Here is a 111,338-nt window from a genome sequence, read left to right as displayed (position 1 = left end):
GCTCGTCGGGTGCGACGACGCCTACACCGCGATGCAGGTGCGGGCGGGCGGCGCGCTCGCGAACATCGTCCTCAGCGCCCTGTTCATCTTCGGGTTCGGCTGGGGCGTCGGGGGGGCCGCGGTCGGCACCGTCCTCTCGAACGTGCTCGCGGTCGCCGGCTTCACCGTCGGCCTCGTCCGCGGGAGCGCCCCGCTGGTCGGGGAGTTCCCGGTCGCGATCGACCCGACCGGCTCCTACCTCAACCCCGGAATGCTTCGCGACCTCGTCGAGATCGGCGTGCCCGTCGGCGCGCGCAACCTCGTGTGGACGGCCGCCGAGTTCCCCATGCTCGCCATCCTCGACGTGTTCGGGGAAAACACCGTGGCCGCGTTCGTCATCGCCCGCCGCATCTGGGGGATCATGAACACCCCCGGCTGGGGGTTCGGCCTCGCCTCCTCCAGTCTGGTCGGGCAGGAACTCGGCGTCGAACGGCCCGACGAGGCGGAGGCGTACGCCCGCGACATCATCCGCTTCTCGGTGGCGACGTACGCCGTCTCCGCGGTGCTGATCGCGGCGTTCGCGACGGACATCGTCTCGCTTTTCGCCCAGTCGCCCGACAGCCCCGAGATCCCGATCGCCGTCAACCTCGTGTACGCGGCCTGCGCGGCGGTGATCTTCCAAGGGGTCTCGGGCGGGGCGGCCGGGCCCCTCGACGCCGCCGGCGACACGAAGATCCCCTTCGCGAGCCAGTTCCTCGGGATGTTCTGCGTGTCGATCCCGCTCGCGTACGTCGGTGCGCACGACGCGACGCCGGCGATAACGGTCCCCGACGTCCTCACGATACCGGGAGTAGAGGTCCCGCTCGTCGGCTTCGCGACCCCGGTGATCGAGGTCCCGTTCGTCGGGTTCACGGTCCCGGAGGTCGCGCTCCCCGCGATCGGACTCTGGGGCCTGTACCTCGCGTTCATGGCGGAGACGACGATCCCCGCCGCGATCAACTACCTGCGGTTCCGCTCGGGCAAGTGGAAGGCGATCAGCGAGGCGTACCGCCCCGAGGCGACCGCGGACGACTGAAGCCGGTGACGAGTCGGGTCGACGCCTCGCCTCGCGAGCGATACGCGAACGCCGTCTTAGTGAACGGTATTGTAGTTGAACACAATTTCATATGCTAGCTACAGCGAGGGGCGAAGTTAGACGACGGAGTGAAAACCAGTATTGGATAATACGAGCAATATTTATGCGCCAGCGACACGTAGGTGTCGGCGTGAAAAACTGCGAGAAAGGCCGTCTGTTCGGCTCAGCGATGATACTGCTTCAGGGAGTCGTGACGGCGCTGTTCCCACAGGCGAGCGTCCGCCTCACGAAGAAGATGATCGGAAAGAACTTCGACAACGCCTCCGAGCTCGAAGCGAAGCCGGCGTACATCCGGCAGCTGCGCGCGATCGGCGTGGGCATGATCGCTGCGGGCGGGACCGGGCTGCTCCTTGAGGACGCGGAGGAGTCGGAGGCAGCGGTCTCCGAACTCGCCGGCACAGAGGGCACCGACGACGAGGAGTGAACGGCCCTCGGGGATGAGACCTCGGGAAACCCGCTACCGGACGGGGTCGAGTCGGGCTCCGCGAGCCCTCACTTGCGCCCTCCGCGCGCGGATGAGGAGAGGCGAAAGCGCTCACTCGCGGGGCGTTCGCCACCGCCTGCCGGCCGGCGTTGCGAGTCGCACGGTCGGCAACCGAGAGCGCCCCGCACGCTTTTGGTCAGCCCCAAGAGAGTACGGCCGTGAACCCCGAGCTATTCGAACGCATTCTGGTGCCGATCGCGGGACCCGACGACGCCGAGGCCACGGCGCGGGCGCTGCGGCCGCACCTCGATCCGGGCACGACGCTCATCGTGACGCACGTGACACAGGGCGCGACCGACGAGACGACGGTCGAGACCGGGCGAGACCAGTTCGCTGGAGCGACCTACGAGACGTTCGCCGACATCCTCTACCGAGACGACCTCGAGTTCGAGTGGGCGACGCTCGAAGCCCGGGAGGTCGCGGCGGCGCTCGTCGACGCGATCGGGATGACCGAGGCGACGCTCGTCGCCTTCACGCCGCGAGACATCGACGCGTGGAAGCGAGCGATCACCGGCGACCCGGGTGGACGGCTCATCAGGGAAGCGGACGTGCCGGTGATGGTGTTCCCGAACCAGCGAACGTGACGCGCGACCGGCGCGTGAGCCGTCGAACGGCGTCGGTCCTCGGACTCCGCCGCCGACTGACGCCTTTGGTGTCGTCCAGTCACTTCTCGTCGGCGTGTCGGACCTCGACGGCGACCCCCCGCGTCGACCCCGCCATCTCCGGGCCGGACATCGCCGCGCGGCCGACCGCGAACGCCTTCGGTCCCTCGATCACGACCTCGTCGCCCACCCGAACGTCGTCGGCGGCGTCGACGACGCCGGGCGCGAGGACCGAGCCGTGCGGGACGAAGGAGTCGATCTCGACCCGCTTCGTCGGCGCGTCACTCGCGACCCAGCGGCGCGCGCCGGCGAGGGTGAAAGAGAGGGTGCCGTACTGGGGGACCATCGTCGCCAGCTGCTCGCCCGGCTCGCCCTCGCGGCCGGCGTCGGGGTCGTCGCCCCACACCTGGAGCTTCGGGTAGCGGCCGGTGGTGCGCACGTCGGCCTCGCCCGGCCCGCCGAAGAGGTCGTCGCCGGCGCCGTCACCGAGCAGGTAGTCCGCGATGGCGCGGACGGTGTTGTGCTCGCGCTCCCGCTTGCTGTAGGCGGGTTCGCCCTGTAAGGCGGCGTTCAGCTCCCCGAGCGACTCGTCGGTCGTCGGGTGGTCGACGCAGGTGTACTCGAACTCGAGGTCGACCGCGCCCTCGACCCGCTCGCAGATCTCGCGGTAGCCGTCCTCGGGGACGTGCGCGATCACGCGCGAGTAGTCGTTGCGTTCGAGGTATCTGCGCAGGACCTCCGCGACGAACCCGATCTCGTCTTCGCTCCAGTCGCCGGTGACGACCGAGTCGTAGTGTTGGGCGGGGTAGGTCGTCTCCAACTCCTGCGGCACCACGCCGATGGGCGAGGTCATCGAGACGGTGTGGCCGCGCCACTTGATCGCGTCGTGGAACTGGCGGTGGCTCTGGGAGTCGCTGTACGGTTTGGTGGCCGAACAGGGGACTAACACGAGCGGCTGGTCGGAGAAGCGGTTGCGGTAGCGGCTCGTGACGCGGTCCGCGAACCGCCGGATCTCGACGCGGTCGAGCGTCTCCGCGGAGGCCGCCGTCACCTCCGCGTCGCGCATGAGCGGCGTGCGCTGTTCGAGGTACCCCCACTGGTCGTCGAACTCGCGGAAGGCGGCCGTGAGCCACCCCTCGTGGCGCGCCTGTCCCTCGACGTAGTCGCGCAGGCGGCCGCTCCGGACCCGCTCGCGGACGCGGCGGAGTTCGGCGCGGAGCGCGTTCACGTTGTGGTCGGCGCAGTCGGCGCGCGTGAACTCGCTCCGGGGCGTCGCGCAGGCCGGGCAGGCGCAGGGCAGCTCGTCGAGGTCCTCAAGGAAGTGCTCCGCGTCGGCCGTGAGGTACATGCCCTGCGTCCCCTTCGTGCGCGCGAGCGTCGCGTCGACGAGGTCGACGCCGGCGTACGCGAGGACGGCGACGTTTCGGGGGGTGGCGACTCCGGAGAGGCCGAGCGCGGCGTCGGGGGGCAGGGACTCCTTCGCGCGGACGACCGCGTCGCGGAACGCCTCGCCGTGGCCGACGAACCCCTGCGCGTCCGAGAGGAGGTACGCGTCGGCGCCGAGGTCGCGGGCGCTCCGACTGTCGACGACCGCGGCCGATGGATATTCGGCGTCGGGGTGCTCGACCGCGAACGACTCGCGCACCTCGTCGCGCGTACCGGCCGGGAACGACCGGTGCGGCAGCACCGTCAGCGCGGTCTCGTCGCCGTCGGGTACCTCGCGGTCGCCGGCCCAGAGGCTCCCGGCGTCGTCGAGGAAGGGGTCCGCGAGCGCCGGCGTCGAGACGGGCTCCGCGAGGCGGACCTCCCCGAGGCGGGCGGCGCCGTCGCGCTCGTGGACCTCGAAGTAGTCGGTCATACCTCCACTCGCGCGGGGACCGTCAATTCTCTTGTGTTCCGCGGACGCACCGCGGACCGTGGGAGCGGGAGCGGAACCCGCCGGAACTGTTAGGCGGAACGCGACCGAGGGATCGGTATGGACCCGACCGGCCCGTGGGACCGCGACCGCGTCGACGAGTTCCTCGCCGCCGCGCGCATCCCGATCCGGCTCGGCTGCCGGACGCCGAGCGACCGCCCGTGGATCGTCTCGCTGTGGTTCGCGTGGGACCCCGACGCCGACGCCATCCGCTGCGCGACGAGCGCGAGCGCCGATCTCGTCGAGTTCGTCGAGCACGACGAGAGCGTCTCCTTCGACGTGTCGACGAACGACCCGCCGTACAAGGGGGTCCGCGGCCGCGGCCGCGCGACGGTCGTCCCCGACGAGGACAAGCGGCTCCTGCGGTCGCTGCTGACGAAGTACCTCGACGGGACCGACAACCCGACCGCGGAGCGGCTCCTCCGGCCGGACCGCGAGGAGGTCGAGATCCGGATCGAGCCCGAGCGGCTCCACGCGTGGGACTACTCGGAGCGGATGGGGTCGGCGGAGGAGTGATTCGAGCGCGGGCGGGCGGTCTCGGAGCGGTGCGCGTCGCTCCCCGCGAGGCGATCGTTTAAGCGGTCGCCGGGCTACCGAGGGGTATGAGCGCTCTCGACGACGACGAGTACCGCGCGTTCCGCCGCGACCTCCACCGCCACCCGGAGCCGGCGTGGCGCGAGTTCTACACCACCGCCCGCATCGTGGAGGCGCTCCGCGAGCGCGACCTCACGGAACTCCACGTCGGACCGGAGGCGTTAGCGACCGACGAGCGCCTGAACGTCCCCGACGACGAGGAGCTGGCGGAGTGGGAAGGGCAGGCCCGCGAGGCGGGCGCGGACCCCGAGATTCTCGAACAGCTTTCGGGCGGCTACACCGGCTGCGTCGCGGTCGTCGAGCGCGGCGCCGGCCCCGTGGTCGGCCTGCGCGTCGACATCGACGGGCTCCCGATCACGGAGTCGGAGTCGGGCGACCACGTCCCGGCCGGGGAGGGGTTCCGCTCCGAACACGAGGGGTTCATGCACGCCTGCGGCCACGACGCCCACGCCACCATGGGCCTCGGCGCGCTCGACGCCGTCCTCGACTCCGACTTCGCCGGCACGCTGAAGGTGTTCTTCCAGCCGGGCGAAGAGCAGGTCGCCGGCGGCAAGCCGATGGCAGAGTCGGGCCACCTCGACGACGTCGACTACCTCTACGCGGTCCACGTCGGGCTGGACCACCCGTCCGGCGAGGTCGTCTGCGGCGTCGAGGGGTTCCTCGCGGTGCGGCACCTGCTCGCGGAGTTCGAGGGCGAGCCCGCCCACGCCGGGGCGCGCCCCGAGCAGGGCCGGAACGCGGTTCAGGCGATGGCGGCCGCGATCCAGAACCTCTACGCCATCCCGAGACACGCCGACGGCCCCACCCGAGTGAACGCCGGGCTCGTCGGCGGCGGCACTGCGACGAACATCATCCCCGAGGAGTCGCACATCGAGGGCGAACTGCGCGGGCAGACGACGGAGCTGGCCGAGTACATGTCCGATCACGCCGACCGAATCTTGCGCTCGGCCGCCGAGATGCACGACTGCGAGGTCGAGGTATCGACGCTCGGGGAGGCGCCCAGCGCGTCGAGCGACGACGCGCTCGCCGGTCTCGTCCGCGAGTCCGCGGGCGACGTGGCGGGCGTCACGAGCATCGTCGACAGCGACGACCTCGGCGGCTCCGAGGACGCCACCTACCTGATGAACTACGTTCAGGACCGGGGCGGCCTCGCCTGCTACCTCGGCGTCGGCACCGACCACCCCGGCGGCCACCACACGAGCGACTTCGACGTCGTCGAGGACGACATCGCGATCGGTATCGACGTGATAGCCGGCGCGATCCGGCGGGTCGCGGAGACGCGGCCGTAGCGAAGCTCAGCGTGGAATCCTTCCCGTGTGTAGCGCTTTTTTGAGTAATAAATGCGTCCGCGATCGCTTTTATAAATGAACGCGGTGGCGCGTGCCTGCGAGCGGCCGCCCTCGGCGACCGCGAGGAGCACGCGCGAGGGAGTCGGCCGACCGTAGGGAGGCCGACGAGGCTGGGGAGGCGTGAGGTGCGGTTGCGGTGCTGTGCGGGGTGGGACTCGAAGGGGCAGTCACGAGGACGGCGCAGGCGACGTAAGGACCACAACGAGGGAGCGAACATAGTGAGCGACCGAGTGAGGACCGCAGCGAGCGTGCGCCGTCCTCGCGACTGGGGCTTCGATGGTGTCGGTGCCGATCGAGGACTTATAAGTGAAAGCGTACAGCCGAGCGGCTGGGGCTTCGACGGACGTCATTGCGAAGCGGTTAGTGATAATATGCTGTTGAAATCCTCTTCTTCAGAGATATTCTCTCTTGAAACAGCCGGTCGATGTGAACTGCGAATACACCGTCACAAATCATGTTTTGAGGGGTCACAAAGTGCGATGCGTGCCTCGTCGCCAGAGACGCTGAATATCACGACTTCCAACCCGTGTTCAGTAGCGATGTTGCGTATGCTTTCCGGGGCATTTTCCGGGTTGGCTTCCACAGTATCACCTATCGGTAGCGCGTCGAGAATCCGTATCCAAACTGGTTGGTTCTCGTGTTTCAATCCTCCCTCGCGTGGGATATTACCGGATACCCACTCACCGGACAATCCCGGCACGGCCGTATCGCCGCTATCGAACTCGAATCCAGAATAGCCCGCCTCTTTGAGGTCTTTTCTCACTCGCTCCCACTCGGTCATTAGTCGTCTAATTGAGCAATACCGACGTAAAAATGCCGCCCGTACTGAATGATACGTGCTTCACCTGTACTGAGCGAACCGAGGCGGTATATGTCACTCCTGATGATTTTAGCGAAGCTACACTATATAAACGCCCGACCACGAACTCGCCTTCCGGACCATACTCGACTCAGAACGTCAGGTGCGAACTCGACGACGGCCCGTCGTCGTCGCCGTCGTCGTCCGGCAGCCCCTCGTAGAGGTAGGTGAGGTCGTCGTCGGTGAGGAACACCGCGCCGTCGCGAACGTCGAGGTCAATCGAGCGCAGCGTCGTTCCCGCGGCCTCGCCGTTGTCGCAGGACCCCTCGCAGGCGTCGAAGGCCGAGCCGTGCTTCGGGCAGACGACGGAGCCGCCCCGCGTCACGGCGCCGACGCCCTCCCGGTGGAGCCGCTGGTCCTCGTGGGTACAGCGGTTGATCCACGCGCGGACGGGCTGGTCCCCATCGGATCCGTCCCCGTCGACTCTGCCGTCCGGCTCGTCCGCGCACGGCACGAGGAACACCTCGCGGTCCGCGTCGCCCTCGCGGGCGGTGAACGCCCACGACCCCCGCTCGCGAACCGTTTCGACGGTGGTGAGTCGGTACCCGCTCACGGCCTCAGTACTTCGCGTCGGCGCCGGTCGTCTCGTAGACGCGGTCCATGATGTCGTCGCGCTCGCGGGTCCAGTTCGCCATCGCGGCGGGGCTGGTCGGGTACTCGCCGTAGTGGTCGATCAGCTCGTCGGCCAGCGACTTCGTCTGGTAGAAGTTCCGGATCGTCCCCCAGTAGCCGAAGCTCTTGATCGCGGCCTTCACCTTCAGCCCGAAGGACATCGAGGTCGACCCCTCGTACAGCGCCTCCGCGAGCTTCTCGCCCGGCAGCGACGCGAGCAGGCCCATCAGGTCGTCGACGTCGACCGCGGTCGCGAGGACGTTGTACACGTCGAGCCCGGCGTAGCGCCCGCCGAAGTGGTCCATCACGCGGGTGTTGTACCGCCAGAGGTTCTCCTCGGTCACGTCGCCGTCCGAGATCGCCTTCACCGCCTGCTCGCCGGCGTACTTGCCCGCGTACGCGGCGCCGGCGATGCCGCCGCCCGTTGTCGGGTTCACGTGACCGGCGGCGTCCCCGACCGCCATGTACCCCGGCGCGACCGCCGAGTCGTAGGGTCGCCGCGTGGGGAGCGCGGCGCCGAGCTTGTCGCGCACCTCCGCGCCCTCGAACTCGGGGCGGTCCCGGAGGTCCCGCTTCAGCGACTCGATCAGCTGCATCGGCTCCTCGGTCATCTGGAACCCCAGCCCGGCGTTGATCTCGGTCGGCGTGCGCGGGAAGTACCAGAGGTAGCCCGCGGCGCGGTCGGTCGCTTTGAACACCAAGGCGTCGTCCCACTCGACCGGCTCCGGGACGTCGACGATCTCGCGGTACGCCGAGCAGAACTGCGAGTATCGGACGTTCGTGTCGAAGGTCGTCCCCTCGAAGTCCGCTTTGTCCTGAAGCAGCGAGAGCGACCCCGCGCCGTCGATCACGACGTCCGACGCGTACGTGACGGGGTCGCCCTTCCGCACCGCGCGCAGCCCCGTGACGCGGCCCGTCTCGTCCTGTACCACGTCGTTGATAACGGTGTCGTAGTGGAAGTCGACGCCCGCGTCCTCGGCGCCGGAGATGACCTGGCGGCCGTACTCCCAGCGGTCGATGACGGCGAGTTCGCCGGGGACCGGGATCTCCAAGACCGTGTCCTCCTGCGGAATCTCGAAGCGTCCGTGGTCGACGTCGGTGTTCGTGAACGCGGGTTCGAGCCGCCCTTTCGGAATCGCCTCGGGGAAGGCGTCCGCGCCCTTCAGCGCGTCGCCGCAGGCGATGTGGCCGGCCTCCTCCTCGTCTTTCCGCTCGACGATGACGACGTCGAGCCCCTCGTTCGCGATCGTCGCGGCGGCGTAGCAGCCGGCGGTTCCGGCGCCCGCCACGACGACGTCGTACTCGTCGATATCCATTATCGAAGCGTGTCGTGCGCCCGGCAAAACTCTTTGCTCCCGTTTCGGTCGGACTCGCGGCGACGGATTTCGCGTTGGGCCCCCGTCCGCCGATCCCCAGACCGGTGCCTAACTGTTCAGGCTCGTCGTTTAACCGGGTCGAGACGCCTTCGCGGGACATGGGCCAACTCGATCAGGTCGACGCCGACCGGCTCCGCGCGTGGCTCCCCGAGGTCCGCTCGGCGGAGGCGACCGCGGCGCTGATGGTCGCCGTCGCGTACGACCGGGGGATCGGCACGGCGGAGCTCGCCTCGTGGTACGACCGCTCCGAGGAGTGGGTCGGGGAGACGATAGACGCCCTCGACTCGCCGCGGTTCGTCTCGACGGTCGCCCGGCTCGAAGGGGTCGACGTCGAGGCGGTCGCCGCGGCGTCGAACCTCGCGCCCGAGACGGTCCGCGACTGGTTCGACGACCTCGACGGCGAGCCGGTCGCGGAGGCGGCGGACGTGGTCCGGCGGTACGCCGAGGGGTCCGTCGAGCCGGTGCGGACCGGGTCGCCGTCGACCGTCTACCACCTCGATCACGACGCCGTGACCGAGCGCGGCTGGTCGACCGACGACGACGACCTCTTCGCGAAGGCGGCCGACGCCGACCTCGACCTCCCGGAGTACGGGCGGTTCCTCGTCGAACCCGGCGAGTCGATCCTCGAAGCCGCGGAGCGCGGCGGTCGCTCGTGGCCGTACGCCTGTCGCGGCGGCGCCTGCTCGAACTGCGCCGTGGTCGTCGTCGACGGCGACGTGGCGATGCCCGGGCAGTCGGTCCTCTCCGACGAGCAGATCCGCGAGGCGAACGCCCGCCTCTCCTGCGTCGGCGTCCCGATCACCGACGAGGTCAAGATCGTGACCGGCGTCGGGGACGCGGACGACTTCGCGGACCTGCGGCTCCCGGCGCCGGCCGACGACGCCGGCGCGTCGGATTAACGCACACGCACGTCCGGCTGACGGGCCCGCGCGTCCGGCCGACCGCTCTCCCCGGCGGGGGTCCGACCCCGACCTACTCCTCCGTCTCGTAGTGCTCGCCCGCGGCCTCGGGGATCTGCGTCCGGCCGACTAAGGCGAGCACGACGATCACGACGACGTACGGGATCGTCTGGACCAGCGTGTCCGGAATCGCGTAGCCGAGCTGCTGGAGCCGGATCTGCATCGCGTCCAGCCCGGCGAAGAGGACGCCCGCGCCGAGCGTTCCGAGCGGATTGTAGTTGCCGAACAGGTACGCGACGATGGCGATGAACCCCTTGCCCTGAACCATCGTCTCGCCCGAGCCGACGAACTGCCCGATCGACAGCGCCAACGCCGAGCCGCCGACCCCGGAGAGGACGCCCGAAAGCAGGACGCCGGCGTACCGCACCTTCGAGACGGAGACGCCGACCGTGTCGAGCGCCTTCGGGTTCTCGCCGGCCGCCCGGAGGTGCTTCCCGAAGGCGGTCTGGTTCAGCAGCCACCACGAGACCGCGGTCGCGACGACCACGAGGGTCGCGGAGTACGTCCACCCGGCGTCCACGTTGAAGTTCGGCGTGTTGACGCCGCCGAAGAACACGGTCGACATGAACGGCGCGAGGCCCAAGGCGATGAGCCAGACCGCGAGCCCGGCGATGATCTGGTCCGCCTTGAACTCGATACAGACGACCGCGAACACCCCGGCCAGGAACGTCGACGCGGCGATGCCGGCGAGGAACGCGACCCCGATCGCCGGGACGCCGAGGACGGCGTTCCCGACCCCGACCACCGACACGGCGTAGATCGAGACGAACGCCGAGATGATCAGCAGTCCCTCCAGCCCGATGTTGATGACCCCCGATTTCTCCGCGAAGATGCCGCCCAGCCCGGCGAGCACGATGGGGGCGGCGAGCCGCGCGGTCGACTTCGCCGTGCTGGTCGAGAAGACGATACCGGCGAGGTCGCCCGCGACCGAGGCGGGGAACAGGAGCCCGACGACCCCGAGCAGCGCGACCGCGCCGAGGGCGCCGGCGACCAGTCGAAGGGAGTTACGCATCGGTCTCACCCCCGTCGCCGCCGGCGGTCTCGTCCGGCTCCGTCGACGCCGCGACGCCGCCGCCCCCGGAGACGCCGGCGTACCGGCCGATCATCCGGAAGAACTCCGGCATCGCGACGAACAGGATGATGAGCCCGCGCAGCACGGCGACGAGCTCCGTCGGGACGTCCGTCCGGAACCCGATCTCTAGGGCGCCGCCCTTCAGGACCCCGAAGAGGAACGCCGCCGGCAGCACGCCGATCGGGTTGTTCCCGGCCAGGATGGAGACGGTGATGCCGTCGAAGCCGAGGTCCGGGATCGAGGCCATCCACCGGCCCTCGGACATCAGCACCCACACTGCGCCGCCGACGCCGCCGAGCGCGCCCGAGAGCGTCATCGCGCGAACGGTCGTGAGCTTCGCGTTCACGCCCCCGTACTCGGCGGCCGCGGCCTGAACGCCGCTCGTCCGGAGGTCGTACCCGAGCGACGTGTGCTCGACGAAGTAGTAGAGCGCGCCGATGAAGACGGCCCCGAGGAGCAGCGCGAGCAGCGAGAAGTCGGTCGACGGCGGGAACAGCACCGACGGGAACTGCGCGTACTCCGGAACGTATCTGGTGGCGACCACCGAGGAGCCCTCGGCGCGGAACACCTCTAACACGAGCACGTACGCGACGTTCGCGGCGACGAAGTTGAGCATGATCGTCGTGATCACCTCGTTGGCGTCGGCGTACGCCTTGAGCGCGCCGGGGATGGCGCCCCATAGCCCGCCGCCGACGGCGCCGGCCGCGGTCCCGACGACTATCAGCACGAGCCCGGCGACGGGACCGGCGGGGAGCAGGGGCGCGAGCGCGAGCACGGTGAGCGCGGTCGCGAGCGCGCCGACGACGAGCTGGCCCTGCGTCCCGATGTTGAACAGGCCGGCGCGGAACGCGACGGCGACGGAGAGTCCGGTGAAGATCAGTAGCGTCGTCTCCGAGAGCGTTAGCCCGAACGAGAGGTTAAACGGCGTCCACCCGGGGTTCAACAGCCCGGGGTCGCCGGTCGCGAACGGGTAGCCGAGCGCGCCGTTGAACAGCACGACGTACACCTCGACCGGGTCGTAGCAGAACCCAAGTCCCGTGAACGGCAGCGTCCAGGCCGCGGTCGAACACTGGGCGATGCGGCCGGAGACGAGCACGAGCACGAAGCCGACGGCGATCGAGAGGAAGATGGCGGCGACGCTGATGAGGAGCCGCTCCGCGACGCTCCGGTCGACGAACGGCGCGACCACGCGGGCGAGGACGGAGTCGGAGCCGTCGGCGTCCGAGTCGCTCACGCGTCCACCCCCTCGTCGCCGCCGGTCGCTCCGTCGATCCCGTCATCCGCGCCGTCGACCGTGCCGTCGCCCGACGCGCCGCCCGACGCGTCGTCCGCGGCGTCGTGGAGCGCCGCCCCCTCGACCGAGTCGTCGTCGAGCGACTCGCCGGCCATCAGCAGCCCGATCTCCTCTTCGGTCACGGTCGCGGGGTCGACGACCCCGGTGAACTCGCCCTCGTGCATCACCGCGAGCCGGTCGGAGAGGCCCTGTACCTCGTCGAGCTTCGAGGAGACGAGGAGGACCGCCCTCCCCTCGGCGCGCAGGTCGAGCAGCCGGTCGTGGAGGAACTCCGTCGAGCCGATGTCGACGCCGCGGGTCGGGTGGGTCGCGACGACGAGGTCCGGGTCGCGCTCGAACTCGCGGCCGACGATGAACTTCTGCTGGTTGCCGCCGGAGAGCGACTCGGCCTCGGCGCCCGCGTCGGGCGGCCGCACGTCGTACTGCTCGATCACGGACTCGGCGTGGTCCTGAGCGGCGCCCCAGTCGAGGCGACCGCCGCGCGCGAACGGCGGGTCGTGTTGGCTCCCGAGGATGCCGTTCTCGGTGAGGTCGTACGACATCACCAGCCCGCGCTCCTGTCTGTCCTCCGGGATGTACGCCATCCCCCGGTCGATCCGGTCGCGGCGCGTCTTCCCCGCCATCGGCTCGCCGCGGTAGCGGACGTCCCCGGACGCCGCCTCGCGCAGCCCCGTGACGGCCTCGACGAGCTGCGACTGGCCGTTGCCGTCGACGCCCGCGACGCCGAGGATCTCGCCGGCGCGAAGCTCGAAGGAGAGGTCGGAGACCGCCTCGACGCCCCGGTCGTCCTCGACGCTGAGGCCGGTCACCTCCAGCACGCGGTCGCCCGCCTCCTGCGGCGTCGTCGCGGGGTCCATCAGCACCTCTCGGCCGACCATCATCTCCGCGAGCTCCTCGCGCGTCACGTCCGCGGACGCGACCGTGCCGACGTTGACGCCGTCGCGGAGGACGGTGATGTCGTCGGCCGCCGACAGCGCCTCGCCCAGCTTGTGCGAGATGAAGATGATCGTCTTCCCCTGTTCGGTCAGCTCCTCGAAGACGCCGTACAGCTCCTCGACCTCCTGCGGCGTCAACACCGCGGTCGGCTCGTCCATGATGAGCACGTCGGCGCCGCGGTACAGCGCCTTCAGGATCTCGACGCGCTGCTGTTCGCCCACCGAGATGTCCGCGATCGTCGCGTCCGGGTCGACGTCGAAGCCGTACCGCTCGCTCAGTTCGACGACGGCCTCGCGGGCGGCCTCCCTGTCGACCCGCAGGCCCCCCCACGTGGTCGGCTCGTTGCCCAAGACGACGTTCTCCCACACCGTCATCGGATCGACGAGCATGAAGTGCTGGTGGATCATGCCGACGCCGGCGTCGATGGCGTCGCGCGGCGAGTCGAACGACTTCGCCTCGCCGTCGAGGCGGACGGTCCCCTCGGTCGGCCGGTAGAGACCGTACAACACGTTCATCAGCGTGGTCTTGCCGGCCCCGTTCTCGCCCAGCAGGGCGTGGACGCTCCCGCGCTCCACCGCGAGATCGACGTCGTCGTTCGCGACGACCCCGGGGAATCGCTTCGTGATGCCGTCCAAGTGGACCGCCGGGTTCATTCACCCGTAACTCCGCACCGGAGCCTAAAAACGCGCGGATTTCGGCCCGACGGAGCCTGTACTGTCGCTCGTCTGACCGGATCGTCGGAGAAGTCGCGCCCGCGAGAGCGGTCCGGACGCCGCCGTCTCGCCCCGGCTACCGTTCCGCCGCCGCGCCGCTCAGTCGTCCGTCGTCTCCGGCACGTCGATGTTGCCGGCGATGATCTCGTCGCGCGCGTCCGCCACGGCGGTCGCGATATCGTCGGGCACCTGGCCGCCTATCTCCTGCCCGTAGACGCACTCGACCCCGTTGGACTCCAGTCCGAGCGCCGTCGTCGACCCGCCCTGGTGCTCGCCGTCGACGACGTTCGAGATGGACTCGTACACCGCGGTGTCGACGCGTTTCACCATCGACGCCAGGATGACGTCCGCGAACGAGTCGTTCGAGACCGACTGGTCCTGGTCGACGCCGAAGGCGAACCGACCCTCCTCCTGTGCGGCCCGGAAGACGCCGACGCCCGTCGCGCCCGAGGCGTGGTAGACCACGTCCGCGCCGCTCTGGTACATCGACAGGGCCGCCTCCTGGCCGCCCGTGGGGTCGGCGTAGCTGCCGACGTAGCTCGTGGTGACGTCGACGTCGTCGGACGCGTAGTCGACGCCGGCCTCGAAGCCGGCCTGGAACCGACGGATGACCGGGCTGTCGACGCCGCCGACGAAGCCGACGGTCGTCGAGTCCGGGTCGGTCTCGCCGGCCCCGGCGGAGAACTCCGTCTCGGACAGCCGCGCGGCGAGCACGCCCATCAGGAACGAGCCCTCGTGCTCGCGGAACAGGTAGTTCGCGACGTTCGGCTCGTCGACCGTGGTGTCGACGATCATGAAGTTCTGGTCGGGGTACTCGGGCGCGGTCTGGGCGAGCGCGTCGCCCTGGTTGAACCCGATGGTGGCGACCAGGTCGTACGCCGGGTCCGTCGAGCCGGCGTACTGCTGTTGGAACTGCTCGAACTCGCCGGCGCCGTCCGGCTCCGACTCGTCGTACGCGATGCCGAACTCCTCTTCGGCCTGGAAGATCCCCTGCTGGGCCGCGTCGTTGAACGAGTTGTCCCCGAGTCCGCCGTCGGAGTAGACGATGCCGACCCGCGCCGGCACGTCGCCGTCGCCCCCGTCGCCCCCGTCGCCGCTCGGGCCGCCGCTACAGCCCGCGAGGCCGACGAGGCCCGCTGCGCTTGCCGCCTTGATGAACCGCCGCCGATCGAAGTCGGATGCCATCTCGTCTGTACCCGCGTCGGAACGCGGCATAAATTCGTCGTTCCCGCGGCATCGAGGTGACACGTTCGTGAAAAGAAGCGGCCGTATTTCGGGGGGATCGGCGGCCGGTCGCGCCGTTTTGATCCACGACCCCGAATCCCTCACGGTTGTGAACGAGGCGCAACACGAGCCGCCGAGAGCGCCGGGGGGCGGACCGGCCGTCGGCCGCTCGGTCTCGCCCGACTCGCCGTCACCGCTTACGCGGCCGTCGTCCCCTACGCCGCCGCGACCGCGTCCTCGACGACGTCCTCGACCGCAGCGACGAGCCGGTCGACGTCGTCGCTCTCGGCGTACACCCGGACGTACGGCTCCGTGCCGGAGGGGCGGACCAGCGTCCACGAGGCGTCCTCGAACTCCAGCCGGACGCCGTGGTCGGTGTCGACCGCGGCCTCGGGGAACGCCTCGGGCAGCGCCGTCTCCAACCGCTCCATGACCGGCTCCTTCGCCTCGTCCGGACACTCGACGCTCACCTTGCGGTACGGGCGCTCGGTGACCGGCTCGCGGAGCGCGTCGAGTCCCTCGTCCGCGACGAGGCGGGCGATCACCGCCGCGGAGGTCACGCCGTCGATCCAGCCGCCGAAGGCGACGTGGATGTGCTTCCACGGCTCGGCCGCGAAGACGACCCGGGTGTCGTCGCCGCCTTCCTTCCCCGCCTCCGCGTCCGCCTCCCGGACCGCGGCGATGCCCTCGTGGAGCGCGCCGAGGCGTACGCGCTCGACGCGGCCGCCGGCGTCGCGGACGCGCTCGTCGATCCGACCTGAGGCGTTCGGCGTCGTCACGACGACGGGATCCCTCGCGTCGCTCTCGCGCGTGTACCGCTCCGCGAGCACCGCGAGCACCGTGTCCTCGTGGACGACCTCCCCGTCCGCGTCGACGACCACGATCCGGTCGGCGTCGCCGTCGTGCCCGATGGCGAACGCGAACCCCTCGGTCTCGCCCGCCTCGCCGCCGTCGCCCGCCTCGTCGCCGTCGCTCTCCTCGCCGCCGGCCGGTCGGCCCGGGTCCTCAATCCCCTCGTTCGCGTCCGCGACGAACGCGCGCAGGTCCGCGAGCGTCTCCGGCGTGGGCTTGCTCCCGCGGCCGGGGAAGTGGCCGTCGACGTTGCCGTTGAGCGTGACCACGTCGGCGCCCAGTTCGCGGAGGACGGTCGGCGTCGCGGGCGCGCTCATCCCGTTGCCGCAGTCGACGGCGATCCGGAGACCGTCGAGGTCGGCGCCGAACCCCGCGGCGTACTCGCGCACGGCGTCGAGGTAGCCGCCGAGCGGGTCGGTCCGGGTCGCCTCGGTCCACTCGTCCCACGGGGCGACCGACTCCTCGTCCGCGACCCGGGACTCGACGGCGCGCTCCGCGTCGCGGTCGAACTCGGTTCCGTCGCGGAACAGCTTGATCCCGTTGTCGGTCGGCGGGTTGTGCGAGGCGGTGAGCATCACGCCGTAGCGGCCGCGCGAGGCGTGCGCGAGCGCCGGCGTCGGGAGGCGGCCGGCGCGGCGCACCTCGACGCCGCCGGCGGAGAGCCCGGCCTCCATCGCGGCCGCGAGCGCCGGGCCGGTCACCCGGCCGTCGCGGGCGAGGACGACGGTCGGGGCAGTCTCCGTTCCTCCGTCTCGCGATCGGATCTCGGCGCCCACGGCTCGCCCGACGGCGAGCGCGAGCGCCGGCGTGACGCGGTCCTCGACGCCGCCGCGGATCCCGGCGGTTCCGAACAGGTCCATATCGGCCCCCTCGCCGCGCGGGAGTTAGTAGGCGTCGGTTGCGGGCGGAGGCCGGTCGCGGGCGGTCGGTTGCGGACGGGGCGTTTAAGCGGGTCGCGGGCGGTCGGTTGCGGACGGGGCGTTTAAGCGGGTCGCGGTCCCAGCCTCGGTCGATGACCGACCGCGTTCGCGCGCACGTGTTCGTCTCGGGCCGCGTTCAGGGCGTCTACTACCGGGCGACGACCCGCGACGCGGCCCGCGAGAAGGGCGTCGACGGCTGGGTGCGGAACCTCGACGACGGCCGGGTCGAGGCCGTCTTCGAGGGTCCAGAGGGCGACGTCCGCGACATGGTGGCGTGGTGCGAGACCGGCAGCGAGGCCGCCGAGGTCGACGACGTGGACGCCGAGTACGGCGCGCCGGAGGGCGAAAACGGGTTCGAAGTCCGGTGGTAGCTCGCCGTCCCGGCGGCGCGCCGCGGGCGGCGAGCGCGGCGGCGACTCAGTCGTCGTCCGCGGCCGTCGACTCCCCGGCGTCTACGGCGCCCTCGGCGCCCGGTCGCTCCCGCACGCCGAGTTCCTCCAGCGCGCGCAGGACGACTATCGCCTCCACCACGTCGCGCCCCTCGGTGTAGGGGTCGTCGACCGCGTCGAGGGTCGCCTCGGCCTCGGATTCGAGCCGCGCCTCCAGTTCCGTCTGGTCGGTCTCGGCCTTCGTCGCGGACAGCAGCGCCTCGTGGTCCTCGCGGAGGTCCAAGGAGACGTGTGCGGCGTTACACCGCGAGAGGGGATGCGCGTCCATCTCGACCGCGAGGTCGCTGACGAGCTCCCAGTCGTCGGCGCAGAACCGGAGCGTCACCGTGCCGACCACGTCGCGCCACGCGATGGGCCCGCCGTTCTCCATCAGCCGGAGCGCCCGCGGCGGCACCGCGATCCGGGTGTGAGTGTCGTCCCGGCCGCACAGACAGCAGGGGGTGTTCTTCAGTCCGGCGTACACGCACGTCCGTACGGGCCGGAGAATGGTGTGCGTTTCGGCGGCGAGAGGCCGTTCGACCGCGCCGAGGGCGCGTTCGACGAGTCGCGGTCGCACAAGACATATACACCGTCGGAGAATCGGGACGGGTAATGGCCCGCCCGTCCCCGGAACTCCTCGCGGCCCTCTGTCTGTTCGTCGTCGGAGTCGGTCTCGTCTTCGGCGGCGCCGCGGGCGCCACGGACTCAGGCCCGGTAACGTACGTGGTGGACGAGACGGACGGCGAGGTCCATCAATACGCGGACCTCTCCGAGTCGGCACGGGACGTCGTCGACGCGGGCGCCGAGGGCGGTGAGGTCGCCGTCGACGATCTCCCGTCCGCGTTCCGGTCGAGGACGTGGAACTTCGTCAGCGACGGCGGCGAACTGGCGTGCTTCCTCCCGACCGACGACGCCGACTCCGGGGGCGTCAGCGTCGCGTTCACCGACTGCGAGGGGTTCGCCTTCGAGTACGAGGAGCTCCCCGACCGGGGACAGCGCTTCTTCACGGTGGCAGCGGAGTCCGAAGGCAGCAGCGTCTCGATCACGAAACCGGTTCCCTCGGGGTTCGACGTGGCTCCGGGAGATACCGGGGTCGAGGTAGCGGAGGCCCCCGAGCGGGGAGGGCTGTACTACGTGTTCGAGAACGAACGCGTGTACGAGTTCAGGCTCTACGGGCCGGGCCCGCTCGGCGGGCTCCCCGGATTCATCCACGGCCTCTTCGTGATGGCCCTCGGTCTCGCCCTCATCGCCGGCAGCGCGTACGGCTATCGAATCTCGGCGGTTCACGCACCGGCGGCCGCTGCGGTCGGGGCGAGCGTGTACCTCGTGCCGCCGCTCGTGGACGCCGCTGGGCTGCTCAGGTGGTCGATACGGCTCGACGAGTACAGCCCGTGGGGGGTCCCGCTCGTGACCGCTCTCGCGGTGGGCGGGGTGGCGTACGTTCTCCCGGACCTGTACGCGTTGGCGCGACGATATGCCTGAAGGCGGTACGGCGGCCGCACGATACTGCGATACAACTTTTAAACCAATGAGCGAGTCTGCGCCACTCATTTATAAATGAGGCGGTGGCGCGTGCCTGCGAGGCCGCCCTGCGGCCGAGCAGCACGCGCGAGGGAGTCGGGCGGCCGGAGCGAAGCGGAGGCCGGCCGACGAGGCTGGGGAGGTGAGAGGCTGCGGTGCTGTGCTGGGCGGGGCGGGACTCAAAGGGGCAGCCGCGAGGACAGCGCAGACGACGTAAGCACCGCAGCGAGGGAGCGAAGCGAACGAGCGAGGAGCGCAACGAGTGTGCGCTGTCCTCGCGGCTGGGGCTTTGGAGGAGGTCTCCGGTGATCCGCCAGCAACGATTTAAAAGGGAGCGACTGGGGTTTTGGAAGTGTTCGCCGCCGATCCGCTGTCAGCTATTTATAAGTGAGCGACCGGGGCTTCAGAGGTGCCCAACGCAAATCCGCCAGCAACGAGTTATCAAAAGATAGCCACGAGGTAGAGGTTCACTTATAAACGACCAGCTATACTGATGGCCAGCTATTACGCGTCACATTCCGCGAGCCACTCGTGAGCCCAGTCGTCTATCTCCTCGAAGACGGGCGCGAGCGACTCGCCCTTGGCAGTTAAACTGTAGTACGTCGCCACCGGCGAGTCTTCTTCGAGCCGCCGGTCCACGAAGTCGGTCTCTTGGAGGTCGTCGAGCACGCGCGAGAGGGTGCGGGCGTTCGCGTCGGTCTCCCGTTTCAGCTCGTTGAAGCGCGCCTCGCCGTTCAACAGCTCGTGGAGGACGACCAGCCGCCACCGCGAGCCGATCTGTTCGAGCGAGTCGACGACCGGGCAGGGGGTCTCCGGCGTGGTCGCCGCGTCGACCGGTCCGCTCTCCGCCGTCGAGTCCGTCCCTTCCGCCGCGTCGACCGCTTCTGCCACTTCCGTCGCGTCAGTCGCCGTATCCGCCGCCTCAGCAGACTCCGCCGCCGAAAGGTCCTGTGATGACATCGGTGTTACCTACTAACCGTATTGTCCGGGAATCGATAAATAGGTTACGTCCGTATAGCAGGTTACACGATGTTAGCTGAACTCGCGACGCTACCGCTCCAGTTCGACACCCCCCTCGCGGGCGAACTCTTCCTGCTCGGCCGGATCGTCTTCGGCGCGACGCTCGCGTTCATGGGGCTCAACCACTTCACCGACCTCGAAACGATGGCCGGCTACGCCGAGTTCAAGGGCCTGCCGGCGCCGCAGTTCTCGGTGATCGCCTCCGGCGCTCTCCTCGTCCTCGGCGGCCTCGGCGTCGCGGCGGGCGCGTTCCCCGTCGTCTCCGCGGGTGCGCTCGCCGTCTTCCTGCTCGTCTCCGCCGTGACGATGCACGACTTCTGGTCAACGGACGACCCCGAGGAGAAGCAGAACGAGATGACGAGCTTCCTGAAGAACCTCTACGGCGCCGGCGCCGCGCTCGCGCTGCTCGCGGTCGGCGGCACGACGTGGCCGTACGCGGTCGGTATCGGCCTGTTCTGAGGCGACGCTGACGGGACCGCCCCCGGACCGCCGGAACGGCTAACCGTCTCGGCGGCGACGCCGGGCACATGAGCGACGCGCCGCCGACGACCGGGCTCCACCACGTCACGAACATCTGTACCGATATCGAGGAGACCACGGCGTTCTACGAGGACGTCCTCGGCTGGCACACGGTCAAGCGCACCCAGAACTACGACGACCCCGGGACGCCGCACTACTACTTCTCGCCCACGCCCCAGGGCGAGCCGGGGACCACCGTCACCTACTTCGAGTACCCGGACTCGCAGGGGACGCCCGGCCCGGGCGCGAGCCACCACTTCGCGTTCGGCGTCGCGGACGAGGAGACCCTCCACGAGTGGCGAGACCACCTGTTGAGCCACGACGTCCGCGTCTCCGAGGTGAAGGACCGCACCTACTTCAAGAGCGTCTACTTCACCGACCCCGACGGCCTCGTCTTCGAGTTGGCGACGCAAGGACCGGGCTTCACCCGCGACGAGGCGGAGCCCGGCGGCGAGGTCATCGACCCGTTCGAAGAGGGGTGCGAGAACTAAGCGCGGCCGACCGAGCGCGTCCGTCGCCCCGCGCCGCGCGCGGTCACTCCCCGCCTTCGACCAGCGCCGCGAACCGGTCGAGCGCGCGCCGACAGACGGGGACGTACGGGGCCGCGAGCAGCGGGACCTCGATCACCGCCCGACACCGACCCCCCTCTCCCGAGTAGCGCTCGACGCGGTGCCCGGTCGCGGGGACGCCGGCGACCGCCCAGTCCCACCGGAGCCGCGTCGCGGCCGTCACCCGGAACGGGACCCACGCGCCCGCGACCCGGACCCGCCCGGTGGTTCCGCTCTCGACGTACCGCTCCGTGCTCTCGGCGCCGCGGACGGACGGACTCCACTTGGGCCACCGCCGGGTGTCCCGGAGCGCCTTCGCGGTCGCTTCCGGCCGCCCGTCGACGTCGCGGCCGACCGCGAGCGTCGCCCCCTCCCTGACCACCCCGGTTCGGTCGTCGCGGTCGGAATCTCCGAACACGTCGCGTCCTCCGGAGCCGGCGCCCCTCATCGCTGCGGTCGACCACACATATCCGCACGATCGTCCGGTTTCGGGCGTGAATTCCGGTTGTAATTCGCGTTCCGTCCACCGATCCGGAGCGACTCGCGTCGACAAATATTAATACCTTATATGCTATCAGGACTCATTATCTCTTTCCACGAAGGGTTAATACGGAGGTCAGCGGTATCGGGAGTCAATATGGCAAGCGATCGCGACACCATGAAAGACGTCTCGCACACAGCGCCCAACGACACCTCCGCGGACGCCGTCTGGGAACGAGGACGGGGACCGGTCGAGGAAGAGGAAGAAGAGGAGTAACGCGCCGAACGTCGCGGTTTTCTCTCGGCTTTCGCGGGCCGCATAGCACCCCGTTCGGGGCGCTCGCGGACCGACCCGGGTCCGCTCTCACGACTCCGGCGCCGCTCGGTCCGGGTCCCCGGCGTCTCGGCGGTCCCCCCGTTCGGTCTCCGTCTCGGCCGTCTCGACGCCGAACTCCTCCGCCTCCGGGGGTGCCCGACCGAGCATCGCCCGCAGCGACGACCACGCCTGCCGCCTGTCGCCCCCCTTCGAGATCGGTATCCCGGGGAACGACGCCGCCGGGTGGGTTGTCTCGGGACCGAGGTGGTCCATGTGGGCGGCTATCCACGCGAACGCGGCCGAGAAGGCCGTGAGAACCGCGAAAGAGACCCACGATTCGGCGGCCGTGAGCCCCGCCGCGCCCACGACGACGCCGGCGGTCACGTAGACGAAGGCGACGAAGATCAAAAGCACTGTCACCGTCGCCAAGAGGTCGTTGACCGCGGTGACGCGGGCGTTGTAGTCGATCCACTCGGCGTAGCTCCGGAGCAGTCGCTCGTCGAACTCGGCGGCGTCGCCCGAGTCGGTGCCGACCGAGTCCGCGTCCGCGGCCCGCGGTCTGTCGCCGCGCTCGGCGGCGATCACCCTGTCGACGGCCCTGAGGTCGAGACCCCCGCGGAGGTCGGAGGCGGTGTAGGTGACCGCGGCGAGGCCGGTCGACGCGAGCAGGAGGAGCCCGCCGACCACGGTGAAGGGGTTGAGGAACGCCGCGAGGTCGACGGTCGTCTGGACGACGATCGACCCGCCCGTGACGACGATTCCGATGAGCAGCAGGTTCGCCTTCAGGATCTCGATCGCCTTGTTGTCGATCTCGCGGAGCCGCTCGACCTAGTAGTCGAACGTGGTGCGTAGCTCCTCGCGGGTGGTCGCCGCGACGGCCGGGTCGAGCGCGGCGTCGCCGGCGGACCCCTCGGAGGCGGCGTCCGCGACGCGCTCGGCCGACGGTTCGGTCGCGACGCCCTCGGTCCCCTCGTCGGGACGGTCCGTCGCGGCGGCACCGCCGGCGTCGTCCGGCGCGTCGTCGCGCCCGCCCGCCGCTCCCCGTCGATCGCTCATACGGACGGTGTTCTCGAAGCGCCGTCCTAAGGCTACCGGCGGGACGACCCGACGAGATGGCCGGAAGCGACGGGGACCGTTCTCGCCGCCGATAACCGCGGGCGTGGGTTTAACCCGGCCGACGACGAAGCCGCACGCATGATCGAGGTGTCGGGGCTACGGAAGACCTACGGCGACTTCGCGGCCGTGGTCGACAGCGACTTCTCCGTCGACGACGGGGAGGTGTTCGGGATCGTCGGCCCGAACGGGGCCGGGAAGACGACGACGCTCAAGGTTATCGCCGGCCTCGTGGAGCCGACCGACGGTGAGGTGACCGTCGCCGGGTTCGACGCTTCCGACCCCGAGATGCGCCGCCACCTCGGGTTCCTGCCGGAGGAGTCGCCGCTGTACGAGGAGATGACCGCGCGGTCGTACCTCCGCTTCTTCGCCGACCTCTACGACGTACCCCGGGAGGCCGCGGACGAGCGGATCGAGGCCGCGCTCGACCGCCTCGAACTGGACCACCGCGAGCGCCGCCTCGGAGACGTCTCGAAGGGGATGAAACGCAAGGTCGCCATCGCGCGCTCGCTCGTCAACGACCCGGACGTGCTGGTGTACGACGAGCCGGCCTCCGGGCTCGACCCCGTGACGACGAACTCCGTGCTGGCGTTCACCCGCGAGCTCCGCGAGACCGGGAAGACGGTCGTCTTCTCCGCGCACAACCTCTACCACGTCGAGTCCGTCTGCGACCGCGTCGTGGTGATGAACGAGGGCCGGATCGTCGCCCGCGGGAGCGTCGACGGGATCCGCGAGCGACACGGCGAGACGACCTACCGCGTGTTCACCGACGTCGAGCCGACCGCGACGCCCGCGCTCGCGGACCTCGACGCGACGACCGAGGAGGTGGGCGACCGGTACCGGACGGCGGTCCCGAGCATGGACGCGGTCGACGCGGTCCGCGGGGCCGCCGCCGACGCCGGCGGCGAGGTCGTCGACATCCGGAGCCGCGAGCCGAGCCTCGAGGACGTGTTCCTCGACATCGTCGGCCGACCGATGCCCGGGCGGTACACCGGCGACCTCGGCGGTGATGAAACCGAAGCCGAGAGCGACGCCGGCGGCGACGAATCGGAAACCGGGACGACGAAGACGACGGCGACGGAGGCGACCGAGTGATCGACCGGCTGCGTCGCGTCGGCCGCCGGCTCGCCGTCGCCGTCCGCCGCGTCCTCCGGGTCGCGAGGTGGGAATCAGCCCGCGCGTCCGGCGGCGTCGACCGCCGGACGCTGGCGGCCGGAGTCGCGCTCCTCCTCGTCGCCGGCGGCGTCGTCGGCGTCGGCGTGGCAACCGGCGTCGCCGGGCTCGACGTCGACCGCGACGTGTATCGGGTCGGCGTCGACCCCGGGTCGCCGTACGCGGACGCGATCGACGAGGCGGCGTCGCTCCGGCCCGTCCCGGCCGGGACGGCGTCGCTGGGTGACACCGCGGACGCGGTCGTGGTGACGGTGGTCCGTCCGGGCTCCGGCGGCGACTCGATCGACGCCGCGGACGTCGAGGAGGTCGTCGTCCGTGCGACGGACACGCGGAAGGGCGAGGCGGCGGCCGCGTCGGTCCGCGAGGCGGTCGAGGCGCACAACGAGCGGCTGATGCGCGCCGAGCCGAACCGAACCGCGGCGTTTCCGGTCGCCGTCACGCTCCGGTACGTCGGGCGGACGACCGGATTCGACGACGCGGCGACGCTCGGCGGGAGCAACGGCGACTCGACGGGCGGTTCGGACGGGGGGAGTGGCGGGGGAGATAGCGACGGGAGCGGCAGCGACGCGGGCGACGGCGAGTCGACAGCTGGCAACGGCGACGACGCGACGGACGGCGACGCGGGCGGCGAGACCGGGTCCGTCGATGCCGACGGGTCGAGCGACGACGACGGCGGCCTCGCGGTGCCGTCGATCGGCGGCGGCGCCTTCGGCGCGGACACGGTCGGCTCGCCGGGGTCGATCACGCCCCCGTTCCCGTTCACCTCGCTGCTGTTGGCGTTCGCCTTCCTCGTCCCGATGAACTTCCTGATCCAGGCGTACGGCTCCTCGGTCCTCAACGAGCGGACGAACCGCCGGGGGGAGCCGCTGCTCGTCACGCCGCTGTCGCCGGCGGAGATCGTCGCCGGGAAGACGCTGCCGTACGCCGCGGCCGCCGCGGTCGTCACGACGCTCATCGCGCTCGCGGTCGGCGGCGGGGCGCTCTCGGTGATCGCCGTGGCGCCGGTCGCGGCGGCGTTCCTCGGGGCCACCTTCGTCGGCGCGATGTTCGCGCGCTCGTTCAAGGAGCTCACCTTCGTCACGGTGGGCGTGAGCGTCCTGCTGACCACCTACGCGTTCGTCCCGGCCATCTTCACGAACGTGACGCCCGTCGCGCTCGTCTCGCCGCTGACGCTCGTCGTCTTCGACCTCCAGGGCGAGGCGGTCTCGGCCGGCGAGGTGCTCTTCTCGACGGCGCCGATGGCGGTCGGCGCGGCGCTGCTGTTCGGGCTCGGACTCGGCGTCTACCGCGAGGAGGACATGTTCTCGCAAAAGCCCGTGACCCGGAAGTTCCTCGACGCGCTCGCGGTGCGGCTCTCCGCGGTGCCGGTCGGGGGCGGAATCCTCGACCGCGGCCGCCTCCGCGCGCTCGGCTCGGTCGCGTTCCTCACCGCCTGTACGATCCCCTTCGTGTTCGTCGCGGAGCTACTGGCCGTCGCGGTGCTTTTCGCGCTGCCGGTCACGGTATCGATCCCGGTGCTGCTCGTGACCATCGCGTTCATCGAGGAGGTCGCGAAGAGCGTCGGTCTCTACGCCGGCTTCGAGCGCGGCGTCTTCGAGCGGACGGGCGGAGACCGCGACGGGACGCTCCGCCTCGCGCTCGCGGTCGGCCTCGCCTCGGGGACCGGGTTCTTCCTCGCGGAGAAGGCCACCGCGGTCGTTCAGGCGGTCGGACTCACGGAGCTTTTCATCGGCCGCGCCGCCTTCGGAGACGTGGCCGGGCTCTCTGGGTTCCCCCCGATCGCGCTGGCGGCGCTGTTCTTCGCGCCGCTCGTCCTCCACGTCGCGACGACGACCGTCGCGAGCGTCGGCGCGAGCCGCGGGCGGACCGCCTACGCGCTGGCGCTGATCCTGGCGACGCTGGGGCACGCCGCGTACAACGTCGGGGTGGTGAGCCTTGGATAGCCGCCTGACGATCGCCGGGCGGGAGCTGGCGGGGCTGCGCGCCGAGAAGACGATCCTGCTGGCGATCGGGATCCAGCTTTTCATCGCCGCGTTCTCGTCGTTCCTCGTCGTCGGGCTCGTCTCGATGTACGACCCGGGCGCGCTCGACGGGGCGGAGATCGAGGTCGCGGCCGCGGGCGACGCGGTCGAGGACCTACAGCGCGCCGCGAGCGAGGTCCCCGGCGCCTCCGTCACGCCGTACGCCGACGCGGACGCGGCGCGGAGTGCCTTCGAGCGGAACGCGGCCGACGCGGCGGTGGTCGCGACTCGCACGGAGTCGGGGCGGGTATCGACCGCCGTCACCGCCCCCGATTCCACCGTGGAGACGACGGTGATCGTGGTGCAGCTGCGCGAGCTGTTGCGCACCTACGAGCTGAACGAGCGCGAGCGGCGGGCCTCGTACCTCGAGGAGTCGCCGCTGCCGCTCCCCGACCGGGGGGAGACCAGCCCGTACTTCTCGTTCACCTACACCGTGTTGATCCCGGTCTTGGTCTTCCTCCCGGTGTTCATCTCGGGGTCGCTCGTCGTCGACTCGATCACGGAGGAGCTGGACCGAGGGACCATGGAGCTGCTCCGGGTCGCGCCCGTCACGCTCCCCGAGATCGTCGATGGGAAGGCGGCCGCGGCGATCGGCATCGCCCCCGGACAGGCGCTGCTGTGGCTGCTCCTCTTGGAGGCGAACGGGACCTCGGTCGCGAACGTCGGGCCGATCCTCGCGCTGATGACCGCGCTGACGACGCTCGTCGTCGCGGTCGCGGTCGGCATCTCGTCGGTCGCGCCGGACCGCCGGGCGGCGCAGCTGCTCTACCCGGTCGCGGTCCTCGTCCTGTTCGGCGGCGCGACGGCGATGGCCGGCGGCCCCGCCAACGCGGTCGCCCGCCTCGCCATCGACAGCGCGGACGCGACGACGGGCGTCCTCGTGGTCGAGTACGCCGTCATCGCGGCGGCCGCGTATCTCGGCGTCCGCCGCCTCGTCGCCGTCGAAGGGTTCGGTCGCTGAGCGGGTCGGTCTCCGGCGCAGTCTATCACGGGACCGGTCACTCACCGAAGCGGTCGCCCAGCCGCTTCGCGGTCGGGAGCCGCCACCCGCGCGCGACGGCCACGAGCCGGAGGCCGACCGTCACCGCCGCGCACGTCGCGGCCGCGAGCCCCGAGGGCGCGCCGAGCGCCCCGGCGACCCAGTACGCGACGCCGCCCAACACCGCGCAGGACGCGTAGAAGTCCTCGAAGAGGATGAAGGGAGCGCGGTCGAGCAGGATGTCGGCGAGCGCGCCGCCGCCGACGGCGTTGATCGTCGCGACGGCGACGACGCCGAACGCGGACACCCCGGCGTCCGTCGCGACGATGGCGCCGGTGGTCGCGAACGCGGCGAGGCCGACGGCGTCCGCGACGAGCGTCACCGGGTGCTCGTCCGGGGAGGCGAGCCACGCGCTCAGCGCGACGGCGAGCGCGACGCCGAGCAGTCCGAGGAGTATCTCGACCGGCGAGCGTAAGACGAGCGGGACGCGCGCGACGAGGAGGTCGCGGGTGACGCCGCCGGCGAACGCCATCGCCAGCCCGACGACGGCGACGCCGAAGAGGTCGAACTCCTCGCGGACCGCCTTGCTCGCGCCGACCAGCGCGAACGCGACCAGCCCGACCGTGTTCATGACCGCGAACGGGTCGCCGAAGAGGACCGCCGAGACGCTCCCCGTCACCCGCCGAAGGCGCCGAGGCTCGACTGTAGCTCCCGCTCCGGCACGGCGTCGGTCAGCTCGTGGCCGACCAGGTCGCGGGCGTCGACCGCGTACGTCGACCCGCCGCGGTCGAGCACGAGCGCCCGCCCCTTCCAGCCGCGGACGGTCCCCGCGGCCATCGTCTCGGAGACGGGGCGGTCGTCGAGGCCGAGCCCGTAGTCGAAGTCGAACCGCTCGATCGGGTCGAACCGGTCCAGCAGGGCCTCCCACGCGGCCTCGTCGACCGCGCGCCCGAACCCGTCGAGCTTCGTCGGGACGCGGACGCGGTCGACGAGGTCGTCGCCGGCGGCCAGCTCCGACTCCACCTCGCGAGCGATCCGACCGTTCGAGAATGTCCGAATGTGCGCCGCGCGGTCCGCGCCCTGCTCGCGGAGGCGGGTCCCGAGCCGCCACTCCTTGGTGACGCCGACCTTCAGCACGTCGGGCGCGAACGCGGCGAGGTACATCGCGTGGGTCTCGTGACAGTCCATCTCGTCTTTCAGGCACGTCCCGGTACACCGGGCGCACACCCAGACGCGCGAGTGTCCGTCGCAGTACGGCGCGTCGGTCGCGTCGCAGGCGACGTGGTCGCCCTCGTGGACCGTCCCCGCGCAGCGCCGTTCCCCGAGTCCGAAGGCGAGTTCGGTGCCCGGGTCGACCTCCACGTAGTCGACGTCGCCGTCGCTCGCGACGTAGAGTCCGCCGCCGACCGGCCCGTCCGCCTCGGGGACCGGACCCCGTTCCGAGTCGCCGTTCGCGTCCGGGGGCCGCTCGCGACGTCCGTCTCGTAGCCGACGACCTGCACGCCGAGCCGTAGGGGAAGCCGGGGCTTATAGGCGTCGTCGGACGCCCGGGACGCGGGGCGGACCGCGACCCGCCCGCCGAGGAACTTTACCCGAGGCCGCCGCAGACGGGGGCATGCTCGACGCGGCGCTCGCGGCGACCGAGACCGACGACGGAGTGACGCTCTCCCTGCGGATCGAGAACCCGGGACCGGACCCCGTCACGCTCGACTTCCGGACGGGCCAGCGCGCGGAGTTCACCGCCTATCCGGCGGACGGGAACGAGACCGGGTCCGAGGGGGAGCGGCCCGACCCCGTCTGGCGGTACGGCGCCGGCCGGATGTTCACGCAGGCGCTCGGCAGCGAGACCCTCGACCCGGGCGAGGCGGTCGCCTACGAGGGAGCGTGGCGGAGTCCGCCTTCGGGGACCTTCCGAGTCGTCGGCGAGGTCGCGGCGACGGACTGTGACACGCGCGCGGCGACGAACGTCGACGTGGCCTGAGGGCGGCGACGGACCGCGACGCCCGCGGTGTCTCGGACCGAGATTTATTAGTGAACCCGGACTCGGACTCCGGGCATGCGCACGGCAGCCCTCCCCCCGGTCGTCGCCGCGGGCGTCGCGCTCGCGGTCAGCGGAATCAGGCGGCTCGCGCCGATCATACTGGAGTCCCCGGTCTCGCTTCCCTCCGGCGAGCAGCTCTCCGTCTACCTCATGAGCGCCCAGTTCGCGGGGTTCGTGCTGGTGTACGGCCTGCTGTTCGGCGTCGCGCTCGCGTCGGGCCTGCGCGACGCCGACGTCTCCGCGACGTCGACGGCGCTGGCGACGGGCGCGAGCGCGACCGTCGCGTTCCTCGTCGGGTCGGGCGCGGTCCTCTGGTACCTCGGCCCGGACCGAGGTCCCGTCACCGCCGCCGCCTTCGTCGTCGGCGCGAGCCTCGGCGTCGGCGTCCAGTTCGCGGTCGTCGCGTACGCGGGCGTCGCGCTCGGCGCCGACCGCCGCGGCGGCTCGAATCCGACCCCGCCCTGATCACGTCGACCTCGCCCTGATCACGTCGGGTCCGCCCCGATCACGTCGAGTTCGCCCCGATCACGTCGAGTCCGCCGCGTCGCCGTGGACCGCGCGCTCGACCGCGACCGTCAGCCGCTCGCGCGTGCGGTGGCTCGCCTCGGCGTCGGTCTCGACCTCGATCAGGTGCGACCCCGCTTCCTCGTGCGCCCGTGAGACCGCGTCGGCGACCTCGTCCGCGGCCGCGGCCGCGCGCTCCGCCGGGGTCTCGCCGCGGTCAGCGAGCGCGTCGGGACGCGCGTCGACGCGGGCGTATTCCAGCCCGTGAAGCGCCGAGAGCGGCTCGAAGTCCAGCCCGTGCGGCGTCTTGAACGACTCGGTGAACGGCGGCTCGAACGACTCTATCGGGAGCTTGTGGAAGATGCCGCCGCCGTCGTTGTTGACCGCCACGACCGTCGCGTCGACGTCGCAGCGCTCGACCGCGAGCAGGCCGTTCGAGTCGTGATACAGGGCGAGGTCGCCGACGACGAGCGTGATGTCGTCGGTCGTGCCGGCGCCCGCGCCGAGCGCGCCGGACACGACGCCGTCGATGCCGGAGACGCCCCGGTTGCCGAGCGCGGTGATGTTCGCGGTCGTCGGCCCGACGAACCGGTCGAGGTCTCGGACGGGCATCGAGTTGGAGACGAAAAGCGTCGCCGGGCCGGGGAGCGCGTCCGCGACCGCGCGGAGCGCGTCGCCCTCGTGGAACCCCGCGGCGGCCTCGTCCGTCGCCGCCGCCTCGGGGTCTCTGGCGTGGATCGCCTCCGCGGCCCGGTCCGCCGCCTCCCATTGAGCGCGCCAGTCGGGGTCTCCGCTCCCGCCCCCGACGAGCCGCGAGAGGCGGGCGCAGAGCCGGCTCGGCTCCGCGACGACGAGGTCGGTCGCGGCGAACTCCGCCTCCCGCCAGCGCCCGGCGGGGTCGACCTGGTACTGGTCGGCGCCCGTCCCGGCGAGGTACTTCCGGAGCCGCTTCGATGTCGGGGAAGCGCCGAGTCGGAGGACGAGGTCGGGGTCGGTCCACCCGCCGTCGCCCTCGAGGCCGCTCGCGGCCTCTCCGCCGCTCGCGTCCTCTTCGCCGCCCGCGTCGCCCTCGCCGCCAGCGAGGCCGGCCGAGAGGTACGCGTCGTATCCCCCGATCACGGGCGCGACGCGCGTGTGCCCGCCGTACCGCAGTCCGGAGAGCGGGTCGGCCAGGACGGGGAACCCCGTCGCGTGCGCGAGCGCCGTGACGGCCTCGGGGTCGAGTCCCGGCGGGTCGGTCGGGCCGGCGACGATCAGGCCGCGGTCCGCGTCGCCCAGCTCGGCCGCGAGCGTCCGAAGCTCGTCGTCGCCCGGCTCGGGCGCGCCGGGCGTCACGTCGACGTAGGGACCGTCGCGGCCGCGCTCGGCCGCCTCGGGCAGGTCGTCGGGCACGTCGCCGGGGACCGGCGTCGGCTCCAGCGGCTTCTTAAATGGGACGTTGAGGTGGACCGGTCCCTGGTCGGCGCCCTCGGCGGTCGCGACGGCGCGGGCGACGGTGGTGCGCAGCGACCGGAGCGCCCGGTCGTCCGCCGCCGGCTCCGGGAGATCTTTATAAAAGCGCACGGCGTCGCCGTACAGCTTCTCCTGGTCGGCGGTCTGGTTCGCGCCGGAGTCGCGGAGCTCCGGCGGCCGGTCCGCGGTGAGCGCGAGCAGCGGGACGCGGGCCTCGCTCGCCTCCATCACGGCCGGGTGATAGTTGGCGGCGGCGGTGCCGGAGGTACAGATCAGCGGCGTCACGCGGCCGGTCCTGCGGGCGCGGCCGAGCGCGAAGTACGCGGCGGAGCGCTCGTCGAGCTGCGAGAACACGCGGAGCTCGTCGTGGCCCGCGGCGGCGACGGTCAGCGGCGTCGAGCGGCTGCCGGGCGAGGCGACGACGGCGTCGACGCCCGCGGCGACGAGCTCGTCGACGAGCGCGGTCGCCCACAGGACGTTCCGGTTCGGCGCGGTCATTACCGCCGCTTCGGTCTCCGTCGTAAATACTCCGGCGGGTTCGGTCGACGGTCGGGCGGGCGAACGCGCTCGCCGCCGCGCGGGTCGACCTCCTCACTCCGACTCCGAGGGCGATTCCCGCCCGGTCACCTTCCGCACGCAGGAGGAGCCGAAGGGGCCGAGTTCGCCGGCGTCTAACTGGACGAAATGGCCCGTCGAGATGGAGGTCCCGCACCGCCGGCACTCGAACTCGCCCTCGCGGGCGACGACCTGACTGTCGTACTCGACGTAGGTCCCGTTGCGGCGGACCCGGAGCCGGGCGCCCTCGCGGTCGATGACTCCGCGTTTCTCGGCGGCGTCGAGGATGTCGCGGGTGAGCGCCGGGCTGGTGGTGAGCGTCTCGATCCGGTCGACCGCGGCCGCGAGGTCCAGCTCCTCGCGTTCGAGGTGGGCCAGCAGCTCCACGCCGAGCTCCAGCTTCTCCTCGCGGGTCGACGGCTCCGTCACGCCCGGCGAGACGGCGCGACCCCTCTTAAGTCGGCTGGATGGCGGCCGGGATCGGATGGAGAGGCTTGTCCCCGGGGCGCCGCGAACCGGCAGACTCACGTCCGTCGGCCGACACGTTCCGCCGTGGCCAGATCCAGCGACCGGTCCCGCCGCCGCCCCGCCTACCGGAGCCGGCCGAACGAGTTCTACTGGCTGTGGATCGCGGCGACCGCGACGTACGGGGTCGGGGACGTCGTCTCCACTATCGCCTTCCTCCGGTACGTCCCGACGATAGCGGAGGCGAATCCGGTCGTGCGGATCGCGCTGGAGTCGTTCGGGCTCTCCGGCCTCGTGGCGCTGAAGATCGCCGTCTACCTCGTCATGCTCTGGATCAGCGTCGAGGGCGCTCGCGAGGGGGACGGCCTGCTGTACTACTTCCCGCCGGTACTGCTCACGGCGACGGGGACCTACCTCACCGCGAGCAACCTGCGGCTGCTGTGGCTCTCCTGAGGAACGGGAGTGAGGCACCGGATGTCGTCCCGCCGACGGCGTCCGTTCGCCGTCGTCCCGAACGTGTTCGTGTCGCCCGACATCCGGCTGTAGCGTCGACGGGGAGGTACGATGTCCGAACTCGACGTCAGGGAGATTCCCCCGAACGAGCGGCACGGCCGGATCCACGACGCGTTCGACGACCTGGAGCCTGGCGAGTCGCTCACGGTAGTCAACGACCACGACCCGAAGCCGCTCTACTACGAGCTGTCGGCCGAGGTCCCCGCGTTCGACGACGAGGCGTACGCGGTCGAGCACGAGGGGCCGGAGCGGTCGTACACGGCCACCACCTCGCCGTCGTCGTCGAGGGCGGGCGTGCCCCGCCCGAGGTAGTAGTCGGTCGAGGTGTCCGTGCCGGCGCCGACGTGGACCGTCAGGGTCGGTCGCGTGCGGCGACCGCTCGGGACTCCTTCGGTCGCCGCTACTGAATCCGCTCGATGCCGTCGTCCTCTGGCGACTCGAAGTCGACCGGGCGGCGCGGGAGGTCGTCGACGAACTCCCGGACGATGGTGCGCTCGACGCGTTGCAGCACCTCGCTACAGGTCGACTTCGCGATGCCGACGTGGTCGGCCACCTCGGTGAGCGTTGTCTCTCGGGGCACGTCGTAGTAGCCGCGGTCGACCGCCTCGAAGAGGACCTCGCGCTGGCGCTCCGTGAGCGACCCGCCGGGGTTGACGCGCTGTTGGACGTACTCGACCTCGAAGTCGGCGCCCACGTCGCGCAGCGCGTCACCGAACTCCGCGACGCGCTCGTGGTCGCCGGTGACGTCGACGCGGGCGACGCCGTCGCGGATCTCGACCGGCATCTCGATGGGGACCCCCGCCTTGCGCGCGACCATCTGGAGGAGCGGGACGAGCGCCTCGACCTGAACGGTCACCATCCCGTCGTCCTCGGCCATTACCGAGGTGTGCGTGATCGTGTCGTGGTCCTCGACCGCGTCGAGGATCGGGTCGGTGTCGTCCGCGGTGATCCGGACCAGCGCGAACCCTGCGCCGTCGTCCGGCGTCGCGGTCAGTACCTGGAACCGCGCGTCCGGGAACTCCCGCGAGACGTCACCGACCCACGGGCCGTCCGGGATGTCTACGCGGAGGCGTGCCTGTGCCATACCGCCGATTCGGCGCCCGGCGTGGAAGTACCTTCGGCTCCGCGCTCGTCGGAACATGTTCGCACGAAACGACCCGGGGATCGGGTCCGTTCGTCGAAACATGAGCTCCGTACCCGGCGATCCGGCGGCGGTCGAACGGGCGGTGACAGAGCGGACGGACGCCCCGACCGGGGGGAAGACCGTCTCCCTCGACGTCCGGAACCTCGGGCCGCCGAAGCCGCTGCGCGAGACGCTCGAACGCGTCGAGACGCTCGGCGACGAGGACGTGTTGGTCCAGTACAACGACCGGACCCCGCAGTTCCTCTTCCCCCGGCTGGAGGACCGCGGGTTCGCGCACGCGGAGGTCGAGACGGACGCGACCGACGCGGCCGTGACGGCCATCTGGCCGGCCGACGGCGAGGAGACGGTTTCGGACGAGCGGGCCGGCGAGGGCGACGCGGGCGCGAACGACGCGACCGCGACGTAACTACCGAGCGTTTTGAATTACTGAGACCTGTTGTCGCCTCGCCCACCGGTTCCGACGCGTCACGCGCAGGATTCGGAACGGCGTCGAACGCGTCGGTCGCATCCGGGTGCCGCTACGTCCCGCGCAGCGCCCGCCACTTCGCGGCGACGAACCCCGCCAGAATGAACGCGAACCCGACGACGGTCGCCGGAGTCACTTCCTGTCCGAGTACGATCCAGCCCGCCAGCGCCGCGAACACGGGAATCACGTACTCGATGAAGCTCATTTCGATAGGGCCGAGGTCGTCGAGGAGCGTGAAGTACAGCAGGAAGCCGCCGACGCCGGCGACCGCAGAGAGGTACGCGACGGCGCCGAGCGCGGACGGGGTCCACGCGGCGGTCGCGAACGACTGCCCGGGGAGCGCGAGCACGGCGGCGTGGAGTACCGCCGCGCCGACAGCCATCATCCACGCTTGTGTGGAGAGGAACGGCATCGACGGCGATCGGCTGTGCGTGACGACTGCGGCGACGGCGAACGCGAGCGCGGACGCGAACACGAGCGCGACGCCGAGGACGCTGTCCGCGAGGTTCGCGGGGTCGGGATCCGCGATGACGACGACGCCGACGAACCCGAGCGCGACGCCGAGCGCGGTCGCGGCGGTGAACTCCTCGTCGGTGGAGACGAGCCCCGTGAGCGCGGGCGTCACCACGGGGACGAGCCCCAACAGCACGGCGGCGACGCCCCCAGTAACGTACCGCTGGCCGGCGAAGAGGAACGCGTGGTGGGCGCCGATGGTGAGGGCTCCACCGACGAGCACGTAAACGTAGTCGTCGCGGGTCCGGGGGCGGACGTCCACGCCGGAGGCGAGGACGGCGGCGAACAGCAGCACGGCGGCGACGTCGAATCGCACGGCTGCGAACGGGACCGCGGGGAGGTCCGCGAGGCCGACGTCCGTCGCCATGAACGCCGTTCCCCAGACGGCACACAGCAACAGGAAGCGGCCGGCCGTCCGGTAGCGACTCATTCACGGGGAGGTCGCCGCCGCCGGCGAAATACCCGTCGAACCGCCCCGGCACCCGCCCGCCGCTCCCTCGGGGGGAACACGTTCGGGAACGACCCCAAACGGATCGGGAGCGTAGCCGGGCGTACGCGATGTTCGACGACCTCGACACCGACCGGCGGCCGCTGGTCCTCGTCTGGGAGGTCACGCAGGCCTGCGGGCTCGCGTGTCGGCACTGCCGGGCCGACGCGAAGCCGCGGCGACACCCCGACGAGCTGACGACCGCGGAGGGGAAGCGACTGCTCGAAGACGCCGCCGCGTTCGGTGACGGCCAGCTGGTCGTCCTCTCCGGGGGCGACCCACTCGCGCGCGACGACCTCACGGAGCTGGTCGCGCACGGCGACGACCGCGGGCTCCGGATGACGATCACGCCGAGCGGGACCCGGTCCCTCACGCCGGAGCGCGTCCGCGACCTCGGGGACGCCGGGGTCGCGCGGATGGCGCTCAGCCTCGACGGCTCGACCCGCGAGCGCCACGACGCGTTCCGCGGCGAGGAGAGCTTCGCAGACACGGTCGCGGCCGCTCGCGCCGCCCGCGGCGCGGGAATCCCGCTTCAGGTCAACACCACCGTCTGCGCCGACACCGTCGACGACCTCCCCGCGATCCGCGACCGCGTCCGCGACCTCGGCGCCGTCCTCTGGAGCGTCTTCTTCCTCGTCCCGGTGGGTCGCGGCCGCGTCCTCGACCCCGTCTCCCCCGAGCGCGCCGAGGACGCCATGGCGTGGCTCCACGAGGTGTCCGAGGAAGAGCGGTTCGGCGTCAAGACTACCGAGGCGCCGTTCTACCGCCGCGTCGGAATCCAGCGGGCGGAGGCGGGCGAGACCGACGGCGCCGCCCGGCGGCGGGGCGGGGTCACGGCCGGGCGCGGCTTCGCGTTCGTCAGCCACACGGGCGAGGTGTACCCGTCCGGCTTCCTCCCCGAGTCGGCCGGCGACGTCCGCGAGCGGTCCGTCGTCGACGTCTACCGGAACTCCGACCTCTTCGAGTCGCTCCGCGACCCCGACGGGTTCTCGGGGAAGTGCGGCGCCTGCGAGTACCGGCACGTCTGCGGGGGGAGTCGGTCGCGGGCGTGCGCGGTCACGGGCGACCCGACCGGCAGCGACCCGCTGTGCCCGTACGTCCCCGAGGGGTACGACGGGCCGCTCCCGGAGCGGCAGCGAGCCGGAGGCGGGGACGGCGAGCGTTCGGAGCCGGCGGACTGAGGCCGGAAAACGGGTCAGGCGTACGCCTCGAACTCCTGCCCGAACGCGAGGAAGTAGCCCGTGCCGGCGACGCCGATGACCGCCGCGACGGTGAACGCGACCTCCGGGCTGACGAAGTCCCACAGGTAGCCGCCGACCGCCGCGCTCGGGATCACGACCGCGTTCCGGAGCAGGTAGTACGTCCCGGTGACGCGGCCGCCCGAGCCGCTCTCGGCCGGGCCGACGATCAGCGCCTTGTGCGACGGTAACCCGGCGAACCGGAGGCCGGAGAACGCGAAGACGGCGATCATCACCGCCGACAGCGGCAGCACGGGGCCGGCCAGCGCCGGCGCGTAGATCAAGACGACGGGGAAGACGGCGTAGACGGCGAACCCGACGGCGACGACCGGCTTCAGTCCGACCCGCTCCGCGAGCTTCGACGCGGGGACCATGATCAGCAGCGCGACGAGCATCTCGACGCCGAGGAGGTAGCCGAAAAAGGCCTGCGGCGAGAGGCTCACGTCGTACGAGAACCCGGCGAGCGCGACGGTGGTGTCGAGGCCGACCTCGAAGAACTGGGTGACGACGAGGACGAAGAACACGTACACCATCCCGTTCGCGAACCGGACGAGCGTGTCGCCGACGAGCAGCGGCCGGAGCGGCTCGGGCATCTCGCGGAGGTCCCGCCGGATCCGATCGAGCCCCGCGAACGAGTCCCCGAGGGAGTCCCCGCTCGCGTCGTAGCGGACGTGCTGGACGAGGGTCCCGAGGACGCCGAAGCCCACCGCGACCGCGAGGACGAACTGGAAGCTTACGGTGAACTCGGCGCGCAGCCCGATGAGCACGGCGGCCAACACCGGCCCGACGAGGAACGCCGTCCGCCGGAACGTCTCCGTGCTGGCGAACCCCGCCGCCAGCCGCGAGGGGTCGGTCGCCTGCTTGACCACCGCGAACGTCGCGCCGAGCCCGAACGACTTCCACGCCTGCGCGAGGACGAGACCGACGAAGATCCAGACCCACGGCTCAACGGTGACCCCGGCGACGGTTATCGCGCCAATTCCGGGCGCGACCAGCCAGACGAGGAAGCCGAGCGTCGACAGCAGGCCGAAGACGGTGAGCGCGTACCGCGACCCGATCCGGTCCGAGACGGCGCCGCCGGGGTACGGGTACAGCGCGGAGATGACGTTGCCGAACGTGCCGAACAGGCCGACGACGAACCCCGATGCCCCGAGCGCGACCATGTACTCCGGGAGAAAGCGGTTCGTCATCTGGAAGCCTAAGCTGTACGCGAACATCGCGACCGATAGGACGAACACGTCCCGCTCTAACGCGAAGAACCGGCGGAACGCGTCCAGCGCCCCGGACTCCTCCGCGCCGCCGGCGCCGTCCCCGTCGCCGCTCATGGGGCCTTCTTCGGCGTCGTCGAGCGGGCACGGTCGTCGGCTCCGAGCGGTGCGGGCGGCGCGGTGGCGGCGGCCATACGCGTCGTCGGTCTCGCGTCGGCAAAAATCCACTTCGTCGGAGCGAGGTCGGTTCCGTCCCCCGCCGCGTCGGAGCGGACTTATTTTTGATAATTTGCGGCGTACGCTTTTACGCGTTACTCGGTTCGATCCAGTATGAACCGACGGAGAGAGCGGGACGAAGTGGTTCACGTCGGATCCGACGCGGACTGGGTCCGGCGGGCGGCCGCGGAGTTAACGGCCGTCGCGGGGCCCGAACGCGTCGCGTCCTTCGACGAGGCGGCCGCCGTCGCCGCCACGGACCTGACCGACGTGCGGCTGGTCGTCTGCGAACTCCCTCCCGAGTCCGGCGTCGAACCGCTCGTCGCGGTCCGGGAGGCGCTCCCCGAGGCGCCCTCGCTCGCGGTCGTGCCGGACGCCGCCGGCGTCGACGACGCGCTCGCGGCCGGCGCGGCGGACGTGTTCGTTCGCCGGGAGGGCGTCGACGAGACGACGCTCCTCGCCCGTCGGATGGACGCGGTCGCGACGGCCCCCGTCGAGTCGTCGCTCGTCTCGGAGTCGACGGAGCCGCTCCTCGACGCGATCGACGACTCGTTTTAGGCTCTCGACGCGGACGGCGCGCTCACGCGATGGAACGACCGCTTCCGCGAGGTCACCGGCTACGACGACGGGGAGTTAGAGGGGATGCACGCGCTGGAGCTCTTCGCCGGCGCCGACATGGGCAGGGTAGCCGACGCGATCGAAACGGTGTTGGAGACCGGTAGCGCCGTCGTCGAGGCGGAATTGGTCGCGAAGGACGGCGAGACCGTTCCGGTAGAGTACACGGGAGCCCTCGTGACTGAACCCGACGGATCGCGGGAAATCGTCGGTATCGGCCGCGACCTGATCGAGCGACGCGAGCGCAGGGAACGGCTGGTGCGACTCCGGCAGGCCGTCGAGACCATCGCGGACAACGCGCCGCTGACGCTGTTCGAGGTCGAGGCCGACGGGGAGATATCGACGGTCCGCGGCGAGACCCTCTCGCGGCGGCTCGGGCGCCCGATCGCGCCCGGGGACGCGATCGGGGAGGCGTTCGCCGGCCACCCCGAGATACGCCGGAAGGTCGAGGCCGCCCTCGACGGCGAGTCCGCCCACGCCTTCGTCGACGTCTCCGACTCGACCTTCGAGGCGTGGCTTCAGCCGGCGCTGGACGAGACGGGGACCGTCGCCCGGGTGGTCGGGCTCGCGCTCGACGTGACGGAGCGCGAGGAGCGAGCGGCGATGCTCGACCAGATTCGGGCGAGCGCCGGCGAGGTCATCTGGATGTCCACGCCCGACAAGGAGTCGATGGACTTCGTCAGCGACGCCTACGAGGAGATATGGGGACGTCCCCCGGAAACGCTCGGGGAGGATCCCACGTCGTTCGTCGAGGCGATACATCCCGACGACCGCGAGCGCGTCAAGGCGGCTCTGGAAGCGCAGCGCGAGGACCCGGACGGGTACGAGGAGACGTACCGGGTGGTCCGCCCGGACGGGGAGGTCCGGTGGGTCCACGACCGGTCGTCCGGCGTTTACGAGGACGGCGAACTGACACGCGTCGTCGGGATCGCGAGCGACATCACGGTGCGGAAGCGCCGGGAGCGGGAGCTCCGGCTGAAGAACCGCGCCGTCGAGACGGCGCCGGTCGGCATCGCGATCCACGAGACGACCGAGCCGGGGAGTCCGATCGCCTACGTGAACGACGCGTTCGAAGCGATCACCGGCCACGACGGCGACTCGGTGGCCGGCGAGAGCCTGTCGGTGCTCGGCGGCGACGACGCCGACCCGGACCGCGTCCGGGAGATAGCGTCGGCGGTCGAGGCGGGCGAGCGCGGCTCGGAGACCCTCGTCCTCCACCGGGGAGACGGGACGCCCTTCTGGGGGCGGGTGGCGGTCGCCCCGGTCGTCGACGGCGACGGCGAGGCGACCCACGCCGTCAGCTTCGTTCAGGACGTGACCGAGTCGAAGGAGCACGAACAGGAGATCGAGCGGCACCTGACGGAGTTCGGCGAGGTGCTCGCCGAGGACCTCGGCGTCCCGCTCCGAGAGGCGAAGGAACGCCTGAACGCCGCGACCGACGACGAGCCGGAGGCGGAGATCCGCCGGGCGGAGCGGTCCGTGGAGACCGCCGTCTCGCTCGTCGACGACCTCGCGACCGTTCACTCCTTCTCGGTCGAGCCGCGACGCCTCTCCGAATCGATGCGCGATTCGTCCGCGAACGCCGGACGGGACGAATGAGATGAGGGGACCGCGAGTCGGTCCCGCTCGGGTCGGAGGCTGATCCCCGTGGAGCTTCCGGTGTCGACGGTGGTCGTCTGCGAGACGAACAGGACGCGGGGCGACCTCTACGGGCTCTGGCTCGACGACTACGACGCACGGCGCGCGCTGACGACCGCGCAGTTCGTCGAGTCGTTCGACGCCGGGGTCGCGGTCCTCGTGCTGGACGACGCCTTCGGGGAGGAGGGGCCGGAGCCGGTCCTCGAACGGGTCGGATCGGAGGCGTCCCACTGCCGGGTGATCGGGATCCGAACGCGGTCCGACGACGGCTCGCGGTCGGCGTACGACCGCGTCCTCGAACGGCCGGTGTTCGAGGCGGACCTCACTGAGTGCGTCGAGACGCTGTCGTACCGGGCGAACTATCACCTGTTGCTCGACCGGTACTACCGCACCACGGCCCTGATATCGACGTACGAGTGGCGGGCCGACGAGGACCCGGACGACAAGGAGCGGTACGAGCGGCTCCTGAGCCGGGCTGAGCGGCTACAGGAGTACCTGAACGGGATCCGACCCCGGATGAGCGACGCGGACGTCCGCGCCGTCGCGGAGTCGATCGCCGTCCCGGAGGTCACCGACGACGACGCCGGGAGGTCGGTCGAGAGCAAGTACCGGCCCGACGAGTGTGCTCGATGCGGACAGGACTGGAGCGAGTCGGTGGACGGCGGCGACGCGGCCGCGAAGCTCGGGGCGTACGTCTGGCGGTGCGTCAGCTGCGGCCACGTGGACATGCGCGCGGACCCGAACCACCGACACGTCAGCTCCTTCAGGCGCTGAACGGAACGGGGGCGTCAGTCGCTCCGCGCCTCGGCGTCGCGGACGAGCTCCCGCAGTTCGTCGATCGAGAGCGGCTCGACCCGTTCGCGCGTCCCGTCGCTCGTGTAGAACAGGCTCGTCTCGACTTCTTTGCCGTCGAACCACTCGTCGAGGACGTGGTAGTAGACGCTGAGCTGCTTTTCGTACTCCGACTGCGCGCGCCGCGTCGAGTCGGTCTTGTAGTCTATCACCTCGACCCGGTCGGCCGTCTCGCGGACGAGGTCCGCGATCCCCGAGACAGTGACGCGGCGGCCGTCGACGTCGATCGGGAGCGTCACCGGCTCCTCGACGTGTAGCTCGCCCGACAGGCCGTCGAGCAGTTCGACGACCCGCCGCTCGTGGTCGTTCGAGGGCGTCACGTCGTCGCCGAGCGCGTACGCCTCCGCGAAGTCGTGAACGCGCGAGCCGAAGTCCATCCCCCGCGTCTCCGGCTCCGTCTCGGGACCGGTCTCGGTCCGCTCGCCGGTCTCGTCGAACACCGAGTCGTCCATCAGCGAGTGCGGGGTGTGACCGATGGGCCCGTCCGGCTCCGTCACCGCGAACGGTGACTCCGCGTCGGCCGGCTCGTCGCGCTCGAACGGCTCGACGTCCGGCTCGACTTCTTCGACGGCGACCGGCAGCGCGTCGAGGAACGCGTTCGGCTCCTCGCCGGCCGCGAACACGACGTGGCTCTCCGCCCGCGAGACCGCGACGTAGAGCAGCCGGCGCTCCTCGTCGTACCCCCGCGGCAGGCAGCGCCGGATGACGTCGTGACGCCAGTCGTCGTACACGTGGGGGTACTCCCGCGCCTCGGCGTAGCGCTTCCGCCGTCGGAGCCCGACCGGGTCTCGGTACTCGATGACATCCGAGCCGCCGGCCCGGGGCGGGAAGCTCCCGTCGTTCATGTTCGCCATGACGACGATGGGATACTCCAGCCCCTTCGCCGTGTGAATCGTCTGGACCGTCACCGCGTCGTCGCCCGCGCTCGCGCTCACGTCGACCGTGCTCCCGGTCTCGATACCGCGCTCGATGAACCGGATCACGTCGCCGCGGGTGGCGGTCGTCGAGTCGTGGACCGACTGGACCGTGTGGAGGAGCACGTCCGCGGTGTCGCCCGCGAACCCGTAGCGGTCGAGGACGCGGCGCGCGACCGCGCCGACCGACTCCAACTCGCGGAGCGCGTCCCGGAACGCGGCCGGGTCGTCGGGGTACGACCCCGTCTCCAAGACGCGGTCGATCTCGTCGAACGCGTACCCGGCCCGTTCGAGGACGACCGCCCAGCCGCGGTCGGCGTCCGACTCCAAGATCCGGAGCCACGCGAGCAGCAGCTTCGCCGGGTCCGTCCGGAACAGCTCGACCCCGCCGTCGTAGGCCAACGGGAAGTCGCACTCGGCGGCGACGTCGAGGAGCTCGCGGCCGTAGTCCCGCGTCCGCGTGAACACCGCGACGTCCCCGTACTCGGGCGGGCGCGGCTCGCCGTCCTCGCCCTCGACCGCGTAGTCGTCGTCACCGACGATGTCTTGCACCTTCGAGAGGACGGCCTCGTGTTCGTCCTCGTGCCGGATCCCCTCGACGACCGTGTTGTCGAAGGCCGCGTTCGCGGAGAGCTCGACGACGTCGTCGAGCGGGGCGTCGACGTCCTCCCCGCCGGTCGCCGGCGCCGCGATGGCCCGCTCGGAGAGGTCGATGACCGACGCCGTCGACCGGTAGTTCTCCCGCAGCTCGATCCGCGTGAGGTCGCTCCCGTCGAGTTCGACCCGCTCGGCGTCGTCGTTGAGGTCCGCGGTGAACCGCTCCAGCCGCTCCTCGAACTCGAGGATGTTGCGCACGTCCGCGTACTGGAACGAGTAGATGCTCTGCTTCCAGTCCCCGACGGCACAGAAGTTGTCCGCCCCCGAGAGGAGCAGCGCGAGCTTGAACTGGATCTCGCTCGTGTCCTGGAACTCGTCGACCATGACGTACTCGAACTGCGCCGCCTCGCGGACCCGCGGGTTCTCGCGGAGGAGCACGAACGCGAACAGCTGGAGGAAGCCGAAGGTGAGGTAGTTGCGGCGCAGCGCGAACCGGAGGTACTCGACGTACGCGTCGTGGACGAACGCCTTGAGATCCGACCGGTCCTCGCGGAACGCCTCCCGCGCCACGTCGTCGTCGAGCCGCTTCGTCCCGCGGCCGCCGCGTAGCTCCGACTTCGAGGGCGCGTCCGGCGGGTACGCCTTGTCCCGCCCGAAGCCGCTCAGGTCCTCGCGCAGTTCAGACTGCTTCCGGCCGTCGTTGCGGGGGCGGTTCGCGGCGTCGAACAGCTCCTCGAACGCCTCGAAGTCGCCGTCGAGGTGCGCTTCCCCGTCCCGGTACCAGCCGTCGGTCGTGGGGAAAATCCCCTTCGAGGCGAGCTCTCGAATCAGGCCGAGCAGCTCGCCCGGCTCGGGGAGGACCCGATAGAACGCGGCGTGCTCCGGGTGGTCGTCCCGGAACGCGCCGAAGAACTCCCGGAACCGCTCGGCCTCGATCAGCTCGTCGTCGACGAGCCGCGTCGAGCCCGTGATCCGCTCGTCGAGGCCGAGGTGCGTCGGGGCGGCGTGGCCGTGCTCCCGCAGCACGTCGTGACAGTGCGAGTGGAACGTCCGGATCGGCGCGTCGGCCAGCTCCCGCAGCCCGTACGCGCTGCGGTCGACGATCCGCTCTCTCATCTCCGTCGCGGCGCTGCGCGTGAACGTCGCGAGCAGCACGTCCTCCGGCTCCACCTCGGGGCGGTCGACGATCCGTCCGTACCGGCGGGCGACGGCAAACGTCTTCCCCGTCCCCGGGCCGGCGTCGACGAGGTACGTCCCCTCGGTGTTCTCGATCAGCTCCCGCTGTCGGTCGTTCGGCGTCGGGTCGGTCATCGGTCCCCCCTCAACAGCAGGTCGCGGTTGTCCACCCGCCGGTAGTTCGGCTCGCCGCCGAGCCCGTCGACCGGGAAGCGCTCCTCGCCCGCCCGCCGGCGGTTCACCTCTTCGAGGCGCTCGTCGACGAACGACTCGAACGCGTCCAAGTCCTCCCGGAAGAACGCCCGCCTGCGGACGCCGTTGAGCGCCCGGATCGCCTGATCCGCGCCCTTCTCGGCGTCGACGCCGTCGGCCGTTCTCGCGTCGACGGCGGCCGCGAACCGCTCGGCGAACGCGGAGGCGCGTAGCTCGTCTCGGTCCGTCGTCTCGGGGAACGACAGGTCGGTCACGACCTCCTCGTAGGCCGCGTAGCCGAGGTCGTCGAACGTCTCCCGGCAGTCGTTGTAGCCGTCGAGCAGCGTCTCGTACGCCTCTCGGGAGCCGACGTACTCGTCGAACGAGGAGGGGTGGTAGGTGACGGTCGCGAGCGCGTCGTCGAGGTCGGCGTCGCCAGCGATCACGTCGTCCATCGGCTCGAGGAAGTGGAAGAACGTGAACTCCAGCCGCTCGTCGGGCCGGAGCGTCCGGTAGTAGGTCAGGTACAGCGCCGTCTGAAAGTTCGGCGCGTCCGCCGGCGGATCGGTCGCCGCGCCCGCGACGACCTGCGAGGGCCGCTTCCTGCGCCCGCTCTTGTAATCGAGGAGCTGGGCGGGTGAGCGCACGAGGTCTATCTTCCCCTTGACGCCGAGGGCGTCGTCCTCGAACCAGCGCTCGGTGAGCGGGGAGTCGACCGGCTCGTCGAAGCGCTCCGCGAAGAAGTTCGTCCCCCACCCCGACGCCGGCGTGAGGAACTCGTCCGACTCCGGCGCGTTCTCGTCGAGGTACTCCGCGATCAGTTCCAGCCCGATGCGGTACTTCCGGCGGCGGAGCGTCTCGTCCGCGGCGTCGAAGAACGCCTCGGTCTCCCCGAGCATGGCGTCGACGAGGTCGTCGGTGTCGGCCTCGGCGACGACGTCGGGGTGGTTGACGCAGAACTCCGCGAAGTCGTGGAAGAGGTTCCCCTCCACGAACCGCTCGCGGTCGGGAGAGTCGAGGAGGCGTCCGAAGAGGTAGTCGCGCGGGCTGTTGACGTAGCTGTTGAGCGCGGACTGACTGAGCGTCTCGACAGACTCGGCGTCGACGCCGAGCGGTCGGCGGTCGAAGCCGCCGCCGTCCGAGTGCCGTCGCCGTCGGTGTTCGACCGAGTCGAGGTCGCTGAACCGCTCGAACTCCTCGTCGAGGAGGTCCCCGAGGTACAGGCAGGGCGTGACCGGCTCCCCGCCGGCCGCGTCCCGGACGAGGTAGTACCGGCGGTCGCCGCTCTGGAGCAGGCGCTGGAAGTCTCGCACGTAGCGGTCGAACTGCGCCTCGGTGTCCACCCACGGGCGCTGCGGGGCCGAGTGGGTCCACCCCTCGCCCATCCCGAGGTGGAAGACGACGGGCCGATCCACGTAGGCGGACGACTTCGCGTCCGCGAGGAGGACGCCCTCGTTGTCCCTGTCGACGGGGACCTCGTACGTCTGGAGGTAGTAGGCGAGCCGGTCGACCGCGCCCTCCGTCACCGGCTCGCCGGCGAGACCGAGTTCCCGAAGCTCCTCGTCGAAGCGCTCCAGTTCGACGCCCGCCTCGCTCGCGTACGCGTCGATCGCCCCCGCGAACGTCATGTCCGCGACGTCGTCGCGGAACGTCCGCAGCCACGCCACCTCGGGCGCGTCGACCGCCTCCAAGCGACGGTCGCCGTCGGCCACCGGCGCGTCGACGCCCAGCCGCGCGAGCAGCGGGCGGACGTCGTCGACGGTCGTCTCGGAGCCGCGGAAGCCGAGCCTGAGGAGCCGGAGGAACGCCCTGTGGTGCGGGTCGTCGGCAAATCCCGGGCCGCCGTAGAAGGGGACGTCCGCCGCTTCGAGCGCGGACTCGACGAGCGAGGAGTACCGGCTCCCGCCGTCGAGCACGACCGCGACGCGGTCGGCGTTGCGCGCCGAGACCGCGTCGAGGAGCGCGGCGACGACGTCTGTCTCCGACTCGAAGACGTGGAACGGCGGGCGGTCGAACGCCTCGTCGGCGAACAGCTCGACGCGGTCGAACGCGTCCGGGAGGACGTTGCGCTCCAGGGCGGTCAGCTGATCGTAGCCGACGACGGCGACGGATAGGTCGTCGTCGACCGAGTACTCGCTGAGCCGCTTCGACGTCGTTCGGAGGGTTCGCATGACGTCGACGACCTCGCGGGTCGCGTCGTCGACGTAGGCGTCGTAGTCCAAGATCGCGTCGAGGCGACCCCGATGTTCCCAACACTGGAGCACGTTCCCGACGGCGTACGCGATCGACTTCCAGTCGCGGTCGGTCTCCGCGACCAGCCTGAGGAACGCGCGGCGGTCCTCCGCCTGCTCGCGCCGGCCGGCCGCGAGGCGGCGCGGCGTCGTCGCGAACGTCCCGAAGTGAGGGCGGTCGAGGCGGCGATTGATCGCGCTCGCGAGCGCGGCGTCGGGAGCCACGACGAGGTCGTAGTCCGCGACTTCCGCGTAGAGTGACTCCGCGCGTTTCGCTCTCCGAATAGGCACGAATACCGGGAGCCGCACGAGCCGGAAAAAGATAGCGGGGATCGCCCGCGCGGCGACCGCGGGGCTAGAACGCGTCCGAATCGAGCACCCGGTGGGGGACGTTCCTGTCGCGGAGCTTGGAGGTGTGGCGCGGAATCTCGTCGGTCACCGCGACCAGGAGGACGTCGAGACCGAGCATCCCCGCCTCCGCGACGCCCTCCGCGGTCCCGAACCTGATGTCGGGGGTGACGCCGCTCCGCGAGACGAGCGCGTACGCCTCCGTCCCCGCGACCGCGACGAGCCCCTCGTCCGGGACGTGCGCCGAGAGCACGTCCGGCCCCAGGCGGTCGTCGTCGGTCACCGTCGGGACGGGCAGCACCGAGACGCTTCCCGTGTCGTAGTCCACGACGCCCTCGAAGTCGGCCACGCCGACGGCCTCGCCTTTCTCCGCGCTCGTGACGGTGACCGCCGTCGCGGTCCCGCCGGCGGGGTTGGCGTGGAGGACGCCGTCCCGCATCACCAGTCCGACCTCCCTGCCCTCCGCCACGTCGTCGAGCGCGACGGCGGCGTCGACCTGGACGCTCCCGAGCACGTCGGAGTTCACGTGTTCGAGGTACGTCTCCAGGTCGTCGGTTCGGGAGATGAGCCAGTCTACCCCCTCCTTCGTCACCTCGTACCGGCCGCGACCCCCCTTCTCGACGTACCCCGACTCGACCAGATCGCGGACGTAGTCGCTGACCGCCTGCGAGGTCACGCCGATCGTGTCCGCGATCTCGCCCTGACTCACCGCCGGCTGGCGGGCCGCGATCTCCACGAGCACCTGGTAGCGCGTCGCGCTCCGCTTGTTCTCGAGGACGTCCGGCGATCCGCCGCCCGCTGAGTCTCCCATCAGCGAACATTCAGATGCCACAGATAAAGTTTTGTTGTCTATCTCACCGCCGATCCGTGCTAAGGGCGACGCTCGGCGCCCGCTGGCTAAAACAGCGTTTTCCTAATACAAACGAGAGTGCCTCGTGACGCGATACACTTGTACGCCGAGAGCACCGAGCGACGAGGACCTCCGAACGACGCGAAAGCGGGCCGACCGAGCCGGAGCTCAGGCGGTCCTTCGACCCCGCGCTCGCCGGCCTCAGTAGGCACGTCCGCTTCCCACGGAATCACGGGCGCTACGGGATCGTGAACCGCCGAGAGACGGTCACCTCGCTCGGCTCGTCGTCAGAAACATGGGCGCTACAGGATTTGAACCCGTGGCAACTTGGTCCGAAGCCAAGCACTCTGTCCAAACTGAGCTAAGCGCCCGTGCCTCTGCGTACTTTCGAGAGCATGTTAAGTCCCGCGATTCCGAGTCGGCACCCCGCAGTCGGCCGATCCGTCTCGCGTCACCGAGGGTCGGTCGATTCGCGGCCGTGACACGTCCGCGCCCTTCGACGGCGGTCGACCCCCTCCCGAGGCCTGATCCGGCGGCTGAGCGACGCGGGACCGCGCGGAGACGCGGCATCGCCTTCCGAGGGCCGATCAAAAAGAATATTATTCGGAGCGGGCATGTTTCGGTAGTAGATGTGTCCTGGTCGTACGGCCTCGCGGCCGAACGAGTGGCCTGCGCCGACGACGTCGCCCCCGAGGTGCGTCCATGTATGAGCTGACGCCGCATTTCGACGCCGAGGTCGAGCCCGGGACCAACATCCTGTTGACCGGCCCGCCGCTCAGCGGGAAGCGGTCGATCATGATGGACATCCTCGCCGCCGGGACCGAGCGCGACGAGGGCGCCATCGTCGTCACCACGAAGGACGGCGCCGACCGGGTGCTCCGCGACTACGAGAAGCGGACGCCCTACGAGGGCAAGCCCGTCGCCGTCGTCGACTGCGTCACCCGCCAGCAGGGCGGCGACGTCCGGGAGTCCGACCGGATCAAGTACGCCTCCTCGCCGGTGGACATGACCGGCATCGGGATCAAGCTCTCGGAGTTCCTCCAGGCGTTCGGCGACCGCGGCATCGAGCGGAACCGCGTGATGGTCCACTCGCTGTCGACGCTGCTGATGTACTCGGACCTCCAGACGGTGTTCCGCTTCCTCCACGTGTTCACGGGCCGGGTCCAGAGCGTCGACGGGCTGGGGCTGTACAGCATCGACTCGACGGCCCACGACGATCAGGCGATGAACACGCTGAAACAGCTGTTCGACGGGATCGTCACCGTCCCCGAGGACGGCGAACCCGACATCCGGCTCGCCTGACCGGCGACGCGGCGCTCGCATCCTCTTTCGCTCCCCGCCGCTCGGGGGAACCGCTTAATCGGGTCGCGGCCGAAGGGCGAGTCATGCCCATCACCGACGACGAGGGACTCGACCGCCTGCTCGACGCGGAGACCGTCGCGGTCGTCGGCTGCTCGACGACGTCCGGGAAGGCCGCCCACGACGTGCCCGCGTACCTCCAGAATCAGGGGTACCGCGTGATCCCGGTGAACCCGTTCGCGGACGAGGTCCTCGGGGAGCCGGCGTACGACGCGCTCGGTGAGGTTGAGGAGGACGTCGACCTCGTGGACGTGTTCCGCCCGAGCGAGGAGGTGCCGGAGATACTCGACGCCGTCCGCGAGCGCCACGCGGCGCGCGGCGACGCGGGCGCGGTCTGGCTTCAACTCGGGATCAGCCACGACGAGGCGGCCGCGGCGGCGGAGGGGCGCGGAATCGACGTGGTTCAGGACCGCTGTATCAAGGTCGAACACGGCCGTCTACGTAGTTAACACGGCGAGATTGTCGAGATTCACGTTTTCAGACAGCAGTTCGTCCGAAACGGTCGATCGCTGAACCGTGCGTCTCGACCGGTTCCGAGTGAGGAACTGCGGATCAGCGGCGAAGACCTCCAGAGCCCCAGCCGCTCGGATATAAATCGTTGACTACGTCTCGGCGGTGAACACCTCCAAAGCCCCAGCCGCGAGGACTCGCGCGGCCTGCTGCGCCGTGCTTCGTCCTCGCGGCAGCGTGGCGCTACGCGCCACGGGCAGCGAGGGACTCCGTCCCTCTGGCAACCGGGCTTCGCCCGGTGACAGCCGCCGGCGACTGCCCGTTTGAGTCCCACCGCGCACCGCTCCGCACAGCACCTCACGCCTCCCCAGCCTCGCGGCTCACGGCTCGCGGCTTCGCCGCCCGCGTTCGCCGCGTCCCTCGCGCGTGCTGTCGCCGGCGCTACGCGCCGTTTGTAGCCGGCGGCAGAGCCGCCGGCGACGCCACCGCCCTCTTTTATAAGAGATAACCGTCGCCCGGAGCCAAGTTAACTATCCCACCGCTCGCGATCACGGCGCCGCTCTCACACGTATCACCCCTCCCACTCCTCGAAGCTCCGGTAGACGCCCTTCGAGAGGTAGCGCTCGGAGGAGTCACAGAAGATGGTGGCCACCGACTCGTGCGGGGCGTCGACCGCGCCGTCGCGGATGTCGCGGGCGACTCGCTTCGACGCGATGGCGTTCGCGGCGGCGGAGGAGGCGACGAGCTGTCCCTCCTCCGCGGCGAGTCGACCCATCTCCTCGTGGACCTCGCGGTCGGGGACGGCGATAATGTCGTCGACGACGTCGGGGTCGAACAGCTCGTTCCGGTCGATGTCGTGGGTGCCGATCCCCTCGGTCTTGTACTCCTCGTGCTCGACGTCCTCGCCGAGGAACTCGCGGTAGGCGGAGCCGGCGGGCTCGACGGCGGCGACGTAGGTGTCGGGGTCGCGCTCGCGGAAGTACTCCGCGAGGCCCATCAGCGTCCCCCCGGTGCCGCAGCCGGCGACGACCGCGCCGACCTCGCCGTCGAGCGCCTCGTCGATCTCGGGCGCGGTCGTCTCGTAGTGCGCCTCGACGTTGAGCGGGTTCGAGAACTGCTGGGGGACGACGGCGTCGTCCAGCTCCTCGGCTATCTGATGCGCGCGGTCGATCGCGAGTCCCATCCCGTCCTCGCTCGGGGTGTTGACGACCTCCGCGCCGAGCGCGCGCATGAGCTGCTGTTTCTCCACCGAGAAGCGCTCGGGGACGACGAAGATCGCGTTCAGCCCCAGCTGCTTGGCCGCGACGGCGAGTCCGATCCCGGTGTTGCCCGCGGTCGGCTCGACCACGGTGCCGCCCTCGCTCACGTCGCCGCACTCCAGCATGCGTTCGAGCATGTACTTCCCGATGCGGTCCTTGACGCTCGCGCCGGGGTTGAACGACTCCAGCTTGGCGTACACCGGCACCGCGTCCGGCGCGTCGTGGACCCCGACGAGCGGCGTCTCCCCGACCGTCTCCAACACAGACGACAGGGGCTCCCGATGGGTGGTCATAGGCCGGCAAACGTTGCCGCGGGATTTGTGTGTTGCCATCGCTCCGTCCGGATCCGGAGGTCCCGAAAACCGGCGGTCGTTTCCGGAAGTCTGGTGTAAGGCGGGAGAGGGGAGCGTCGCGGAACGGAGCGGGCGACCGACCGAGTGTGCGAATCCGCGGCGCGGATCGAACACACTTATGCCCGTCGTCCGGCTCCGACCCTGTATGAGCGAGACCGATGCGGAGGCCGAGGTGACGGTCGTCCTGCCGGACGGATCAGAGCTGACCGTTCCGGCGGGGTCGACAGTCGAGGACGTCGCCTTCGAGATCGGCCCCGGGCTCGGTCGCGACACCGTCGCGGGGAAGATCGACGGCGAACTCGTCGAAAAGTACGCCGAGGTCCACGACGGCGCGCGGATCGAGATCGTCACCGACCAGTCGGACGAGTACCTCACGGTGTTGCGCCACTCCGCCGCCCACGTGTTCGCGCAGGCGCTCCAGCGGCTCCACCCGGAGGCGACGCTGACGATCGGCCCCCCGACCGACGACGGCTTCTACTACGACGTGACCGACGTCGACGTCGACGAGGACGATCTGGCCGCCATCGAAGACGAGATGGACGAGATAATCGCGGCCGACTACGACATCGAGCGCGAGGTCCGCTCGCGCGAGGAGGCGAAGGAGGTCTACGCCGACAACGAGTACAAACGGCAGATACTCGACGAGGAGGCCGACGGCGAGGAGGTCACCTTCTACGTCCAAGACGACTGGGAGGACCTCTGTCAGGGCCCCCACGTCGAGTCGACCGGCGAGGTCGGCGCCGCGACGCTGCTTGAGGTGTCGGCCGCCTACTGGCGCGGCGACGAGGAGAACGACTCGCTGACGCGGGTGTACGGCACCGCCTTCGCGAGCGAGTCCGACTTAGCGGAGTACCTCGAACTGCGCGAACAGGCCCAAGAGCGCGACCACCGGAAGATCGGCCAGGAGATGAACCTCTTTTCGATCCCGACGGTGACCGGGCCGGGCCTCCCGCTGTACCACCCGCCGGGAAAGACGGTGCTGCGGGAGCTCTCGGACTTCGCCAACGAGCTCAACCGCGAGAACGGCTACGAGGAGGTCGAGACCCCCCACGTGTTCCGGACGGAGCTGTGGAAGCAGTCCGGCCACTACGAGAACTACAAGGACGACATGTTCCTCCTCGACGTCAACGACGAGGAGTACGGCCTGAAGCCGATGAACTGCCCGGGCCACGCGACCATCTTCGACCAGCAGTCGTGGTCGTACCGCGACCTCCCGCAGCGCTACTTCGAGAACGGGAAGGTGTACCGCAAAGAGCAGCGCGGGGAGCTGTCGGGGCTCTCCCGCGTCTGGTCGTTCACCATCGACGACGGCCACCTGTTCGTCCGTCCGGACCAGATCCGTCAGGAGATCGAGTCCGTCATCGAGATGATCTTCGAGGTCGTCGAGACGCTCGACCTAGAGGTCGAGGTCGCCCTCGCGACCCGACCCGACAAGTCCGTCGGCGGCGACGAGATCTGGGAGTCCGCCGAGGAGCAACTCCGCGACGTGCTCGACTCGGGCGGCTACGACTACGACGTCGAGCCGGGCGACGGCGCCTTCTACGGCCCGAAGATCGACTTCGGCTTCGAGGACGCGCTGGGCCGCGTCTGGGACGGCCCGACGGTCCAACTCGACTTCAACATGCCCGACCGGTTCGACCTCACGTACACGGGCGAGGACAACGAGGACCACCAGCCCGTGATGATCCACCGGGCGCTGTACGGGAGCTACGAGCGGTTCTTCATGGTGCTCATCGAGCACTTCGACGGCAACTTCCCGCTGTGGCTCGCGCCGGAACAGGTCCGGATCCTCCCGGTCTCCGACGAGACGCTCGGCTACGCGCACCGCGTGAAAAACGAGCTTGAAGACGCCGACTTCCGCGTTGAGGTCGAGGACCGCGACTGGACCGTCGGCCGCAAGATCCGCGCGGGCCACGACGACCGCCTCCCGTACATGGCCATCGTCGGTGACGACGAGCAGGAGGCCGGTACCGTCTCGGTCCGCGACCGCTTCGAGAACCAGCGCGGCGACGTCGACCTCGACGACTTCGTCGACCACCTCGTCGACGAGCGCGCGGAGAAGCGGACGGAGCCAGACTTCGTCGACGGCGAGTAATCGAGCGGTTCAGGCCGGTTCGACGCCGCTGACCTCGAACCGCGCGCCGCCCGTTTCGGACTCGACGACCCGAACCGACCAGCCGTGCGCGTCGGCGATCTCCGCAACGATGTTCAGCCCGAACCCCGTCCCGTCGGTCGTCGTGGTGTACCCGGTCTCGAACACCTGCTCGCGCTCGTCTTCGGGGATCCCCCGTCCGTCGTCGGCCACGTAGAACCCGTCGCTGTCCGCGAGCGCGCCGACGGTGACCGTCACCTCCCCGCCGCCGTGCTCGACGGCGCCGCCGGACTCCGTCCGGCTGTCACCGGGCGGAGCCCGGTTGCCCGAGGGACTCCGTCCCTCGCTGCTCGTGGAACCGTGTTCCACGCTGTTGCGGAACAGGTTCTCTAAGAGCTGCCGCAGCCGCGCCTCGTCCGCCAAGACCCCGAGCTCGTCGACGGCCGTCCGGAGCGTTCCGCCCCCCTTGTCGGTCGTCTCCCAGGCGTCGGCGGCGAGCGCGACGAGGTCGACCGGCTCGGGGTCGTCGACGGCGTCCCCCTCGCGCGCCAGCGTGAGCAGGTCCTCGATGAGCGTCTCCATGCGCGAGAGCGACCGCTCGACCGGCTCGACGTGCTCGCTGTCGCACTCCTCCGCGAGGAGCTCCATCCGCCCCCGCGCGGCCGTGAGGGGGTTCCGGAGGTCGTGGCTCACGACGCTGGCGAACTCCTCTAGCCGGTCGCGCTCGCGTTCGAGCCGGTCGGCCGCGCGCTGCCGTTCCAGCTCGTAGCTCACCCACCGCGTCAGCAGTTCGACGAACGTCCGCTGAGTGTCGGTAAACGGCTCGCCGCGGGGCGTCGTGGCGGCGAAACACAGCGTCCCGTACCGGTCGCCGTCGACCTCGACCCTCCCGCCGATGTACGTCTCCAGCCCGAACGTCTCGTACGCGGGGTCGCCGGTCCGCCCCTCCTCGGACGCGTTGACGATCGTCAACAGGCTGTCGCGCTCGATGGTCCGCTTACAGTACGCCTCGTCGAGTGGACAGGTCTCTCCGGGCTGTAACAGGGGGTGTTCGGCGTGGGACACCTCGACGTGTTGGGTCCCGTCCCCGATGCGCGTGAGAAACCCGTTGGGCACGTCGAGGTACTCGCAGCCGAGCGTCAAGATTGCCTCCACCTTCTCCTCGAACGTGCGCTCGTGGTCCGAGGAGACCGCGTAGAGCCGCTGGATGGCGTGGAGGCTCTCCCGCTGCCGGCGCTCCAGTTCGCGCTGCTCGGTGACGTCTCGCAGGTAGACGGAGAGCCCGCTCTCGGAGGGGAACGCCCGCGCCTCGAACCAGGTGTCGAGCGGCTCGTAGTAGGAGTCGAACGAGACCGGCTCCTGGGTCGACATGGCGCGGTGGTACCGGTCGTGGAACTCCGTCTCGGTGGACCCGGGGATCGAGTCCCACAGGTTGCGCCCCTCGACCGACTCGCCGGGACCGACCGCGTCGTCGCTCATCGCGGACCGGAGGATCCGGCGCCCCTCCTCGTTCGCGTACGCGACCGTCCAGTCCGCGTCGAGGGCGAAGAACCCGTCGGCCATCCGGTCGAGGACGGCCTGGAGGTTCTGGTCCGATGCCGATTCGCGGGCGGGGCCGGACATGGGAGCACGTACGCGCCGCGGGGATTTAGTAATCGGGATCCGCTGTCGCGGCGACGCACGGCGACGCGCTCGCGTCGCGCCCCCGTCGCGCTCGCGTCGATCGGTCCGCCGACCGGGGTGACGCGCCGCGGTTCCGTCGGGTTTTTGCCCTCGCTCGTCGGGATCGGACGTATGTCAAACCGGTACGCCGAACTCGGCGTCGACGAGCGACCGCCCGAGGTCGGAGAGCTGACGCCGCCGGACCGAACGCTGATGGGTCCCGGGCCGAGCGACGTCCACCCGCGCGTCCTCAACGCGATGAGCACCCCGCTCGTCGGCCATCTCGACCCCACGTTCGTCGAGGTCATGGACGAGGTCCAGGAGCTGTTGCGCTACACGTTCCGCACGGACAACAAGTGGACGATCCCGGTGTCGGGCACCGGCTCCGCGTCGATGGAGGCCGCGATCGGCAACCTCGTCGAGCCGGGCGACACGATGCTCGTCCCGACGAACGGCTACTTCGGCGGCCGGATGAAGTCGATGGCCGAGCGCGCGGGCGGCGACGGCGTCGAGGTGTCGGCCCCGTGGGGCGAACCCCTCGACCCGGTCGACGTTGAGCGCGCGTTCGAGGAGCACCAGCCGGACGTGTTCGGGTTCGTCCACGCGGAGACGTCGACCGGCGTCCTCCAGCCGAACGTCCCCGAACTGACCGACATCGCGCACGCCCACGACGCGTACGTGATCGCGGACTGCGTCACCTCGCTCGGCGGCGTCGAGATGCGCGTCGACGAGTGGGGCGTCGACGTCGCCTACTCCGGCCCGCAGAAGTGCCTCTCGTGTCCGCCCGGGGCGAGCCCGCTCACGCTCAACGACCGCGCGATGGACAAGGTGCTAGACCGCGACGAGCAGCCTCGGTCGTGGTACCTCGACCTCTCCCTCTTGGAGGGGTACTGGGGCGACGACCGGTCGTACCACCACACCGCGCCGATCACGAACGTGTACGCGCTGCGCGAGGCGCTCCGCCTCGTCGCAGAAGAGGGGATCGAGGAGCGGTGGGCGCGTCATCGCCGGGTCGCCGGCGACCTGAAGGCGGGCCTACAGGAACTGGGCCTCGAAATGAACGCGCCCGACGAGTACTGGCTGCCGAGCCTGAACGCGGTGCGCGTCCCCGACGGCGTCGACGACGGCGCCGTCATCGACCACCTCTTGGAGGAGTACGACCTCGAAATCGCCTCGGGCCTTGGCGACCTCGAAGGCGACATCTGGCGGATCGGCTGTATGGGCTACTCCGCCCGCCCGAAGAACGTCGAGTACGTCCTCGCGGCGCTGGAAGACGCGCTGAGCGAACAGGGGTACGAGGCCTGATAGAGGGCTGATCAGAGGCGGAACCGATCTCTGGCCGGGACGATTTCGTCAGAGTTCTCGACCGGTGAGATATCCTCCCCCGGATAGGGGCGATACGGATCCAGCGACGAGCGATGGCGGGTGTACGTCGCTTAGTGTGATGGCGTGGTCACTTATAAGCCGAAGCGCGGTGTTTCTGTCCGCTGTTTATAATTGATCACGCTTGTGCGGTGGGGGCTTCCAAAGCCCCAGTCGCGACGGCTCGCGCGCCTTGCTGCGCTCCTCAGTCGCTCGTTTCACTCGCTCCTTGCGGTGCTTGCTGCGGCGTGCTTCGCCCTCGCGACTGCCCCTTTGAGTCCCGTGCCCCGCACCGCCCCGCACCTCACACCTCCCCAGCCTCGCCGCTCACGCCCTCCGGGCGTTCGCGGCGTCCCTCGCGGGCTGGCTCGCGGCCGCCGGTGGCGGCCGCTCGCAGGCGCGCCACCGCGCTCTCCATTTATAATCCCTCGTCGCTGTCGCTCACGGCCATTTAAACACCACATCGCAGCCGCCGATCTGTAACACCCACTCCCGTCGTCAAGCAAGAACCACCGTTCAGCGATCAACCCCTTCGGACGAGAACGTCTCTGAATCCGGACGCGGTCGATGTGCGAGCCGCGGGTCACAAATGCCCCCTACCACGTCGTTAGCGCCGCGCGTCCGTGATCGCGCGAGAGGATCGCGAGGAACGCCAAGACGCCGGTGATCGCGAACGCGCCGCCGACGTAGAAGACGGACGCCATGCTCACCTCGACCATCAGCCAGCCGGCGATGAGGGGGCCCGCGACGGAGCCGGGTCGCCAGACGAGTTCGCGGATCCCGAAGCTGGAGGCGACGCCGCCGTCGTCTGTGCCCTCGTCGGCGAACAGCGCCATGCTCGCCGGCTCCCGGAAGGAGTCCGCCACGCCGAGCAGCCCCGACAGCGCCACCAGCGGCAGGTACGCCGGCGGCAACTGGCCGAGGATCGGGACCGTCACGTCGGTGCCGAGGGCCGTGCCGACGGCCGGAGCGAACGGGATCAGGACCGCTATCGCGCCGTAGGCGCCGCCGCCGGCGAAGACGAACAGCGACCGGCCGTACGCGTCGGAGAGCCGGCCGGTGAACAGCTGTCCGACCATGTTCGTCGCCTTCTCGGCGGTGACCGTCACCGCGACCGCGGTCGCGCCGACCGCGAGTCCCCCGGCGGCCAGCTCCGTGCCGGCGTAGATCGGGATCCACGTCCGCACCATCGTCACCGCGAAGGCGTACTGCGCGCGGAACGTCGAGATGGTGAGGATCTTGCGGTTCACCGCCAGATCGGAGAACGGGAACCCCTCGATCCGCGTCGGGTCGGCGTCGAGCATCCCCCACGTGACCAGCCACGCAACCACCATCAGCGCCGTGATGAGCGTGAACACCGGGCCGAACCCGACGGCGTCGTAGATGGCGCCCGCGCCGAGCGACCCGAGGATCGAGGCCCCGAAGGAGGCGGCGTTCGCCTTCCCGATCTTGTCTGCCCGCGTGCCGGCGTCGGCTATCTGCCCGACGAGCGAGAGCGTCATCAGCCCCGCGCCGGTGACGACGAGCCCCTGAAGCGCGCGGACGAGGATGAACGACCCCGACGAGTCGGCCAGCGGGAAGAGGGCGTAGACGGCCGCGCCGGCGCCGAGGACACCGAGCAGCACGAGCCGCTTGTCGAAGCGGTCGCCCGCCCACGCGAGCGGTACCACGGCGACGGTCTGCGCGAGCGTGAAGCCGGTGGTGTACATCCCGATGATGAACCCGGCCGAGATGGTGACGCCGAGCACCGTCGTCGCCTGCGGGTCGAGCGTGTTGATGTACGTCGGCAACAGGGTGATGAGCGTGATGAACCCGAACCCCTCCGCGAACCGCGTGAGGTAGAGCGCCCAGAACTGCGAGCGGTTCGCCCCGTTGCCCTCGTCCGCGTTGCTCACACCGGATGGGTGCGCACCGCCTCAAAAGGGGTTACGATTCGAAACGTCCGCGGCGTCGGGCGACCGAGACCCGGCGTCGGAGTTATGTCGGACACCGAGAGACGCCGTCGCATGGGCGACGCGGCCTGCGACCGCCGGCTCTGTCCGGAGTACGACCTCGCGGTCTCGTGCGCCGACGAGGTCTGTCCCGAGTGCGGGGCACGGATCGAGGACGCCGACGCCGGAGACCGGACTCGTGGGTGAGGCGTCGAAAGGCATCGGTACCCGCCGGCGTGTGAGACAAAACGGCTATATGAGAAGCGGGCCGGGCGCGATTTGAACACGCGACCGACGGATTAAGAGTCCGTCGCTCTCCCTAACTGAGCTACCGGCCCTCACAAGTTCGTATCCGCGTCACGGTAAAAGGCCTTTTCATTCGACCACGTCGCCGCGTCGCGGACACCCGACAAATCGCACGAATGCGGCGACATCCGAGTCGGAGACCGGGGGAGCCGCTCGGGAGCGAACACGCGGAAGGCTGTAACGGCGCCGACGCCTCGAGGACAGGGAGAGCGCACTCGTTAAGTGTCGTGCCGCGGAAATCCCTCCAATGAGTAGTGGGGCATCCGGATCCGCGCGGACCCGATACGCCATCCTCGGCTGTGGAAGCGTCGGCCACGCCGTCGCGGAGGAGCTGACCGAGCGCGGCAAGGACGTCCTCATCCTCGACCGCGACGAGAGCCGGGTCGAGGCGCTCCGAGACCAGGACCTCAACGCCCGCGTTCAGGACATCGCCGAGCCGGACGTCGTCGACGAGCTGGGCGACCGCGACATCGTGTTGATCCTCGCGAGCGACGTGGAGGCGAACAAGGCCGCGGTCTCGGCGGTGCGGAAGACCGGCGGCGACCACTACGTCGTCGTCCGGGCCTCTGACCCCGTCAGCGAGGACGAGCTGCGGGAGCGCGGCGCCGACGTCGTGATCAATCCCTCGACGGTGATCGCGGACAGCGCGCTCCAGTCGCTGGAGACGGGCGAACTGGAGTACATGGCCCGCCAGCTCGCGGAGATAATCGAGGCGGGCGGCGACCGGATGGCAATCTTAACCCACGACAACCCCGAGCCGGACTCGATCGCCTCCGCGACCGCGCTGCAGGCGATAGCCGAGGCGTTCGGCGTCGAGGCGGACATCGTCTACTCCGGCGACGTGGGCCACCAAGAGAACCGGGCGTTCGTCAACCTGCTCGGGATCGACCTGCTGGCGCGCTCCGAGGCGCCGGACCTCTCGGAGTACGGGACGGTCGCGGCCGTCGACCTCGCGAAGTCGGCCGACGACGGCTTCGATTTCGACGTCGAGATCGACGTCTACCTCGACCACTTGGAGGCGGAGGTGCCGTTCGACGCCCGGTTCGTCGACGTGCGGACCAACGTCTCCTCGACGTCGACGATCCTCACGAAGTACCTCCAGGAGTTCGACCAGTCGCCCTCGGAGGCGGTCGCGACCGCGCTGCTGTACGGGATCCGCGCCGAGACGCTCGACTTCAAGCGGGACACGACGCCCGCGGACCTGACCGCGGCCGCCTACCTCCACCCGTTCGCGAACCACGACACGCTCGAACAGGTGGAGTCACCGTCGATGAGCCCGGAGACGCTCGACGTGCTCGCGGAGGCGATCCAGAACCGCGAGGTCCAGGGGAGCCACCTCTTCTCGACGGCGGGGTTCATCCGCGACCGCGAGGCGCTCGCGCAGGCCGCCCAACACCTGCTCAACTTGGAGGGGATCACGACGACGGCCGTATTGGGCATCGCTGACGACAATATCTACCTCGCGGCCCGCTCGAAGGACATCCGGCTGAACATCGGCAACGTCCTCGACGAGGCGTTCTCTGAGATGGGCGAGGCCGCCGGCCACTCGACGCAGGGGTCGCTCTCGATTCCGCTCGGGATCTTCACCGGTATCGAGGCGAGCGGCGAGAACCGCGACACGCTCCTCCACCTCACCGAGGAGGCGGTCCGCCGGAAGCTGTTCGACGCGCTCGGCGTCGAGGGCGGGAGCGGAGACGGCTCGAACGGGTCTTGAACTCGCCGGTCGTCGGCCTTCGAGGCGCCACCTCGGCGGGGTCGTTTTCCGGCTCGGGGACGTAGACTTATGCGTCACGTCGCATGTACGTCCCCGACGACCCGCCGGCCGCCTGTCCGGCCTGCGGGGACCCGTACGACTCGGTCTCTCGGCACACCGGGGGGTTCGTGGCGAACCTGCTCGACAACGAGCGCTACCAGCGCGTCTGCTTCTACCCCGCGACCGACGGCGGCGACCCCGCGTTCGACTGCTACCACCACACGCACGCGCAGGCCGGGACCGGCGGCGAGTGACCGCGAGCGCGACGGGAAGTGACCGATGAAGGGCGCCGCGGGCCCCCCGGCGGCCGCGTCAGAAGTCGTCGCCCTCGGTGATCGAGGTGTGCGAGCCGATCAGCGCGCCGGAGAGGTCGGCGCCCTCCAGCGTCGCGCCCGTGTCGATCACGGAGTTGCGGACCTCGGAGTCGGTGATCGTCGCGTCGTCGAAGACGACGGCGCGGTCGAGCGTCGAGTCGGTCACCGTCGCGCCCGACATGACGTGAACGACGTCGCCTAACTCGGTCCCCTCGACGGTCGCGTCGGCCGCGACGAGCGTCCCGCCGTCGAGCGCGTACTCGACCGCGTCAAGGTAGCTGTCGGCGGTGCCGATGTCGAACCACGCGCCGTCGAAGGTGAACGCGTGGACCGGCCCGCGCCGCTGGAGCCACTGGAGGAACCAGCCCGGCTCGTCGGGGTTCTCGCCGTCTTCGAGGTACGTCGTGAGCTTCGGGAGCGTCTCCGCGGGGAACGCGTAGCAGGCGATGGAGACGAGCGTCGACTCCGGGTCGTCCGGCTTCTCTTGGAAGTCGATCACCTCGTCGCCGTCGAGCTGGACGAGCCCGTACGACTTCGCGCGCTCGCGGTCCTCGACGTCGTAGGCCGCCAGCGTCGGCGTCCCCTTCTCCTCGAAGAAGTCCGCGAACTCGGACAGATCGAAGCTGATCATGTTGTCGCCGGCGACGACGATCAGGTCGTCCTCGACGCCCTCCCGTTCGACGAGCTGTTCGAGCGCCCCCACGACGCCGAACTTCTCGTCTTCCGCGACGGTCTCCTCGACCGAGAGGGTCGGCTTCTCGAAGGGGCTGTCGTCGAGGTACGCCGCGAACGTGTCCGCGAAGCGCTCGTTCGTCGAGACGAACACCTCGTCGACCCGGTCGTCGGCCTCCAAGTCCTCGAATATCTCGTCGATGACGGTGTTTTCGCCCACCGGCAGGAACATCTTCGGCCGGTGTTCGGTGATCGGCCAGAGCCTGGTCGCGTAGCCTCCCGCGAGTACGACTGCCTTCATACGGTGTCCGTCTCACCCCGGTGACATACCTCTTGCGCCCGCCCGCTTCCGGGGAGGCGGTTTCCCCCGTCGCCGGTCCGACGTCCGTCCGAGGCCGGACGGTTTTATCCGTCGGCGCCGAAGCCCGCGTATGGAGACGACCCGTCAGCGGATCGCGGACGCGCTCCGCGAGGAGGCCCGGACCGCGAGCGACCTCGCGGCGACGCTGTCGCTGCCGACGCCCGTCGTGTACGAACACCTCGAACACGTCTCGCGGTCGGTCGCGGACGGCGACGAGCCGAGCGCCGGCGCGGGCGGCAGCGCGGGCGAGGAGTTCCTCGTCGCGCCGCCGACCTGCCGGGAGTGCGGGTTCGACGGGTTCGACGACCCGGTCAACGAACCGTCGCGGTGTCCGGAGTGTAAGAGCGAGCGGATCGAGGAGCCGGCGTTCGTGATCCGGTAGCCGGGCCGCTCCGAGTCGCGGCCCGTCGAGTGGCGATTCGTCGAGTGGCGATTCGTCGAGTGGCGATTCGTCGAGTGGCGATTCGTCGAGTTACAGTTCGTCGAGCAGCGTCGCGGCCGCGGCCACGGAGGAGCCCGGGCCGCGCGCGGTGATCAGGTCGCCGTCGACGGTGACGCTGGTGTCGGCGTCGAGTTCGGCGTCGAAGTCGGCGCCGGCGAGGACGACCTCGTCTTCGACCCAGTACGGGAGCTTCCGCCCGTCGGGCATCAGGTCGTTCTCGTCGACGATGTCTTCTTCCCACTCGTTCGGGAAGCCCGTGATAGAGCGCCCCTCGACGAGCGGCGTCCCGTCGGCCTCGTTCGTGAACGCGAGGATGCCGACCGCGTGGCAGACGACCAGCGCGACGCCCTCCTCGCCGGCGACCGAGTCGAGGAGCAGCTGGCGGGCGTGGCGGTCCTGATTCACGTCCCACGCGGTGCCGTGACCGCCGGGGAAGACGACGGCGTCGTAGTCGGCGGCGTCGACGGTCGCGACCGGCTCGGGGTCGTTGAGTCCGGGGTGTTCCTCGTCGACCTCGCGGAGCTCCGCGACGCGCTCCTCGCCGCCCGCGGCCTCCGGGTCCAGCGAGCGCTCGTCGACGACCGGCGGCGACCCCGACGGGGTCGCGATCGTCACGTCGACGCCCTCCGATTCGAGCGTCGTCAGCGGCTCGATACACTCCTCGGCCCAGTAGCCTTCCTCGCTCACGACGAATAACGCGTCAGTCATGCGTACCCCTCATTCGTGAGCGCTATATAAAAGGCGCCCGCGCCCGGCAGCGACGAGGGACGGCGCGGGGTTTATAAACGAACGTAGCGGTGCGGTCGGCGCGCGCCTCCGAGTGGCCGCCCCCGGCGGCCGCGAGGAGCGCGTGCGAGGGAGTCGGCCGGTCGGAGCGACGCGGAGACCGGCCGACGAGGCTGGGGAGGTGTGAGGGGCAGTCGCTGTGCGGGGCGGGACTCAAAGGGGCAGTCGCGAGGCGGGCGCAGGCGTTCACGAGAGCTTCGCTCTCGTGAGCCAGTCAGAACGCTTCGCGTTCTGATGACGACGCAAGCACCGCAGGAACGAACGGAGTGAGTGACGAGGAGCGTGGTTCGAGAGAGCGAAGCTCTCTCGTCATCCCGAAAATCTCCGATTTTCGGGCGACAGCGAGCGTGCGCCCGCCTCGCGACTGGGGCTTTGGAGGTGTTCACCGCCGGTCCGTTGTTGGCTACTTATAAAAGCACGAGTGAACTTTCGCGGAGTTCCCCCAACGACCTGCGGATACCGAGTTACTCGTCGCCTTGGGCGTCGACGATCACGACCTCGCCGTCCTCGACGGTGACGTTGATCAGCGTCTTCACGTTGTAGTCGGTGTCGTCGAGCTCGTTGGGGCCCGCCTTCTTGATCACGGCGACGACGTCGACGACCTCCGCGCCGACCTCGTCGGTGAGCGCGTCGAGGATGGCCTTCATCGTGCCGCCCGTCGAGAGCACGTCGTCTAAGACGAGCACGCGGTCGCCCTGCTCGACGTCGTTGATGTACATCTCCGACTCGGAGTAGCCCGTCTCCTGGAACAGCGGGACCTCGCCGTCGAGGCCGTACTGGCGCTTGCGGATGACCACGAGGGGGATGTCGGTCATCAACGAGAGCGCGGTCGAGATGTGGATCCCCATCGCGGCGGGGGTGACGATCTTGTCGACGTTCTCCAGCTCCGCCTTCCGGATGATCCGGATGACTATCTCCCGGAGCAGCTCCGGTTCGAGCATCGGGACGCCGTCGCTGATCGGGTGGACGAAGTACTGGTACTCGCCTTTCTCGATGATCGGCGCGTCGAGGAGCGACTGCCGCAACTGGTCCATGTCGCCGGTACTCGGGCGGATTAATAAAGCGTGGCGATTCCCGGGCTCCGTGGAGCGCGGTCGCACGGAACGAGGGACGAACGGACGCTGTGTGTCTCGCCGTCGAACTTCCGGCCGCTCGGCGATACGTGATTCGAGGCCCCTCCGCGAGCACTGCCAAAGCCCCAGTCGGCTCCGGTCGAGGGCCTCGCTGCGCTCCTCACTCACTCCGTTCGCTGCGGTGCTTACATCGGCCGTCTTCCCGGAGCCGACTGCCCCTTTGAGTCCCGCCCCCGCACCGCAGCCGCAGCCTCACGCCTCCCCAGCCTCGTCGGTGGACCTTCGCTTCGCTCCGGCCCACCGACTCCCTCGCGCGTGCGACTCGCGCCCTTCGGGCGCTCGTCGGCACGCGCCACCGCACAACGGTTCGGAGTCGATCGCAACTCCGCTACTCGAACTCCGGCTCGCGCTTCTCTAAGAACGCCGCCATCCCCTCCCGCTGGTCGTGCGTGCCGAAGAGACCGGCCCACGCCCGGCGCTCCAGCGCGAGTCCGGTCGACGCCGACCCCTCGCCGGCCGCGTTCAGCGCCTCCTTCGCGGCCCGCAGCGCGGTCGCGGGCTTGGCGGCTAGCTCGCCCGCCAGCTCGTCGATCCGGTCGTCGAACTCGGCGTCGGAGACGACCTCGCCGACGAAGCCGACCTCGGCCGCCTCCGCCGCGTCAATGCGCTCCCCGAGGAATATCAGCCGGCGGGCGACCTCGTCCCCGACGAGCGCCGGGAGCCGCTGGGTGCCGCCCCAGCCCGGGATGATCCCCAGATCGATCTCGGTCTGGCCGAGGACCGCGCTCTCGGCGGCGACCCGGAGGTCGCAGGCCAAGGCGAGCTCGCAGCCGCCGCCGAAGGCGTACCCGTCGACGGCGGCGACCGTCGGTGCGGGGAACGCCTCGATGGCGTCCGCGACGCGGTGCCCGAGCTCGGCGTACGCCTGCGCCTCGGGCGTCGACAGGTCGACCATGTGAGAGATGTCCGCGCCCGCGACGAACGCCTCGTCGCCCGCGCCGGCGATCACGAGGGCGCGCGCGTCGCGGTCGGCGGCCTCGTCGAGCGCGTCCTCGATCGCTTCGAGCGTCTCGGCGGTGAGCGCGTTGAGCTGTTCCGGCCGGTCGACGGTGACCGTCGCGACCCCGCGGTCGTCGACGTCGAAGGAGATGGGCTCCCGACTCATACGCGCCCCGTCGCGGGGCGGCGTGAAAACGGTTCGGCAGGCGGAGCCTCCCTGAGGGGTCGCTCGTCGACTGCGTCCCCGAGCGGCCGCGACGCGTCGGTTAGACCTCTTCGCGGCTGTCGATCCCCGTGTAGATGAACCACGCCGTGGTGTACACGCCGACGAACAGCAGGTAGCCGGCGATCAGCCCCCCGAGCTGTCGGCTCGCGAGCCCGCCGGGGAGCGTCCGCGAGAGGAGCCAGAGGGCGAACGCGAAGACAACGAGCGAGAACAGCCCGGAGAGGGCGTACACGCCGAGGTCGGAGGTGATGCGGTCGCGCACGGCCGCACCAACGAGTTCCCGTTACATACCGCCATCGGTCGCGCGTCGAGTATCGATCCCGCGCCGAGTCGCGGAATCCGGGGGTGCGACCCGGAGCGTCGTCCACGACGGTAGCGAGGAGACCGTCGACGTGACGCTTGGGGAGCGGCCGGAGCCGTAAGACCGTCCGGTCCCGGACGCGACCGAGTGCGCCGGGGCGCCCGCGGTCGACGGCCACCCGTTGCGCGGATTGCAACCCCTATATGCCCCCGGCCACACGTACCGGTATGAACGGGAACCGGTTCGGCCGACTCTTCCAGCTGACGACCTACGGCGAGAGCCACGGCGACGCGATGGGCGTCACCGTCTCCGGCGTCCCCGCGGGCGTCGAACTCGACGAAGAGGCCATTCAGGCGCAGCTCGACCGGCGCAAGCCGGGGCAGTCGATGATCACCACCTCGCGGGGCGAACCCGACGAGGTCGTCGTCAACTCCGGCGTTCAGGACGGCTACACCACGGGCACCCCGATCGGTATGGTGATCCAGAACAAGGACGCGCGCTCGGGGAAGTACGAGCCGTACGTCACCGCGCCGCGCCCCTCGCACGGCGACTACACCTACTCCGCGAAGTTCGGCACGCGCAACTGGGGCGGCGGCGGGCGCTCCTCCGCCCGGGAGACCGTCAACTGGGTCGCGGCCGGCGCGGTCGCCGAGCAGGTCCTCGACGCGTCCGATCACGACGTGGAGATCAAAGCTCACGTCAACCGCATCGGTGACGTCGAGGCCGACCCGGTGAGCTTCGAGCAGCTCCTCGCGAACAGCGAGGAGAACGACGTGCGCTGCGCCGACCCCGAGGCGGCCGCCGAGATGCAGGAACTGATCGAGGAGTACCAGAAGCGGGGCGACTCCATCGGCGGCTCGATATACTTCGAGTGCCGCGGCGTCCCGCGCGGGCTGGGCGCACCGCGGTTCGACAGCTTCCCCGCGCGGCTCGGACAGGCATTGTTCGCCATCCCGGCGACGACCGGCGTCGAGTACGGGCTCGGGACGGACGCGACGGACGTGGCGGGCAGCGACCGCAACGAGGACTGGACGTTCGACGACGGCGAGTCGTTCGACCACGTCGAGAGCGACGAGGGCGACCCCGTCCCCGAGGGGAACGACCACGGCGGGCTTCAGGGCGGGATCACCACCGGCGAGCCCGTCTACGGCGAGGCGACGTGGCACGCCCCGACCTCGATCCCCAAGAAGCAGCGCTCGGCCGACTGGGAGACCGGCGAGGAGAAGGAGGTCCAGGTCGTCGGTCGCCACGACCCCGTCCTCCCGCCGCGGGCCGTCCCGGTCGTCGAGGCGATGCTCTACTGTACCGTCCTCGACTTCATGCTGCTCGGCGGCCGGATCAACCCGGACCGCGTCGATGGCAACCCGGGGCAGTACGACACCGACTATCACCCGAGCAGCCCGGACAACGAGTAGCGGGCGCCGCACCGCGGTCCGGGCTCCTCACTCGCCCGGCGACCACTCGCAGACGTTGCCCGCGGTGAGGCCGTTCTCGTCGACGTGTGCGGAGAGGCACGCGTAGTTACAGAAATACGTGGCCGAGCCACAGTCGTCGTCGCAGTCGCGCACGCAGATCGGGTCGTGGTCGAAGATCCGCGAGCCGCAGTACGCGCAGGTCTCGTCGGCGTCGGGCGTCGAAACGGTCGTGGACATGTTCCGGCCGACGCCCCGTTCCGTCGAAAGCGTTTCGCGGCCGTGCGGCCGTCGCGCCCGCCCCCTCGGTCACGCGGCGAGGGCCTCACACCACGACGACGGCGTCGACGACGACGAGCAGCACGAACCCGACAAGGAAGGCGCCGGTCGCGGCGTCGGCGTGCCCGTGCCCGTGCGAGGAGGGGATCAGCTCTCGGAAGACGACGGCGAGCATCGCGCCGGCCGCGAACCCCGACGACACCGGGAACAGCCCGGTGCCGAGTCCGACGAGCGAGTAGCCGAAGACGGAGGCGACGACCTGCGGGACGACCCCCGAGAGCGTGGTGTACCAGATCACTCGGCGGTTCGACATCCCCGTCTCGGCCATCGGCACCGCGAAGGCGAACCCGTCCGGCACGTTCTGGAGGCCGATCACGACCGCGAGAAGCAGCGCCACCTCCTCTAACCCGGACGCGAAGGCGACGCCGATGGCCAGCCCCTCCGGGGCGTTGTGGAGGGTGATCGCGCCGCCGATGAGCAGCGCCTTCCGGAGTGAGGACTCGCGCTCGGACAGAATTCCGCCGCCGTTGCCGGCGTCCTCTCCGTTTCCGCTCGCGTCCTCTCCGTTTCCGTTCGCGTCCTCCCCGTCGCCTGCGCCTCCGACGCTGTCCGCGTCTCCGACCCCGCCCGCGGTCTCCACCGAGGCGGCGTCGTCGGCGGTCGCGCCGCCCTCCGGGAACCACTCCCGGTACTCCGCGTGGAGGTGCGGAACGAGGTAGTTGCCGCCGAGCAACGCGCCGCCGCCGAGGAGGACTCCGGCCATCACGGCGCGGAGCGTCCCCTCCTCCATGCCGGGGATGACGAGGCCGAACACGCTGGCGGCGACCATCAGCCCGGCCGCCAGCCCGAGCGCGGCGTCGTAGACGCGGTGGGTCACGCGGTGCCGGAAGAACACGGGGAGCGCCCCGAGACCGGTCGCGAGCCCGGCGACGCTCGTCACGCCGAGGACGGAGCCGAGCGTTGTCATGCGTCTCGCAACCACGTACGAGTTGATAAAGAGTGGGAAGGAGGCCGCGGTCCGCGGATCGGCCGGAGCGGTCAGCGGACCGCGATGCGCCGGAGGTCGCTCCCGTAAGCGGCGAGCGCGACGAGGGCCGTCGCGAGGGCGCTCACCGGGAGCACCGACAGCCAGCCGGCGGTCGCGCCGACGCCGAAGCGCACCCCCAGTCCGGCCGCGACCCACAGCGCCGCGGCCGCCGCGAGCAGCAGCAGTCCGCCGGTGACGCGGCGGTCCTCCCGCCCGAGCCCGACCCCGCTCGTGGCGCTGCCGGCCGCGAGCAGGTGGAACCCGAGCGCGAGCGGCCACGCCCGGATCGACGGTGGAAGCGTCGCGAACGGGCGCGGCTGGTCGAGGAAGTACGCCCACACCGGGTAGCCGCCGACCCCGGTCCCGTCGCCGCCGAGCGTCACGAACCCCCAGAGGCTCACCAGCGTCGGGGCGTCGTCGCCGCCCGGGACGACCGCCATCGGGACCGCGAGCAGCGCGACGACGAGGAGCCACTCGACGCGCCCGCTCGTCGGCCGCGAACTCCCGTCCGGTCTCTCCATGCGACCGGTTCGGCGCCCGGAAGTAAGTATGGTCGGGGAGTCGAATCGGCCGGCGCGAGGTCATGTCCCCGTCAGAGGTAATTCGTTCCCGCTCGTACCGCGCGTGTCAGTTACCCACGACTGAAGTCGTGGGCTTGTCAGTGGACTCCCCTTCTGCCGTCGAATCGACGGAGGCGATAAATTCGCCGTTCAGGTTCAGTGTCCCTGACGTCAGCGCACACTGACGGGGTGCGCCTCCATCCGAAGACATCTGCCCCGAATGGAGTCGTTTCAACATTTTTCGAGCGATGTTCTTGCTCGCGTTATAATCCGCGTTCAGTTCGTACTCGCACTTCTGACACACGAACTGGTGTTTCGAGCGCCGATTCGTCTCGTGTGTAAAGCCGCACTTCGAACACCGCTGGCTCGTGTACGCCGGACTCACCTGCTCGACTTCAATATCGAGCATCTCGGCTTTGTACTCGACGTACTCGTACAATCGGCGGAACGCCCATGCGTGGAACCGTTTCGCATGAGCCCCCCGATCCCGGATATCAGTCAGATTCTCGAAGGCGATGTGCGTACATCCGTGGTCGCGAGCTTCGTCGAGAATCTGGTTCGAAGCACGATGGAGTTCGTCTTTCATCCAGCGGTGCTCTCGGTCGTCCATCGACTGAATCGACAGGTGGGCCGACCGCGTGCCCGTCTGTTGCATTGACCCGCGGGTCTTCTCGAATTCGCGGCGTCGATGGTTCATCTCGTCGGCGTTCCCGATGAACGCACCCGTAGAAGTCACGGCGAGCGAGCCGTCCACGTTCAGATCAACGCCAAGGACTGTTCTGTGCTTGGCGTTAGAAACAGCTGTCGACTGCTCGTGTTCGTCTGTGGTACGGCGCATACGCGCGTGGAGGTAGAACGCCTCGCTCGAGCGGTCGTACTGAAGCGTGGACATCCGGAACTCGTACTCCTCGTTCAGTAGGTACTCGCCAATCGGTGTTCCTGTCGGATCGTCAGGAAGTACGTACTCACACTCGACGCGCCCGTTCACCGTGGAAAGGGACACGTGGTCGCGGTGGAACGTCGCACTTCGTTTGTCGTAGACGACGCTCCACGCGTCAAAATGCGGTTGACTGGTGGTTTCGCCTTTCTTGAGTCGAGCAACACCGCTTTTTGTGGCTTCGATAGCGCGTCGAATCCCTTTTTGAACGAGGTTCGCTGTCAGATCTGTTTCGTTGCGAAGTCGCTCGTAAAGCGCGTTTTCGGCTTGTTGTTTCGACGTGACACAATGTTCGTCCGGGTATCTCCACGCCCAGGCTGCGGTCGTGTTCGCACAGTAGAGGAACTGCTCTTTCGTCTGATGGAGGTCGTCGCACCGCTCGTCGGGTACGTCAAGCTTGACTTTGACGGTGCGGATCACATCCCCCACCTGTGTTTCACATATTAATCTATTTATTTACATGTTCTGCGGCTGGTGCCAGGGATTCAGGGTGCTATCGCCCGTGATTTGTTGCGAAAGTTGGCGGGTTCCTCCTACCATTAAAGTCGTGGGGTCCCTCGTTGTTACTCTGTGAACACCGACGACGGCGGCCACTACGACGCGGCGGTCGACGCGCTGGCGGCCCGGGAGTACGAGCGCGCGGGGAACCGCTACACCCGCGGCGGGCGACGCGTCCTGGCCGACCCACGGCCGGAGATCGACCCCTTCGAACCGGACGAGAAGGGGTGGGTCGGGCAGGGGCTCCAACAGCTGCTCGCGGCGGCGGTCGCCTACCGCGTCGCCGGCGCGGACGGGCGCGCGACCCGCCGCGCGGCGGAGGGGATCGCCGCGACGCGCGACCTCGAATCGGTCCTCACCGAATCGGGGCAGGTGGCCTGCCTCGCGGAGTTCGTCGCCGACTTCCGGGTCGCGGGCGGTCTCGACGGCGCCGACGAGGCGTACGACGACGCGGCGGCGCGGTACGCGGCCGCGGGCGAGGAGGTCGACTCGCCGCAGGCGCTCGCGACGACGCCCCTCTTCGAGGCCGCGGCCGCGACGATCAAGCAGGTCGCGCGCGGGCAGGCCGACGGCGAGATAGCGATCAAGTGGGAGGACCTCCACGGCGCCGACCCCGACCGCCCGGGCGACTTCCTCGCGCACCGCGCTCGGTTCAAGAGGCAGCGCTTCGCGGGGCTTGTCGAGCGCGCGGTCGACGACGGCCACCTCGCGGCGCCGCGGGGGACGACGGAGTACAACAACGACAATCACCGCTGCCCGAACTGCGGGTCGAACCACGTGAACTGGGCCGGGACCGGGATCCTCTGTCTGCGGTGTTCGACGCCGACCAAGCGCGTCTGAGGGCGAGCCGCCCTCAGCGACACAGCGGCCGAACCCTCGCGACACCGGTTAGCTCAGCAGGCTCTCGCCGTCGAACTCCGCGTCGACGTCGACGTCCATCAGGTCGAGGACCGTCGGGGTCACGTCGAAGAGGTTCGCGTCCGCGAGGTCGAGGTCGGGGTCGGTGGAGTACAGCAGCGAGTTCTCGAACTTGTGCATCCCGTTCCGCGGCCCCTGCGTGAACACGGCCTCCTTCCCGCCGAAGCCGGACTTGAGGTCGAAACCGTCGGCGGGGATGACGACCAGGTCCGGGGCGATCTCGTCGTGGTCGCCGTCGAAGACGGTCTCGCCTTTCACGATCCGCTTGCACACCTGCCGGCCGTCGGGACCGGTGAGCGATTCGAGGTCGGAGATGAGCTCCTCGCGCGTCTCCTCGTACTCGGACTCGGGGACGACTCCCTCCGGCTCGCGGCCTTCGAGGTTGAGGTAGAACCGCCCGGGGATGAGCGAGTACGCGCGGGTCTCGCCGTCGACGTCGGCCAGCGAGTCGTGGTCGTCGTCCTCGTAGGAGAGCCACCCCTCGTCCGCGAGGAACTGGTTGCAGTTCACCTCGTGGGTCAGCTCCGTGAAGCCGTGGTCGGAGGCGACGATCAGCGTCGTGCCGTCGGCCAGCGAGTCGCGGATCTCACCGATGTACCCGTCGAGGGTGCGGTAGAACTCCAGGAACGCCTCGGCGTACTCGCCGTCGTTGGCGTAGTCGCCGTAGAGGAAGTGGTTCACCCGGTCGGTGCTCATGAAGACGCCGAAGAAGAGGTCCCAGTCGTCCTGATCGAGGTAATGGGAGAAGGCGTCGTACCGGGCGTCGAGCGTGGCGTGCGCGTCCTCGATGAACTCCGTCTTGTCGTCGTCGTGGCCGAGCTTGGCGTTGACGTCGATGCGGTAGTCGAAGCCGCCGAGCGTCTCGCGGAGCGACTCGTCGCTCGTGGCCCCGTCGAGGTCGGGCGAGAGGAACCCGGAGGCCATCCGCTGGATCCGGGACGACGGCGGGAACGTGACCGGGACGTTGAGCACGGTCGCGTCGCGGCCGGCGTCGGTGACGCGGTCCCACAGGCGGGTCGCCTTCACGTGGCGCCCGAGCGGGACGTACGTCTCGTAGGAGTCGACCTCGCGGTCCTGGAACCCGTACACGCCCGTCTCGCCGGGGTTCACGCCGGTCGTGAGGCTCGGCCAGCACGCGCTCGACTCCGGCGGCACGATGCTCTCTAAGCGCCCGCCGGAGCCGGTCTCGGCGATGTCGGTCAGGTTCTCGAAGACGTCGGGGTGGTCCTCGACGAGGTCGAGCGGTACGCCGTCGATCCCGAGGAAGACGACGCGGCCGTCGTCGTCGCCGCGGAGCCGGTCGAACAGACCCATGTTCGGCCGTTCCGGGGGAGCCGACATATCCCTTGTGTTCCGCGAAATCCACCGCTCGTGCCCGGCGGTCGCGCCGGCAAGATTCAGAAGGCCTATCTCCCTCCGCGCGGACATATCCGGCGTATGAGCGACGACTTCCCGGCGAGCGTCGACGTCGATTACGCCGACGGCGAGGGTGAGACCCCCGACGACTACCCGTCGATCCAGCACAAAATCGAGAAGGCGGTCGAGGTCACCCGCCGCGGGCTCGAACAGTACGACAACCCGGCCGTCATGTGGACGGGCGGGAAAGACTCCACGCTGACGCTGTACTTCATCAATCAGGTGGCCGAGGAGTACGGCTACGAGAAGCCGACCGCGGTGTTCATCGACCACTTCCAGCACTTCGACTCGATCACCGACTTTGTCGAACACTGGGCCGACGAGTGGGAGATCGACCTGGTGTACGCCCGCAACGACGACGTGGGCGCGTACGTCGAGGAGCACGGGTTAGAGCCGGGCGACGACGTCCCCGTCGACGCGCTCTCGGAGCACAACCAGCACCACATCCGGGAGATACTGGAGTACGAGGAGGACTCGTTCCCGTTCCTGCTCGACACCTACGTCGGGAACCACCTGCTGAAGACGGTCGCGCTCAACGACGCCCTCGAAGAGCACGACATCGACGGCGTCATCTCGGGCGTCCGCTGGGACGAGCAGGAGGCCCGCGCCGACGAGACGTTCTTCTCGCCGCGTCACGACCCCGACCTGTTCCCGCCCCACGACCGCATCCAGCCCATCCTCCAGTTCGCGGAGGCCGACGTGTGGGAGGCATTCTGGAACTTCGTCGTGCCGGACACCGTCGAGGCGTTCCCCGACGAGGGGTACATCCCGCAGGCCGACGACGACCTGCCCGAGGGCGTCACTCAGGAGGACGTGCCCATCTCCCCGAAGTACTTCGCCGGGTTCCGCTCGCTCGGCAGCGAGGTCTCGACCGAGAAGACGACCGAAGAGCCCGCGTGGCTCCAGAACCTCGATGACACGACCGAGCGCGCCGGCCGCGCCCAGGACAAGGAGGACCTGATGGAGCGCCTGCGCGACCTCGGTTACATGTAACAGCGCGCTCGAGACGCGACCGCTCCGGGTCGAAGCCCTTTTTGCGAACCCTTCGGTCAACGGCCATTCGATGTCGAATTCACCTCTGCCGATCTCTCTGGAGTGATCCATCACGAGTTGACTGCCGATCTTGTCTCCAGATGTAGTTCATTGAATTGTGTATACCATACATTTTTGTTCGCGTCGCACGTTACTGCGTATAGAGTCCCGAAGCCGGTCGGAGCCGTCAGGGCCGGCTGACCGGATGCTCGAGAGATGACAGACCGAACGCCCGCCCGACGAGAGCGATTGTACCGCCACGGCAACAGCCCGCATCGAGAACAGCTCACGCCAAACAGATGATACACGCACTCCTCACCGGAATCAAGGAGAATCTCATCTACGTTGTCGTCGCGTCGCTAGTTGCGGGGTTAGCTTTCGGCCAGGTCGCGGGAACGGAGACGAAGGGAGTCCTCCGGGCCGCGGTCGTCCCGATTCTATTCCTGATGATCTACCCGATGATGATCAACATCGACCTCCGGGAGGTCGTCAACGTCCGCGACCACGCCGGTCCAGTGGGGCTGAGCCTGCTCATCAACTTCGGAGTGGCCCCGCTGCTCGCGGTCGGCCTCTCGCGGTGGTTCTTCGGCGGGGCCGTCGAGTACGCCGTCGGACTGTACTTCATCGCGCTTATCCCGACCTCTGGAATGACCGCTGCGTGGACCGGACTCGCCGACGGCGACCTCGAGGCGGCGCTGGTCGCGATGGCGGTCAACCTGTTAGCGGCGATCGTGATCCTGCCGGCGTACCTATCGGTGCTCGTGCCCGCCGACGTCGGGTTCGACCCCTCGACGCTGTACCGGCAGCTCGCGCAGATCGTCGTCGTCCCGATGGCCGCCGGGACGGTCACTCGACGGCTGTTGCTCCGGCGGTACTCCGCCGCGGGGTTCAAGCGCCTGAAACCGGTGTTCGGCGGGCTGTCGTCGCTCGGGGTGATGCTGATCGTGTTCGTCGCGATGACGCTACGGTCCGGGCAGATCCTCGCGGACCCGGTCGCGTCGGCGGTGACGGTCGTCCCGCTCGTGGTGTTTTACGCGGCTATCCTCGGGATCGCTGCCGCTCTGGGCCGACTCCTGCGTGACCCGGCACGGGGGGTCGCGCTCGTGTACGCCACGAGCATGCGCAACCTCTCTATCGCCCTGGCGATCGTCGTCGCCGCGGACGGGGTACCCTCGGCCGCGGTCCTCCCGATCGCGCTCGCGTACGTCGTCCAGCCGCCGCTGGGCGCGGTCTACATGCACTATCGGCGCGACATCGTCGGTGAGGGACTGTCACTCCGCGAGGCGGTTGGACGGATCGGCTCGGGGTGAGCGTCGGAACTCATAAGTTAATATAGTGTGTAATGTACAATACAATGGCTGGTGTCGCGATCATCGGCGGCGGTCCGACCGGACTGAACGCGGCTATCTACACGGCCCGCGCGGACAAGCGAACGCTCGTCTTCGACGACGGCGGCGGAACGACCCGAGACGTGGATACGATGGAAAACGTCTACGGATTCCCGGAGGGTGTTACAGGCCCAGAGCTCGTCGACCTAGGGCGGGAACACGCCCGGAAGTACGGGGCCGAGATCGTCGAGGAGGAGGTTGTGCGGATCGAACCTGACGGCGAGCGGTACTACGTCGAGACGACGGTCGACGAGTACGTCGTCGACGGCGTGGTCATCGCGACGGGTGCGGACTACGAGCGGCCGGCCATCGCGGACGTCGAGGCATACGAGGGCCACGGCGTCTCCTACTGCGTCGAGTGTGACGCGTACTTCTACCGCGACAGCCCCGTCGCGGTCGTCGGCGCCGACAACTACGCCGCGACGGAGGCGCTGATGCTGCTCGACTACACCGACGACGTCCGGATCCTCACCAACGGGTCGCCGTTCGAGGCCGACGAGGCACTCAAAGAGCGGGTCGCCCAAGCGGAGATTCCGGTGGTCACCGACGACCTCGACCGACTCGCAGGCGGCGAAACGCTCGAAGCTGTCGTCACGCGGGGCGGCGACGAGATCACGGTCGACGGACTCTTCGTCGCGTTGGGCACCGCCGGCGGCACCGACCTCGCGGAGATGCTCGGCGTCCCCGTGGACGGCGACGACATCGTTACCGACCCCGACCAGTCAACGCCGGTCGATCGGGTGTACGCGGCGGGTGACGTCACCGGCGGCCACCAGCAGATCGCGACCTCCGTCGGCGAGGGCGCCCGCGCGGCAATCAACCTGCTCGAGGAGCTCCGCGGCGCCGACTACATCGACTACAAGAAGCTGGATTCGCAGCCTGCCTGACCGGCTCGCTCGCCGCGGGAGCCCGGCTTTGTCGGCTCTGTGTCCCCGGCGGTGTGCGGACGGAGGGACCGAGCCGACGCTCGGATCAGTGGTCGTCGTCAGACGCTTCGCAGACTGACGCGGTGAATCCGACCTCGCGTAGTCGGTCCGCGAGGGGAAACCCGATCCCCGACGCCGGCGTCAACACGCCGCCGTCGAACGGGGAGTCGACCTCGCCGCGCGCCAGGCACACCGCGGACTCCCCGAGCATCCGCGCGGTCGCTCCGTACCCGGGATCGCGTTCAGCGCCGAACTCGGCCTCGACCGTGAACGGGCCCTCCGTGGCCGTCCCCCGTCCGAGAACGCGAATCTGGAAATACCCCTCCTCGGCCTCCTCCCGCGTCGGACCCTCGCCCGGGTCGGGGAAGACGTATCGACGGAGCGCCGAGCGCAGCGGGCCGACAGACATGGCTGCAGTGAACGCGCCGAGACCGCCGGCGATGACTCCCGCCGTCGCCGCGCCCCGCAGGCCCTCGCCGGCCGGAACGACCTCGCTACACCGGAACTCGCGGCCCCACGGGTAGCCGAGGAGCGCGTTGCTCCGCCGCACCACGCGCTCGTTCACCGGCGCCATCGGCGAGGGAGCCGTCCACGTCCCTCGAAGCGGATCCCTTCGCGGCCGCCGCTGCTGACCGGGATCGACGCCGCTCCGCTCGCCCGCGGGGGCCAGCGAGTAGGGGTTCCGGAGCGTCTCCCGGGCGAGCGGATCGGTCGCGGCCGCCTCGAACAGTTCGTCGAAGCTCGCGAGCGTGCCGCCGCTGACGCTCCCGCTCCCGCCTTCGAGGTAGATTCGGACCGTCTCGCAGGGCGCGCCGAACGTCTCCGCCGCGAACGACTGGACGATCAGCGTCCCGATGTCGGCCGGCACGGAGTCGAACCCGCAGCTGTGAACGATCCGCGCGTCGGCGTCGACCGCGGCCTCGTGGAAGCGGTCGACCGTCTCGCGCACCCAGTTCACCTCGCCGGTGAGGTCGCAGTAGTCCGTGCCGGTCTCGACGCAGGCCTCGACCAGCGGCGTCCCGAGTCGGGTGTACGGACCGACCGTCGTACAGACGACCCGCGCGTCGCGGGCGATAGCGCGGAGGCTCTCGGGGTCCGTCGCGTCGCCCACGACCGCGGGCACGTCGTCCCAGTCGTCGCTCCGTTCGGTGAGGTCGTCGACGAGCGCGTCGAGCCGCGCCCGGTTTCGGCTGCCGACGGCCAGCGAGAGCTCCTCGGGCGCGTACCGCTCCGTGAGGTACTCGGCCGTGAACCGCCCCGCGACCCCCGTCGCTCCCCACACTACGACGTCGTGTGTCGGATCGTCGTCCGTCATTCGAGAGTCACTACGCGGCGTCGGCGGTAAACTGGTGGGGTCGAGTCCGGCGGGACGAGCACGGAGCAACGGGATCGCGGACGCGCTACCTCTTTAACGCCCCGCCCGTACATGCTACTATGCCCGTTGGCACTCGGTTGTCACTACAGCTCGCGGACTTCGGGACCCGATCGCTCGTCACGCACAGCCTCATGGCGGTGGGGTTCGTCGGGGCAGTGATCACGGGGCTGTTCGTCGAGGGACAGGTCGGCACCGTCTCGATGGCGGCGTTCATCAACTTCACCGCGGGGCTGTGGATCTCGCAGTCGATCCACTCGCTCGGCAACTCCGCCACCGATGACGAGTACCAGGGCGTCCTCAAGGAGATCCTCAACCGTGTCTAGCGAGCCCGGAATCGACACCGGTCGGTTCGGGCGAATCTTAGCGCTCGTCGGCTTCGTCACGACCGTCTTCCTGTTCCTCACGGCACAGCGACTGTCGGGAGACGCCTTCCAGATCGGCGCCGTCGCCATCGGGATGGTGGGGCTGGTCACCGCGATCATCGGCTTCCTCGTCGCCGCCGGCAGCGCGGTCGACGCCTCCTGACGGCGGCCGGCCACGACCACGTTCCGGCGGTGAACACCGCTACGAGTGGTCGTCCGACAGCGCTCCCGAGAGAAGGCCGGAAACGCCGAGCCGTTCGAGCGACTGGCGTGCCTGCTCCGTGTGTTTCCGTCGCTCTTCCGGTTGGCTCGCCGCGAGCGCTTCCAAGTTGTCCACGATTCGGTCCCGCTCATCGCTGAGATCGGCCATCCCGAGACCGACGGCGAGCAGATTGAACGCGTCGGCGGCGGCGATTCGAACCCTCCCGTCTGGGTCGTCCAGCGCGGTGAGCAGGAACGAAACGTATCGTTCGCGCTGTTCCGCGATTTCGGCCTGGGAGCCGTCCTCGGCGGCGAGCACGTCGCTGCCGTCGGGGTGACGCTCGACGCCGGGATACGCCTCGCGAAGCGTCCGAACGGCAGACTGGCGGACGTAACCGTCCTCCGCGTCGTCGAAAACGGGGCGGCACGCGTCGAACAGATCGTCGTAGAGTCGGTACCGTGTAGCCGTGTCGAGATCGCTGAGATCGTCGATGACGCGGTTCGTCTCGTCGCTGTCGGCAGTAGTGAGCGTCTCCGCGACCACGTCGGGATCGGTACTCATATTTAGTGGATCGCCGCTATATTCAAAAATAGACCGGGCGTACACTCGACGACGGCTTCACGAGAGAGAATCTCGCTGACGGCACTAGACAGCAGTTTTGTACCCGGAGACCGCCACAGAAATCGATCGGCTGCTCAGTCGGGCGACCGAGCGCGGGTGCGACTGAGCGAAACAACTGACCGATGGCCGCTCAACTCGAGGGTGGGCGGCGATCATCGAGAGTTCGCGGACCTGTGAGGCCGCGAGAGAGTTTTGAAATGGTGGCCGAGAGGGTCACTCGGCCTGAGCGGCGTCTTCGCCAAAGCGTTATGCCGCTTCACGGAGAGATGCGACGATGAGCGTGACCATATCCGTTGTTTCGACGCCGAACGTACTCGGCGGAAAACCGCGGGTAGAGGGGACGCGCGTCGGCGTCCACCGAGTGGGATCGCTGGTCCGCGAGCACGATTGGTCGACGGCGGCCGTCGCCGAGGAGTTCGGTCTGACGGCCGACGAGATCGACGCCGCTATCGAGTACTACGAGTCGAATCCCGACGAGACGGAAGCGATCGCGGCGGAGGCGGAAGCAAATCGTGAGCGACTGACCGACGTGAGTCGCGCGCCGTAGCGATGCGACTCCTCTGCGACCAGAACGTCGCACGTCGGTATATCGACGCCTGTCTCGAAGCGCCCGACCTCCGAGCGGTCACTATCGCTGACGCGCTCGATCCGCGTGCGACCGATCCCGATATCGCGGCGTACGCTCGCGAAAACGGGTACGTCGTGTTGACCGCGGACGATGACTTCTTCGAGCTGTCGAAACGATGTGGCTGCCTGTGTTTCCACCAGCTCGATCAGCCGCGTGTGGGGGATGTCCCAACTGCCATCCGGCGGATCGATGACGCGTACGACGACCGCGCCGAGATCGTCGAGGTCGTCCCGAACGGGCGGGTCTGAGCTACTCGTACGGCTCACAGACCATTTCGACGCCCTCTTCGAAGCTAATCTCTGGCTCCCAGCCGGTCGCCTCGTGGAACGTCGAGTAGTCCGCCATCGTGTCGTGGACGTACCCGTCGAACGGGCACTCGATGTAGACGGGGTCGATCTCCGTGCCGAGCGCGTCGTTGATCAGTTCGACCATCTCGTTGAACGAGTACGACTCCTGAGTGCCGACGTTGTACACGCCCGTCAGCTCGTGGTCCGCGGCGAGTTCGCAGGCTCGGGCCACGTCCGAGACGTGCGTGAAGTCCCGGGTTTGGGTGCCGTCACCGAACAGTTCGGGCGCCTCGCCGTTCGCGATGGCGTCCGCGAACTGCGCGACCGTGTTCGCGTACTCGCCTTTGTGTTCCTCGTTGCCGCCGAAGCCCTGATACACCGAGAAGAAGCGGAGGCCGGCCATCGCCATGTCGTAGTGGTTGGCGTAGTACTCGGCGTAGCGCTCGCGCGCGAGCTTCGAGGCCTCGTAGGCCGTGCGCGCCTCGACTTCCATGTCGACCGGGGAGGGTTCGGTGCGGCTGCCGTAGATCGACGAGGTCGAGGCGTAGACGACAGTGTCACAGCCTTCCTTCCGAGCGCGCTCGACGGTGTTGACGAACCCCTCGACGTTGACGCGGCAGCCGCGCTGGGGGTCGCTCTCGTGCATGTTGCGCGAGGAGAGCGCGGCGAGGTGGAACACGACGTCGACGTCGACCGGGAAGTCCCCGTCGACGACGGAGGCCTCGACGAACTCCACGTCGGAATCGAGGTTCTCGGGCGTGCCGAGGTAGGTGTCGTCGACCGCGATAACGTCGTTGTCTGCCGCGAGGCGGTTCGCGAGGTTCGAGCCGATGAACCCGGCGCCGCCCGTGACGAGGACGCGTTTTCCCTGCATGGTCGGAGTTCGTCCCGGCCGAAGGATTATCGTGTCGGTTTCGACGAGTTCCCCGCGGCGGGCCCGGGACCAGTAGTGAGACCGACGCCGGTCCGATCAGTCGGTGGTCGGCTCCCCTTCGGCGGCGACCGGCTCCTCCTCGGCTCGCAGGCGCCGTTCGGCGCGGTCGCGGTCCTCGGGGTACCCCACGTCGATCCGCCAACCGTCCATCGCGATTGCGTCGATAGTCCGGCCGGACTCTAAGAGCAGATCGATCGTGTCCGGGAGTTCGTACTCGCCGCGGTCGGAGGGCTGGACGAGGTGACAGGCGTGGAAGATCGCGGGCGAGAAGGTGTAGAATCCGGTCATCACGGTGTTCGAGGGCGGGTCGTCGGGCTTCTCGACGACCTCGACTATCTCGCCGTCCTCGGAGGTCCGGCAGACGCCGTACCGCCCGGCTTCCTCGATCGGGACCTCCTCGACCAGGAAGGCGGCGTCCACGTCGCCGCGGCGCTGGCGCTCGACGACGTCCCCGATGTTCGCGCGGAAGACGTTGTCGCCGAGCATCAGCGCGAACGGCTCGTCGACGTGGGGTTCGGCCTGAAGGAGCGCGTGCGCGAGGCCGAGCTGCTCGCGCTGGTGGGCGTACGTGATCGGGATCCCGTCGAACTCCTCCCCGTACCGGTCGACGATCTGTTCTTTCCGATGGCCGACGACCACGACGAACTCCGAGATGTCGACGCCGACCAGCTGCTCGAAGACGTGGTCGAGCAGCGGGCGGCCGGCCACCTCGACGAGGGCCTTCGGCCTGTCGTCGGTCAGCGGCTTGAGCCTCGTTCCCTTCCCGGCCGCGAGGATGACTGTCTTCATACCCCGCTCTGGCCGGAACACGACCTAAAGTATGAGCCGCTTACGAGCGTTCCCCCGCGTTCAGCGCGACAGAGCCGGGCGCGGGTTCCGACTGCCGCGTCGGCGCACCGCGAGTCCGGGGGACGGCGGGGGAAACGCGCCCGCCGGCTGGGCCCGACCTCGGCCGTCACCGGTCGACGGCCGGATCGGAGATCGACTCCGGCCGTTCCGGTCGGTCGGCGTCGCCCCGGCGCATCCCGCGAACGCGGCCGGCAGCCCCGGCCAGCGTGCCGGCGCCGTGAAGCAGCGCCGACCGCACCGGGAAGCCGACGTAGTTCGTGGGCGTGACCGCGTCGCTGAGGATCGTCAGCCACTGGTCTCGCCGGCTACGTCCCTCCTTGTTCCACAGGTACGGCTGCTCCACCTCCTGTTTGTACGTCTTCGTCAGGTAGTCGACCACCGAGTCGGCGTAGGCGTGATCGACCACCAGTTCCGGGTCGTAGTAGATGGGGGAGACCGAGAGCACCCGCTCCGCGAGTTCGACCTCCTCGTGGCCCCACGGAATTCCCTCGTCCCACCCGCCTATCTCGTCGAACACGTCCCGGTGAACGCCCATGTTACACCCCCAAAACCGCGTGACGTAGCGCGGCTCGTCGCCGAAGTCGTAGTGGTTCGTGAGCGTCCCGGCGAAGACGTCGTCGCGGGGGTGGACCGTCCTGCCGGCGACCGCGGTCTCGGTCTCGAACACCTCCGACATCCGAGCGAGGTACCCGTCTCGGGGTCGGGAGTCGTCGTCGAGGAACACCAGTTTGTCCGACTCGGCGCGCTCGATGCCGGCGTTGCGGGCGGCGGTCGCGGTCGACTCGCTCTGGAGGCAGACCTCGTAGTCGGAGAAGCCGTTCGCCGCGAGGTGGTCGAGACACTCGACCTGGGCGGGGGGTTTCAGGGTAGGGATAATGACACTGAGGTCCGGCATACTCCCGTAAACGGTCATCGCGGGCTTTGTTATGAATCACATATCGCGCTCCTCGGCCGACGGCTTCGGGCTCCCGCGGCTCAGACGCCCCGAGGCGTCGGTCCGGTTCGAACGGCGTCCCGCCCCGCGACCCGTACCGGAGCGCAGCAGCGAAAAACCGGGGAAGGGCGGAGAGGCCGGTGTCGACCCGGCCGGCGCTGGTCCGTAGACGGCGTGCTCGCGCGTCGAACGGCGACCGTCTCCGCGTCGCGTGTAGGGGTCGTATAACTTTGTGGCCGTTCGCTATCTGTGATCGAAATGAACTACAAGCGCGTCGCGGATCTCAGCGCCGACGCAGGTCGGTTCGCTCGGGAGGACCTACGGGACGTCGACCTGGTCGTCGGGATCCCGAGAAGCGGGCTGCTGGCCGCGAACCTCCTCTGTCTCCAGCTCAACGTTCCGATGACGGACGTCGACGGGCTCTGCGAGAACCGACTGTTCGACAGCGGCGAGCGGCACGCCGATGACCGTTCGTTTCACGACTTCGACTCCGTGTTCGTCGTGGACGACTCGGTGCGGACGGGAAGCCAGATGACGGAGACGCGACGCAGGCTCGAAGGCCGGGACTTCCCGTTCGAGATATCGTACGGCGCCGTGTACGTCTCGCCGCGGGGCCGCGAGCACGTCGACCACTGGGGAGAAGTCGTCCCGATGCCGCGGGTGTTCCAGTGGAACGTGATCCACCATCCGGTGTTGAACGACTCCTGCGTCGACATCGACGGGGTCCTCTGTCGCGACCCGACCCCGGCGGAGAACGACGACGGCGAGCGGTACCGTCAGTTCCTGTCGGAGGTGGAACCGGCCGTCGTTCCGGACCAGCGGATCGGGCACCTCGTCACGAGCAGGCTCGAGAAGTACCGACCGGAGACCGAGGAGTGGCTGGACGCCCACGGGTTCCGGTACGACGACCTCGTCATGATGGACCTGCCGAGCAAGGAGGTCCGACAGGCGCGGGGGAGCCACGCGCGACACAAGGCCGAGGCGTACGACGCGACCGACGCGTCGCTGTTCGTCGAGAGCGATCCGCGGCAGGCGGCGGAGATAACGCGACTGACCGACAGGCCGGTCCTCTGTTACGAGACCATGGAGGTGCTTCACCCCGGTCGTGTGAAGCGGGCCCAGCGACGGGCCGGGACCCTCGCGTCGAGGTTCAGGGACGGTCCCGTGTCGTTCTCGGTGGCGGCCGCGGGACGCCTGTTCTCTCGCGGGTCCGCGCTCATCGCCAGCAAGTTCAGGTGAGACTGCGCGCTCGGCTGGCGGCCTCCCGGCGGTAATCGCCGCCTACCGGCGCGTAGGCCGGTCGTAACTACACCGCCGATCCCCGACGGGCGAGTATGGCCGAGCTATCCGAGCGAGCGGAAGCGCGTTCCGACATTCGACGGGCGACTCCGGGACGAGAATGAGGCGGTCGGACCGGGCGAACGGGGTACGGACCGACGGTGAGGGCCGCCCGAGAACTCGGCGTTTCACGGGGACCGAACCGGGGGCCGACCGATGACGCCGGGACCGCTGACGACGGCCAGCCGAGCGGCAAACCTCGTCAAACACCAGGCGCTCAAGCGACTGAACCGGCGGCGGAGCGCCGGCGAGGCGCCGGTCTCCCGGCTGGACGAGGTGCTCGACCGCCACGCCGCCGGCCGCTCGAAGGCCTTCGTCCACGTCGGGCTGAGCGACGTGAAACGGGCGTTCGGTGGCGACCCCTACGCGCTGCTCCGGTCGAAGCTCACCGACCGCTTCCGGAGCGTGCTCGCGCCGGGGTTCACGGACTACTTCGCGACGTCGGGCGTGTATCACAAGGCGCACTCGCGGCCGAAACACGGCACGTTCGGGACGCTGTTCCTCCGGGACGCCGACTACCGGACCGACGACGCGATGAAGTCGATCCTGGTCGACGGCCCGTATCGGTTCGACGGCTGCGTCCACTCGGACAGCTACCACGAGGACGGCTGTTTCGCCCGGCTCGTCGAGGAGGACACGCTGATCATCGACGTCGGGACGCCGTGGATCACCTGCTCGCACCTCCACTACTTCGAGAGCCGGGCGGGCCTCGAGTACGTCACCGAGGAGACTTTCGAGGGGGTGATCTGCGCCGAAGGGGGCGAGTGCGAACCGGTCGAGCAGACCTGCGGGGTCCGGACGTCGCCGTTCTACTCGTGGAACAAGCCGAAGCTGACGAGAGACCTGGAGCGCGACGGCGTCGTCCACCGGTACGACCTGAACGGACTCAGCGTGATCTGCTTCACGCTAGGCGACCTGAAGTCGTCGCTCGTGCCGCGGCTGAACGCGGACCCGAGCTACCTCGTGACCCTGTGACGCCGACCGCGCGGTAGCGACTCGCCTCGCGGCGGTAGCCGACGGATAACAAAACTCGCTCCGGCGGAGGTGCCGGTATGAACGACGACCCCCGGCCCGGTCGGCCGGTATTCGGAGGGAGGGAGCGATGAGCGCCGTCGAGACGGGCGGCGAGGAGGCGGCGTCCGAGTCGACGGCGAGCGTGCCGTCGTCGACCGAGGTGCTCGTCGTCGGCCCGGCGGGATACCGCACGGAGGGAACGGGCGGGATCGGCCGGTACATCGCTGAGCAGCGGCGGTACCTCGAGGACAGGGTGTCGCTGGAGGTCGTCGACACCGCCGTGCGGACTCCCGAGCGACCGGTCCAGTACCTCCGGACCGCGGCGGTCGTGTTGCTGACGTGGCTCGGGTTCCTCGCCCGCCGGCGCCCCGACGTCGTCCACGTCCACACCTCGCACTCGTTTTCCTTCTACATCTCGGCGCCGTACGTGCTCGTCGCGGGGCTGCTGTGGAACCGCCCGGTGATACTCCACGTCCACGGCTCCTCGTTCGACGCGTTCATCGAGGAGGCGTCGGCGCCGGCCGCCCGCTTCCAACGGGCGGTGTTCGACGCCTGTACCGCGGTCGTCGCCCTCTCGGACCACTGGCGCGACGTGCTCTCGGCCCGGGTCCCGCCGGAGCGCATCGTCGTCGTCCCCAACGCGGTTGACCCGGACGAGTACGATCCGGACCCCGCCGCGAACCCGCCGCACCTCGTCTTCGTCTCCAACCACATCGAGCGCAAGGGAATCGTCGAGGTGACGGAGGCGATCGACGAACTGCAGGAGGCCGGCGTCCGGTTCCGGGCGACGATCGCCGGCAGCGGGCCGCTCTCGGGTCACGCCGAGGCGCTCGCGGACGCGCACGACGACGTCGACTACGTCGGGTTCGTCTCCGAGGAGCGGAAGCGGGAGCTCCTCGGTGAGGGGAGCGTCTACGTCCTGCCGACGAGGGCGGAGGGGCTTCCCATCGCCGTCTTGGAGGCGATGGCCGGGGGGAACGCGGTCGTCTCGACCGACGTCGGGGGGATCCCCTCCATCGTCGACGAGGCGAACGGCGCGCTCGTCGCCCCCGGAGACGTCCGCGGGCTGACAGACACCCTCGGGGAACTGCTCTCGGACCCGGACCGGACCGAACAGATGGGCCGGGTCAGCCGCCGGCGGATCGAGGAGTCGTACGCGTGGCCCGACGTCGTCGACGAACTCCTCGGGCTGTACGCGCGCGCCCTCAACGACCGCGTCGACGGGGACGACGGTGCCGGCGCGGGGGTCGGCACCGGTGCGGACGGCGACGCCGGCGCGGACGACGCCCCCGACCCCGCCGTCGGCGCCGAGACCTGACCGGCGACGGTCTCCCGCGGCGGACACGGGCGCAACGGCGGAAACCCGCGAGAAAGCCGTTCCTGTCTAGCGGTATGAGCCGTATAATAATCAACACGGGTCCTGTCGGTGGGAGGTATGCGAGACCACCCTTCCGACGGCTCCGTCCGGCGGGTACGCGACGAGCGAGAGGCTCCGTGGGTCCCACCGAGCGCGCCGGAGGGTGCGTTCGAGCGGCGGGAGCTCAGGGTCGGCGCCAAGGCGCTCGTTACTGACCGCGACCGCGTGCTGCTCGTCAAGGAGCGTCACGGCGACGGCTCGACGTTCTGGACCCTCCCGGGAGGCGGCGTCGAGTCCGGCGAGTCGCTCTCGGAGTGTCTCCGCCGCGAGATCGACGAGGAGATCCGGGCGCCCGCGACCGTGGGCGAGCGGCTCGGCCGCTGCGTCTACCGCCACACGAGCCGGCCGACGACGACCGTCTACTCGGTGTTCGACGCGACCCTCGGGGCGAGACCCGAACCCGACCCGGCGGAGCGTGTCCTCGATCACGCGTGGGTAGCGCCGACGGAACTGCTGCCGACGACGCTCGATCCCGTCGAACGATTCATCGACCGGTCGGTGGCGGCGACGGACGGAGACCGATAAGCGTCCGCCCCGACCCACAAATGACAGAAACCCGGGAAAACGGACTGAGCCAGGACGCCCTGTTCAGCCTCCTCAGCAACCCGCGACGGCGCTACATTCTCCAGTATCTGAACAGGACGGGCGAGACCATCCGCCTCCAAGCGCTGGCGGCCGAGGTCGCGGCGTGGGAGAACGAGACGGAGCCGGAGGCGCTGACCAACAAACAGCAGAAGCGGCTGTACGTCTCCCTGTACCAGACGCACATTCCGAAGCTCGAAGAGGCCGGTATCGTCGAGTACGACGGCGACACGGGCGAGATCCGGCTCACCGACCGGGGCTCCGATCTCAACCGGTACCTCGACGCGGACGCCCCCGAGGGCGACGGCGGTCGCCCCTGGGGCCGGTACTACCTCCTTATCACGCTGGCCGGTGCGCTGGCGTACGGGCTGGTCGCGGTCGGCGGCGGCGGACCGTTAGACCGGACGGGACTGGTCGTGATCGGCGTCGGCTGGGTCCTGCTGGTCGCCCTCGCGGCGTTCCACGCCGTCGAGACCGAGCGTGGTGACGGCGACTGAGCGCGACGACGAGGACTGAGGCGCGGTGACGACGACGGAGGCGCGGCGATGGCACCCCCGTCAGTCCGCGCGCCCGAGGTTCCGAACCGGCTTCCACCCGGGCGTTCCGTCGAGGAACCACAGTGCCGCGGTCCCGCAGAGCAGGAGGGCTTCGAGCAGGAAGTACGTCCGTCCCATCCCCCCGCCGAGGAGGGCCCTGCTGTCCAACAACAGCTGCCAGGTCTTCGCGCCGAGCCCCGGCGCGGGCGCGGCGGGCGTCGAGTAGACCGGCCAGAGGAACGACGGGAGGATCGGCGGCCGGCTGAACAGGGCGGCGAAGAGGAGGTCCCCGAGCACGTGGCTGACGTACCCGACCGCGGCGGCGACGCCCAGTTCCGGGTACCCCCTGGCCCGGAGGACGGCGGCGACCGCGAGCGCCGCGGGAACGCCGACGAGCAGGGAGTGCGCGGCGCCGATCCCGTTGCTCAGCAGGCCGAACTGCCAGGCGAGCGGCTTGTCGACGAGGTCCGGTAGCTGCGTGGCGACCGCGAGGACGAGCGCGGCCCGGTCGCTCGGTCGGTCTCCGAACCCGATCCGGACGACGGCCGACAGCGCGACGTACCCGACCGCGAGGTGGCCCCACGGCCACATCTCACTCGCCGCCCCCGGCGGGACTGACGTCGACCCAGACGTAGGCCGTCCTGTACGCGGACGCCGCGGTCGGGTTCTCGGGCGGGTCGCCCCGGTAGAGGTAGGTGACAAACCGGACGGTCTCGCCGGTGAGCGTCGCCCGAAACTCCTGTTGCTCGCGCCAGCTCTCGCCGTGCGCAAGCTCGAACTCGTGCCGGTCGACCCGGCGCTTGTCCGCGACGACGATCGACCGGCCGTCGACCTCGACCCGCTGGACCTCCGTGACGGCCGTGTACTCGACCGACCGGTGCTCCTCGTTGGTCACCCCGACGGTGACGGCCGCCGACTCGCCCTCAGTCAGCGCGTCCGGGTACTCGTTCGCGACGAGTTCGCCGTCCTGTTCGGTCAGCAGGTGGAGGTCCGTCGTCGCCTCTCCGTCCGCGGGGACGGCCACCGCGGCGCCGAGCGCGGCGACCGCGAGGAGCATGCTGGCCGCGAGGACGACGGTGACGGGGGTCACGTCGCCGGAGAGCCAGCCGTCCGGCGCCGACGTATCGCCCCGCGAGCCGACCGACAGGGTTCGGCCCCCGCTCGCGGGGCGGCGGGCGCGACGCGCGACCGTCGCCGCGGCGCCGGCGAGGACGTACGCGGACGCGGCCGCGACGAGTCCCCACCGGGTCAGCGCCCCCGCGGCGACGGACACGAGGAGGGCCAACAGCGGGAGCACCGCCAGGCTGCCGCCGAGCGAGAGCGCGAACCGCTCGACCAGGGCGGGGAACGTCCACGGCTCCCGCTCGCGCTCGGCGTACGCGAACGCCGCCGTCACGTACCCGGGGAGAACCAACAGGAGGAGGGCGGCGAACGGGAGTCTGACCGCGCTCGCCGTCCCGACCGCGGTGGCCACGACCGCGACCGCGACGATCCCACCGACGGCGAGGAGGTCGCGGCTCGCCAGCAGCTCCTCGGCCGCCGAGCTCATCGCTGTCTGGAACCGACGTGACCGGTCCCGAGGGGCGCGTCGACGGGGGCGGGCGGTCCGGATGTTCCGGTGCGAGCCGAGTCGGTGCGGGCCGAGTCGGTGCGAGCCGAGACGGTTCGGACGCGACGCCACAACCGGCTGCCGCGCGACGCGGACGGTTCCGACACGCGTGAGACCGACCGCTCGGCGTCTCGATCGCTCATTTCCTCTCCCTCCGTCGAGTCGGCATATGGTTATGCGGAGCATATCCCGCCCGCCGGGCGGAGCGCCCGACCGTGCGGCGGCCCGGTAAGTCGACGTTACCGCCAGACCGCGACGGATCGAGGGCCGCGAGACCGCGGCGGCCGCGTCGGCGCGTGCGGTCGCCAACTCGCATAAACGATCTCCACGGCTTATACCCGTACGGGCGGTAGGGGGGCTGATGGAGAACGAGCGGAACGAAGACGCCACAGACGACTGGGACCAGATCGGGTTCATCATCAGTTCCAAGTACCGAACGGCGGTGCTCGAACAGCTCGCCGACGCCCCGTCTATCCCCTCGTCGATCGCGTCCCGCACCGGACTCCCGATCACGCACGTCTCGCGGGCGCTCCGGTCGCTCCGCGAGCGCTCGCTCGTCGAACTGCTCGTGTCGAAGGAGAAGCGAAAGGGGCGGATCTACGGCATCACGGAGAAGGGGAAGCGGCTCTGGAACCGCATCGAGTCCGAGGAGCTGGCCGACCGATCGAGGTGAACTCCCGTTCACCCGTCGTCCGCGGCCGCGGACGCGTTCGTCGGGGTGTCGACGTAGTAGACCGTCAGTTCGCCGTTGTCCCTGATCGCGCCGACGTCCGGCTGGGACGCCACGGCGTCGAAGCTCTCCTGTGAGTACCGCAGTCCGCGGTACGCGACCACCTCGCGCTGGTAGTCGGCCGCCGCGACCGCGAAGTAGTGGTCGCGCCTGACGGACTCGTCGGAACTGTTCGCGTAGAACGCGGGGAGCCCGCCGAGCATCGCCTCCTCGGGGACGGGGCCGCTCGACCGCGGCTTCGGGGTCACCCCCCCGTCCCACGGCGCCGTCTCCACCCCGTACAGCGCCACCTCATAGCGGTCCGACGAGTGCCGCACGCCGCCGAACCACACCGGCGACCCGTCGGCCTGGCTCGCGAACGTCCGCTCGTAGCCGTCCATCTCGCCGTCCGGCATGTGCGACCCCGAGAGGTAGACGAACGGCGACGGGAACACCGTGGCCAGCGACAGCGACAACACCAGCACGACGACCGCGACCGCGACGACCGACCGGGCCTCCGGGAGCGCGGCGGCGACGCGGTCACCGACGGACCGACCGCCGCCCGACCGGACGCCGGCACCGCTCGAAGCGGACTCGGGGGGCGTCAGCGGGGACTCCGTCGACAACAGGTACCGGACGCCGACCGCGCCGAATATCGTGGCGAGCATGGTGAGGAACCCGACGTGCCGGAACAGGTACGTCGAGATGGAGCCGACGAAGTGCGCCGCGAAGAAGGGGAGAATCGCCACCATTCCCCCGAGAAACAGCGTGGTGACGCCCGCCGCGGTGTCGGACGTCGACCGCATCGACCGGTGGCCCTCCAGCGGGCTCAGGTACCCGGTGACGAGGCCCACCACGGCCCCGGCCGCCAGGAGCGAGTAGACCGCGCCGACGCCGAACAGCTTGACGAACAGCTCCTGAACGCTCGCGCCGATCGACGAGGCCGACTCGCCCTGCGCCTCGACCCGCGGCGTCGTCTCCCCCTCGCCGGCGACGAACTCGGTCACCGACTGGATCATCGCCTCCGCCGTGCTGACGAACGCCCAGTCGTGAGTCGCGATCCAGACCGCAAACACCCCCGTGAGGAGGACCGTCTGGAACGTGAGCAGGCGGTAGTCAGCGAGCGCGCTGGCGGGGCGGAACCGCCGGTACGCGTGCTGCGTGACCGTCATCCCGCCGAGCAGGAAGACGAGGTTCAACGCGATCTGCGGGTGGACGACCACCAGCGCGACCGAGACCAGCGGCAGGAGGTAGGTCGTCGGCACCGGCCGCGTCGCTCCGGCGACGAACCCGACTTCGTCCCCGATCGCCGCCTTCCGGCCGACCGCGCCGCTCCCGTCCGCGAGGCGCTCGACGACGCGCTCGCGCCCGTCGCCGCCGACGAGGTGCGCGAACACCAGGTAGATCACGAAGGGGACGAACAGCATCCCGATCGAGTACGTGTGGAAGTGGAGGTAGGTGCTGACGTTGTTTATCGGCAAGAGTAGGAATCCGGAGAAGGCACCGATGGCGAGCGCGCGGCGGTCGGGAACGACGAACCAGACGCAGCACGCGACGCTCGCGAAGAACGACAGCGCGTACGTCCACATGACGAGCATCATCGACCGAGGTGTCTCCACGCCCGCGACCGCCGTGAGGCTGTTCGCGATGAGATGCCCCCCGGGGTACAGCAGTTCGAGCGGGTCGCCGCCGCCGCGCATCGTCCGCGCGAAGCCGAGGTGGACGAGCGAGTCCGCCCGGCCGTAGAAGTGGTAGCCGCGGATCAGCGGGAGTCCGGCCACCGTGGCGGCCCCGAGGCCGGCGAGCAACACCGCCGGCGCGAGGTACCGCTCGTCGGAGAGGCAGACCGCGACCGAGACCCCGACCGCGACGGCCAACGCTCCCCACGTCGCCGGCGGCGTCGCCGCGTAGATCGACAGCTCGTAGCCGGTCGCCGGCGCGGTGTAGGCGGCGGCGACGGCGGCCGCGAGCGCTAGGTAACCGACCGCGAGGGCGGCCTCGACGAGGCGTCCGTCCCGCCGTCGAACCGGCGCTCTCACGCCGGACAACTCCGTTCGCGCTCTCGCGGTCCGCGGGCCGACCGCGGTCTCTCCGGCCGGACGGGCTGGTGGACGAACACTACCCCATCGAGTCCGGTGACGGCTTTTGTTATGGGTCGGCTACCCGGCGCGGGAGCCGGCGCACCCGTCGCCGCGCCGCCGCCCGCCCGGTAAGCGATCTATTACAATTCGATCCTCGCCCCGAAGACGACCACATGCGATTCGTCTTCTTCGCCAACACGCCCGCTCACGTTCACCTCTACAGACACGCCGTCGGGCGGCTCGCGGACGCCGGGCACGACGTGCTCGTCCTCGCGCGGGACTACGGCTGTACGGTGGCGCTGCTCGAGGGGTACGACGTCCCGCACCGCGTCTACGGCGCCTGCGGGACGACGAAGGGGTCGCTGTTCCGGAACCTCCCGCGCCACTACGCCAACGTCCTCCCCGCGGTCAGGTCGTTCGACCCGGACGTGATCTTCGGGGTCGGCGCCTACGCCGCCCACGCCGGGCTGGTGAGCCGGTCGCCCGCCGTGTTGGTGCTCGACTCGGAGCCGACCTCGATCGACCACGCCATCTCCCGGCCGTTCGCCGCGGCGTTCCTCACGCCCCACGCCTTCCAGAAGGACCTCGGGGAGAGCCACTACCAGTTCCGCGGCTTCTGCGAGACGGCGTACCTCCACCCGGACGTCTACGAGCCGAACCCGGCGATCCGCGACGACCTCGGTCTCGGCGCGGACGAGGAGTTCGTCCTGCTGCGGTTCAACGCGTTCGGCTCCCACCACGACGTCGGTCAGTCCGGGTTCACGCCGGAGCAGCGGCGGCGGCTGATCGAGGCGTTCGCGGAGCACGCCACCGTGTTCGTCTCGGACGAGGGCGGGACGCTGGACCTCGACTCGCTGCCGGCCCGCGAGTTCGACGTCCACCCCGCGCTGCTCCACGACGCGCTCTCCGCGGCACGGCTCGTCGTCACCGACACGCAGACGGTCTGTACTGAGGCCGCCCTGCTGGGCACGCCCGTCGTCAGGTCGAACTCCTTCGTGGGCGACGGCGACATGGGGAACTTCACGGAGCTGGAACGGCAGGAGCTGGTCGTCAACACCGCCGACTTCGACGAGGTCCTCTCGACGGGTGTCGGCGTCCTGCTTGACGAGTCGATCGGGGTCGAGTGGCGGCAGCGCCGGAACGAGTACGTCGGCGGCCTCGTGAACCTCACCGAGATCATCGTCGCGTGCGCCGAGGCGGGCGGTCCCGCGGGGGTCGCGGGGCTGGAGCGCTGGCGCGCCGGCGCGGAGCGGTCGGGCTCAGAGCGGTCGGGTTCGGACCGGCAGGCGGCGGTCACGGAGGAGTCGACGTGACCGCGTCCGGTCCGGAGCAGACGGGGGGCGAGGCGGAGCGGCGGCCCGGCGACGAGGCGGACGCCCGACCCGACGACGCCGACGGGACGCCCTCGCTGGAGACCACGGAGCGCGCCGACGCGATCCACCGCGTCACCGACGACGCGGTGACGCGGGCGTTAGAGGACACGCTCGCGTACGCCCGCGAGCGCGACTACGTCGGCTGGGACTACTTCGACGGCATGAGCAGCCGCTTCCGGCGCTGGCTCCCGTTCGAGAACAAGTGGGCCAACATCGCGATTCAGGAGGGGATCAAGCGGTTCCCGGTCAACGTCCGTCGGCTCATGCTGGTGGAACAGCGGCAGAGCTTCAAGGGGACCGCCCTGTTCGCGCTGGCCAACCGGGCGGCCGCCGAGCGCCTCGGCGAGGAGGGGTACGGCCGCGAGGCCGACCGGCTGGCGACGTGGCTCGTCGAGAACCAGAGCCGCGGGTACGCTGGGTTCTGTGGCGGCCACCAGCACGCGACGCAGGGGCTCCGGAAGCGGCTGCCGGCGAAGCACCCGGGGATCGTCTCGACCGGCTACGCCGTGCGGGCGCTGCTGTCCGGCGTCGAGGGCGACATCGACCGGAGAGGCGGCGGGGTCGGGAGCGACGGCGACCGCGGGGGCGACGGGGTCGAGGGCGCCGGCGTCGACGCCGCCGGGGGCGGTCCCGAGGGGGCCGACTTCGACGACGGCGGCTCCGGCGGGAGCTTCGCCGCGGTGGCCGAGTCCGCCCTGCCGTTCGTGTACGAGGACCTGAACTACCGGGAGTCGGGCGAGACGGCGCGGATCGACTACCACGCGAGCGCCGAGGCCGGGGAGACGACCGTGGTCAACGCGAACGCGATCGGCGCGCGGCTCCTCTTGGACCTCCACGAGCGGCGGCCGCGGCCCGAACTGCGCGAGCGTGCGGAGCGCATTCTGGACTACGTCGCAGGCCGGCAGGCCGACATCGGCGGCTGGTACTACACCGACCCGCCCTCGGCGTCGCACCTCTCGATGGATAACCACCACAACGGGTTCGTCCTCGAATCGCTCCTCCGCTACCGGGCGGTGACGGGGTCGACTCGGTACGACGAGACGCTCGAACGCGGGCTGAAGTTCTACCGCGAGACGCTGTTCGAGCCGTCCGGGGCGCCCAACTGGGACGAGACCAGCGCCTACCCGAAGGACATTCACGCCGCCGCGGAGGGGATCGTGCTGTTCAGCGCGGCCGGCGACACGGCGTTCGCGTCGCGGATCATCGACTGGACGCTCTCGGAGCTGTACGCCGGCGACGGGCGGTTCTACTACCAGAAGCGCCGGTTCTACACCAAGCGGTTCACGCTGATGCGGTGGTGTCAGGCATGGATGGCGTTCGCGCTGGGCGAGTACCTCCGCGCCCGGCGCCGCGAGCGCGACGGGGCAGAGTGAAAAACAAGGGAATCGGGCGCGACCGCGGCGCTTCCGCGGTCGCTTCGAACGCTCCGATCGCTTCGAACGCTCCGATCGCTTCGAACGCCTCGATCGTCTCGGCTACTCCGACGACCCCTCGCCCAGGGTCGCCTCCAGCGCCGCGACGGTCCGGGCGGCCGCGTCGCCGCCGCCGTAGAGTTCGGGCTTCGGCGGGAGCGCGGAGCGGTCGGTCAGCGCGCGTGCGATGCGGTCGGGGTCGCTCCCGACCAGCACGTTCCACCCGGAGTCGACGGTCTCGACCCACTCCGTCTCGTCGCGGAGCGTGACGCAGGGCGTGTCGAGGTAGAACGCCTCCTTCTGGACGCCGCCGGAGTCGGTGGCGACCCTCGAGGCGTCCGAGAGCAGCCGGAGGAACTCGACGTAGCCGACCGGGTCGACGAGTCGGAGTTCGGCCGCGGCGCGGTCGTAGAGCCCGTGCTCGTCGAGCGCGGCCTCCGTCCGCGGGTGAAGCGGCAGGACCACGGGGCTGTCGATCCCGGCCAGCCCGTCGAGAACCCCGGCCAGCCGCTCCGGGTCGTCGGTGTTCGCCGCCCGGTGGACCGTCGCCAGCACGTACTCGTCGGGGCGGAGGTCGGGGAGCGGGAGCGGCGTCGACTCGTCGAGCGCGCGGTCGCGGACCGCGAGGACGGCGTCGTACATCACGTCGCCGGTCACGACGACCTCGCCACGCACGCTGTCCCCGCGGAGGGTCTCGGCGGCGTTCTCTCCGGGCGTCAGGAGGAGGTCCGAGCAGTGGTCGGTGAGGACGCGGTTCACCTCCTCCGGCATCGACCACTTCCCGCTCCGGAGTCCAGCCTCGACGTGCGCCAGCGCCGGCTCGCGCTTGGCCGCGACCAGCGCGGCCGCGAGCGTCGAGTTCGTGTCGCCGTACACCAACACGGCGTCGGGCGACTCCTCCTCGATCACCTCGTCGAGCAGGCGCATCATCTCGGCCGTCTGGGCGGCGTGGCCGCCGGAGCCGACGCCGAGGTTGTACTCCGGCTCGGGGATGTCAAGTTCGTCGAAGAACACGCCGGAGAGCTCTTCGTCGTAGTGTTGCCCGGTGTGGATCAGCACCTCCTCGTGGTCGTCGCGCAGCCGCCGCGAGACGGGGAACGCCTTCACGAACTGCGGGCGCGCGCCGACCACCGAACAGACCCGCACGGTCACTCCTCCCCCGCCGGCGCCTCCTCGGCCGGCGGGACCTCCTCGCGGGTCGCGGCCGCCTCGGCGCCGACGTCGACCCGCCACGGCGGGGCGTCCGAGTCGACTCGGACCTCCAGGTCGGCGTTCCGCCGCCGTTCGAGCGCGACGCCCGCGACGAACGAGACGAGGCCGAGCAGCGCGAGGGCGACGCCCGCGAGCGCCGCCGCGGAGGCGGACGCGAGGAGCGCGCCGAGGCCGACGCCGACCCCGGCGACGGTCGACCCGATCCCGAACAGCTGCGCGGCGGCGGCCGAGTCCCCGAGACCGTTCCCGGCGGCGGTGAACAGGCGCCCGAGGTAGCTCCGCAACAGCAGCAGGGAGAGCGCGGGAATGAACGAGCCGTACCGGATGTGACTGGTCTCGTCGCAGTACACCGCCCGCATGGGGACGTCGGCGATGCGCAGGCCCTGTCGGTTCAGCCGGACGAGCAGGTGGTTGCAGAACCCGTAGTCGTCGTACAGCGTCTCGAACTCGACGCGGTCGAGCGCCTCCCGCGAGACGGCCGTGTACCCGTTCTGCGGGTCGGTCATCCGCCAGTAGCCGCTGGCGATCCGGGTGAGCCCGGTGAGCAAGACGTTCCCGAACGTCCGCCACACCGACATGTCGCGCCTGTACTCCGTGTGTCGGAGGCGGTTCCCCTTCGCGTAGTGGGAGTCGCCGCGCACGACGGGGTCGATGATCCGGTCGAGGATGGCCGGGTCCATCTGCCCGTCGCCGTTCATCACCGCCACGACGTCGACGCCGGCGCCGTCGGCCACGGCGTTCCGGTAGCCGGTCTTTATCGCGCCGCCGACGCCGGTGTTCTCGCGGTGGCGGAGCGCGACGAACCGCCGGTCCGGCAGCGCGGTTCCCGAACGGGCGTCCCGGGCCACGATCCGGTCCCGCCAGGCGGGCCGCAGGCCGTCGGGGACCGACACGGCACCGCCGTCGGTGACCGGCTCCGAGGCCTCGGGTGCCGGGCGCAGGCGGCCGCCGGGGCGCTCCGACCCCTCGAACCCGGCGAGCGTCTCGCGGATCTCCGCCCACGTGCCGTCGGTCGATTGGTCGTCGACGACGTACACCCGGTCGACGAACGCGGGCACCGTCTCGATCACCTCGCCCACGAACCCCGCCTCGTTGTATGCGGGTATCACGACGGCGACGGCCGCGCCCTCGTACATCACCGCCACCCCCGCCCGACGGTGTAGACGTCGTGTGCGGTCCCCGAGAGGTCGAGCGCCTGCCGGCCGTCGACGACGGTGATGCCGCGGCGGGTCCCGTCCGGCCCCTCCCGCTCGAAGGCGGTCCAGTCGACGGCGTCGAACTCGTCGTGGGCGGTGACGAGGACCGCGGCGTCGACCTCGCGCCCACCGATATCGTCGAGGGGGACGTGCTCGCCCGGCATCTCCGGCAGCGCGTCGAGGATCGGGTCCACCGCGAGGACGGTCGCCCCGAGCCGGTCGAGCCGGTGGGCGACGTCTATCGCCGGCGACGCCCGCGTCTCGGGGACGCCGGCGCGGTAGGCCACGCCGAACAGGGCGACCGTCGCGCCCTCGATGTCGCCGTCGAAGCCCGGCCCGTCGACGAGGGTGTCGACGACGAACCCCGGCATCCGCTCGTTGACGTCGCGGGCCGTCCGGATCAGCGGCGCGCGGCCGTCTATCCCGTCGAGGAGGAAGTACGGGTAGTAGGGGATGCAGTGGCCGCCGACCCCCGCGCCCGGCGTGAGGATGTCGCAGTACGGCTGCGTGTTCGCGGCCGCGATCGTCTCGACGGCGTCGACCCCGAACTCCTCGGTCAGCGTCGCCAGCTCGTTGGCGAGCGCGATGTTGACGTCGCGGTAGACGCCCTCGAACAGCTTGACGCACTCCGCGGTCCGGGCGTCGCTGGTGCTGACGACCTCGTTGTCGGTCAGCTCGCCGTAGACGAGCTCGGCCGCCCGGCCGCTCTCGGCGTCGACCCCGCCGACGACCTTCGGGTACGATCCGCGGATGTCTTCGAGCGCCCGGCCGCTGGCGGTGCGCTCGGGCGTGTGCGCCAGCCCGAACTCGCCGCGCTCGCGGTCGCCGGCCGTCAGGATCGGCTCGACGACCTCCTCGCAGGTCCCCGGCGGGACGGTCGACTCGACGAACACGACGTCGCCCGGGCCGAGGCCGGCGCCCACGGTCTCCGCGGCCGCTTCGAGCGCGGCGAGGTCGGGGTCGTCGTCCCCGTCGATCACGGTCGGGACGACGAGCACGTGGACCCGGGCGGCCGCGGCGGCCGCCTCGCCGTCGGTCGTCGCCGCGAACCGGCCGTCCGCGACCGAGTTCGACAGCAGCGCCGACAGCCCCGGCTCGTGGTCGAACGGGTTCGTGCCGTCGCTCAGCGCCGCGACCCGCCCCGGGTCGATGTCGACGCCGGTGACGGCGCCCGTCGCCTCGGCGTACACGAGCGACAGCGGCAGTCCGATCTTCCCCATCCCGTACACCGCGACGGGCGCCCGTCCCTCTCGGAACGCCGCCAGCTTCTCCGCCGCGCTCGCGTCGCCGCCGTACAGGCCGACGGTCTCGGTCGGCGGCGCGTTGACGGTCATCGTCCACCCGTCCGAGCGACCGTCGCGTCGGGCCCGCCGACCGCGTCGCGGATGCGGTGGACCAGCTCGATCGCCCGGATCCCGTCGTGACCGGTGACCTCGGGCGTCGACCCCGACTCCACGGCCGAGACGAACGCCTCCAGCTCCGCGCGGAGCGGCTCGCCGCTGTTGACCTGCGGCCGCTCGACGACGCTCTCGGAGCGGTACCGAACGTCGCCGTTCGACTCGACGTAGCCGGGCAGCGAGTGGCGGTGGATCTTCACCGACTGCGTCAGGTAGTCCAGGTTCACCCGGCACTCCCGCCCGGTGACCGCCAGTTCGCGGACCTTCTGGTGGGTGACCCGGCTCGCCGTCGCGGTCCCCAACACGCCGTTGTCGAGCCGGAGCGTCGCCGCGACGTGCGGCTCGCCGTCGACCCCGGCCGCGAACGCCTCGTCGACCTCCGCGTCGAACAGCGACAGGATGACGTCGAGGTCGTGGATCATCAGGTCCTCGACCACGCCGTCGGCGTTCTCGCGGTCCACCGGCGGGCCGAGCCGCCTCGCGTCGACCGCGAGGACCTCCATCTCCGCCAGCACGTCGACGAGCGCCCGCACCGCCGGGTTGAACCGCTCGACGTGGCCGACCTGAAGCCGGAGGTCGTTCCGGTCCGCGAGCGCGATCAGCTCTCGCCCCTCCGCCGGGTCGTCGACGAACGGCTTCTCGACGAGGACGTGGGTGTCGGCTTCGAGCGCCTCCCGGACGATGGGCGCGTGGAACCGCGTGGGGACAACCACCGAGACGGCGTCGACCGCCTGCAGCAGCGTGCCCCGGTTGAGCGCCCGCGTCCCGTGTTTCTCCGCGATCTCTTTCGCGCGGTCCCAGTCGTCGTCCGCGACGCCGACGAGGTCGACGTCGGGCGAGCCGGCGTACACCCGGGCGTGGTGCGCGCCCATGCTCCCGACGCCGACGACGCCGACGCGCAGCGGGGCGTCGTCAGTCATCCGCGGCCACCCCCGTCTCGGCCAGCCCGTAGTGGCCGCGCACGGCGGCGGCGACCCGGTCTATCTCCTCGTCGACGAGCCCCGGGTGAACCGGCAGCGACACCACCTCGTCGACGATCCGCTCGGCCGTCGGGACCGACGCCTCGTACCCGTCGTAGGCGGGCTGGTCGGGAATGAGCGTCGGGTAGTAGACGGCCGTGTCCACGCCGCGCTCGTCGAGGTGGTCCCGGAGCGCGGCGCGGTCGGGACACCTGACCGTGTACTGGTGGTAGACGTGCCGGCGGCCCGGGGGCTCCGTCGGGGTGACGAGTTCCGGGACGTCCGACAGCGCCGCGGAGAGCCGCGCCGCGTTCTCGCGGCGGCGCTCGTTGTACCCCGGGAGCTTCCGGAGTTGTTCGACCCCGATCGCTGCCGCGAGGCTCGTCAGCCGGAGGTTGTGGCCGACGGAGACGTGGTCGTAGCCGTGGGCGGCGGCGTCCGCGCGGCCGTGGTTGACGAAGCGGGCGGCGCGGTCGGCCACCCCCTCGTCGTCCGTGACGACCATCCCGCCCTCGCCGGTCGTCATGTTCTTCGTGGGGTAAAACGAGAAGCAGCCGGCGTCACCGAAGGTCCCGACGGGCGTCCCCTCGTAGGCCGCCCCGTGGGCCTGCGCGGCGTCCTCGACCAGCGCGAGGTCGTGTTCCTCGGCTATCTCGGTCAGCCGACCCATCTCCGCCGGCAGGCCGTACAGGTGGACCGGGAGGATCGCCGCCGCGTCGTCGTTCGCCTCGACCGCGGCCTCGACGGCGTCGGGGTCGAGCGTGTACGTCTCTGGGTCGACGTCTGCGAACACCGGCCGGGCGCCGCAGAGCCGGACCGCGTTCGCGCTCGCGACGAACGAGAACGGGGTCGTGACGACGGCGTCGCCCTCGCCGATCCCGACGCCCTCGAGCGCGGCCTGGAGGGCGGCGGTCCCGTTGGCGGTCGCGACGCCGCGGTCGGCGCGGCAGTACTCCGCGAACCCGCGCTCGAACTCCCTGACGATCGGGCCGTCGGCCAGCCGACCGCCCTCCAGCACGTCGCGGATCCGATCGAACTCCCGTTCCCCGACGTCCGGGTCGGCGATGGCGATCCGGCTCATGCTATCGAGTTCGGGCCGTCGAGCGGCTCCGGCAGGTCGCGGGGCGCGGCGGGGACGCCGGCGACGAGCGTCTCCGGCGGCACGTCCTCGGTGACGACGGCGCCGGCGGCGACGAACGACCGCTCCCCGACCGAGACGCCGGGCAGCACCGTCGCGTTGGCGCCGACGGAGACGGAGTCGCCGAGCGCGGGCCCGTCCAGGTCGGCGTCCCGCCGGACCGGGTATGGGTCGTTCGTCAGCACCGCGCCGGGACCGACGAACACGTCGTCTCCGATAGTCGTCTCCTGCGGGACGTAGACGCCGCTCTGGAGGCTAACGTTCGAGCCGACCGTCGTCTCCCCGTCGATGACGGTGTTGGTCCCGACCAGGACGTCGTCGCCCAGTTCGGTGCGTTCCCTGACGAGGACGTTGTGTCCGGTCGTGAAGCCGTCGCCCGCCCGCACGTCCGCGTACACTATCGATCCGGAGCGCACCGTCGCGTCGGCGCCGAGGACGGTCGCGCCGGCGTCGGCGGCGTACTCGTAGCCGAGCGTCGCGCGCTCGCTCACCGTCGACCCGGCTCCGAGCCTGACGTCCGCGACCGTCGACGCCGGGGCGTTTCGCTGTGTGTCTCCCATGGCTGATTCGTGTGGCGCTGCGCCCGGTCCGGCCATTGTTATAGAGAGGCTTGCCCGGGTACGGAGGCCATACTCGGCCGGCCGGCTCGGCGGGCGATACCCGGGGGGCGGCCGGCGTCTGTCGGTTCAGTCCCCGCTCGCGGCCCGTCGAGGCGGACGACGGGCGAGGGCCGCCCCGGCTGGGGGAGTCGCGGCCCCGACTCGGGATGACAAGGGCGTGGACGCGGCGGGAAAGCCCGGATTAGCCGACCGACGCGCGGAGTAAGGGCGGGCGGTCGCTCGGCGGCGTCCCCTTACCCGACTCGCGTTCCCCGGGGATCGTCGCTCGACCGGCGGGAGCGATCGGGGACGCTGGGCGCTGTACACCCGAGTAAGTCCGTCGTAACAATGCCCGTCTCCGCCGCAGGTCACCGCATGGAAATCGCATGGACACACGCGGCGGTGCTGGGGTTGGTGCTCGTCGGGGGGGCGGTCGGCGCGTCGTCGGTCGTCAACCCCGGCGGCGGGGCGTCGGTGGCCGTCGAGGGGGCGGAGACCGTCGACCCGGACGCCGACGGCGTCGCGTTCGCGGTTCGGACCACGCTCAACAACGGCGGCGCGGCGAACGCGACGCGGTCGCTCGCGCTAGTCGTCGAGGACGAGGCGGGGACCGCGGTCACCGTCGACGAGCGGACGGTACGCCTGTCCCCGGGAGAGAGCCGGAGCCTCACGTTCTCGGCGCCGCGAGAGGCGTTGAGCGCGGGACGGTACAACTACACGCTGAGCGACGACGGCGGGGCGCTGACGGCGGGGACCGTCGCCCTCGACCCCTCCGAGTTCGTCGTCGCGGAGGCCGGCGCCGAGCCGGTCGTTCGCGGGGACCCCGGGACGGTCGCCGCGACCGTCCGTAACCGCGGCGACTTCCGCGGGCTTCGCGGCGTCGACCTCCGCCTCGACCGGGACGGGGACGGCGCGTTCGAGGCAGACGAGACGGTCGCGACCGAGTCGCCGTCCCTCCGCGCCGGCGAGGGGACGACCCTGCGCTTCCGGGTCGAGACCGACGGGCTCGACCCGGGGACCTACGCGTACCGCGTCGAGGCCGCTGGGGGCGCCCGGGAGGGGACGCTGGTCGTTCACCGGCCCGCGTCGGTCCGCGTCGGGAACGCGACGCTGACGGGCGACGCCGTCCGGGGCGACCGGTTCGAGGCGGTCGTGAACCTGACGAACGTCGGTGACGTCTCGGGGACGGAGACGGTCCGCCTCGAGGGGCCGACCGAGGCGTTCGACCGGAACCGGACGGTGACGCTCGACGCGAACGAGACGGCGACCGTCGAGTTCGCGGCCCCGACGGAGGCGCTCGCCCGCGGGAACTACTCCGCCGCCGTGACGACGGCGAACGACTCGGCCTCGACGACGCTCCGCGTCCGCGAGGGCCACCTCGCGGTCGACCGGCTGGAGGGGCCGCGCTCGGCCGACGTGGACGGCGACGGCGAGTTCGCCGCGCGGGTGTGGAACACCGGCGACGCGGCCGCGAACGAGACCGTCGAACACCGGATCGACCTCGACGGCGACGACGACCCGGAGACGGTGACGGCGAACGCGACGGTCGACCTCGGCCCGGGCGAGCGGACGACCGTGGAGTTCACCGTCGCCGCCGACGACCGGGACCGGTTCAGCGACCGCGACCTGCTCGGCACGCACGTCTACGGCGTCTACACTCCGGACGCCAACGCGACCGGCGTCGTGGTCTTCCGTGAGTACCACTCGGGCGGGGGCGGCTCGTCGGGGTCGGACCCCGCTGACGACGAGCCGGAGACGGTCTCGAAGGACGTCATCACTCAGGAGAAGTACGGGCTCGACTACGAGGCGGTCAGCGGCGAGACGCGCGCACAGGTGGACGAGCTACACCAGCGGCAGCCGTTCGCGGGCGACCTCGTCGTCACCGAGGTGCTGACCCGCGAGGAGATCGCGCGCCAGGAGTACGGGTTGGACGTCAAGCGGAACGACGACTTCGAGTTCGCCTCGATCGAGATGGAGTACCAGCAGAAGATCGAGGCGGACTTCGACGCGCAGTTCGAGTCCGACGAGGGCGACCGGATCGAGTCGTGGGACGAGCTGGCGCGGGAGCAGTTCGACAGCGAGTACGAGGCGCTCGACGAGAGCCAGCAGGCGACGATCCGGGACCAGTACGACGACCAGTTCGAGTAGTTTCCGGTCGGCGGAGCACCCGTACTGCGGCGGGTCACTCGTCGTCGCGCGCGCCGATGGCAGGCGTCTCCTCGGCGACCCGCGACAGCGCCTCCGGTGGGACGCGGATCACGGAGCCGCCGTCGCTCCGCGCGTTGAAGGGGTTGACGAACAGTCCCAGCTCCTCGTCGGCGGCGAGGAACACGTACGCGCTCGCGGTCGGAATGCCCGGGAGGTGCGCGCCGAGCGGCCGGCGGCGGGGGAACGCCGCCAGCTCGTACCACGTCTCGTACGACGACGCGGAGGAGGTCACCAACACCCGCGCGGCGTCGCCGCTGCGGTTGCCCTGGCCGTCGGGCGCGGTGCTGTCCGCACCGACCTCCGCCGCGGTGGCGACCGCGACCCAGAGCTCGCCGTCGACCGGCAGCGTCGCGGTGTAATACGCCGACGCGTCGGTGTCCCCGACCGTCGTCGGCTCCGCCGGGCCGTCGCGTCGCAGCCGCAGGAGTTCCACGCGCTCCGCGTACGAGCAGTCCATCCCCCACAGCACGGCCGTCGGCGCGAACGCCAGCCCGACCGCCCGCCAGCGCTGGCTCCCGCTCCCGGCGCGGACGAACTCGCCGTCGTCGACGCGACCGACGGCGCTCTCGTCGTCGGCGTCGCCGGACGTCGCCCACAGGTCGTCCCGAAACGGGTCGTCGAAGACGCCGTGGAAGTGACGGACGGCGGTCGTCTCGACGTGGGTCTCGAAGCTCCGACCGTCGTCCCCGCTCCGGAGGATCCGCGCGGGGTCGTCCCCGAGCGTGTACTCGGCCAAGTAGACGTCGCCGCCGTGGAGACAGACCGACGTGGGGAGGACGCCCATCGGCCCGGAGGAGTCGGGGAGCCGGTGGACCGGCGCCCACGACCGCCCGCGGTCGCCGGAGCGGAACACCCGACGGCCGACCGTCGCGAGCAGGGTCCCGCCGCGCAGCGGCCACAGGTTCGTCGTCGTCCACGAGCCGACGACCGGGCGCAACAGGCCCTTCGCGAACCGGCCGTGTCGAAGGCGGAAGGCGACGTCGGGGTCGCCGTCGCCGGGCGTCGGGAGCGTCCCGAGCGCGACGCGTCCCCCGGAGGGGGTCCAGACGCCGACCGTCCGGCCGCGCGTCCAGTAGAGCCGCCCGTCGCGGACCCCGCCGATCCGCGCCTCGGCGCCGAGCCCGAGCGGCTCGCTCCGCGCGCCGGCGACCCCGCGCTCGGTCGTCCGCGCCGAGTGGGTCCGGTCCATCAGCGACGCGTCACCGGTCCGACTCCGACGGGCCGCCGCGCTCGTCGGCGTCGCTGCCCTCGTCTTCGTCGCTCCCCTCGTCGCCGCCGTTCCCGTCGACGCCGTCGCCCCCGTCGGCGGCGGTCGATCCGCGCTCGGCCGCGGCGCCCTCCGCGTCCCCCGACTCGCTCGCCCCGGGCCCCAACCGCCCGGAGTCGATCATGGCGGCGAGCGGGTTGTCCTCAACTTCGAGCGGGAGGTCGACCCGCCCGCCGCGCCGCGCCGACTCCCAAGCGGCGAAGATCACCTCGGTCGCCCGGAGCGCGTTCCGCCCGGAGAGCTCCGGCTCCACGTCCCGCTTCAGTCCGTCGACCGCGTCGGCTATCGCCCGCTCGATGAAGATCGGCGCCGTCCGGTCCGCGGTCGACACGAGCGGGAGCCGCGACCGGATCTTCCCCACCGCGGCGCCGAGGTACCCCGGCGAGTCGCGGCCGTGGAGGTTCTCCCCGTCCGTGTCGACCGCCGTCCACGCCCCGCCGTCCGTCCGGTACCGGAGCGTGGGACCGTCGTCGACGCCGAGTTCGACGACGCCGTCGGCGCCGACGACCCGGAGGTAACACGCCCCCGGAGGGCTGGAGTCGCCGGTCGTCGCGAGGCCGAACGTCCCGTCGTCGTAGCGCCACTGGACGAGCGCCTGCGTGGCGTTCGGCGTCCCGAACCAGACGTTCTCCTCCCGGTAGTCGACCTGCGCCGCGACCCAGTCCACGTCGGTCCCGTCGGTCAAGAACTGACAGAGATCGACCTGGTGGACCCCGGCGTCGAACAGCGTCTCGTCCGCGAACTCCAGCCGCCGCAGGGTCCCGACCTCGCCGTTCGCGATCAGCCGCTTGGCCTTCCGGAACGGCGCGCCGAACCGGCGCTGGTGGTTGATCGTCAGTTGGACGTCGGCGCGGTCGCACGCCCGGACCATCTCCCGACAGTCGCCCCAGGTGTCCGCCATCGGCTTCTCGCAGTGGATCGCCTCGACGCGGCCGCTCTCGGCGCAGCCGACGACGATGTCGGCGTGGATCCCCGGCGGGACGCAGACGCTCACGAGGTCCGGCTCGACCGCCGCGAGCAGCTCCTCGTAGTCCTCGTAGGCGGCGTCCGCCCCGAGGTCGAACGCCTCCGCGAACGCCGCGCCGTTCTCGGGGACGATGTCCGCGCACGCGACCAGTTCGCAGTCGGCGTTGTCCGCGTAGGCGCGCCCGTGGCGATACCCCATCGCGTAGCCGTCTCGACCGGGGTCGGAGGGGTCGGGACCCGTGCCGATGACCGCGACGTCGTAGACCATTCCGGGCGGACAACGCCGCCACCGCCCAAAGAGTATAGACCGCCTACCCGTTCGGGGCGCCGGGCCGGGCGGCGCGGCGACGAGCGCGCCGGACCGAGCGTCTCGATCGCGCGCCCGACCCGGCGGTACGGCTCCTATAACAATGTGCGTCGTCGCGGACGCCTCCGGTGTGACTCCCCAACAGACCACGTCGACCCCCGATCCCCTCCCCGACGACGCGGACGCTACCGACGCCGCCGACGCGGGGAACACCGCCGCCGCGGGCGACGAGGGGCTCCCGTTCGTCTCGGTCGTGATCCCCGTGTACAACGACCCGGCGGGGATCGAGGCGACGCTCGACTCGCTTCGCAGGCAGTCGTTCCCCGCGGCCCGGTACGAGGTGATCGTCGTCGACAACGGGTCGACCGACGAGACGCGCGACGTCGTCCGCGAGTCCCTCGGGGCGTTCGACGGCCTCCAGTTGCTCGTCGAGGACGAGGTACAGGGCTCATACGCCGCGCGCAACGCGGGCATTGCCGCGACGACGGGAGAGGTGATCGCCTTCGTCGACGCCGACATGGTCGTCGACCCCGGCTGGGTCGAGCGCGTGGCGCGGCGAATGTCGCGGACGGACGCCGAGTACGTCGGCTGCGACGTCCAACTGTTCACGGCCGGCGGCGAGGGGCTGGCCGCCGAGTACAACCGCCGCAACGACCTCCACGTCGAGCGGTTCGTCGACGAGCTCTCGTTCGCGCCCACCTGTTCGCTGGTGGTCCGACGGTCGCTCCTCGCGGAGGTCGGCGGGTTCGACCCGCGCCTCCGGTCGGGCGGGGACATGGAGTTCGGGAACCGCGTCGCGGCGAGCGGTCGGTCTCTCGAATACGCCGCGGACGTCGTCATGTACCACCCGACGCGGACGACGCTCGGCGCGCTCCTCCGGAAGTCCAAGCGCGTCGGGCGCGGGAAGACCCAGCTCCGGCGGTACTACCCCGACCGCTACGGGTCGCCGCTCCTCGCCGCGCTCAACCCCGCCGCGTTCCTCCCCCCGCGGCCGAGCTTCATGGAGCGCTCGGTCCGCGGGTGGGACGACCTCCCCGCGCGCAAGAAGCTCGCCTTCCTCGTCGTGAGCTACGTCGCGTCGCTCGCGAAGGCCTACGGGCAACTGCTGGAGGTCGCGTCGCCCACGGAGACGGGCGCCTCCGCGGGGTCAGAGTAGGGCCCCAGACGCGCGAGTCGGAGCCGTAATCGAGCCTCTCGACGGACGGCGCGCTCGACGCCCGCGTCCCGGTTCCCGCGCGCTCGACGCCGCGTGCCCCCCGGTCGGTGCGGGCCTACCGCTGCGGGATCTCGCATATGCCCTCTATAACAATGTTCGCGACTGAGTGAGCGTGAAACGAAATGGAGCGAGACTACATAACCGACGACGACGAGGGGAAAGCGGTGGTCGACTCGAACGGCGAACAGATCGGGATGATCGCGGAGGTCAGGTCCGGAACGGCGTACGTGGACGCGGACCCGAGCCTCGCGGACACCGTCCTCTCGAAGCTCGGCTGGTCGGACGCCGACGGCGACGACTATCCGCTCCAAGAGAACCGCATCCACACGGTGACCGACGATGAGGTCCGACTCAACGAGGAGTTCTAAGCCGGTCGCTCTTCGGCCGACACAGATTTATGCCGACGAAGTCAGCGACTCGTGAGGGATCTCCGTTACTCCCGACCCGTACCGACTGACGCCGCGTCACCCGGCCCGCCTTCGCTCAGAGTCCATTCGTCGCTCGTGGTGTCTCTTAAGCAGATACAGCAGGGCCCCGACGAGCGATATGAACAGCCCTATCGGAACGATCCAAATGCTGGTTAACAGGGTCAAAAGCAGGGAGGCGAGAACAATCGTAACACCGACCGCAACGATGTCTTTCGGCCCCATATTTTCTGTTGCGTTTCAGACGTTATAATTCGTGGTGCCGCCCTCCGCGTCGCGCGCCTCGCGCGGCCGTCGGAACGCCCGTACGCGCAGCCCGAACCGACCGGGCAATGCGCGCTCCGCCGAGACCGGTGTGTCGCGACGAGAGCGCCCGAAGATCCGAGTTCAAACGGAGCCGAGGGGCCGCCGACCGCGCCGAACGGGACCCTCCGGAACCAGCGTCTCCTTACGACTCGTCGGCGTCGCGGAACGCCTCGACGCCGGGGAGGTTCGAGACCCCCTCGTGTCGCCCGACGTACTCGGCGTCCGCCGTGGCCGCCTCGAACGCCGCCTCGTCCGGGTACTCGCGGACGGTGAGGACCCGACCGTCGTCGGTCGCGAACACGATCTCCGCGGACCCGTCGTCGTGTCGGTACTCCGCGGCCTTCCTCGCCGAGTCGGCAGGCTCTTCCATCTCGTCGGTGTTCGAGCGTCAGGGGCTTACCCGTTTCGGCCGTTTCGGCCGCTCGGTTCCGGGTTCCCCCCGGGCGGCCGCGGACGCGCCCTACCTGTTGTCGACCAGGTCAGCGACGGCCTCCGGCGAGACCACGAGGAACGCCTCCTCGCGGAGCAGCTCCTCGTCGCCCGGGAGGTAGAGGTACTTCTCCGAGTCGACGCCCGTCGCCCGGATCCGCTCCCACTCGTCGAGGTCGTAGCCGAGGTCGTCCCCGGCCGGGTCGTCGGGCTGGTCTTCCCACTCGCCCTCGAGCGAACTCCAGGTCACGGGTCCCCCCGTCGGCGGTCCGACGCCCCGCCGGGCCTCCCGGCGGACCGCCCGCGACGCCGACCGACCGGCGGACCGCGCCGCTGTGGTTCCATCCGTCTACCTCCGGAAGCTGAGCGACGCGTCGCCGTCCAGCCGGAGCCGGGTGACGTCCCCGGAGAAGCCGAACGTGTCGCGGTCGTCCGCGACCGTACCGCTGGCGACCCCGTCGGCCGCGGCGTCGGACTCCTCCGCGCCCCACCCGCCGTCGCGCTTCGCGACCGAGCCGGTCGTCTCGACGAGGTAGCTCGCCTCGGCGCCGTCACCGACGACCACCAGCTCGTGCGGCAGTTCGTGTTCGGTCCCGAGCGCCTCGGGCTCAACGGGCTCGCCGTCGACCCGCACGGCCAGGTCGCCGTCGACCTGGAAGTTCGTGAACGCGCCCGTGACCTCGTAGGCGTCGACGCCGCCCGCGACGCTGCCGGCGGCGGTCGACCCGTCGATCGCGTCGTCGGTCACGTCGCCGGCGGGCGCGACGGTCCCGTCCGTCCCGAACGTGTACGCGAGGCGCTCGCTCGTGTGGCTCCCGTCGACCGCGACGGTGCGCGTCGTCACGACGAGGTCGTCGGGATCGACGGTCTCGCCGCCCAGTCGGACCGGCACGTCGGCGTCGATATCGAACGCGGTGAACTCCCCCGCGACCTCGAAGGAGTCGATCCCGCCCTCGACGTGTCCGGTGACGGTCGTCCCGTCTATCGTGTCGCCCGGGTTCGCGCGGTCGCCGGGCGCGACGCTCCCGTCCACCTCGAACGCGTAGCTCACGCGGTCGTAGGTGCCGCTCCCGTCGATCACGAGCGTCTCGCTTTCGGTCGAGGAACCGTCGTCGGTCCCGTCGCCCGTCTCCGAGACGACCAGGTCCGCGGGGTCGACCGCCTCGCCGGCCAGCCGGATCTCGGCGTCGCCGTCGACCTCGAAGTCGGTGAACTCGCCCGTCACGAGGAACGAGTCGATCCCGCCCTCCACCTGCCCGGTGACGGTCGTCCCGTCTATCGTGTCGTCCGGGTTGGCGCGGTCACCGGGAGCGACGCTCCCGTCCACCGCGAACGCGTAGCTGATCCGGTCGGCGGTGTGGCCGCCGTCGATCACCAGCTCCGTCTCGTCCGTCGAACCGCCGTCGTCGGTCCCGTCGTCCGTCTCCGAGACGACCAGGTCCGCGGGGTCGACCGCCTCGCCGGCCAGCCGGACCTCGGCGTCGCCGTCGACCTCGAAGTCGGTGAACTCGCCGCTCACCCAGAAGGAGTCGACCCCGCCCTCGACGTGTCCGGAGACGGTCGTCCCGTCTATCGTGTCGCTCGCGTTCGCTCGCGGGCCGGGGGCGACGCTCCCGTCCACCGCGAACGTGTAGCTGATCCGGTCGGCGGTGTGGCCGCCGTCGATCACCAGCTCCTGACTGCCGTCGGGTCGGGTCGGGTCGGCGTCGTCCGTCTCGTCGGAGCCGTCCGTCGACGCCGGCTCGGGGTCCGGGAACGGACACGACCCCTCCCGGGTTATCGACGAGCTCGTCGCCGTCGAGTTCTCCAAGGTGATCTCCTTGCCGGTCACGTCGATCGTCGAGTCCTCGACGACGCCGCCGCTCGCGTCCTCGAACTTGACGCCGTCGCGGTTCGACCCCGGCTGATGGATACAGCAGTTCCGGACGACCGAGTCGTCGGCCTCGACGAGCTTGATCGCTTCCCGGCCGGACGCCGACCCGGTGACGCTGACGTTCTCCATCCGGATCCAGTGCGGCTTCGGCGCCGTCTGCTGCCACTCGCGCCAGGAGATCGTGCCGGGTCGACCGCGGCGGACCGCCCACATCCGGTCGATGTCGACCCGGACGCGGGTGTTCTCGACGGTGAGGCTCCGCCCCTGCGGCGAGAGGTTGAGCATGGCGATCCCGTTCGGCGCGTTCTTCCCCACCAGTTCGCAGTCGCGGACCACCGCGCCCGCCGGGATCGACTCGGCCCCTTCGAGCTGAACGCCCTGCTCGATCTGGACCCCGCGCATCCCGAAGCCGGTCGAGATGTCGCCGAGCTCCGGTCCGGTGTACTTCTCGAAGTCGATCTCGACCGTACAGTTCTCTATGTAGCTCCCCTCGCCGCCGATGCGCACGTTCGCGGCGTTGTTGTTGAGGAAGTAGCAGTCGACGATCTCCACCTGCCCGGGCGTCCGGGAGGAGTAGGTGCCGTTGTTGCCGAACTCGCGGAAGTCACACCCCTCGATGCGGACGGTCCCCTTGTTCGACCAGCCGACCCACACGCCGATCCGGCCGTTCCCCCTCGCGTAGCCGTCGACGCGGGACCCCTTCTTGGCCACCGCGTCACGCAGGACGCCGCGGCCGTCCTCGCTCGTGATCCCGAGCAGGAAGGCGCTGACCTGTCCGGAGTTGTCGATCAGTCCGCGACCGAGGAACTCCACGTCCTCGATGTGAAACCGGTTCCGGCACCGCAGTCGGATCCCGGTCGTCGTGTCGTCGGCGCGCATGTCGACGTCGACGCCCTCGATGAGCACGTCGTCCGGCACCGGGTCGTAGTTGAAGAGGAACCCCGTGTGGCCCGTCCGGGGGACGAACCGCACGTCACCCTCCCCGAGGACGCCGACGCGGTCGGCGTCTATCTCGAACTCCCCGTCGAACAGGTACTCCCCCTCGGGGAACCGCACCAGCGTCCCCTCCGTGAGCGCGTGTTCGAGGCGGGCGTTCACCGCGCTGTTTCCGGACGGGTCCATCCCCAGGTCGTCGACCGCGTCGAGCACGCGATCGAACTCGATCCCGTGGCGCGTCGTCCCCTCGGCGCCGGCGGCGCCGGTCGAGCCGGCGGCGACCGCGGCCGCGGCGACGCCGGCCATCTTCAGGTAGCCGCGCCGGTCGAGCAGCCGCCCGTCTCGGGCGTCGGCCGGCCTCGCCGCGTCGTCCCCGTCGTCTCGGACCGCCGCGTCGTTCTCGTCCGCTTCTTCCGCCTCACCGTCCTCGTAGTCGGACCCTACTCCGGCTTCTCGCCTATAATCCTCTCCTACTGTGCTGTCGTCGGGTGCCCGTTCTTTGGACATACTCGGGTATTCCGAGGTTACCATCATATTCGTTTTCGCCAGTAACTGGCCGGATGAGGGGCGCATGGTTCCGATTGGTTACCAGCTGTTACCTGGGTCCTAACAACACGGTTCATCCGGCGGTAGGAAACGCCTACCGAATGACACGACTCGGACCGACCCGTCAAACGCGTCGTACCGGCGATTAAGCAGTTCCTACCGGGTGAAACCCGCCGTCGATCGGTTCGAGAAGTGGCGGTCCCTGCGTTCCCCCTATCGGCGGCCGCGATCGGGTCTCCGTCACGGTCGGTCGAGGACGCGGCCGAGCGGGGTCCCGTCCTCCAGCGCGTCGATGCTGAACCGGAGCGAGTCGGAGGGGGACCCGACGACGGGGAGCGTCGGCGCGCCGGGACCGAGGCCGAGACAGACGCCGTCTGACCCGGCGCTCTGATCGAGGGTCCGAAGCAGGGGCGGGTCCGCGGTGAGTTCGATCCCGCCGTCGTCGTCCCCGGTCCGTTCCAAGGCGGTCTCGACGCCGAGACACAGCAGGGCGTCGGCCGAGGCCGCCGGGTCGACGGCGACGACGATCGGGTGGCCGTCCGTTCGGATCGTCCCCCCGGTCACCTCGCTCCGTGGGGACCGGTCGAGGTAGACCCCGTCACGGTCCGCGCCGCGGCAGGTGACCTCGCAGTCCGTCACCCGCGACCCGGGCGCCGAGCGGAGGTCGACCGCGGCGCCGCCGGCCGCGCTCCCGTCGATCGCGACGTTCCGCAGGCGGGTCCAGTGCGGGCGCGGCGGCCGCCGTCGGTCCGGCCGGTAGGACAGCGACCCCACCGGCCCGCGGCGCACCGCC

Annotated in this window: 107 protein-coding genes, 2 tRNA genes and 2 pseudogenes (2 of these 111 cut by a window edge); 51 read left to right on the top strand and 60 right to left on the bottom strand. The window is 70.3% G+C overall.

From position 1 onward, the window contains the following. The 3 genes from KI388_RS04965 to KI388_RS04955 all read left to right on the top strand — a co-directional run. Positions 1 to 1,054, top strand: the 3' portion of a protein-coding gene (locus KI388_RS04965) for an MATE family efflux transporter (protein WP_215088736.1). It extends 533 nt beyond the left edge of the window; the window shows 1,054 of its 1,587 coding nt (coding positions 534–1,587); its start codon lies beyond the left edge, outside the window; its stop codon occupies positions 1,052 to 1,054. Between the two features lie 190 nt (positions 1,055 to 1,244). After that, on the top strand, positions 1,245 to 1,538 hold the full coding sequence (locus KI388_RS04960) for a hypothetical protein (RefSeq protein WP_215088263.1): 294 nt from the start codon (positions 1,245 to 1,247) through the stop codon (positions 1,536 to 1,538). Between the two features lie 218 nt (positions 1,539 to 1,756). After that, complete coding sequence (locus KI388_RS04955) at positions 1,757 to 2,182, top strand: universal stress protein (RefSeq protein WP_215088262.1); 426 nt, start codon at positions 1,757 to 1,759, stop codon at positions 2,180 to 2,182. A 79-nt stretch (positions 2,183 to 2,261) separates the two neighbouring features. On the opposite strand, the gene arcS is transcribed toward KI388_RS04955, so the two are convergent. Beyond that, on the bottom strand, positions 2,262 to 4,058 hold the full coding sequence (gene arcS / locus KI388_RS04950; RefSeq protein ID WP_215088261.1) for an archaeosine synthase subunit alpha: 1,797 nt from the start codon (positions 4,056 to 4,058) through the stop codon (positions 2,262 to 2,264). Positions 4,059 to 4,175: 117 nt separating this feature from the next. Between arcS and KI388_RS04945 the strand changes: the two genes are divergently transcribed. Further along, positions 4,176 to 4,631: a pyridoxamine 5'-phosphate oxidase family protein gene (locus tag KI388_RS04945; protein WP_215088260.1), complete on the top strand. Its 456-nt coding sequence runs from the start codon at positions 4,176 to 4,178 to the stop codon at positions 4,629 to 4,631. Positions 4,632 to 4,717: 86 nt separating this feature from the next. Further along, entirely contained in the window at positions 4,718 to 5,998 is a 1,281-nt protein-coding gene (locus KI388_RS04940) for an amidohydrolase (protein ID WP_215088259.1), read from the top strand. Between the two features lie 505 nt (positions 5,999 to 6,503). Here the strand turns inward: KI388_RS04940 and KI388_RS04935 are convergent. From KI388_RS04935 to KI388_RS04925, 3 genes are all read right to left on the bottom strand, one after another. Then, on the bottom strand, positions 6,504 to 6,839 hold the full coding sequence (locus tag KI388_RS04935) for a hypothetical protein (protein WP_215088258.1): 336 nt from the start codon (positions 6,837 to 6,839) through the stop codon (positions 6,504 to 6,506). 169 nt (positions 6,840 to 7,008) lie between these two features. Then, complete coding sequence (locus tag KI388_RS04930) at positions 7,009 to 7,470, bottom strand: Rieske 2Fe-2S domain-containing protein (protein WP_215088257.1); 462 nt, start codon at positions 7,468 to 7,470, stop codon at positions 7,009 to 7,011. Positions 7,471 to 7,474: 4 nt separating this feature from the next. After that, positions 7,475 to 8,845, bottom strand: a complete 1,371-nt coding sequence (locus KI388_RS04925; RefSeq protein ID WP_215088256.1) for a geranylgeranyl reductase family protein — start codon at positions 8,843 to 8,845, stop codon at positions 7,475 to 7,477. A 158-nt stretch (positions 8,846 to 9,003) separates the two neighbouring features. Between KI388_RS04925 and fer the strand changes: the two genes are divergently transcribed. After that, on the top strand, positions 9,004 to 9,804 hold the full coding sequence (fer, locus tag KI388_RS15535) for a ferredoxin Fer (RefSeq protein WP_215088255.1): 801 nt from the start codon (positions 9,004 to 9,006) through the stop codon (positions 9,802 to 9,804). Positions 9,805 to 9,877: 73 nt separating this feature from the next. Here the strand turns inward: fer and KI388_RS04915 are convergent, their stop codons facing one another. The 5 genes from KI388_RS04915 to KI388_RS04895 all read right to left on the bottom strand — a co-directional run bounded on the left by KI388_RS04915 (position 9,878) and on the right by KI388_RS04895 (position 16,815). After that, positions 9,878 to 10,876, bottom strand: coding sequence for an ABC transporter permease (locus KI388_RS04915; protein ID WP_215088254.1), 999 nt, complete (start codon positions 10,874 to 10,876; stop codon positions 9,878 to 9,880). Beyond that, the gene (locus tag KI388_RS04910; protein WP_215088253.1) at positions 10,869 to 12,170 is read right to left on the bottom strand and encodes an ABC transporter permease; all 1,302 of its coding nucleotides are present in this window, start codon (positions 12,168 to 12,170) and stop codon (positions 10,869 to 10,871) included. Before KI388_RS04910 ends, KI388_RS04915 begins: the two co-directional genes overlap by 8 nt. Then, positions 12,167 to 13,819: an ABC transporter ATP-binding protein gene (locus tag KI388_RS04905; RefSeq protein WP_215088252.1), complete on the bottom strand. Its 1,653-nt coding sequence runs from the start codon at positions 13,817 to 13,819 to the stop codon at positions 12,167 to 12,169. The genes KI388_RS04910 and KI388_RS04905 overlap by 4 nt, the downstream gene beginning before the upstream one ends. 159 nt (positions 13,820 to 13,978) lie before the next feature. Beyond that, the gene (locus tag KI388_RS04900; protein WP_215088251.1) at positions 13,979 to 15,064 is read right to left on the bottom strand and encodes a BMP family ABC transporter substrate-binding protein; all 1,086 of its coding nucleotides are present in this window, start codon (positions 15,062 to 15,064) and stop codon (positions 13,979 to 13,981) included. Positions 15,065 to 15,318: 254 nt separating this feature from the next. Beyond that, positions 15,319 to 16,815 (bottom strand): phosphomannomutase, encoded by a 1,497-nt coding sequence (locus KI388_RS04895; protein WP_215088250.1) that lies wholly within the window; start codon positions 16,813 to 16,815, stop codon positions 15,319 to 15,321. Positions 16,816 to 16,967: 152 nt separating this feature from the next. Between KI388_RS04895 and KI388_RS04890 the strand changes: the two genes are divergently transcribed. Then, a complete protein-coding gene (locus KI388_RS04890) occupies positions 16,968 to 17,246 on the top strand; it encodes an acylphosphatase (protein WP_215088249.1) in 279 nt (92 codons plus the stop codon). A 46-nt stretch (positions 17,247 to 17,292) separates the two neighbouring features. Here KI388_RS04890 and KI388_RS04885 read toward each other — a convergent pair whose 3' ends face one another. Then, a complete protein-coding gene (locus KI388_RS04885) occupies positions 17,293 to 17,787 on the bottom strand; it encodes a hypothetical protein (protein ID WP_215088248.1) in 495 nt (164 codons plus the stop codon). 128 nt (positions 17,788 to 17,915) lie between these two features. Here KI388_RS04885 and KI388_RS04880 point away from each other — a divergent pair, with 128 nt between their 5' ends. Continuing rightward, the gene (locus KI388_RS04880; protein ID WP_215088247.1) at positions 17,916 to 18,785 is read left to right on the top strand and encodes a hypothetical protein; all 870 of its coding nucleotides are present in this window, start codon (positions 17,916 to 17,918) and stop codon (positions 18,783 to 18,785) included. Positions 18,786 to 19,328: 543 nt separating this feature from the next. Here KI388_RS04880 and KI388_RS04875 read toward each other — a convergent pair. Continuing rightward, positions 19,329 to 19,784, bottom strand: coding sequence for a helix-turn-helix domain-containing protein (locus KI388_RS04875; RefSeq protein ID WP_215088246.1), 456 nt, complete (start codon positions 19,782 to 19,784; stop codon positions 19,329 to 19,331). 69 nt (positions 19,785 to 19,853) lie between these two features. On the opposite strand from KI388_RS04875, the gene KI388_RS04870 reads away from it, so the two are divergent. Then, complete coding sequence (locus tag KI388_RS04870; RefSeq protein ID WP_215088245.1) at positions 19,854 to 20,303, top strand: DoxX family protein; 450 nt, start codon at positions 19,854 to 19,856, stop codon at positions 20,301 to 20,303. Positions 20,304 to 20,371: 68 nt separating this feature from the next. Then, complete coding sequence (locus tag KI388_RS04865; protein WP_215088244.1) at positions 20,372 to 20,854, top strand: VOC family protein; 483 nt, start codon at positions 20,372 to 20,374, stop codon at positions 20,852 to 20,854. A gap of 43 nt (positions 20,855 to 20,897) precedes the next feature. On the opposite strand, the gene KI388_RS04860 is transcribed toward KI388_RS04865, so the two are convergent. From KI388_RS04860 to KI388_RS15250, 3 genes are all read right to left on the bottom strand, one after another. Then, positions 20,898 to 21,359, bottom strand: a complete 462-nt coding sequence (locus KI388_RS04860) for an SRPBCC family protein (protein ID WP_215088243.1) — start codon at positions 21,357 to 21,359, stop codon at positions 20,898 to 20,900. A gap of 396 nt (positions 21,360 to 21,755) precedes the next feature. Further along, a complete protein-coding gene (locus KI388_RS15255) occupies positions 21,756 to 22,394 on the bottom strand; it encodes a hypothetical protein (protein WP_251133216.1) in 639 nt (212 codons plus the stop codon). 141 nt (positions 22,395 to 22,535) lie between these two features. After that, positions 22,536 to 22,763: a hypothetical protein gene (locus tag KI388_RS15250; protein WP_251133215.1), complete on the bottom strand. Its 228-nt coding sequence runs from the start codon at positions 22,761 to 22,763 to the stop codon at positions 22,536 to 22,538. Between the two features lie 138 nt (positions 22,764 to 22,901). On the opposite strand from KI388_RS15250, the gene KI388_RS04850 reads away from it, so the two are divergent. Genes KI388_RS04850 through KI388_RS04840 form a run of 3 tightly spaced genes read left to right on the top strand, consistent with a single transcriptional unit; the run spans position 22,902 to position 26,975 of the window. After that, positions 22,902 to 23,915 carry an ABC transporter ATP-binding protein gene (locus tag KI388_RS04850; protein WP_215088242.1) on the top strand — a complete coding sequence of 338 codons (1,014 nt, stop codon included), beginning with the start codon at positions 22,902 to 22,904 and terminating at the stop codon, positions 23,913 to 23,915. Further along, positions 23,912 to 25,936 (top strand): PrsW family intramembrane metalloprotease, encoded by a 2,025-nt coding sequence (locus KI388_RS04845; protein WP_215088241.1) that lies wholly within the window; start codon positions 23,912 to 23,914, stop codon positions 25,934 to 25,936. Before KI388_RS04850 ends, KI388_RS04845 begins: the two co-directional genes overlap by 4 nt. Then, positions 25,929 to 26,975, top strand: a complete 1,047-nt coding sequence (locus tag KI388_RS04840; protein ID WP_215088240.1) for an ABC transporter permease — start codon at positions 25,929 to 25,931, stop codon at positions 26,973 to 26,975. Before KI388_RS04845 ends, KI388_RS04840 begins: the two co-directional genes overlap by 8 nt. A 37-nt stretch (positions 26,976 to 27,012) precedes the next feature. Here the strand turns inward: KI388_RS04840 and KI388_RS04835 are convergent, their stop codons facing one another. Together KI388_RS04835 and KI388_RS04830 are read right to left on the bottom strand one after the other, a co-directional pair. Beyond that, positions 27,013 to 27,672: a TRIC cation channel family protein gene (locus tag KI388_RS04835; protein ID WP_215088239.1), complete on the bottom strand. Its 660-nt coding sequence runs from the start codon at positions 27,670 to 27,672 to the stop codon at positions 27,013 to 27,015. After that, positions 27,669 to 28,355: a DUF2797 domain-containing protein gene (locus tag KI388_RS04830; RefSeq protein ID WP_251133214.1), complete on the bottom strand. Its 687-nt coding sequence runs from the start codon at positions 28,353 to 28,355 to the stop codon at positions 27,669 to 27,671. The genes KI388_RS04835 and KI388_RS04830 overlap by 4 nt, the downstream gene beginning before the upstream one ends. Positions 28,356 to 28,608: 253 nt before the next feature. Here KI388_RS04830 and KI388_RS04825 point away from each other — a divergent pair, with 253 nt between their 5' ends. Both KI388_RS04825 and KI388_RS04820 read left to right on the top strand, forming a co-directional pair. Then, positions 28,609 to 28,974 carry a BsuPI-related putative proteinase inhibitor gene (locus KI388_RS04825; RefSeq protein WP_215088238.1) on the top strand — a complete coding sequence of 122 codons (366 nt, stop codon included), beginning with the start codon at positions 28,609 to 28,611 and terminating at the stop codon, positions 28,972 to 28,974. A 75-nt stretch (positions 28,975 to 29,049) separates the two neighbouring features. Further along, positions 29,050 to 29,499, top strand: a complete 450-nt coding sequence (locus tag KI388_RS04820; protein WP_215088237.1) for a hypothetical protein — start codon at positions 29,050 to 29,052, stop codon at positions 29,497 to 29,499. 60 nt (positions 29,500 to 29,559) lie between these two features. On the opposite strand, the gene menD is transcribed toward KI388_RS04820, so the two are convergent. Then, positions 29,560 to 31,488 (bottom strand): 2-succinyl-5-enolpyruvyl-6-hydroxy-3-cyclohexene-1-carboxylic-acid synthase, encoded by a 1,929-nt coding sequence (menD, locus tag KI388_RS04815; RefSeq protein WP_215088236.1) that lies wholly within the window; start codon positions 31,486 to 31,488, stop codon positions 29,560 to 29,562. A 93-nt stretch (positions 31,489 to 31,581) separates the two neighbouring features. After that, positions 31,582 to 31,974 carry a DUF5830 family protein gene (locus KI388_RS04810; RefSeq protein ID WP_215088235.1) on the bottom strand — a complete coding sequence of 131 codons (393 nt, stop codon included), beginning with the start codon at positions 31,972 to 31,974 and terminating at the stop codon, positions 31,582 to 31,584. A gap of 123 nt (positions 31,975 to 32,097) precedes the next feature. Here KI388_RS04810 and KI388_RS04805 point away from each other — a divergent pair, with 123 nt between their 5' ends. Then, complete coding sequence (locus KI388_RS04805) at positions 32,098 to 32,463, top strand: hypothetical protein (RefSeq protein ID WP_215088234.1); 366 nt, start codon at positions 32,098 to 32,100, stop codon at positions 32,461 to 32,463. Positions 32,464 to 32,574: 111 nt separating this feature from the next. Next, a pseudogene (locus KI388_RS04800) lies at positions 32,575 to 32,775 on the top strand (DUF2249 domain-containing protein); the annotation flags it as partial. A gap of 148 nt (positions 32,776 to 32,923) precedes the next feature. On the opposite strand, the gene KI388_RS04795 reads toward KI388_RS04800, so the two are convergent. Further along, positions 32,924 to 33,664 (bottom strand): helix-turn-helix domain-containing protein, encoded by a 741-nt coding sequence (locus KI388_RS04795; protein ID WP_215088233.1) that lies wholly within the window; start codon positions 33,662 to 33,664, stop codon positions 32,924 to 32,926. Between KI388_RS04795 and KI388_RS04790 the strand changes: the two genes are divergently transcribed. After that, positions 33,663 to 34,073 carry a DUF2249 domain-containing protein gene (locus tag KI388_RS04790; protein ID WP_215088232.1) on the top strand — a complete coding sequence of 137 codons (411 nt, stop codon included), beginning with the start codon at positions 33,663 to 33,665 and terminating at the stop codon, positions 34,071 to 34,073. The genes KI388_RS04795 and KI388_RS04790 overlap by 2 nt on opposite strands. 112 nt (positions 34,074 to 34,185) lie before the next feature. On the opposite strand, the gene KI388_RS04785 is transcribed toward KI388_RS04790, so the two are convergent. Then, positions 34,186 to 35,076 carry a DMT family transporter gene (locus KI388_RS04785; protein WP_215088231.1) on the bottom strand — a complete coding sequence of 297 codons (891 nt, stop codon included), beginning with the start codon at positions 35,074 to 35,076 and terminating at the stop codon, positions 34,186 to 34,188. Positions 35,077 to 35,204: 128 nt separating this feature from the next. On the opposite strand from KI388_RS04785, the gene KI388_RS04780 reads away from it, so the two are divergent. Next, positions 35,205 to 36,314, top strand: coding sequence for a radical SAM protein (locus KI388_RS04780; protein WP_215088230.1), 1,110 nt, complete (start codon positions 35,205 to 35,207; stop codon positions 36,312 to 36,314). Between the two features lie 14 nt (positions 36,315 to 36,328). On the opposite strand, the gene KI388_RS04775 is transcribed toward KI388_RS04780, so the two are convergent. Next, positions 36,329 to 37,696 carry an MFS transporter gene (locus KI388_RS04775; RefSeq protein ID WP_215088229.1) on the bottom strand — a complete coding sequence of 456 codons (1,368 nt, stop codon included), beginning with the start codon at positions 37,694 to 37,696 and terminating at the stop codon, positions 36,329 to 36,331. A gap of 213 nt (positions 37,697 to 37,909) precedes the next feature. Here KI388_RS04775 and KI388_RS15245 point away from each other — a divergent pair, with 213 nt between their 5' ends. From KI388_RS15245 to KI388_RS04765, 4 genes and pseudogenes are all read left to right on the top strand, one after another. After that, entirely contained in the window at positions 37,910 to 38,353 is a 444-nt protein-coding gene (locus KI388_RS15245) for a hypothetical protein (RefSeq protein ID WP_251133211.1), read from the top strand. 60 nt (positions 38,354 to 38,413) lie between these two features. Then, positions 38,414 to 38,608: pseudogene (locus tag KI388_RS15240) on the top strand (PAS domain-containing protein); the annotation flags it as partial. Positions 38,609 to 39,013: 405 nt separating this feature from the next. After that, a complete protein-coding gene (locus KI388_RS15235; protein WP_321169313.1) occupies positions 39,014 to 40,009 on the top strand; it encodes a PAS domain S-box protein in 996 nt (331 codons plus the stop codon). Between the two features lie 48 nt (positions 40,010 to 40,057). Next, a complete protein-coding gene (locus KI388_RS04765) occupies positions 40,058 to 40,822 on the top strand; it encodes a response regulator receiver protein (protein WP_215088228.1) in 765 nt (254 codons plus the stop codon). Between the two features lie 14 nt (positions 40,823 to 40,836). Here the strand turns inward: KI388_RS04765 and KI388_RS04760 are convergent, their stop codons facing one another. The 4 genes from KI388_RS04760 to KI388_RS04745 all read right to left on the bottom strand — a co-directional run bounded on the left by KI388_RS04760 (position 40,837) and on the right by KI388_RS04745 (position 47,579). Next, positions 40,837 to 43,722 carry an ATP-dependent DNA helicase gene (locus tag KI388_RS04760; RefSeq protein ID WP_215088227.1) on the bottom strand — a complete coding sequence of 962 codons (2,886 nt, stop codon included), beginning with the start codon at positions 43,720 to 43,722 and terminating at the stop codon, positions 40,837 to 40,839. Beyond that, the gene (locus tag KI388_RS04755; RefSeq protein ID WP_215088226.1) at positions 43,719 to 46,301 is read right to left on the bottom strand and encodes a PD-(D/E)XK nuclease family protein; all 2,583 of its coding nucleotides are present in this window, start codon (positions 46,299 to 46,301) and stop codon (positions 43,719 to 43,721) included. The genes KI388_RS04760 and KI388_RS04755 overlap by 4 nt, the downstream gene beginning before the upstream one ends. 64 nt (positions 46,302 to 46,365) lie before the next feature. Next, on the bottom strand, positions 46,366 to 47,169 hold the full coding sequence (locus KI388_RS04750; RefSeq protein ID WP_215088225.1) for a MarR family transcriptional regulator: 804 nt from the start codon (positions 47,167 to 47,169) through the stop codon (positions 46,366 to 46,368). A gap of 335 nt (positions 47,170 to 47,504) precedes the next feature. Continuing rightward, positions 47,505 to 47,579: transfer RNA gene (locus tag KI388_RS04745), tRNA-Arg, on the bottom strand. 331 nt (positions 47,580 to 47,910) lie between these two features. Between KI388_RS04745 and KI388_RS04740 the strand changes: the two genes are divergently transcribed. Then, positions 47,911 to 48,510: a recombinase RecA gene (locus KI388_RS04740; RefSeq protein WP_215088224.1), complete on the top strand. Its 600-nt coding sequence runs from the start codon at positions 47,911 to 47,913 to the stop codon at positions 48,508 to 48,510. Between the two features lie 83 nt (positions 48,511 to 48,593). Further along, positions 48,594 to 49,016, top strand: coding sequence for a CoA-binding protein (locus KI388_RS04735; protein WP_215088223.1), 423 nt, complete (start codon positions 48,594 to 48,596; stop codon positions 49,014 to 49,016). 572 nt (positions 49,017 to 49,588) lie between these two features. Here KI388_RS04735 and KI388_RS04730 read toward each other — a convergent pair. Further along, positions 49,589 to 50,569, bottom strand: coding sequence for a PLP-dependent cysteine synthase family protein (locus KI388_RS04730; RefSeq protein ID WP_215088222.1), 981 nt, complete (start codon positions 50,567 to 50,569; stop codon positions 49,589 to 49,591). 178 nt (positions 50,570 to 50,747) lie between these two features. Here KI388_RS04730 and thrS point away from each other — a divergent pair, with 178 nt between their 5' ends. After that, a complete protein-coding gene (gene thrS / locus KI388_RS04725) occupies positions 50,748 to 52,724 on the top strand; it encodes a threonine--tRNA ligase (protein WP_215088221.1) in 1,977 nt (658 codons plus the stop codon). 9 nt (positions 52,725 to 52,733) lie between these two features. On the opposite strand, the gene KI388_RS04720 is transcribed toward thrS, so the two are convergent. Continuing rightward, positions 52,734 to 54,344 (bottom strand): ATP-binding protein, encoded by a 1,611-nt coding sequence (locus tag KI388_RS04720; protein WP_215088220.1) that lies wholly within the window; start codon positions 54,342 to 54,344, stop codon positions 52,734 to 52,736. A gap of 171 nt (positions 54,345 to 54,515) precedes the next feature. Between KI388_RS04720 and KI388_RS04715 the strand changes: the two genes are divergently transcribed. Further along, entirely contained in the window at positions 54,516 to 55,688 is a 1,173-nt protein-coding gene (locus KI388_RS04715; RefSeq protein ID WP_215088219.1) for an alanine--glyoxylate aminotransferase family protein, read from the top strand. Between the two features lie 653 nt (positions 55,689 to 56,341). Here KI388_RS04715 and KI388_RS04710 read toward each other — a convergent pair. Continuing rightward, on the bottom strand, positions 56,342 to 57,640 hold the full coding sequence (locus KI388_RS04710) for an MFS transporter (RefSeq protein ID WP_215088218.1): 1,299 nt from the start codon (positions 57,638 to 57,640) through the stop codon (positions 56,342 to 56,344). A 111-nt stretch (positions 57,641 to 57,751) separates the two neighbouring features. On the opposite strand from KI388_RS04710, the gene KI388_RS15495 reads away from it, so the two are divergent. Next, a complete protein-coding gene (locus KI388_RS15495) occupies positions 57,752 to 57,883 on the top strand; it encodes a hypothetical protein (RefSeq protein WP_256441520.1) in 132 nt (43 codons plus the stop codon). A gap of 57 nt (positions 57,884 to 57,940) precedes the next feature. Here the strand turns inward: KI388_RS15495 and KI388_RS04705 are convergent. Then, a tRNA-Lys gene (locus tag KI388_RS04705) sits at positions 57,941 to 58,014 on the bottom strand. 215 nt (positions 58,015 to 58,229) lie between these two features. On the opposite strand from KI388_RS04705, the gene KI388_RS04700 reads away from it, so the two are divergent. Continuing rightward, positions 58,230 to 59,696, top strand: a complete 1,467-nt coding sequence (locus KI388_RS04700; RefSeq protein WP_215088217.1) for a DHH family phosphoesterase — start codon at positions 58,230 to 58,232, stop codon at positions 59,694 to 59,696. An 83-nt stretch (positions 59,697 to 59,779) separates the two neighbouring features. Beyond that, a complete protein-coding gene (locus tag KI388_RS04695; protein WP_215088216.1) occupies positions 59,780 to 59,989 on the top strand; it encodes a hypothetical protein in 210 nt (69 codons plus the stop codon). A gap of 58 nt (positions 59,990 to 60,047) precedes the next feature. On the opposite strand, the gene KI388_RS04690 is transcribed toward KI388_RS04695, so the two are convergent. Further along, positions 60,048 to 61,022: an NDP-sugar synthase gene (locus tag KI388_RS04690; protein WP_215088215.1), complete on the bottom strand. Its 975-nt coding sequence runs from the start codon at positions 61,020 to 61,022 to the stop codon at positions 60,048 to 60,050. A gap of 130 nt (positions 61,023 to 61,152) precedes the next feature. Between KI388_RS04690 and KI388_RS04685 the strand changes: the two genes are divergently transcribed. After that, positions 61,153 to 61,464 carry a transcriptional regulator gene (locus KI388_RS04685; RefSeq protein WP_215088214.1) on the top strand — a complete coding sequence of 104 codons (312 nt, stop codon included), beginning with the start codon at positions 61,153 to 61,155 and terminating at the stop codon, positions 61,462 to 61,464. A 90-nt stretch (positions 61,465 to 61,554) separates the two neighbouring features. Here the strand turns inward: KI388_RS04685 and KI388_RS04680 are convergent, their stop codons facing one another. The 4 genes from KI388_RS04680 to KI388_RS04665 form a co-directional block, all read right to left on the bottom strand. Then, positions 61,555 to 62,232, bottom strand: coding sequence for a type 1 glutamine amidotransferase domain-containing protein (locus KI388_RS04680; protein ID WP_215088213.1), 678 nt, complete (start codon positions 62,230 to 62,232; stop codon positions 61,555 to 61,557). Positions 62,233 to 62,774: 542 nt separating this feature from the next. Next, the gene (gene hpt, locus KI388_RS04675) at positions 62,775 to 63,344 is read right to left on the bottom strand and encodes a hypoxanthine/guanine phosphoribosyltransferase (RefSeq protein WP_215088212.1); all 570 of its coding nucleotides are present in this window, start codon (positions 63,342 to 63,344) and stop codon (positions 62,775 to 62,777) included. Positions 63,345 to 63,771: 427 nt separating this feature from the next. Next, entirely contained in the window at positions 63,772 to 64,548 is a 777-nt protein-coding gene (locus tag KI388_RS04670; protein WP_215088211.1) for an enoyl-CoA hydratase-related protein, read from the bottom strand. A gap of 100 nt (positions 64,549 to 64,648) precedes the next feature. Beyond that, positions 64,649 to 64,870 (bottom strand): hypothetical protein, encoded by a 222-nt coding sequence (locus KI388_RS04665; protein ID WP_215088210.1) that lies wholly within the window; start codon positions 64,868 to 64,870, stop codon positions 64,649 to 64,651. A gap of 266 nt (positions 64,871 to 65,136) precedes the next feature. Between KI388_RS04665 and aroC the strand changes: the two genes are divergently transcribed. After that, the gene (gene aroC, locus KI388_RS04660; protein WP_215088209.1) at positions 65,137 to 66,324 is read left to right on the top strand and encodes a chorismate synthase; all 1,188 of its coding nucleotides are present in this window, start codon (positions 65,137 to 65,139) and stop codon (positions 66,322 to 66,324) included. Between the two features lie 27 nt (positions 66,325 to 66,351). Here the strand turns inward: aroC and KI388_RS04655 are convergent, their stop codons facing one another. The 4 genes from KI388_RS04655 to KI388_RS04640 form a co-directional block, all read right to left on the bottom strand. After that, positions 66,352 to 66,561, bottom strand: a complete 210-nt coding sequence (locus KI388_RS04655) for a hypothetical protein (protein ID WP_215088208.1) — start codon at positions 66,559 to 66,561, stop codon at positions 66,352 to 66,354. Between the two features lie 85 nt (positions 66,562 to 66,646). Further along, entirely contained in the window at positions 66,647 to 67,567 is a 921-nt protein-coding gene (locus KI388_RS04650; RefSeq protein WP_215088207.1) for a ZIP family metal transporter, read from the bottom strand. A gap of 71 nt (positions 67,568 to 67,638) precedes the next feature. After that, a complete protein-coding gene (locus tag KI388_RS04645; protein ID WP_215088206.1) occupies positions 67,639 to 68,148 on the bottom strand; it encodes a TIGR04206 family protein in 510 nt (169 codons plus the stop codon). Between the two features lie 106 nt (positions 68,149 to 68,254). After that, entirely contained in the window at positions 68,255 to 69,553 is a 1,299-nt protein-coding gene (locus KI388_RS04640) for an RNA-guided endonuclease TnpB family protein (RefSeq protein WP_215088205.1), read from the bottom strand. Between the two features lie 141 nt (positions 69,554 to 69,694). Here KI388_RS04640 and KI388_RS04635 point away from each other — a divergent pair, with 141 nt between their 5' ends. Further along, positions 69,695 to 70,462 carry a hypothetical protein gene (locus tag KI388_RS04635; protein WP_215088204.1) on the top strand — a complete coding sequence of 256 codons (768 nt, stop codon included), beginning with the start codon at positions 69,695 to 69,697 and terminating at the stop codon, positions 70,460 to 70,462. Between the two features lie 48 nt (positions 70,463 to 70,510). On the opposite strand, the gene KI388_RS04630 is transcribed toward KI388_RS04635, so the two are convergent. After that, positions 70,511 to 71,854: an alkaline phosphatase family protein gene (locus tag KI388_RS04630; RefSeq protein WP_215088203.1), complete on the bottom strand. Its 1,344-nt coding sequence runs from the start codon at positions 71,852 to 71,854 to the stop codon at positions 70,511 to 70,513. Positions 71,855 to 71,977: 123 nt separating this feature from the next. Here KI388_RS04630 and KI388_RS04625 point away from each other — a divergent pair, with 123 nt between their 5' ends. From KI388_RS04625 to KI388_RS04615, 3 genes are all read left to right on the top strand, one after another. Beyond that, on the top strand, positions 71,978 to 72,949 hold the full coding sequence (locus KI388_RS04625; RefSeq protein ID WP_215088202.1) for a phosphoadenosine phosphosulfate reductase family protein: 972 nt from the start codon (positions 71,978 to 71,980) through the stop codon (positions 72,947 to 72,949). Between the two features lie 338 nt (positions 72,950 to 73,287). After that, positions 73,288 to 74,298 (top strand): bile acid:sodium symporter, encoded by a 1,011-nt coding sequence (locus KI388_RS04620; protein ID WP_215088201.1) that lies wholly within the window; start codon positions 73,288 to 73,290, stop codon positions 74,296 to 74,298. Between the two features lie 44 nt (positions 74,299 to 74,342). Further along, positions 74,343 to 75,263 (top strand): NAD(P)/FAD-dependent oxidoreductase, encoded by a 921-nt coding sequence (locus KI388_RS04615; protein WP_215088200.1) that lies wholly within the window; start codon positions 74,343 to 74,345, stop codon positions 75,261 to 75,263. Positions 75,264 to 75,348: 85 nt separating this feature from the next. Here KI388_RS04615 and KI388_RS04610 read toward each other — a convergent pair whose 3' ends face one another. Then, positions 75,349 to 76,617, bottom strand: coding sequence for a saccharopine dehydrogenase NADP-binding domain-containing protein (locus KI388_RS04610; protein ID WP_215088199.1), 1,269 nt, complete (start codon positions 76,615 to 76,617; stop codon positions 75,349 to 75,351). Positions 76,618 to 76,736: 119 nt separating this feature from the next. Between KI388_RS04610 and KI388_RS04605 the strand changes: the two genes are divergently transcribed. Next, positions 76,737 to 77,000, top strand: a complete 264-nt coding sequence (locus tag KI388_RS04605; protein WP_215088198.1) for a hypothetical protein — start codon at positions 76,737 to 76,739, stop codon at positions 76,998 to 77,000. Then, complete coding sequence (locus tag KI388_RS04600) at positions 76,993 to 77,202, top strand: hypothetical protein (protein ID WP_026046206.1); 210 nt, start codon at positions 76,993 to 76,995, stop codon at positions 77,200 to 77,202. Before KI388_RS04605 ends, KI388_RS04600 begins: the two co-directional genes overlap by 8 nt. Positions 77,203 to 77,241: 39 nt before the next feature. Here the strand turns inward: KI388_RS04600 and KI388_RS04595 are convergent, their stop codons facing one another. Continuing rightward, complete coding sequence (locus KI388_RS04595; RefSeq protein ID WP_215088197.1) at positions 77,242 to 77,802, bottom strand: hypothetical protein; 561 nt, start codon at positions 77,800 to 77,802, stop codon at positions 77,242 to 77,244. A gap of 334 nt (positions 77,803 to 78,136) precedes the next feature. On the opposite strand from KI388_RS04595, the gene KI388_RS04590 reads away from it, so the two are divergent. Beyond that, positions 78,137 to 78,409, top strand: coding sequence for a DUF433 domain-containing protein (locus KI388_RS04590; RefSeq protein ID WP_215088196.1), 273 nt, complete (start codon positions 78,137 to 78,139; stop codon positions 78,407 to 78,409). A 2-nt stretch (positions 78,410 to 78,411) separates the two neighbouring features. Beyond that, the gene (locus tag KI388_RS04585) at positions 78,412 to 78,738 is read left to right on the top strand and encodes a DUF5615 family PIN-like protein (RefSeq protein WP_215088195.1); all 327 of its coding nucleotides are present in this window, start codon (positions 78,412 to 78,414) and stop codon (positions 78,736 to 78,738) included. A gap of 1 nt (position 78,739) precedes the next feature. On the opposite strand, the gene KI388_RS04580 is transcribed toward KI388_RS04585, so the two are convergent. From KI388_RS04580 to KI388_RS04570, 3 genes are all read right to left on the bottom strand, one after another. Next, on the bottom strand, positions 78,740 to 79,651 hold the full coding sequence (locus KI388_RS04580) for an NAD-dependent epimerase/dehydratase family protein (RefSeq protein ID WP_215088194.1): 912 nt from the start codon (positions 79,649 to 79,651) through the stop codon (positions 78,740 to 78,742). Positions 79,652 to 79,747: 96 nt separating this feature from the next. Further along, positions 79,748 to 80,500: a UTP--glucose-1-phosphate uridylyltransferase AglF gene (aglF, locus tag KI388_RS04575; RefSeq protein WP_215088193.1), complete on the bottom strand. Its 753-nt coding sequence runs from the start codon at positions 80,498 to 80,500 to the stop codon at positions 79,748 to 79,750. A 166-nt stretch (positions 80,501 to 80,666) separates the two neighbouring features. Then, positions 80,667 to 81,455, bottom strand: coding sequence for a glycosyltransferase (locus KI388_RS04570; RefSeq protein WP_215088192.1), 789 nt, complete (start codon positions 81,453 to 81,455; stop codon positions 80,667 to 80,669). A gap of 297 nt (positions 81,456 to 81,752) precedes the next feature. Here KI388_RS04570 and KI388_RS04565 point away from each other — a divergent pair, with 297 nt between their 5' ends. The 5 genes from KI388_RS04565 to KI388_RS04545 all read left to right on the top strand — a co-directional run bounded on the left by KI388_RS04565 (position 81,753) and on the right by KI388_RS04545 (position 86,342). Further along, entirely contained in the window at positions 81,753 to 82,733 is a 981-nt protein-coding gene (locus KI388_RS04565) for a phosphoribosyltransferase family protein (protein WP_215088191.1), read from the top strand. Between the two features lie 255 nt (positions 82,734 to 82,988). Beyond that, complete coding sequence (locus tag KI388_RS04560) at positions 82,989 to 83,807, top strand: AAC(3) family N-acetyltransferase (RefSeq protein ID WP_215088190.1); 819 nt, start codon at positions 82,989 to 82,991, stop codon at positions 83,805 to 83,807. 127 nt (positions 83,808 to 83,934) lie between these two features. Beyond that, on the top strand, positions 83,935 to 85,164 hold the full coding sequence (locus KI388_RS04555; protein ID WP_215088189.1) for a glycosyltransferase family 4 protein: 1,230 nt from the start codon (positions 83,935 to 83,937) through the stop codon (positions 85,162 to 85,164). A gap of 117 nt (positions 85,165 to 85,281) precedes the next feature. Then, positions 85,282 to 85,788 carry an NUDIX hydrolase gene (locus KI388_RS04550; RefSeq protein WP_215088188.1) on the top strand — a complete coding sequence of 169 codons (507 nt, stop codon included), beginning with the start codon at positions 85,282 to 85,284 and terminating at the stop codon, positions 85,786 to 85,788. A gap of 20 nt (positions 85,789 to 85,808) precedes the next feature. Next, complete coding sequence (locus KI388_RS04545) at positions 85,809 to 86,342, top strand: hypothetical protein (protein WP_215088187.1); 534 nt, start codon at positions 85,809 to 85,811, stop codon at positions 86,340 to 86,342. A 60-nt stretch (positions 86,343 to 86,402) separates the two neighbouring features. Here the strand turns inward: KI388_RS04545 and KI388_RS04540 are convergent, their stop codons facing one another. After that, positions 86,403 to 86,972: a metal-dependent hydrolase gene (locus KI388_RS04540; RefSeq protein WP_215088186.1), complete on the bottom strand. Its 570-nt coding sequence runs from the start codon at positions 86,970 to 86,972 to the stop codon at positions 86,403 to 86,405. A gap of 1 nt (position 86,973) precedes the next feature. Continuing rightward, positions 86,974 to 87,930 (bottom strand): DUF1616 domain-containing protein, encoded by a 957-nt coding sequence (locus KI388_RS04535; protein WP_215088185.1) that lies wholly within the window; start codon positions 87,928 to 87,930, stop codon positions 86,974 to 86,976. 421 nt (positions 87,931 to 88,351) lie between these two features. Here KI388_RS04535 and KI388_RS04530 point away from each other — a divergent pair, with 421 nt between their 5' ends. Next, positions 88,352 to 88,663, top strand: a complete 312-nt coding sequence (locus KI388_RS04530) for a winged helix-turn-helix domain-containing protein (protein WP_215088184.1) — start codon at positions 88,352 to 88,354, stop codon at positions 88,661 to 88,663. Between the two features lie 8 nt (positions 88,664 to 88,671). Here KI388_RS04530 and KI388_RS04525 read toward each other — a convergent pair whose 3' ends face one another. Continuing rightward, entirely contained in the window at positions 88,672 to 90,738 is a 2,067-nt protein-coding gene (locus tag KI388_RS04525; RefSeq protein ID WP_215088183.1) for a hypothetical protein, read from the bottom strand. Positions 90,739 to 90,953: 215 nt separating this feature from the next. On the opposite strand from KI388_RS04525, the gene KI388_RS04520 reads away from it, so the two are divergent. Both KI388_RS04520 and KI388_RS04515 read left to right on the top strand, forming a co-directional pair. Continuing rightward, positions 90,954 to 92,093: a DUF354 domain-containing protein gene (locus KI388_RS04520; protein WP_215088182.1), complete on the top strand. Its 1,140-nt coding sequence runs from the start codon at positions 90,954 to 90,956 to the stop codon at positions 92,091 to 92,093. A gap of 122 nt (positions 92,094 to 92,215) precedes the next feature. Further along, entirely contained in the window at positions 92,216 to 93,526 is a 1,311-nt protein-coding gene (locus KI388_RS04515; RefSeq protein ID WP_345777404.1) for an antibiotic ABC transporter permease, read from the top strand. Between the two features lie 102 nt (positions 93,527 to 93,628). Here the strand turns inward: KI388_RS04515 and wecB are convergent, their stop codons facing one another. From wecB to KI388_RS04485, 6 genes are read right to left on the bottom strand one after another with little or no spacing between them, the layout of a single operon-like run. Further along, a complete protein-coding gene (gene wecB / locus KI388_RS04510) occupies positions 93,629 to 94,711 on the bottom strand; it encodes a UDP-N-acetylglucosamine 2-epimerase (non-hydrolyzing) (protein ID WP_345777401.1) in 1,083 nt (360 codons plus the stop codon). Between the two features lie 2 nt (positions 94,712 to 94,713). Then, complete coding sequence (locus KI388_RS04505; protein ID WP_215088179.1) at positions 94,714 to 95,913, bottom strand: glycosyltransferase family 2 protein; 1,200 nt, start codon at positions 95,911 to 95,913, stop codon at positions 94,714 to 94,716. Next, complete coding sequence (locus KI388_RS04500) at positions 95,913 to 97,307, bottom strand: nucleotide sugar dehydrogenase (RefSeq protein WP_215088178.1); 1,395 nt, start codon at positions 97,305 to 97,307, stop codon at positions 95,913 to 95,915. The genes KI388_RS04505 and KI388_RS04500 overlap by 1 nt, the downstream gene beginning before the upstream one ends. Continuing rightward, entirely contained in the window at positions 97,304 to 98,290 is a 987-nt protein-coding gene (locus KI388_RS04495) for a Gfo/Idh/MocA family oxidoreductase (RefSeq protein WP_215088177.1), read from the bottom strand. The genes KI388_RS04500 and KI388_RS04495 overlap by 4 nt, the downstream gene beginning before the upstream one ends. Continuing rightward, positions 98,283 to 99,410 carry a DegT/DnrJ/EryC1/StrS family aminotransferase gene (locus KI388_RS04490; protein WP_215088176.1) on the bottom strand — a complete coding sequence of 376 codons (1,128 nt, stop codon included), beginning with the start codon at positions 99,408 to 99,410 and terminating at the stop codon, positions 98,283 to 98,285. Before KI388_RS04490 ends, KI388_RS04495 begins: the two co-directional genes overlap by 8 nt. Further along, complete coding sequence (locus KI388_RS04485) at positions 99,407 to 100,027, bottom strand: DapH/DapD/GlmU-related protein (RefSeq protein WP_215088175.1); 621 nt, start codon at positions 100,025 to 100,027, stop codon at positions 99,407 to 99,409. The genes KI388_RS04490 and KI388_RS04485 overlap by 4 nt, the downstream gene beginning before the upstream one ends. A gap of 414 nt (positions 100,028 to 100,441) precedes the next feature. Here KI388_RS04485 and KI388_RS04480 point away from each other — a divergent pair, with 414 nt between their 5' ends. Continuing rightward, positions 100,442 to 102,214 carry a hypothetical protein gene (locus tag KI388_RS04480; RefSeq protein WP_215088174.1) on the top strand — a complete coding sequence of 591 codons (1,773 nt, stop codon included), beginning with the start codon at positions 100,442 to 100,444 and terminating at the stop codon, positions 102,212 to 102,214. A gap of 34 nt (positions 102,215 to 102,248) precedes the next feature. On the opposite strand, the gene KI388_RS04475 is transcribed toward KI388_RS04480, so the two are convergent. Both KI388_RS04475 and KI388_RS04470 read right to left on the bottom strand, forming a co-directional pair. Next, positions 102,249 to 103,463 (bottom strand): glycosyl hydrolase, encoded by a 1,215-nt coding sequence (locus KI388_RS04475; protein WP_215088173.1) that lies wholly within the window; start codon positions 103,461 to 103,463, stop codon positions 102,249 to 102,251. A 10-nt stretch (positions 103,464 to 103,473) separates the two neighbouring features. Next, positions 103,474 to 104,775: a Gfo/Idh/MocA family oxidoreductase gene (locus KI388_RS04470; RefSeq protein ID WP_215088172.1), complete on the bottom strand. Its 1,302-nt coding sequence runs from the start codon at positions 104,773 to 104,775 to the stop codon at positions 103,474 to 103,476. Positions 104,776 to 104,944: 169 nt separating this feature from the next. Between KI388_RS04470 and KI388_RS04465 the strand changes: the two genes are divergently transcribed. Together KI388_RS04465 and KI388_RS04460 are read left to right on the top strand one after the other, a co-directional pair. Then, the gene (locus tag KI388_RS04465; RefSeq protein WP_251133210.1) at positions 104,945 to 105,970 is read left to right on the top strand and encodes a glycosyltransferase; all 1,026 of its coding nucleotides are present in this window, start codon (positions 104,945 to 104,947) and stop codon (positions 105,968 to 105,970) included. A 182-nt stretch (positions 105,971 to 106,152) separates the two neighbouring features. Beyond that, on the top strand, positions 106,153 to 106,398 hold the full coding sequence (locus KI388_RS04460) for a PRC-barrel domain containing protein (protein WP_215088170.1): 246 nt from the start codon (positions 106,153 to 106,155) through the stop codon (positions 106,396 to 106,398). A 96-nt stretch (positions 106,399 to 106,494) separates the two neighbouring features. Here KI388_RS04460 and KI388_RS04455 read toward each other — a convergent pair whose 3' ends face one another. From KI388_RS04455 to KI388_RS04435, 5 genes are all read right to left on the bottom strand, one after another. Continuing rightward, the gene (locus tag KI388_RS04455; protein ID WP_215088169.1) at positions 106,495 to 106,680 is read right to left on the bottom strand and encodes a hypothetical protein; all 186 of its coding nucleotides are present in this window, start codon (positions 106,678 to 106,680) and stop codon (positions 106,495 to 106,497) included. A gap of 223 nt (positions 106,681 to 106,903) precedes the next feature. Then, on the bottom strand, positions 106,904 to 107,131 hold the full coding sequence (locus tag KI388_RS04450; RefSeq protein WP_215088168.1) for a hypothetical protein: 228 nt from the start codon (positions 107,129 to 107,131) through the stop codon (positions 106,904 to 106,906). A gap of 90 nt (positions 107,132 to 107,221) precedes the next feature. Then, the gene (locus KI388_RS04445) at positions 107,222 to 107,440 is read right to left on the bottom strand and encodes a hypothetical protein (protein ID WP_215088167.1); all 219 of its coding nucleotides are present in this window, start codon (positions 107,438 to 107,440) and stop codon (positions 107,222 to 107,224) included. Positions 107,441 to 107,539: 99 nt separating this feature from the next. Then, on the bottom strand, positions 107,540 to 110,506 hold the full coding sequence (locus KI388_RS04440; RefSeq protein WP_215088166.1) for a right-handed parallel beta-helix repeat-containing protein: 2,967 nt from the start codon (positions 110,504 to 110,506) through the stop codon (positions 107,540 to 107,542). 279 nt (positions 110,507 to 110,785) lie between these two features. Further along, a protein-coding gene (locus tag KI388_RS04435; protein WP_215088165.1) for a right-handed parallel beta-helix repeat-containing protein crosses the window boundary here: on the bottom strand, positions 110,786 to 111,338 show its final stretch. It continues 1,181 nt past the right edge of the window; the window shows 553 of its 1,734 coding nt (coding positions 1,182–1,734); the start codon falls outside the window, past its right edge; it ends in the stop codon at positions 110,786 to 110,788.

It is taken from the genome of Halorubrum sp. 2020YC2 (genome assembly GCF_018623055.1).
In the GTDB taxonomy this organism is placed as follows: Archaea; Halobacteriota; Halobacteria; order Halobacteriales; family Haloferacaceae; genus Halorubrum.
The sequence above is the reverse complement of the archived record's forward strand: the minus strand, read 5'-3'. Positions and strand labels throughout refer to the sequence as shown.

What these genes read in the sequence shown, in the direction of transcription:
- KI388_RS04590 (WP_215088196.1), top strand. Translation starts at nt 78,137, where the DNA reads ATGAGCGTGACCATATCCGTTGTTTCGACGCCGAACGTACTCGGCGGA.
- KI388_RS04880 (WP_215088247.1), top strand. Translation starts at nt 17,916, where the DNA reads ATGGCCCGCCCGTCCCCGGAACTCCTCGCGGCCCTCTGTCTGTTCGTC.
- KI388_RS04630 (WP_215088203.1), bottom strand. Translation starts at nt 71,854, where the DNA reads ATGGGTCTGTTCGACCGGCTCCGCGGCGACGACGACGGCCGCGTCGTC.
- KI388_RS04890 (WP_215088249.1), top strand. Translation starts at nt 16,968, where the DNA reads ATGACCGACCGCGTTCGCGCGCACGTGTTCGTCTCGGGCCGCGTTCAG.
- KI388_RS04500 (WP_215088178.1), bottom strand. Translation starts at nt 97,307, where the DNA reads ATGACCGTCAACGCGCCGCCGACCGAGACCGTCGGCCTGTACGGCGGC.
- KI388_RS04530 (WP_215088184.1), top strand. Translation starts at nt 88,352, where the DNA reads ATGGAGAACGAGCGGAACGAAGACGCCACAGACGACTGGGACCAGATC.
- KI388_RS04740 (WP_215088224.1), top strand. Translation starts at nt 47,911, where the DNA reads ATGTATGAGCTGACGCCGCATTTCGACGCCGAGGTCGAGCCCGGGACC.
- KI388_RS04875 (WP_215088246.1), bottom strand. Translation starts at nt 19,784, where the DNA reads ATGTCATCACAGGACCTTTCGGCGGCGGAGTCTGCTGAGGCGGCGGAT.
- KI388_RS04935 (WP_215088258.1), bottom strand. Translation starts at nt 6,839, where the DNA reads ATGACCGAGTGGGAGCGAGTGAGAAAAGACCTCAAAGAGGCGGGCTAT.
- KI388_RS15235 (WP_321169313.1), top strand. Translation starts at nt 39,014, where the DNA reads ATGCTCGACCAGATTCGGGCGAGCGCCGGCGAGGTCATCTGGATGTCC.
- KI388_RS04605 (WP_215088198.1), top strand. Translation starts at nt 76,737, where the DNA reads ATGCCCGTTGGCACTCGGTTGTCACTACAGCTCGCGGACTTCGGGACC.
- KI388_RS04520 (WP_215088182.1), top strand. Translation starts at nt 90,954, where the DNA reads ATGCGATTCGTCTTCTTCGCCAACACGCCCGCTCACGTTCACCTCTAC.
- KI388_RS04915 (WP_215088254.1), bottom strand. Translation starts at nt 10,876, where the DNA reads ATGCGTAACTCCCTTCGACTGGTCGCCGGCGCCCTCGGCGCGGTCGCG.
- KI388_RS04850 (WP_215088242.1), top strand. Translation starts at nt 22,902, where the DNA reads ATGATCGAGGTGTCGGGGCTACGGAAGACCTACGGCGACTTCGCGGCC.
- KI388_RS04610 (WP_215088199.1), bottom strand. Translation starts at nt 76,617, where the DNA reads ATGACGGACGACGATCCGACACACGACGTCGTAGTGTGGGGAGCGACG.
- aglF (WP_215088193.1), bottom strand. Translation starts at nt 80,500, where the DNA reads ATGAAGACAGTCATCCTCGCGGCCGGGAAGGGAACGAGGCTCAAGCCG.
- KI388_RS04730 (WP_215088222.1), bottom strand. Translation starts at nt 50,569, where the DNA reads ATGACCACCCATCGGGAGCCCCTGTCGTCTGTGTTGGAGACGGTCGGG.
- thrS (WP_215088221.1), top strand. Translation starts at nt 50,748, where the DNA reads ATGCCCGTCGTCCGGCTCCGACCCTGTATGAGCGAGACCGATGCGGAG.
- KI388_RS04505 (WP_215088179.1), bottom strand. Translation starts at nt 95,913, where the DNA reads ATGTACGAGGGCGCGGCCGTCGCCGTCGTGATACCCGCATACAACGAG.
- KI388_RS04535 (WP_215088185.1), bottom strand. Translation starts at nt 87,930, where the DNA reads ATGAGCTCGGCGGCCGAGGAGCTGCTGGCGAGCCGCGACCTCCTCGCC.
- KI388_RS04700 (WP_215088217.1), top strand. Translation starts at nt 58,230, where the DNA reads ATGAGTAGTGGGGCATCCGGATCCGCGCGGACCCGATACGCCATCCTC.
- KI388_RS04450 (WP_215088168.1), bottom strand. Translation starts at nt 107,131, where the DNA reads ATGGAAGAGCCTGCCGACTCGGCGAGGAAGGCCGCGGAGTACCGACAC.
- KI388_RS04585 (WP_215088195.1), top strand. Translation starts at nt 78,412, where the DNA reads ATGCGACTCCTCTGCGACCAGAACGTCGCACGTCGGTATATCGACGCC.
- KI388_RS04925 (WP_215088256.1), bottom strand. Translation starts at nt 8,845, where the DNA reads ATGGATATCGACGAGTACGACGTCGTCGTGGCGGGCGCCGGAACCGCC.
- KI388_RS04615 (WP_215088200.1), top strand. Translation starts at nt 74,343, where the DNA reads ATGGCTGGTGTCGCGATCATCGGCGGCGGTCCGACCGGACTGAACGCG.
- KI388_RS04570 (WP_215088192.1), bottom strand. Translation starts at nt 81,455, where the DNA reads ATGCCGGACCTCAGTGTCATTATCCCTACCCTGAAACCCCCCGCCCAG.
- aroC (WP_215088209.1), top strand. Translation starts at nt 65,137, where the DNA reads ATGAACGGGAACCGGTTCGGCCGACTCTTCCAGCTGACGACCTACGGC.
- KI388_RS04790 (WP_215088232.1), top strand. Translation starts at nt 33,663, where the DNA reads ATGTTCGCACGAAACGACCCGGGGATCGGGTCCGTTCGTCGAAACATG.
- KI388_RS04780 (WP_215088230.1), top strand. Translation starts at nt 35,205, where the DNA reads ATGTTCGACGACCTCGACACCGACCGGCGGCCGCTGGTCCTCGTCTGG.
- KI388_RS04490 (WP_215088176.1), bottom strand. Translation starts at nt 99,410, where the DNA reads ATGAGCCGGATCGCCATCGCCGACCCGGACGTCGGGGAACGGGAGTTC.
- KI388_RS04650 (WP_215088207.1), bottom strand. Translation starts at nt 67,567, where the DNA reads ATGACAACGCTCGGCTCCGTCCTCGGCGTGACGAGCGTCGCCGGGCTC.
- KI388_RS04550 (WP_215088188.1), top strand. Translation starts at nt 85,282, where the DNA reads ATGCGAGACCACCCTTCCGACGGCTCCGTCCGGCGGGTACGCGACGAG.
- KI388_RS04655 (WP_215088208.1), bottom strand. Translation starts at nt 66,561, where the DNA reads ATGTCCACGACCGTTTCGACGCCCGACGCCGACGAGACCTGCGCGTAC.
- KI388_RS04580 (WP_215088194.1), bottom strand. Translation starts at nt 79,651, where the DNA reads ATGCAGGGAAAACGCGTCCTCGTCACGGGCGGCGCCGGGTTCATCGGC.
- KI388_RS04695 (WP_215088216.1), top strand. Translation starts at nt 59,780, where the DNA reads ATGTACGTCCCCGACGACCCGCCGGCCGCCTGTCCGGCCTGCGGGGAC.
- KI388_RS04895 (WP_215088250.1), bottom strand. Translation starts at nt 16,815, where the DNA reads ATGGACCTGTTCGGAACCGCCGGGATCCGCGGCGGCGTCGAGGACCGC.
- KI388_RS04560 (WP_215088190.1), top strand. Translation starts at nt 82,989, where the DNA reads ATGACGCCGGGACCGCTGACGACGGCCAGCCGAGCGGCAAACCTCGTC.
- KI388_RS04775 (WP_215088229.1), bottom strand. Translation starts at nt 37,696, where the DNA reads ATGAGCGGCGACGGGGACGGCGCCGGCGGCGCGGAGGAGTCCGGGGCG.
- KI388_RS04860 (WP_215088243.1), bottom strand. Translation starts at nt 21,359, where the DNA reads ATGAGGGGCGCCGGCTCCGGAGGACGCGACGTGTTCGGAGATTCCGAC.
- KI388_RS04680 (WP_215088213.1), bottom strand. Translation starts at nt 62,232, where the DNA reads ATGACTGACGCGTTATTCGTCGTGAGCGAGGAAGGCTACTGGGCCGAG.
- KI388_RS04555 (WP_215088189.1), top strand. Translation starts at nt 83,935, where the DNA reads ATGAGCGCCGTCGAGACGGGCGGCGAGGAGGCGGCGTCCGAGTCGACG.
- KI388_RS15245 (WP_251133211.1), top strand. Translation starts at nt 37,910, where the DNA reads ATGAACCGACGGAGAGAGCGGGACGAAGTGGTTCACGTCGGATCCGAC.
- hpt (WP_215088212.1), bottom strand. Translation starts at nt 63,344, where the DNA reads ATGGACCAGTTGCGGCAGTCGCTCCTCGACGCGCCGATCATCGAGAAA.
- KI388_RS04565 (WP_215088191.1), top strand. Translation starts at nt 81,753, where the DNA reads ATGAACTACAAGCGCGTCGCGGATCTCAGCGCCGACGCAGGTCGGTTC.
- KI388_RS04475 (WP_215088173.1), bottom strand. Translation starts at nt 103,463, where the DNA reads ATGGACCGGACCCACTCGGCGCGGACGACCGAGCGCGGGGTCGCCGGC.
- KI388_RS04760 (WP_215088227.1), bottom strand. Translation starts at nt 43,722, where the DNA reads ATGACCGACCCGACGCCGAACGACCGACAGCGGGAGCTGATCGAGAAC.
- KI388_RS04470 (WP_215088172.1), bottom strand. Translation starts at nt 104,775, where the DNA reads ATGGTCTACGACGTCGCGGTCATCGGCACGGGTCCCGACCCCTCCGAC.
- KI388_RS04870 (WP_215088245.1), top strand. Translation starts at nt 19,854, where the DNA reads ATGTTAGCTGAACTCGCGACGCTACCGCTCCAGTTCGACACCCCCCTC.
- KI388_RS04825 (WP_215088238.1), top strand. Translation starts at nt 28,609, where the DNA reads ATGCTCGACGCGGCGCTCGCGGCGACCGAGACCGACGACGGAGTGACG.
- KI388_RS04645 (WP_215088206.1), bottom strand. Translation starts at nt 68,148, where the DNA reads ATGGAGAGACCGGACGGGAGTTCGCGGCCGACGAGCGGGCGCGTCGAG.
- KI388_RS04785 (WP_215088231.1), bottom strand. Translation starts at nt 35,076, where the DNA reads ATGAGTCGCTACCGGACGGCCGGCCGCTTCCTGTTGCTGTGTGCCGTC.
- KI388_RS04480 (WP_215088174.1), top strand. Translation starts at nt 100,442, where the DNA reads ATGGAAATCGCATGGACACACGCGGCGGTGCTGGGGTTGGTGCTCGTC.
- KI388_RS04685 (WP_215088214.1), top strand. Translation starts at nt 61,153, where the DNA reads ATGGAGACGACCCGTCAGCGGATCGCGGACGCGCTCCGCGAGGAGGCC.
- KI388_RS15495 (WP_256441520.1), top strand. Translation starts at nt 57,752, where the DNA reads ATGGGCGACGCGGCCTGCGACCGCCGGCTCTGTCCGGAGTACGACCTC.
- menD (WP_215088236.1), bottom strand. Translation starts at nt 31,488, where the DNA reads ATGACCGCGCCGAACCGGAACGTCCTGTGGGCGACCGCGCTCGTCGAC.
- KI388_RS04900 (WP_215088251.1), bottom strand. Translation starts at nt 15,064, where the DNA reads ATGGCATCCGACTTCGATCGGCGGCGGTTCATCAAGGCGGCAAGCGCA.
- arcS (WP_215088261.1), bottom strand. Translation starts at nt 4,058, where the DNA reads ATGACCGACTACTTCGAGGTCCACGAGCGCGACGGCGCCGCCCGCCTC.
- KI388_RS04720 (WP_215088220.1), bottom strand. Translation starts at nt 54,344, where the DNA reads ATGTCCGGCCCCGCCCGCGAATCGGCATCGGACCAGAACCTCCAGGCC.
- KI388_RS04495 (WP_215088177.1), bottom strand. Translation starts at nt 98,290, where the DNA reads ATGACTGACGACGCCCCGCTGCGCGTCGGCGTCGTCGGCGTCGGGAGC.
- KI388_RS04795 (WP_215088233.1), bottom strand. Translation starts at nt 33,664, where the DNA reads ATGTTCCGACGAGCGCGGAGCCGAAGGTACTTCCACGCCGGGCGCCGA.
- fer (WP_215088255.1), top strand. Translation starts at nt 9,004, where the DNA reads ATGGGCCAACTCGATCAGGTCGACGCCGACCGGCTCCGCGCGTGGCTC.
- KI388_RS04940 (WP_215088259.1), top strand. Translation starts at nt 4,718, where the DNA reads ATGAGCGCTCTCGACGACGACGAGTACCGCGCGTTCCGCCGCGACCTC.
- KI388_RS04905 (WP_215088252.1), bottom strand. Translation starts at nt 13,819, where the DNA reads ATGAACCCGGCGGTCCACTTGGACGGCATCACGAAGCGATTCCCCGGG.
- KI388_RS15250 (WP_251133215.1), bottom strand. Translation starts at nt 22,763, where the DNA reads ATGAGCGATCGACGGGGAGCGGCGGGCGGGCGCGACGACGCGCCGGAC.
- KI388_RS04735 (WP_215088223.1), top strand. Translation starts at nt 48,594, where the DNA reads ATGCCCATCACCGACGACGAGGGACTCGACCGCCTGCTCGACGCGGAG.
- KI388_RS04440 (WP_215088166.1), bottom strand. Translation starts at nt 110,506, where the DNA reads ATGTCCAAAGAACGGGCACCCGACGACAGCACAGTAGGAGAGGATTAT.
- KI388_RS04455 (WP_215088169.1), bottom strand. Translation starts at nt 106,680, where the DNA reads ATGGGGCCGAAAGACATCGTTGCGGTCGGTGTTACGATTGTTCTCGCC.
- KI388_RS04670 (WP_215088211.1), bottom strand. Translation starts at nt 64,548, where the DNA reads ATGAGTCGGGAGCCCATCTCCTTCGACGTCGACGACCGCGGGGTCGCG.
- KI388_RS04865 (WP_215088244.1), top strand. Translation starts at nt 20,372, where the DNA reads ATGAGCGACGCGCCGCCGACGACCGGGCTCCACCACGTCACGAACATC.
- KI388_RS04750 (WP_215088225.1), bottom strand. Translation starts at nt 47,169, where the DNA reads ATGGGAGACTCAGCGGGCGGCGGATCGCCGGACGTCCTCGAGAACAAG.
- KI388_RS04945 (WP_215088260.1), top strand. Translation starts at nt 4,176, where the DNA reads ATGGACCCGACCGGCCCGTGGGACCGCGACCGCGTCGACGAGTTCCTC.
- KI388_RS04620 (WP_215088201.1), top strand. Translation starts at nt 73,288, where the DNA reads ATGATACACGCACTCCTCACCGGAATCAAGGAGAATCTCATCTACGTT.
- KI388_RS04625 (WP_215088202.1), top strand. Translation starts at nt 71,978, where the DNA reads ATGAGCGACGACTTCCCGGCGAGCGTCGACGTCGATTACGCCGACGGC.
- KI388_RS04715 (WP_215088219.1), top strand. Translation starts at nt 54,516, where the DNA reads ATGTCAAACCGGTACGCCGAACTCGGCGTCGACGAGCGACCGCCCGAG.
- KI388_RS04820 (WP_215088237.1), top strand. Translation starts at nt 29,050, where the DNA reads ATGCGCACGGCAGCCCTCCCCCCGGTCGTCGCCGCGGGCGTCGCGCTC.
- KI388_RS04545 (WP_215088187.1), top strand. Translation starts at nt 85,809, where the DNA reads ATGACAGAAACCCGGGAAAACGGACTGAGCCAGGACGCCCTGTTCAGC.
- KI388_RS04485 (WP_215088175.1), bottom strand. Translation starts at nt 100,027, where the DNA reads ATGGGAGACACACAGCGAAACGCCCCGGCGTCGACGGTCGCGGACGTC.
- KI388_RS04540 (WP_215088186.1), bottom strand. Translation starts at nt 86,972, where the DNA reads ATGTGGCCGTGGGGCCACCTCGCGGTCGGGTACGTCGCGCTGTCGGCC.
- KI388_RS04690 (WP_215088215.1), bottom strand. Translation starts at nt 61,022, where the DNA reads ATGAAGGCAGTCGTACTCGCGGGAGGCTACGCGACCAGGCTCTGGCCG.
- KI388_RS04595 (WP_215088197.1), bottom strand. Translation starts at nt 77,802, where the DNA reads ATGAGTACCGATCCCGACGTGGTCGCGGAGACGCTCACTACTGCCGAC.
- KI388_RS04460 (WP_215088170.1), top strand. Translation starts at nt 106,153, where the DNA reads ATGGAGCGAGACTACATAACCGACGACGACGAGGGGAAAGCGGTGGTC.